This window comes from Prevotella melaninogenica ATCC 25845, from assembly GCF_000144405.1.
GTDB lineage: Bacteria > Bacteroidota > Bacteroidia > Bacteroidales > Bacteroidaceae > Prevotella > Prevotella melaninogenica.
The window spans coordinates 1-115,343 of sequence record NC_014371.1; the positions used below are offsets into that span (position 1 = coordinate 1).

Below are 115,343 nucleotides of genomic sequence, written 5' to 3' on the forward strand. Positions count from 1 at the left end.
AAAATGAGTGGTTCGTAAGAAAGACGACGCAACCTCCACAGATATAACGATTTACAAACTTTCACGTCTTTAGGACATTATCTTACAAATAGTTCTCTTTATAAATAAATTGCTATCTTTGCACTATCGAAATTAAATCAGAGATAGTCGGCAAGCCACTATTTCGAGAAAGACATAGATATTTATAGATAACCAATTATGAACGTCAGTCCTAAAAATCTTTGGGATAGTTGCCTCCAGCTCATAAAGGAGAATGTGACCGAGCAGCAATTTGACACCTGGTTTCGTCCGATTGTATTACAATCGTACAAGCCAGCATCAAAGACATTGTTAGTTCAGGTCCCAAGCCAATTCGTATATGAGTATTTGGAAGGTCATTACGTAGACTTGCTACGTAAGGTGTTGACGCGTGTCTTCGGACAAGGCGTACAACTGACGTATCGTGTAATGGTTGATCAGGAGAATCACTTGTCACAAGACTTAGAGCAGGACACCGTAGAAGATATCTCGTCACAGCGTCCTACTGCTCGCGCTAATCAGAGCCCAACCGTACTGGATACAGTGCCACAGGACCTCGATTCGCAGCTTGACCCTCATAAGTCATTCAGCAACTATGTTGAAGGCGACAGCAACAAACTACCACGCTCTATCGGTCTTTCTATCGCAGAACATCCTAACACAACACAGTTTAACCCAATGTTCATCTATGGACCATCGGGCTGTGGAAAGACTCACCTTGTGAATGCTATCGGATTAAAAGCAAAGCAGCTTTATCCACAAAAGCGTGTGTTATACGTGTCTGCACGTCTGTTCCAAGTACAGTACACCGATTCTGTACGACAGAATACTACCAACGATTTTATCAACTTCTATCAGACAATTGATATTCTCATTGTCGATGATATTCAGGAATGGGTTACTGCAACAAAGACGCAGGACACCTTCTTCCACATCTTCAACCACCTTTTCCGTAATGGAAAACGTATCATCTTAGCGAGCGACCGTCCACCAGTCGACCTGAAGGGTATGAACGACCGCCTGCTGACTCGTTTCTCTTGCGGACTGATCGCAGAGTTGGAAAAGCCAAACGTACAGCTTTGTGTGGATATTCTCCATAGCAAGATTAAGCGTGATGGTCTTAACATTCCAGAGGATGTAGTGCGCTTCATCGCCGAAACTGCTAATGGCAGCGTACGTGATCTTCAAGGTGTAATCAACTCATTGCTCGCTTACAGCGTCGTTTACAATAGTAATATTGATATGCGATTGGCTGAGCGTGTTATCAAACGTGCAGTGAAGATTGACGACGAACCGCTGACAATTGACGATATCTTGGATAAGGTATGTACACATTATAATGTCACGATGTCGGCAGTCAACTCTCGTTCTCGTAAGAAAGACATTGTGATGGCACGCCAAGTGAGCATGTATATGGCACAGAAATATACGAAGATGCCTGCAAGTCGTATCGGAAAGTTGGTGGGTAATCGTGACCACAGCACCGTAATCCACAGCTGTTCAAAGATTGAAGACCGACTGAAAGTTGACAAAGGATTCCATGCTGAAATCGCAAGTATTGAAAACTCTTTTAAGTTAAAAGCATAAGGTATTAGTTTGAAAGTCTGTCGCAAGCTTGTGGCAGGCTTTTTTAATTGACTTAAACCTTAAACCCTCACCTGAAAATAACCTTCCCCTCACTCTGAAAATAACCTTTCCCTCGCTCTGAAAAATCATTACAAAACAAACAAAAATATCCCATTGAAAGTCCCTAAAAGCACTTAAAATAGTGTCTTTGTAACTCGCAGAGCATCAAATACTTTTACGCGCGCATTTCAAAAGGTGCTTGCTTCGAGTTCAAAAGGGCGTTAGTAAGCGTTCAAAAGGGCATCTTTTGCAAGCCAATTAGGCGTCTTTTCGAAGTCAAAAGAGCATCTTTTAAAATCGAGGATGTGAAAAATCATTACATTTAGTGTAAGGAGTAGCTTTACAGACAACAAAAAATACATATATTTTTCTATGTTTTATGCGAGCGTATTTCTGTCGTGAATATTGTAAAAAGATAAATGCCTATACGTAATTTTATAACAAAAATGATGAGTTGTTGAGCAATAAAAGCTATGATTTCAATTATTCTATTCGTAAAATAGACCGAGGGTTGAGTCGATTACAGATGATAATGTGGAGTCAAATTACTCCATGATTGAAAATAATCCCCCAAAAGGAGTGGGTCTCTCAGATTAAATTTGTATCTTTGCCATGTTTATCGTCAGATTCTATTGTTTTTTTGCAACACTAAGATAAGTGGAAATTCTGACATTGCAAAATCCTGAGCAACTTTTTGTCGCTCAGGTACTTAAAAAGTTTAATTTATAATAGTGTTGTGGAATTAATAGATAACAAAAAAGAAACATGAAGAAAATATTAAACATGTTGCTACCCAACGTGCAGCAAAATTGCAGTACAGCCGCCTTGTTGGTGTTTGTTCTGCTGTTCTTTGCAGGTTCAGGACGCTTCTCGGTAGACGGCTGGTTGGCTAAAAAATTGTCTTAAAGATACAAAAGTGTGGGTTAAGGGCGATACAAAGCACCGTGCTTGCCCCGTTTTAGATAAACAAAAGCGGCGATTAAGCCAGTAAAGCCAGCTTACTTTGAGTAGAAAGTTTATCACATTAACCCCTCAAATCACAGTAACCATCAACTAATTCTACCCTTCTTCACGATGATAGAACATCAATTAGTCTTGATCATTGCGCTCATTTTAGCCACTTGTTTATTGATTATGGTGAGTCAGCGCGTAAAAGTGGCCTATCCCATTATGCTTGTATTGGGTGGTGTGGCAATGAGTTTCATTCCTGGAATGCCCCGTTTCAATATCAATCCCGATTTGATATTCCTTGTGTTTTTGCCGCCTATACTGTACGAAGCGGCGTATTACAACTCGTGGAAAGAACTGTGGCGATGGCGCAGGATAATAAGTTCGTTTGCCTTTATTGTGGTGTTTATCACGGCCCTTGTTGTGGGATTTATAGCCAACACCTTTATTCCGGGTTTCTCGGTGGCCTTAGGTTTTTTGTTGGGTGGCATTGTTTCGCCCCCCGATGCCGTGTCGGCAGCCGCCATTATGAAATTTGTAAAGGTGCCAAGGCGTATATCGGCCATTCTGGAAGGCGAGAGTTTGTTCAACGATGCCAGTTCGCTCATCATCGTTAAGTTTGCCCTTATAGCCATAGGGACAGGTCAATTTGTGTGGTATCAGGCCACCGCATCCTTTATATGGATGGTGATTGGCGGCGCTGGAGTGGGCGTGCTGCTGTCGTATGCGATTATTAAGTTGCACAAGTGGTTGCACAAGTGGCTGCCCATAGACGAGAATATCAACACGATGTTCACCATTTTTAGTCCATATGTGATGTATATTGCTGCCGAAACCGTAGAGGCATCAGGCGTGTTGGCCGTGGTGAGTGGTGGGCTTTACTTCAGTTATCGCCGCTTACAAATCATTGGCTCGTCGTCGAGATTGCGTTCCGAGCATGTGTGGAACTTCCTTATTTTCTTGCTCAATGGTATGGCATTTTTGCTTATCGGACTGGATTTGCCCGAGATAATGACCGGTTTGAAAGAAGATAGCGTGAGTCTTTGGATGGCAACAGCCTACGGTTTGCTCATCACCATGGCATTAGTGGTTATCCGTATGGGTGCGGCTTTCAGTGCAGTGTATATCACACGCTTTATGAGTAAGTTTATAACGGTGGCCGATTCACGCAAACAAAGCTATGCCGGACCCTTGGTTTTGGGCTGGACAGGCATGCGCGGAGTGGTTTCGCTGGCTGCAGCTTTGTCTATTCCGCTGTATATTCCAGGCACGCAAATAGCTTTTCCCGAACGAAGTTTGGTGCTCTACATCACGTTTATGGTGATAACCCTCACGCTAATATTCCAAGGATTGACGCTTCCCGTGCTGCTCAAGATAGTGAAGCTGCCCAATTACGACGACCATATGTCCCACGCAGAAGCCCAACGCATCATCCGAATAGGTATGGCACAGGCCAGTCTTGACTTTCTGGAGCGCAACAATATGTCAGAAAACATAACCCATTCGGCGGTGTTAAACAACCTGGGGAACCACTGGAACGAGCTGTTGGAGAGCGAAGGGAGCGCCACACTCTACGATGAGGTGGCGAGAAAAACCTATCGCGAGATACTTGAAGAGCAACGATTGTGGTTGAACAAGCTTAACAACGAAAACGAAAGAGTGGACGAGGAACTTGTGAGACACTATATTCATCGCATCGACTTAGAAGAAGAACGCCTATTGAAAGAGTAAAACCCAAGACATAGATGTAGAAAATAAGCTTGGAAGAGGTTGTTTTTTAACCCGTTGGCGGAATTAAAATGTAGCTATAATGATATACCTTAATTCCGCAGCATTATTCCTTGTGCGAAAATTTTATATGTTGAGATGTCTTTTTGGGGCTCTATATGTTGATATGAGGTGCTTCGGTGTTTCTTGGGTCTTTTCTAAGCATAAAATCCCCATATCAATGGATAAATCCCCAAAATGTCACTTCAATATATAAAATTTTCGCACAAGGAATAATGCTGCGGAATTGAGGTAATAAAGCAAAATTCAATCAACAAAAGAATTTCTGAGAATAAAAGAATGAAATTACAGCATAAATAACTACATTTGCAGTTGTACACTTTTATTTGACAACGTACAGATAAGGCTGGAGAGAAACAGAGCCGTTATCACCCTCTGACTTCTATAACAATTATATATTGTGCCTCGCCTGACCATCTGCTCCGGTCTTGGCGAGGCACTTTACATTCAATGCTACGAAAAACTAATTCTCTATAGCGATGCGGTGACAATCTCGGCGATGTCCTGTTCCGACAGGGGTGCGAAGGGACAGTTCTCCAAGTGGTCGATAGAGGCTACATGGTGAGCCATCTCTCCGACTCGGCTTTCGTCGATGCCCACCTCGCGGAGGTGCATGGGGATGTCGATGGATTCGAAGAACTTATAAGTGCGGTCGATGACCTGTTCAGCTATCTCTTTATCAGTTCCTTCCGTGATGCCGTAGATGTTCTTGCCGAACTTCACGAAGCGCTCCATCGTTTTCTCTGAGAGCACATGTTTCATCCATCGGGGCGTGATGATGGCGAGTCCGACACCATGCGTGATGTCATAGTAGGCCGAGAGGGCGTGCTCGATGGCGTGCATGGGCCATCCGCTGCCGCCCGTTCCCATCGCTAAGATGCCGTTGCAGCCAAAGGTGCAGGCATACATCAGTTCGGCGCGGGCCTCATAGTTATCGGGTTCCTTCATGGCCACGGACACCCACTTCATCAGCGTCTTTATCAGCGTCTCCAGGAAACCGTCGCTGATGTCGTTGGGCGAGGCACAGAAGTACTGCTCCATCATGTGGTTGATGGCATCGGCAGTACCAGCTGCAGTGTGCTTGGCAGGCACGGTGAAGGTGTATGTCGGGTCCATGAACGAAGCCACGGGATAGAGCAACGCGTCCATGTAGCCGCGCTTGTCGTTGATGGCGGTATTGGTGATAACGCCACCGCAGTCATACTCCGAACCGGTAGCTGCCAGCGTGATGATGTCCACGATGGGCAGGGCCTTCTGAGCCTTCACCTTATAAGAAATCAAATCCCATGCTTCGCCGTCGTAGTAGGCACCGGCGGCAATCGCTTTCGAGCAGTCGAGCACAGAGCCGCCGCCCACAGCCAGAATGACGTCAATCTTCTGCTCCTTGCAAATCCTGACACCTTCCAGCACGCTCGGGTCGTACTTCGGGTTGGGTTCGATGCCGGGCAGCTCGAAAATCTCGAAGTCCTTCAGCAAGTCCTTCACGAGGTCATATAGACCTATCTTCTTAATGCTGCCGCCACCGTAGGTCATCAGCACGCGCTTACCCAGAGGCCGCATGGTCTCCACTAATTTTTCTCTCACTACATCCTTGCCGAAAACGAGTCGGGTAGGAGTCCAATAATCAAAGTTTACCATAGTTATTCCGTATTTTATAGTTATTACTTTAGCGTATCGTATACATCGTCGCCGACAGGTTCCAACCATTCGTTCGATGAGCTATCCTCAACGTGAGTATTGTAAGTTAGGTGCTGCATCCAACCGTCTCTGGCGGCTCCGTGCCAGTGTTTCACGCCCTCGGGGATGGCGATGACGGTGCCGGGCTTCATCTCCACAGCCTCCTTGCCCCACTCCTGATACCAGCCACGGCCGGCAACGCAGATGAGCACCTGAACGGATTTGTGATGAATGTGCCAGTTGTTGTGGCAACGGGGTTCAAACGTTACATTTACCACGCCCCCCTTATCAGCCTCCATCGGAGCGAGATAATTCAGCCCTATGAAGTATTTGGCATAACCCGTGTTAGGCTCGCCAATGGGATAGGGTGTACTTGCCTGAAATTCTTCTTTGGTCTGTATGTCTGAAGTCCACACCTCCTTGGCCATGTTGAACACCGCCCATGCCTTAGGCCAGCCTATATAGAAAGCGGCGTGAGTGATCATCTCCGAAAATTCCTGTCGGGTCACGCCATTGGCTTTGGCCGTATTCAGGTGATATTTGAGCGATGAGTCGGTGATGCCTTGCGCCACGAGTGAGAGAATTGTGGTAAGCGAGCGGTCATGCAGGCTCATCTCTTCCTGACGGTTCCACACTTCACCGAAAAGAATGTCATCGTTGAGATGAGCAAATTCTGGTGCGAACTCTCCGAGGGTGGCACGTCCTGCGGTCTGCTTGATTTCTTTCCTTTCCATATTCTTTTGTGCTTGAATGCCCATCACAGCAGTTGCCATGAGAGCCCAAATTATTATTCCCTTAATTCCGCAGCATAAATTTTTGTGAGAACTCCAAGCGCCTGAGAAACAAAGTTCTCAAAACACTTAGATATGCCAGAAATTTCACCTATCTTGGTGCTGCAAACATAACAAGTAAGCAAAAAACTGACATGACAAAGGTAGCAATTAAAAACGAGAATGTCACTTCCATCGCTGGAATTTATCATATTATGGACGTTTTCTCAAAGTTGAGCTTTGAAAAACTTACCGAATCTGTATTGGGCAAACGTGGAAGTAGCGGCAAAGCATTCTGTTATGGAAGTATTTATAATGAACGTGGAGCAAGCGAAAAGAACTTCGACATACAGAACAATGACTTCGGATGGTCGCATCTGCCCTTTCCCTTTATGGCTGAGAATATGGTTTTCATGATGGTTACCGCCATGCTGAAGAACTTCTATCTCTATCTCATCCGTCATATCAGCGAGAAGGTCAAGCCATTGAAAAAGACAAGCAGGCTGAAAGCCTTTATCCTACATTTTGTCAGCGTGCCAGCAAAATGGGTGCGCACTGGAAGGCAGAACGTTCTGAACCTATATACAAATAAAACCTACTACTCTGAAGTCTTCCTTGAATAAACAGTATTTCTTTGTGGTTATCATATTCCCCATTGGTTTGGGTGGGGGATTTCATGTCTATGCAAGAACCAAGAACCCCAGAAAATCCCCATATCAATGGATAAACCCCAAAAATGTCACTTCAATATATAAAAGTACCTCACAAGGAATAATGCTGCGGAATTGAGGGATGTTATCAATGCTATCAAGAAAAAGACAATGGAAACTGAGTAAAATTATTTATCGCTTTTAATAAAGATACAAAAAATAAATGTACCTTTACGGCGAATAATTATTAAACCTTTATTGACATGAAAAAATCTTTTTGCTTTCATCCCTTGTACTGCGTACAACGTTCTGTTTTGGGGATTCCAATGAATCTTGGTTGTGGAGAAAAAACGTAATATGAATGCTGGAAAAACAAGATTAAAATCAACAGCTGTATACGGAAGAATTATTTTTTGGAAAGAAACTAAATAAAATATTAGTAATGAGATTTTGTGCTATATTGATACTTTCTGTGATTTCAATTCTAAATAGTTTAGAATTGAAATCACAAACTGTTGTAAAAATTTTAAGCAATGGTTGTAAGGTAGAGAGAAGTTTATTTCTAAACGAAAAAAAAATCGGGGTGTATAATAAACGAGGTAGATTGGTTAAATTGTCCGCAGATGATATCAAATATCAAAAGATATTTTTAGATCAATCTTATAGCCTGATTGATTATGGAATAATTCTAAAATATCCCGAGGTCATATATAAAGATGCGTGTATTATTGCTGATATTTTGTCAAGTTATGACCCAAGCGAAATCTTATCGTTTACAAAGCCTATAGGGGAGCGAAAAAAGATTTCTATACAAGATATCAATAAGTATTACACGTATCTTGATGCCAGTGTTGACTATGTATTTAGTATTAACATTATAGTCAAGGATAGTCTTATTACCCAATATAGTTATACTTACAAGCCCAATATGTCTGACGTCATTATTTCATATACATGTGTATTTACTTATGATAAAAATAATCGAATAGTAAAATTAGAAAAAATATATAGTCGACACTATGAAACAAAAGAAATCATATATGAAAACAAATAACACACGTTTTTTACTTTCATCCCTTGTAATGTGTACATTATTTTGTGGCTCCATTTTAGGGTTTTACTCTTGTTCTATTGCACCTACATTGTCTAAATTTCCGATGTCAGACATTCGTTTAGGACTCAATAAATCAGATGTAAAAAAAGGTTCTTCCGTTAAATGCGTAGACTGTTAATAGAATGAGGTTAATCCACATACATGGTATGATTAGCCCCTATTAGATGGTTTTAGAACGAGGCAAAAACTACATGATAAATGTAATTAGGCGCAATGCCTATCTGTCTTCTACAAACAACTTATTCCATTGTTAGTTGATATTTGTAAACTATTTTCATTCAGCTCAAAACCAAAACATGCTCTTTTGGCTTCTTAAAGACGCCCAATTGACTTGCAATAGGTGCCCTTTTGAGGTCTTACTAACGCCCTTTTGAAGTCCAATTAAGCACCTTTTATTTTACCACTTTGTAACTAATTGATTCTCTGTTGATTGCAAACTTGATTCTAATATATATTTTTGCCTTCCTTTATAGATATTTTACTCGAAATTATGTAATGATTTTTCAAACCCTTATCTGTCAATTTTCGAAGTCTTAAAATGAAAAGGTTTCCAATGAAAGAGGATGATAATAGCATAGAATGTTGACTGTCTTAGCTATGTTTTTGTTTAAAGAGTAACTTCGGTTCTTCCATTAAAGCAAAACGAAAAGCGTCCACACATTTAACGGAAGACCATACTTTCACCCACAATGCGGAAGAGGCAAAGAGAAAGGATCAACTCCGAAGCCGAAACCCCGTCCTGTTTCTCCAATGACAGGCGAGATAACAGGTGACCGATGCCAAACTTGCCAAAAAGATGAAATAAATCATCACTCATTCGAGTTTTAACACTCAAAAGTTTGGATAACTCACTTATTTTCTCTATTTTTACTTCCATAATAGTTTTGTTGTCTTGTCTTTAAAATCAGTTCTTTAGCGATTACTAATTTACAAAGAAAATTCGACAAACTGTTATTTTTCTATCTATTTATTAGGGTGGGAAACTTTAGTTTATGATCCTAATACAGGAGAAGAGCTTATTTGGGATGGAAGCAAAAAAAATGGGATATGGGTCATAAATCAGGAAGAGAATATAAAAAAATACACAAAGACTATATGGCTGGGAAAATATCAAAAGAAAAATTTTTGAAAGAAGTTAGAAATCCTGATGATTATAGACCTGAAGCTCCTTGTTCTAATAGAAACCATAAATATGAACAAAAATAAATATTAGAAGTTATGAATGATTTATTTCAAATTATTAGAAGTGGTAACTATGAGGAGTTTACTTCTAAACTAAGCTTGATAGATATAAATGTAATTAATGCTTACCATCAAAATTTATTAGAAGAATCTATAACATGTGGGGTGCAAAAAATATCAGAATATTTAATAAAACAGGGTATTAATTTGGATCATCAAGATATTAATGGGAAAACTCCATTACACTATTGTGCAGAATATGATGATAAATCTATAGCCGCATTGATTTTGCAAAATGGAGGAGATGTAAATGTAAAAGATAAATACGGAAATAATCCTTTGTGGACTGCTGTATTCAATGAAAATTACCAAATTGTTCAGTTATATGTTGATAATAACGGAGATATTAATAATAAGAATGGTAACAATATGTCACCTTTAGATTTTGCAATTGAACTTGCTGATACTACACTTATTGAAATATTAACTTTAAAAAATAATATATCTCATACATAACGATGATAGTGGATAATGAGCCAAAACGGTACAGGTCAAAACAATCACCTGATTTTCAAAAGATTATTAAAGATTAGGCATAAAGGCAGGAAAAGACTCTCTGCCTTTTACCATATTTGTAACCAAAACAAAGAAAAAATAATCTTACAAGAACGCTTCGCACTTTACGCTCCAGATTAAGAGTTGAGTTTCAATGTCCGCATTGCCATTCAAACAATATTATCAGGAGAGGTAAAAGTAGTACAGGTAAACAACGCTACCGATGTAAGAATTGAATTAGATGTCCTGATGTGCCATCTGTCCCATCGTGGGCAGGTGGCACATCTGCCATCGGGCTTCTTTTGTTTCTGCTTTTTCAGGTATAAGTGACAAAATATTTGTAAACATAAAATAACGATATGTCAAACAAAGTTGCTATATTTGTAGTTCGGCACTTTAAAACAAACTTTCCTGTCACTGCTGTCATCATTTGTGGGTGTTTAACTTGTTGATTTACAATGAACTCTATGCAAATGTTAAAATGACAGCAAATGAAAATAAAAGTAAGTTGAGCTAAATGCAATATAACGGAGATGGCGATGGGCAAAGATATACAGAGATGAAACATAAGTTTACTGATAAGTTTTGGGATAAATGCTTTGAGTTTGAAATCTCTAATCAAACTCGTAAATATTTTCCGTTACTTCATGCTGCAACGGTATCTCCGTGTTTTCTATTACTTTGTTTTTAATAATTCTCTATGTTCTCTGCTTGACATTTATTGAAATACTAAACTTAATAACAAGCCTTATTATTCCAAATTACTGAAGGAACTTACTTAATAATTCCAATTTGGTCATCATGTCACAATTTGTTTAGGCTCTAATGCCAGATTTGGGTTAAATTAATTCTCCTTTTTATTTTATAATGTTATTTTTTGCTTTATATTTTTCTATAAAGCAGTACTTTTTCGTTGTCTTTTTATTAGTTGTTATGTATCTGATATATAGCTTATTATGATTTCTTTTGATGTTTAAAAGGTTATTGAAAGACTTATATTGATTTATATTATATCCGTAGGAAGTTTGTATTCGCTTTTAGTTTCGCTTTTTCTTCGTAATATTGTAGTTGAAAAGGAAAGATAAGAAACCTAAATCTTTGTTGATAAGAGAAAGGACTTCGAGTTTTATTACGAAATAAAGCAGATTTTAATAACCTTTTAATATATAAGTTTATGGGATTAAAAACATTTACAAAATCTATTTTATGTTGCGCTTTATTCGTTGTTGGCGCATTGTCTGCAAAAGCTGCTGACCGCTTAGTAATTGTCGGTGACGCTACATGGGGTGGTTGGAATCTTAGTCAATCTACCGTTATGCAGAAGCCTGATGAGAACGCTGATGTCTTCAAGGCAACTGTTCATTTAGATGCAAACAAGGAGTTTAAGTTTTTGACGGAGCTTGGTTGGGGTAACTTGGAGTATCGTGCTGGAGCGAGTTCTGTTACCTTACAGTCGGGTGTTGAGGCTCCATTGGTTAGCAGCGAAGATGAGCCTACCGATGGTAAGTTCTTTGTTTCTGAGTCTGCCAACTATGATATTGTTTGTAATTTGGCTACGAAAAAAGTGGTTGTTACCAAGGCTGCTTATCAGGCAACAGCATTGAAGCACACTGCTTTATGGATGATTGGTAGTGCTACAAAGGGCGGTTGGAGTATCGGTGAAGGAACGATTATGAAGGCAGATGCAACTAATCCTGCAAAGTTCTCAGCACGAACCGAGTTGAAGGCTGGTGAGTTGAAGTTCGGTACGAATGTTTATGCTGGCTTCGATCAGATGTTCTATTTGCGCGACTTGTCAGACGAGGGTAAGATTGTCTTTGGTGGTGATGATAACAAATGGAACTTCACAGAGGAGGCTACATACGATGTTACCGTTGATGTTGCTGCGATGACAGTGTCATTTACTAAGGTTGATCCAACAGCGATTAGCACTGTAGAGACAGCAAACAATGCACCTGCAGTTTACTACACATTGAGCGGTGTGAAGGTTGAGAAGCCTGTTGCTGGTGTTTATGTAAAGCGTCAGGGTGGTAAGTCTGTGAAGGTTGTAGTGAAATAAAACCTTGTTTCTTACAATAGTTGGGGTGAGAGAATAAGCCCCTTTGTATAGTAAAACTTCTTACATTCGGTTATAAATAAAGCCATATCGACATCTCCCTACGGAGATGAAGATATGGCATTTTGATTTGTAGAAAAGGTTTGTTATATTTTATGCGTACGGTAAATTATGTAATCACCGTCCGCTTGGATTGTAAATTCATTCGATAAGGCTTCGTTCAGTGTTCCCTGCCATAGCTCGCTGAATGGATAGACGTCCCATTTGAGTCCGTTGCTGCTTAGTTCTTTGCAGGTTGCATTGAAGATACTGACTTGCTGTCCGGGGAAAGAATCAAAACGAGTTGTACCTGATGCTGCAACAAAATAACCATAGTCGGTTACCATCACTGGGTCGATAGCCAACTGACGATAGTAATAGAGCATGAGAGAGATGTTGCCCAAAGTATGATCTTCACGCTTCCCCGTCGCTCCGAGGTAGCAGAAGCGAGGGCGAGTATGGGTAGATGCATCCATCTTTAGATGTGAACGAGCAAAGAGGGTAGCCTTCGTAAGGTCGTTAAACTCCTGCTCTGAAATCGGATGATAGATGTGTGCATAGCGTTGTTTCAGCTCTTCAGAGAGTGAGTCGCCATCGCCCACCACTGCTGTTGGCTCTATATCATATTCCAATAAATCCTCCAAAGCACCATCACATACAATCAGATTTTCTGCAGTACGTAGGATGTGAAGGGGTAGGGCGTGGGTTGGGAAGTCGCCAGCAGCAAGGATGACGGTACTAAAACCTCCCCCGAAGACCTCCCCTAACCCCTCCAAAGGAGGGGAAAGCCTAACGGGGTGTTCGTTGGGAATGTGTTGGTGTCCGTCATTATTATTCTCTTTATTATTGATAATCATTTGCTTTGCAGTTCTATTTTATTTTTTCTCTCTTTCGAGATACTTTGTATTCGTTTTATTTATTGCAATAATCTATTTTGTTCTTTCTCTCTTCGAGATACTTTGTTTTCGTTTAATTTATTGCAATAACCTTATTTTATTCTTTCTCTCTTTCGAGATACTTTGTTTTCGTTTAATTTATTGCAATAACCTTATTTTATTCTTTCTCTCTTCGAGATACTTTATATGGTATCATTCCTTTCGATAACTTCTTCTTCAACCTATGAATATATTTTGGAGAACTCTAAAGGAACTTTTCTTCCGTTAGGCATCCCCCTCCTTTGGAGGGGTTAGGGGAGGTCCTTCCCTATTTGCACTCCCCTCCTTTCGGAGGGGTTGGGGGAGGCTCCTCCTCCACTTAAAATACCCTGCCACTGCAATAACAGCATAGAAAGCATAGAGTCCTGCGGTGAAAGGAATCTCTTTATATACATAAAGTCCTGCTAATTCGATGTCGACAACAATCCATATCCACCACTGTTCGATGTATTTCTTTGCTAACGCCCACAGTCCGATGAAGCTGAGTGCATTGCCGAAGCTATCTAATACTGGTACGGTAGAGTTTGTGAACTTTATGAGGATGATATAAAGTGCAGCCCAGAGAAGGAGGAAGGTAAGCAATGAGGGGAGTATCAACCGACGAGGATAGTGTGTGATAGGAATCTCCTCCGCCCCTTTCTTCCTTCCGAACTTCCAATATAAGAAGCCATAGATGGCTGCTAAGGTATAGTATATCTGCATTCCAAAGTCCGCATACAGTCCTGCCTCGTAATAGACAAACATATAGATGACAGGCATAATAATCCCCGTCAACCAAAGCCATATACTCGCTTTGTATTCTTGATAGATGTAAATTAGGCCGACGATGCAGCCCAGCATGTCTAATGTCATGATGAATATGAAAGAAAAGCGACCAACAACAAACAATCAGCAATCCACCCACCAACTGGCCGGCCAACCAACCGGCCCCTCCCCCTTCCCCTCCCCCGAAGGGAGGGGCGTAGAATGCGTGATACCCCTACATGAGATTACAAGTGGATAAGTTTACGTGTAAACAAGTTGTCCTGCTTGAGTGTTGAGTCTTTTTACAAGCAATCTACAAGCATACCCCTTGTGATTAACATGAGTTTACAAGTGGATAAGTTTACGTGTAAACAAGTTGTTCTGCTTGAGTATTGACTCTTTTTACAAGCAATCTACAAGCATACAATACATTTCACGCCCCTCCCTTCGGGGGAGGGGAAGGGGGAGGGGCCAGTTGTTAGGTCTTGTTCTATTTAAAACTTCACCGCAACACTTCCCATCACATTAAACCCTGCCATTGGGATAAAACCAATCTGTGTGTAACGGTTCTCATTAGGATGACTGTTGTTGTCGAGGATTGTGCTGTACACCCATCCGCTGGCTGCATAATGGCGATTGAAGATATTGTTGAGGTTCACACCGAAGACAGCTTCCTTCAAACCTGCAATGTGCTTGGTAGGACGAAGGGTATAGCTGAGGGTGACATTCGTCTGTGAATAGCATGGCAACGAACGTGTCATGTTCTCGGTATTGTCGAGATACTGACGACTGACGAAGTTTGTATGCCATACAGCCTCAAAGCCTTTGTAATGGAGATTGAGCATACCATTGAGGATAGCTGATGGTGAGAATGCCAAAGTAGAGTGGTTGTAATGAATCTTACGGAACGAAGACTCCCAGTCTACGCTTGCCATCTCGTCAAAGTCCTTGATGATATTACGACTCAAAGCAGCGTTACCCTCAACGGTCAACCATGACAGTGGGCTCCAGCCTGCCTCCAACTCAGCACCCATACGATAGCTGTCCTTGATGTTTGTAGTCAGATTCGCACCGATATCACTCTGTGCACCAGTCTGTACAAACTGGTTGTTATAGTCCATATAATAGAGGTTCACCCCTGCTCTCCAGTTGCGACCATTGTATTGATAGCCCATTTCGATATCCACCATACGCTCTGGTGATGGTGCAGGATAACTACCGTTGTTGGTGAAGTTATTACGTTCTGGCTCACGACTGGCATGCGCAATAGATGCGTAAGCCTTGTGACCGCCACGATAATAGCTGATTCCCGCTTTCGGATTAACGAAGTCATAACGCTCGCTGATGTCTAAGAGCTGGTTCTGATAGCCACTTCCGACCTTATAGAAGCGGTCGTTCTGACCATCGGTCATATATTCTACATGACGGATCTGCAGGTCCATAAATACGTTCCAATAGTCTGCAAAGTTGTATTTTGCCTTGAAGAATCCACTGTAATCATACTTATGTGCCTTAGAGTCATAATACTTATAATCATTGCCACCAGCGCGATATTTCGCATCTGCCTCCTCATTCTTTATATAAGTAAGGTAGCCGAAGTGACTGCCACGGAACTGCTGCAGATTCAGTCCGCCCGTTACGTCCCAGTTCTCGTCCTTGTAATTGCTGGTGTAAACAATGCCGTAGGTGTGCTGTGACAAACCTTTCAGGCGTACGAAATCAGACTTCTTGATAAACTTACCATTGCTATCGGTGAATGCCAAACCGAACTTCGCAAACTTTGTGTTATGCTTAAATTCGCTGTAATAGCCGTAACCGTAGGTGTAATGCAGGGTTACGTTGTGACTCCAATGATTGGAAGGGTGGAAAGCAAACGATAAGAGGTTATGATTCTGATAGAAATTATCTGTCGTCTTGTTCCAGAATGAGCCGTCACGCATCGTGTAACGTGCTGTCTGGTAGTTGCCATTCCCATCCTTTACGAAGGCTCCGTTAGCATCGGTCTGCAGGTATTCATAGAGTTGGTTGAACTTGCCCAAACCTCTGTCATACATATCTTTATAGGTCATGATACCTGTCTTAGCACCGTAGGTACCATCCATCAAACTCAAGTCATTACTACCCGTAACGACACCATTCCATGCCTGTCCAGTCTTTTCAAAGTTGCCGATGTTCTTATAGCTGATGCGGAAGTTATCGCCCAACCATGTTAGTCCACCATAGTAAGAACCCGAACGTCCACTCGTTCCGTTGACATATCCGTCTGTTGCGGTCTCATGATAAGCTCCATCGAAGACAAGATGATTGAACAACAGACCCGTAGAGAACTTCAAACCAGCGTTATACGTATTGTATGAACCGTATGAACCACTCACCTCTACGCTTGGTTTTCTACTTGGTGCGCTCGTTGCCAACGACACCGAACCACCGAAGGCACCGTCGCCATTGGTTGAAGTACCGATACCACGCTGTATTTGTACACTATTCATCAGCGATGCGTAAGAGTTCATGTTTGCCCAAAAGACCGTCTGGTCCTCAGGCGAATTGAGTGCAACACCGTCTAAGGTGATGTTGATTCTACTGCCCGCAGCACCACGAATGCGCATCGCTGCCGTACCCGTTCCAAGTCCATTTTCGCCCCAAGCCAATACGCCCGGTGTCTGTGAGAGGAGGAAAGGCAGTTCACGTCCACTCTTTGAGAACGTCTCAAGTTCCGTTTTTTTGATATTAGAAACAGCGTATGGTGCACTCTTTGGCGCACGTACACCTGCCACAACGACCTCATCAAGATGTTGTTGTTTCAGTGTGTCCGTCACTGTTTGCGCCTTTATAGCTGCCACGCACGTCAGTGCAGCAGTAAATAGGATAATTCTTTTCATATCCCAGGTTGATGATTTAAGAAAAAAGTATAAGGGGGTATCTTCCTACGCCGGCATTATCCGTATCAGGTCAATGGGTATAATCTCAGCAAGCCCAAACAGGCAAGCACCCCTTAGTTTCCATTCTGAAAACCGATGCAAAAGTAATACTTTCTTATCAAACTGCCAAAAGTAATCTGTATAAATATCGGATGCGCGTGTTTATATTCGTGTCTTTCTATACGTGGAGTGGTAAAATTAGCTCAGCAGAAATATTGAGGAATAAATCAAAACTCTTACATATAAAGTACACAGAGCCACAGAGTTGACAGAGCTAATGGCAATATCATGGAGGTGCCAGTGGCACAAAGAGCGACGGAGATATAGCGTACAGATTCCTCATACCTTTTGGGATAAATATTCTGAACAGAATGTGTCTAATATGATTGGCAAACAAGCTCTGTCGCTCCATGCACCGACGGTGTCTCCGTGCCTACCGTCGCTTTGTCTTAATAATTCTCCATTTACTCCGTGCCTCTGTGTGACATTTCTTTAAAACTCTAAACTCAAGAGGTAAACCTTATCTCACCAAACTACTGTTGACCTATAAATATTCTCTTATGGAAGAAACTATTACACTTCTCACAATATAAGTTTAGTTTTGATTTGCTGTCACTTTTAACATTTTAAGTAACCCCCATGAAAACCAACGATTTATCTTGTGCTTTTAAGTGATAGCAGTGACAGCAAAATTGAAATACGCAAAAAGGAAAGAAGATTAGAAGTGTCTAAAACCATAGATTTCATGATTTCATAGCTAACATTACTATTAAGGTCAATCGTGCAACAACTTGTTGCATAATTAGAATAAATCTCGATATTACAATTAATTCTCAATTATAATAAAATCATGTATACATAATAAATCTCCTTCTGCCCTTCCCCTTCTGTCCTTCCGTTTTTTATTATTCTGTCTTTTTTGTCATTCTGTCTCTTTTGTCCCTTTTGTCATTCTGTCTTCTTCTGTCCTTTTTTGTTCATTTTGTCATTTTTTGTCATTCTGTCATTCTGTCTCTTTTTGTCATTCTGTCTCTTTTTGTCCTTCTGTCTTCTTCCGTCCTTCTGTATTGTAAATATAATCCTAATATTGAAAATCAAAAAGGCATTAATTACCTTTCAATTAATGCCCTTTTAGTTTGCAAAAGATGCCCTTTAAGCCCCTTACTAACGCCCTTTTGGAGTCCAATTAAGCACCTTTTTGTCTTGCCTTTGTAACTGATTGAATTTCTGACTGTTGTAGGCTTGCGCCTTATACGTGTTTTCTACCTTTGTTTTAGGTGTTTTACAGGATTTGATGTAAATATTTTTCACTAAACACTCCGCCTTTTATAGCTTGCAAATAGATAGCCTTTTTGTATCGTTAGGAGGATAGTAAAAGAGGTTATTGTCTATCTAAGTCATCTGTTTTTCACTATAAAGTGTTATCTTTGTGGGCGAGTATTACTCAAGTATGTTTTATCAACGAAAGCATTGTTTTATGGAGAAGAAGGTTTATTTTGCAGGTTCTATCCGTGGCGGTAGGGAGGATGCGGCTGTGTATAAGCGGATGATAGACTATATCAACAGGACTGATACAGTACTTACGGAGCATATCGGATTAGGAAGTTTGAGCGTAACGACACGTACGAAAGAGGATGATGTACATATATATGAGCGTGATACAGAGTGGCTTAGGTCATCCGATGTGCTGATAGCAGAATGTACGAACCCTTCTCATGGCGTCGGTTATGAATTAGCATACGCTGAGGCTCGTAATATCCCTGTCCATATCTTCTATGACAAGAGTAAAGCCAATATCTCCGCAATGCTGAATGGCAATGCCTATTTTAAGGTTTATCCTTATGAGAAGGAAGCAGAGATATATCCCGTTTTGGATATAATCTTAGGAAATAAGTAGGGCGATTTAATAGAGAAAAAACGATATTCGAGGTTGACAGTATGCTCTCATCCTTGTCAAGATAGGGACGGACATGCTTGCTTTTTCTGTTATAAAGCAAAGTGGGTAGTGAGCATCACACTTCTTGGACGAAGCTGGTAGAGGGTGTAGCTTTCGGAAAGATTGCTGTTAGAACGATAGATAAAGGTTTTTGTATTGAAGACATTATCGACGTTCAAGACGAATTGTATCTTCTTTTTTGTTTTAAAGGTGATACTAAGATTCATAAAGGTGTAATCCTTTTTATCCGTAAAACCACTGTTATGCGTGTATTGCAGGTTGGTGTTAAGTATCAGTCTGTCAGGGATAAAAGCTATGGAGAGCGTAGCCTCATTGCTAAAGTTGCGAATCATATTTGTGTAGTTACCCGACTTTGATTGAGAGATTGCCCATCGACAGTTCTCTGTCAGTCGGATGTTCTTGATAAGATTAAAAGCAAGATTGGTAGAGACGAAGAAACTATTATACTGATAGTCGGTGATGACAGACTGGCGCAGTATCTTGCTTGTGTTAGTTGAATAATCAGCTGTTGCCCCGATACTCATGTCGTGCCAAGTAATCTCCTTTCTTACATTTGCTGTCATAGAGAAGTTGTTTTGGTGGTTCGGAGCATATTCAGCTTGCAATAGTGTATGTGCATTCTGGTCTATTGTCGTACCATAAATCATGTCACTCCATGAGCGACTAACCGCCCCAGAGAGATAGGCAAAGAACTGATGAGGGATATTCTTGTAGTGTATCTTCCCATGTATAGTTGCCGATTTGTTTTCCGATAGATTCACCTTGTAGCGGTTCAGCGTCCTATAGTTGCTCATCAAATAGGCTGTGAACAGACTTCTCCAACTCGTAGGAAACATCCCATAACTCCCTCCTGCAGAAAGCGTCCAATTGTCAGTAGCTTTCCAAAGCATTGTAAAAGATGGCGAGAAGAGTAGGGTTGTGCGCTTTCCTTTTGTCGTCTCGTTAGCTATTGGTTCGTTATCCACCTTTGTGTAGTTGAGCGATAAAGGCAGATTGAACGATAGACGGAATGTGTTTTTGACATATTGTAGGTTGGCTCCAATGTTGCTTTTCATCTGCAAGTAACCCATGTCTCCACTCGTAGCTATCGTCACAGCTGTATCGTTTAATAGACTTTTCAGTCCCACATATTCAATATCAAACTCTGCGGAAGGCGCAATAGTCCAGTTGTGTTTTCGGATGTTTCTTATCAAAGTAAGGCTGTTGTAACTTCCCATGTTTGAGAGTCTTACATCTTGTCTTACCTGCATATCCCCTTCAATGGCGAGTGCTTGTGGATTTGTCTGTACAAAGTTGGTTGTCTTTAGCTTAAAACCTCCGCCATTGGTTGTACGCTGAATCCATTCTGTATGATTGTTTAGTCCTAAGTTCCTATTAAAAGCATGTTGCTGAATACGTGCATTGTTTGACAAAGTTAGTCCATTGTCGTCGCTCCAGTTTCCTGCTAAGTCAAGTGTGTTTTTAAGATAAGTCTTACTGCCGTTGTTCTCAAAATGCAACTGCATTGTGGCAGCGTTCGTCGTATTACGCGCAGAAATGTCTTCGGTCATCAAACGAGTACTTGCATCAGGGAGCAGATAAGTGGTTTGCGAATAGCTACTTTGCCGTTGGATATCGTGTCTGTAAGTTATGTTATACTTTATTTCCGCCGTCTCACTTAGTTTGTTGAGATTGCTGAAACATAGGTTATGCTGATTGTTACGTAGACTCTTACCTATAGGAGATGAGCCTGGAAAGATGATGGATGTTAGGCGAGAGGCTCCGATATTACTCCCACCATAGTATGATTTAAACCAATCGACACTTGAGCCATTATTATCTGTTTCGTAATAGAAAACGTGCTGTTGTCTTTGTGCAAAGTACATTAGGGCAGCATTGACCTCTCTCAATAAACCGTTAGAATCGAAGCCTATCCCTAAGTCTATGGTCTTTAGCCATCTGCCCTTTGCTTTCTTCTTTAGCCTTAAGTTGATAGCTGCCGATTCAGGTGGTATCTGATCCTGCAATGCCTTGATGTGTTCATGGTTTTCCATCACCTGTACCGTACTGACATCCTCTGCCTTAATGCCATTCGTGGCGATGCTATATTTGCCCGCAAACATATCCATGTTCTCAATGTAGAAATGGTTGATAGGTACACCTTGATACTTCACCATGCCACCTTCTAACGTGATACCTGGTAGCTGTTTGAGAATATCACCGATGGTTCTGTCCTGTCCTTTCATATAGGCAGAGACCAAGTAGTTCAGTGTGTCCCTACTTCCCCATAGCTTTCTTGCCTTTATCTCCACTTCTTTCAGTGTGATACTCTCGTAGGTGGTGGTGAAGTTAACGGTCTGACTCGTTGACGTTATCCGCTTCACCTGCCGTTTTATATTGAATCCTGTCAGGCTTAAAAGAAGATTGTCATTTGTTTGTGGATAGCTGATAGCGTATCTGCCATCTTCATTGGTCACGCTACTGGCAAGAATGGAAGAATCCTTTTCTTGTATGATTGTAAGAATACAGCCATCCATAGGTTGATGTTTATTATCAACCACACGCCCAGTAATAGTCAGAGAGTCTCCCTGACTATTCTGAGCCATACTGTTTATAGACAATAAGCCGATAAACGATAGTAAGATAAGTAGGTGTCTTATCATTCTCGTTCCAAAGGATTGTCGAATGTAAAGAGCGTTAGTTTCACAACTTGTCCATTGAAATTAGTCGTAGTGAAGTTGTAGCCATAGCTCTCAAGGTAGCCTGCAGGATCTTTCAGCAAGAGCCTCTCTTGCTTTCGGGTGTTCTCACGAGAAGTCTTTACATAGGTCCTGTCAAGGAAATAGATAGGCGTTGCTGTCTTAGGTTTTTCTATGCCAGTAACCGTCCAGTGATAATCCCCTTCTTCGGTTTCAGCCTCCATAACCAAGCCAGGCAGTCCTGTAAACTTCCAAGGACCATAGGAAAGTGGAATCTTGGTAGTGAACCATACCTTATAATTTCTTCCACGATAAGAACAGGTTGCGGCTGTACAATCGTAGTCTAAAAGCATTTTATGCTCGGTTGTAAGCTTCCATTGCATCTTTGGAGTAGCCTCTTGATAAAGGTAAGAGCCAGCCCCGTCCATATTGTAAATCACTGTTGTCTTTCCCTTTGGATAGCCAATATAGGTTTCACCAACATTAGCCACGAGTTTCATAGATGCTCTTGAGCCTCGCTTTCCATTACGTAGAAAGGCTTTAGCCATTCTTAGGTCGGCATTATGCTCACTCTCCACAAAGCTCTGGCACACCTTACGTCCGATGTAAGTATATACTTTCTCAAAGTCAGGATTATTCTGTCCTGATAGGTCATATTTGACAGTTAGATCATAAGAAACAATCAGCTGCGTTGTGTCGATTGCTGTATGCTTAAAAACATCCTGTTCCTTCATTTCCTGTGCATTTGCAGACACCGACAAGGTTAGCGCAATGAGTAGTAGTTTAATCTTCAAATTCATAGTTATATTATCTATTAGGTCAGTTGAAAACGAGTACAATTGTACGAAATCTTTTTGTAAAAAGCAAGTGAATGTCCCTTTAAGTTTAAATTATTTTTCTCTGTTGCGTGTAGACTTCCTTTCTCTATTCTTCAGTGCGTGAATATATATTGTTTGATAGTTGAGTAGTTTGTAAGTCTTCTTTCAAAGGAGTTTCATATAGGGTAATGTTAAGATATTAATAGGTTCGGATATGAAAAAGGCACACAGAGCCACAGAGGAAAAGGAGGAATAACGTAAATAAGCAGAGGTGCTGTGGGCACAAGGAGTAATAGAGGATCCTCTCACAATCAATATAGTTAGCAACTATACTCCTTTTCCCTATGTTCTGTCAGTGCCTCTGTGGATTCTATATTTTGCTAATTGATAAATCTCGGTATACTCTGTGGCTCTGTGTGAAACTTTATAATATCTTATATAGATTCGTTCTATTTGTGAAGAAAGGAACTGCTAATAATAAGGTTTGTAAAGATAATTCTAATATCGAAAATCAAAAGTGCGTAAATTGCCTTTCAATTAACGCCCTTTTAGCTTGCAAAAGATGCTCTTTAAGCCCCTTACTAACGCCCTTTTGGAGTCCAATTAAGCACCTTTTTTCTATCGCCTTTGTAACTAACTGATTTCCTGTTTGTTGCAAGCTTGCTTTTTATACGTGTTTTCCGCCTTTGTTTTAGGTGTTTTTTTGAATTTGTGTAAAGACTTTTCAATTCTGTTTTAGTAGAGAAAGTGGGATTGAAAAGAGAGTAGACTGATGTAAGAATGGGATAGAAAGTAATGTGTACTTCCTCTCACTGGAAAAATAAAAGTGTATTTTTTTGGTATTTATTATAAATTTTTGTAACTTTGTTCAGTATAATTTAAACTTAAATCATTTCTAAACATTATTAATCTATAAAAACAAAGACCTATGAAAATGACATTAGATAAAATTGATATCTCTGGTAATTTAAATAATTTTGCTCAGTACCTTGAAAAGACGGATAGAATTATTTTGTCTGCAAAGTTTGGCGATGGAAAAACCTATTTGCTGAATAAGTTGCGAAATGATGCAGTAATGAAAGATGAATATGAGTTCTTTACTATTTATCCAGTAAACTATTCTGTTGCAAAGAATGAGGACGTTTTTGAATATATTAAAAGAGATATTATTGTACAATTCTATGAAAAAAAGTTGCTTGAGAAAATTGATTTAAACGCTTTATTTGGTTCTGAATTTACCCTTAATGACTTGACATCTGTTGTGCCTTTCTTGCTTTCTTTGGTACCGCTGGGAGAGCTGTGCAATGAAGGCTATAGTAAGTTCCTTGAGATAAAGAAAAAATATGATGAGAAGAAGCACATCGTAGATAAGTATTTATCGCAGTTTGCTAATACAGCTGGCTGTATTCATGAAGAAGATGGATATACAAAACTGATAAAAAAGGCTATTAAATGGATTAGTCAAGACCATTCCTTAAATGGGAAAGTGAAGAAAGCAAAGAAGCCTGTATTGATAATAGAAGACTTAGACCGTTTAGATCCCAAGCATCTTTTTAGAATTCTTAATGTTGTGAGTGCGCACATAGACGATAGTAAGCAACCTGATATTGTCGGTAATAAATTTGGGTTTAATAACATTGTCTTGGTAATGGACTATGATGTGACTAAGCATATATTTCATCATTTCTATGGTGCGCAAGCTTGTTATGAAGGCTATATGAGTAAATTCTTGTCTCGTGAACCATTCAGATATAGTATAAAATCTATTATGATTCGAGATCTTGAGGCACAATTAGGAGAAAAACTTGGTATTCATGAATTATTGCCGTATCTTAAACATTTTAGGGAAAAACTTGCTGGGAGTTCATTGCGTGATTTATATAAACTCACACAAATTGATACTGATGACTATTTTAATGAATTTGAGTATTCTTATTTTGGGGGGAGTATACCAACATCTTTACCTTTATTTCATCTGATTATTTATATGATGGAAAGTGGTATGCCTGTTGAAAAGATAGAGGAGGATTTCGCATTACTCAATAAAATTATATTGCAATATTCAAATGATTATTTGAATCATTATGAAACAATTAAACTTTTATACCCAATGTATATTACGAACTCCCCTGATATAGAATATATAAAAGCTTATAATTCTGTCTATAATTTTAGGTTAGAGAGGACGGAAAATAGTTGTAAGGTTGTTGTAGAGAATGTGGTCGGATATAATGGTGATGCTATTTTATCTATTAGACAAGAGGATATAGGAAAAATAATTAAACCATTTCTAAAAACTCTTTCTATTTCTGCGAACTTATCAGCCTTGCGATTAGATTAGGCTGATGTTCTTAGACCTAAGTAGTGTTTTTGCATATATTATTTTTATCTTTGCCCTGTTGAACATATTAAATGGGAATTGGTCGTTACAAACCATAATGATATGTAGGACATTTAACCGATATATTTGGCTTCTAAATACGTTACCATAACCGATGACAAAAGAATATTAGTAATTAACAAAAACAAAAAAACATGAGAGCTATTACAGACGAGCATTTACACGCCTATCAAGAAGGAGGTTGCCTACAGAAATTATTCTATGTTATCAAGAAAGACCCTGAACTTTCCTTTGAAATCAGAATGAAAAATGAAGTTATGATATATCATCATAAGGACAGAATCTTAACGATACATTTCAGTAAAGGTAAGCCTTCTATTGACATCTTATCTGAAAAGTATTATAAGAACGCTACGCCACCTTCTGTCTCATTTAAGTATGATGACTTGGAAGAAACATTAAAGCAAACGGATCAATTAAGAAGATATTTTAAAGAGGCTAAACGTCTGGTAGATACTTACAAATCTGGTCTGGAGTTTGAAGTTCAGCAGAATATTGCTTTGGGAAACCATAGCTTTAACAATAGATTTGTTGTTGTGGATATGGAATGGCAACTTCCGCAAGCAGATATCAAGAAAGAAGAACGAATAAGTAGGACACGAATTGACCTTGTCGTGGTTGATACGCAGAAAAATGATAAGGGTGAGAATGATATTTATCTTGGTGAACTAAAGGTGGGAATGGATGCAATAGGAGGCAAGTCTGGGATAATCGACCATATAAAAAAGACTAATAAATTAATTTGTAGTCCCAAGGCTTGTGCTGTTCTTCGCAAGGATGTGGAAAGTATTATTCGTCAGAAAGGAGCTTTGGGATTGTTTGAAGGGGATTATACAGGGCTGAACTTGTCTGATACGCCTCGTATGATGATAATCCTTGCATATCGAGGAAACGAGGAAAAGAAAGCTCTGGAGAAACAAGAAGATATTGCAAAAGATACTGCAAGAGAACAGAAAATGGCAGAACCTTTGTTTGTTTGGCATAATGCACTAATTACATTGGAAGTTGGATGAAGATAAAAATACATAGAGGACTTGATCAGATAGGAGGTTGTATAACCGAGATATGGACAGATTCTTCCAGAGTTTTTATAGACTTTGGGCAGAATCTGCCGGGTAATGGAAAGCCAACAACTCCTAAAGAAGATGATCTTATGGTTGCTGATATTATTGGGAACAATGAGAAAGAGCATCAAGCGGTTTTCTATACGCATGCTCACGAAGACCATGTAGGACTGTTCAGGTATATCCCACTTGAACAGTATATTGGCGAAGGAAGTAAGGAACTCCTGCTTATCAAATATAATACACTTCTGGAAAGGTACGAGTTGGCAAAAAGTGCGAACCATCAGCTGCAGATATCCGATAGGGAAGCAGAACAACCGGAAGAGAGCTATCGCACAACAAAGACTCTCATAGACAAGCTGGAAACTTTTAGGACTTGGAAACGTGCAGCTCCTAAGGAGTGTCCAGTTCCTATAACGGTAGGTGATATTAGGGTTACACCTTTCTTCACCTGCCATAGCATTTATGATGCTCATATGTTTCTTGTTGAGGCTGATGGGAAACGTATTTGGCATACTGGCGATTATCGGCAGCATGGCTATATGGGTAAAGCTTTATTTCCTATGCTGAGAAGATATGCTACTAACATTGATTTGCTGATTACAGAAGGTACGATGCTTAAAAGGAAAGACAAATGTATTCATGAATGTGAAGTGTCAAGGAAGATGGAAAGTGTGATGCAAGCTTTCAAGTATGTCTTTGTACTCGCTTCGGCTACGGATATAGAACGATTGGCAAGTATTAAGGTGGCAGCAGAGACTGCAAATAAACCTTTGTGTATCTTGTCCTTGTTTATGAAAAGGACGATGGAAATCTTTACAGAGAGGGAATCCAGCCTATCACGTGGCTTGTTCTCCTTTGCACCTCTGTTTTATACTGATAAACTGTATGGTAAGCTGAAACGCAGAGGCTTCACGATCGTTGTTGGAACGTCACAGGCAGATAAGGTTAAGAAACTTCTTGATAAACTTCCACAAGAAGAGACGTTGCTCATATACTCATCTTGGGATGGATACTACAAGAATGCGGAGCAGGTAAAGGCAAATTCAAAGTACAAGGAGTTGCGTGAAATGTTCCATAATGTCGTGGATATCCATACATCAGGACATGCGGATAAAGCGACGATAAGGAAAGTTATAGAAACGGTCCGTCCAAAGGAGGTTATCTGTATCCATAAGGAAGCTGGCGCAACGTTGTAAGAGTTGTGTTACAGCATTGAATTATTTTGTTTCCATATTACAAAAATGATTACGAATCGATAATGAAAATCCTTCAAATCTCTGATACACATAATCGGCATCAACTGTTAACCAGTATGCCTGCAGCCGATGTTCTTGTCCATTGCGGTGACTTTACTGATATGGGGACGGAAGAGGAAGTGCTGGACTTCCTGAATTGGTTTATATTACTGCCTTATCCACAAAAGATATTCATTGTTGGCAACCATGACCTTTGCTTGTGGGAGGCAGCTGAGATAGAAGACTTGCCTGATAATGTTCACTTCCTTCAAGACCGGGGGTGTGAGATTGAGGGAGTCAAGTTCTTTGGTTTAGGATATAATCATCCAGAGAGCTTGATACCCAGGGGTATAGACGTTCTTGTGACCCATGAACCGCCAATCATGATATTGGACGAAAGCAACAACACACATTGGGGGAATAGTCCTCTTCGTAGTCAGGTGATGAGAACGAAACCTAAATATCATCTGTTTGGTCATGTTCATTCTGCTTACGGGATTGAGAAACATGAAGATATAGTGTTTTCAAATGGCTCTTCCCTTGATGATTATTATGAAGTTTGCCATAGTCCTCGTTTGATTACATTGTGATAATATGTTTTTTATAGTATGGTTAATTCGTTTCTCAATATAAAGTTTCTTATCATGTGCTGTTACGGTTGCCTGGTATAAGAATCTAAAACTCACAATTGATTATATTTGGAGAAATATATTCGTCCCCTTAAACCTTTTCAAAGGTGGGGACACAATTCTAATAATAAATTTCCTGTCACTTCTGTCACTCTGAATGAGGATGTAACAGGTTAGTTTACAGGTGTTTCTGTCTAAATGTTAAAATGACAGCAAACTGAAAATAAAAGTATTGTTAGATTTAGGTCTGTTATTCTCTCATGCTGTGAGCGTAATAGTGTAATGCTCCTTTCGCCTATCAGTTGTAATAAGAATGTGAAAACCAAGATGTAGATTTGGAGTTGTCATAGGAAAACGTTATATTTGCAGAAAATAAGCTGCACTCGGCAAATTGAAAGCAAGCTTTCTTTGCTCTCGTTTGCATTATTTTTGCAGAAAAATATAAACAGGAGGTATAATTATGGCAGGCACAATGACAAACATCGAGAACAAAACGATACGCATGTATTGGAACGCATTGCGTTCGATGAGTAAGAACATTCGGTTGGGCTTAGCTGTGAAGCTTACTAACTCTGTACTCGAGGAAGAACGCAAGGAAATGTCAGACGAAGCTTATACAGAAGAAATGCTTAATAAGTTTTTTGGGAAGTGGGAAGGAAACGAAACTGCTGAAGAATTGATGGGTATCATCAAGCAGAATTCGAGTTCAAGTGAACCAATTAGCTTTGAAGGCGTATGAAAAGTAAGAGCCAACATGGTCAGGTTTTGCTTGATAGCAATGTTCTAATTCATCTCTTACGTAAGAATGAAAGTGTACGGCAACACATCTTGGAAACAGGGTGGCGCAACTGTTGTGTGTCTGAGATTTCTATTGTCGAGTTACTTTATGGAGCAGAATGTAGTGCATATCCAGAAAAGAACCGTACTCTTTTGAAAGACTTGCTCAACCAACTTGAGATAATCCCTTTCTCTGTTTGTATCGAAGAGTTCTGTCGTCAGAAAGCTGTATTGCGAAGAAAGGGACAAATGATAGAAGATAATGACCTTTATATTGCCTCTACGGCACTTACGTTGGGGATTCCAGTGGCAACAGAGAATGTAAAACACCTTGCACGTATAGAAGGATTGGAAGTGCAGAACTGGGTTGAACGATAATTACGACTATTTTCTTAGTAAGTTTGTTTGGTTAAATAACAGATTCTTAACATTACTTGTTAAGAAGTGTTTTTCCTATTTAATGAATGGTAAAAACTTACCTTTTGTTGAAGTAAAAAGCTAACTTTGCTTGTACTTATAATGTATAGACATTTATAAAAACTAAAAGCATAAAACTATATTTACAATGAAAAGTTTAAAAGATATTCTGCCTTGGGAGGACCGTCCAGAAGGATGCAAGGATGTGATGTGGCGTTATTCAAAGAACCCAATCATCGATCGTTATCATATTCCAACATCAAACAGTATCTTCAATAGTGCTGTTGTTCCTTTTGAGGATGGCTTCGCTGGTGTGTTCCGTTGCGACAACAAGGCGGTGCAGATGAACATTTTTGCTGGTTTCAGTAAGGATGGTGTGAACTGGGAAATCAATCATGAGCCTATTAAGTTTGAGGCTGGTAACACTGAAATGATTGAGTCAGAGTATAAGTATGACCCACGTGTTACATGGATTGAGGACCGTTATTGGATTACTTGGTGTAACGGTTATCACGGACCAACAATCGGTATTGCTTACACCTTCGACTTCAAGAAGTTCTATCAGTGTGAGAATGCTTTTTTGCCATTCAACCGTAATGGCGTCCTCTTCCCAGAGAAGATCAATGGAAAGTATGCGATGTTGAGTCGTCCAAGCGACAATGGTCATACACCTTTCGGTGACATCTACATCAGCTTTAGCCCAGATATGAAGTATTGGGGCGAGCATCGTTGCGTAATGAAGGTTACTCCTTTCCCAGAGAGTGCATGGCAGTGTACGAAGATTGGTGCAGGTTCGGTTCCTTTCTTGACAGACGAAGGTTGGTTGCTCTTCTATCACGGTGTAATCACTACTTGTAATGGTTTCCGTTATTCGATGGGTGCAGCTATCCTTGACAAGGACAATCCAGAGAAGGTTCTCTATCGCACTCGTCCATATCTTCTTGCACCAAATGCACCTTATGAGTTACAGGGTGACGTGCCAAACGTTGTCTTCCCATGTGCTGCTTTGCAGGATGGCGAGCGTGTAGCCGTTTACTATGGTGCAGCTGATACCGTCGTTGGTATGGCATTTGGCTATATCAAGGACATCGTAGAGTTCACAAAGAACAATAGTATATTATAAGGTGTTAAGTGTTGGGTGTTGGGTGTTGATGAATTGTTAGGTGATAGGTGTTGGGTGTTGGGTGTTGATGAATTGTTAGGTGTTAGATGTTAGGTGTTGGGTGTTGATGAATTGCTTAGAAGTAAATAATGATAGCTTCATCACAATTCATCATCGCCCACCACCTAACACCCATCACCTATCATCTACTATTCATCACCACCCAACATCCAACACCCACCACCTACTATTCATCACCACCTAACACCCATCACTCATCACCCACTACCCACCACCCAAATGAATCATAAATTCCTATTAGTACTACTTCTTTCCTTGTCTTTTCTTTCGCTGAAAGCGGCTGACAAGGGTGGGGAAGAGCCTGTTGACCTTGTCAATCCTTTTATCGGAACATCGAATTTCGGTACTACCAATCCGGGAGCAGTATGCCCTAACGGATTGATGTCAGTCGTACCATTCAACGTAATGGGTTCTGATTTGAATAAATATGACAAGGATGCACGCTGGTGGTCAACTCCTTACGAATATCATAATGTCTTTTTCACTGGTTATTCTCACGTCAATCTAAGTGGTGTGGGTTGTCCAGAAGTAGGCTCATTGTTGCTTATGCCAACGACAGGAAAGTTGAACGTTGATTATAAGGAGTACGGAAGTACATACGACAAGGAGGTTGCACACCCCGGTTATTATTCTAATTATCTGAAAAAGTATAATGTGAAGACAGAGGTAACAGCTACTCCTCGCAGTTCTGTTGCACGTTTCACATTCCCGAAAGGAGAAAGTCATATCTTGTTGAACCTCGGTGAAGGACTCACAAATGAGTCTGGTGCCATGGTGAAGAAGGTGAGCGACACAGAGTATGAGGGTATGAAGTTGCAGGGTACATTCTGTTATAACCCTCAGGCTGTATTCCCAATTTACTTCGTGATGCGTGTCAGCAAGAAACCAACGGAGGCTGGCTATTGGAAGAAACAGCGTCCGATGACAGGCGTAGAGGCTGAGTGGGATGTCGACAATGGCAAGTTCAAGCTTTATAAGACCTATAACAAAGAACTCTCTGGCGATGATATCGGTGTATGGATGAACTTCAACACTGAGGCTGACGAGCAGGTAGAGGTACAGATGGGTGTGTCATTCGTAAGTATGGCAAACGCTCGTGAGAACCTTGATGCCGAACAGCGTGGAAAGAACTTCGACGCCATTCGTGCTGAGGCGCGTGCTAAGTGGAATGATGATCTCTCTCGCATCCTCGTTGAGGGTGGTACAAAGACAGAGCGCACCATCTTCTATACAGCTCTTTATCACGTCCTCATCCACCCAAATATCCTGCAGGATGTCAACGGACAATACCCTGCCATGGAGGGTGATGAGATTCGAACGGTGAAGGAGGGCAATCGTTATACGGTCTTCTCGTTGTGGGATACCTATCGCAATGTGCATCAGTTGCTTACATTGGTTTATCCAAATCGTCAGCGTGATATGATTCGTTCGATGATTGGAATGTACGAGGAGCATGGCTGGATGCCAAAGTGGGAACTCTTTAGTCGTGAGACTTACACGATGGAAGGCGACCCAGCCATTCCCGTTATCACTGATTCTTGGTTGAAAGGTCTGCGTGGTTATGATATTAACAAGGCTTATGAAGCCTTCCGAAAGTCGGCTTTGACAAAGGGAAGCGAGAACCCTCTGCGCCCAGATAACGACGAATACATGGAGAAGGGTTATGTAGCTTTACACGAGAAGTTCGATAATTCCGTCTCTCATGCCCTCGAATACTACATTGCCGACAATGCCCTTTCACGCTTGGCTACGGCATTGGGTAAGAAAGACGATGCCCGTCTGTTCCACAATCGTGCTTTGGGTTATCGCCATTACTTCAGTAAGGAGTTTGGTTTGTTGCGCCCCTTGATGCCAGACGGCACCTTCTATAAGCCTTTTGATCCAAAGCAGGGAGAGAACTTCGAACCATCACCAGGCTTCCACGAAGGTAATGCTTGGAACTATACTTTCTATGTTCCGCATGACGTTATGGGACTTGCAAAGCTCATGGGAGGACAGAAAAACTTTGTAAACAAGCTCCAGAGCGTGTTTGACAAGGGTTATTACGACCCTGCCAATGAGCCAGATATCGCTTATCCTCACCTCTTCTCTTATTTCAAAGGCGACGAGTGGCGTACACAGGTACAGACACGCAGACTCTTGAAGGAGTATTTCAAGAATGCACCAGAGGGCATCCCGGGTAATGATGATACTGGAACAATGTCGGCTTGGGCTGTGTTCAATATGATAGGTTTCTATCCTGACTGTCCGGGCGATCCATCTTATACGCTCACTTCGCCAGTCTTTGACAAGGTGACTATCCGTTTGGATAAGGCACAGTGGGGCAGAGATAACCTTGTGATTGAGACTGTTCGTCCAAATGATGAGGCTGTTGTCATCAAGAAGATGGAATTAGGTGGTAAGCCATTGAACCGCTATCGCATTACGAATGACGAACTCTTGAAGGGCGGAGTATTGAAGTTCTATCTAAAGTAAACGACTACTACCCATCAAACCTCCCACGCTTCCGACGGTCTTTAATGTCTTATTACATTATATATAATGATAAAAACAGACATTGTTTGCCGTCTTCTATCCTTGTCCGAACGCTTCGGACAAGTTGTGTGGAGCCTTAACACAAGTTGTGCGGAGCCTTAGCACATTTGGTGCGGAGGCTTAATACGAAACAAAAAGGTGGCAGTTTGGAAGGCAGTCTACTATCAGAAAGGTCTTGAATGACCACAGATAGGAATACAGACAGCCGACAGCCATCGAAGAAAGAGACATAAAGTAAAAACAAATAATAAAGAAATAAAACCGAAATTTATACTCACGTTATGAGAAAAAAAGTTCTTTTGAGTGCAGTTTTCCTGTTGTTTGCAGCAGCTGTTTCTATGCCTGTTGCAGCTCAAAACATCATTCCACAACCTGAGAATATCAGTCTTTTGAAGGGTCAATTCAAGCTGAATAAGGGTACGAAGATTGTAACCAATCTTACAGGTCGTGATTTTAAGGTGTTAAATCAGTACACTTCTGAGGTGCTGAAGCATCCATTAGCATACGCAAAGAATCCTTCTAAGCAGGGCGTTTTCCGCTTGATTTGCAAGGGAACAGCCAAGCAGGCAGCTCAGGCAATGGACAGCGTTCGTCTGCAAGGTTATGAGTTGGAGGTTACACCAAAGGGTATCACCATTCAGGCACTGACTCCAACGGGCTTGTTCTATGGTTTGCAAACCGTTCGCCAGCTCGAAAAGGATGGCCAGATTGCTTGTGTAAAAGTGAAAGATACGCCACGTTTTGCTTATCGTGGTTTGATGATCGACTGCTCTCGACACTTTTGGTCGAAAGACTTCTTAAAGAAACAGCTCGATGCGATGGCTTATTTCAAGCTCGACCGCTTCCACTGGCACCTCACCGATGGTGGTGGATGGCGCATGGAGGTGGAGAAATATCCTCGACTGACAGACGAAGCCTCTTATCGCACACAGTCTGATTGGACAAAGTGGTGGATGGATAACGACCGCAAGTATTGTCATAAGAATACGCAAGGTGCCTACGGTGGCTATTACACACAGGAAGATATCAAGGATATCGTACGCTATGCAGCTGCGCGCCACATTGAGGTAATCCCAGAGATAGAGATGCCTGGTCATAGTGATGAGGTTGTTTATGCTTACCCAGAGTTGTCATGTACAGGCAAACCTTATACACAGTCAGACCTCTGTGTAGGTAAGGAAGCCACCTATACCTTCATGGAGAACGTGTTGAAAGAGGTAATGCAACTCTTCCCTTCTAAGTACATCCATATCGGAGGAGACGAGGCAGAGCGCCGCACATGGAAGACTTGTCCTGATTGTCAGAAGGTGATGAAGGAGAATCACTTAAAAGATGTAGCCGAGTTGCAGAGCCATTTCACCCATCGTATGGAAGAATTCTTGAACCGTAATGGTCGTAAACTCCTCGGTTGGGATGAGATTATGGAAGGTAAGTTGGCTCCTAACGCAGCTGTGATGTCATGGCGTGGAACAGAAGCTGGTATCGAAGCTGCAACAAGTAAGCACCATGTAGTGATGGCTCCACAGCAGTTCTATTATCTGAATATGTATCAGGACAATCCGATGGAACAGCCAAAGGCACAGGGCGGATATACTCGTTTGGATAAGACTTACAACTATGAGCCAATCCCTGCAGAGTACAAAGGAAGCAATCTTGAGAAATATATGGATGGCGTTCAGGCGTGTGTATGGACCGAATTCATCGCTGAACCAAGCCATTTAGAGTATATGCTCTATCCTCGTCTGTTAGCTTTGGCAGAGACAGGTTGGACAAAGAAGCGCACCGGTTACGACAACTTCCGCAAGAGAGCAGTCGTAAATGTAGACCGACTGAAGCGTGCGGGCTATAATGCCTTTGACCTCTCAAAGGAGAAGGGGTCACGTATGGAAAGCCGTAGTGTGACACAGCATGAGGCATTGGGTAAGCCAGTGACTTATCTTGGACGTTATGCAGAGAAGTATCGTGCCGAAGGTGATAACACACTGACCAATGGTTTGCGTGGCGATTGGGGCTATCTTGAGGGTCGTTGGCAGGGCTTTATCGACAGTACTGGTGTGGATGTAGTAGTTGATATGGGTAAGGTTACGGACATCCGTGACGTTCGTGTTGACTTTATGCACCTCTATGAATCGGTTATCTATACGCCAGAGACAATTGAGTTGATGGTGTCAGACGATGGTAAGAACTTCAAGACGATTGACACGGTACGACCAGGTATTAAGGCTTCAGAGGATTATCTCGTCTATCCTTACAAGTGGAAAGGAGATGTCAAAGGTCGTTATGTGCGTGTGAAGGCACTCCCTCGCGAGAAAGGCGCATGGATTTTTACAGACGAAATCATCGTCAATCAGAAGTAAACGAATACTTGATGAGCCGTTGAATGACGGCTTTGTCAAGACATATAAGACAAGAAGATTAAAACAATTCAGTATATGAAAAAAAGGTTCTTAACTTTAATGGCGTTTGCTGCAACCAGTCTTTTCGCTTTTGCGCAGGACTATACGCAGTATGTTGACCCATTTATTGGAACAGGCGGACACGGACATGTGTTCCTTGGAGCTAATGTTCCATTCGGTAACATTCAGGCTGGTCCTACACAGAAGAAGCAGGGCTGGGACTGGTGTTCTGGTTATCATTACAGCGATTCAACAGTTATCGGATTCGGACAGATGCACCTTAGCGGTACGGGTATTGGTGACTTGGGTGATGTATCACTCCTCCCTACTACCAATCCAGCACAGCGTGAGGTGAAGTTTGCTCATCGTGCCGAGCATGTAAGCCCAGGTTACTATTCTGTAATGTTGGCTTCTGGTGTTCGTGTAGAGTTGACTGCCACCCAGCGTGTAGCCTTCCATCGTTACGCTTTCCCTGCTGATGTAACAAAGGGTTACGTTATTTTGAACCTCTCTCAGGGTATCGGTTGGGACAAGATGACCTCTTGCAGCTTTAAGCAGGAGTCGGCTAAGACCGTCAGTGGCTACCGTATGTCACAAGGATGGGCTAAAGACCAGCGCGTTTACTTTGTGGCAGAGTTCTCACAGCCTGTTAAGTTGGAGTCAAACGAGCGTGATACGATTGGTGTCTTTGCTTTCGACAATGCTGAGCAGCCACTTCTCGTGAAGGTAGGAATCTCTGCAGTGAGTGTTGAGAACGCTCGATTGAATATGCAGAAGGAACTTCCAGGTTGGGACTTCCGCAATGCTGTTGCTCAGGCAAAGGATGAGTGGAACCATGAGTTGAGTAAGATTGCAATCAAGACACAGGACGAGAGTGCAAGAAAGATATTCTATACAGCATTGTATCACTCAATGATTGCACCTTCTGTCTTCAATGATGTAAACGGCGAATACCGTGGTGCAGATGGTAAGACACATAAGGGTGACTTCACTGATTATGCCACCTTCTCGCTTTGGGACACCTATCGTGCAGCGCATCCATTGATGACGATTATCCATCCAGAGAAGCAACGCGACATCGCACAGACGATGCTTCATATCTTTAAGGAGCAGGGTAAGTTGCCAGTATGGCACCTTGTGGGTAACGAAACCGACTGTATGATTGGTAACCCAGGCGTTCCTGCCCTCGTTGATATCGCACTGAAAGGCTTTGATGTAGATAAGAATGCAGTCTTTGAGGCTGCTAAGGCGTCTGCTATGCTTGATGAGCGTGGTATGGGATTGTTGAAGAAGTATGGTTATATTCCTTGTGATCTCGACCCAGAGCATGAGACAGTAGCAAAGGGATTGGAGTATGCTTTGGCTGATGCATGTATTGCAAAACTCGCCAAGGAATTGGGTAAGACAGCTGATTATAAGTACTTCTCAAAGCGCAGCCAGTCATATCGTGACTTCTACTTTGATAAGAAGACGAAGTTTATGCGTGGTGTAACATCTACTGGTAAGTTCCGTGAACCATTCGATCCATTCAGTACTGTACATCGTCAGGACGACTATGCAGAGGGTAATGCTTGGCAGTATGTATGGCTTGTTCCACACGATGTGCACGGTCTTGTAGCTGCTTTCGGTGGTGAGAAGCCATTTGTTTCAAAGCTCGACTCCCTTTTCATCGTTAGTGGTGACATGGGAGCAGAGGCTTCACCAGACATCACTGGTCTGATTGGTCAGTACGCTCACGGTAATGAGCCAAGCCATCATATCCTCTATATGTACAACTATGTGGGTCAGCCTTGGAAGGCAGCGGATAAGATTCGCTATGTACTCAAGAACTTATACCACGACGACTTCGATGGATTGAGTGGTAACGAGGATGTGGGTCAGATGTCTGCATGGTACATTCTTTCCTCTCTTGGCATGTATCAGGTTGAGCCTGCAGGTGGCAAGTATATCTTCGGTACACCGCTCTTTGATGAGGCTACGGTGAACGTTGGAGGTGGTAAGACCTTCCGCATAGTGGCACATAACAACAGCGATAAGAATATTTATATTCAGAGTGCTAAGTTGAATGGCAAGCCTTATACCCGTTCTTACATCGACTTCAAGGACATCAAACGTGGTGGAACACTTGAGTTTGTAATGGGTAGCAAGCCTTCTCAGTTTGGTGTTAAGCCTGCTGATAGACCCTAAAAGTTTTTGGAGTTAAGGTGTTAAGGAGTTGAAGGGAGTTAAGACAAATGTATTGTTGGACTATATTAATAAAAAACATTACGTTGATATTGAAGTCATCAGATTTTGACCCATATAACATTTGTCTTAACTCCCTTCAACTCCTTAACTCCTTCACTCCTAATAGTGCATCAATCTTTAATACTAATAAATAACTATGCCTAATTTTAATGATGTTGTATCACAGTTCCGCATTGAGGGAACTGTTGAGAGTGTAAGTCCAATTGGTAATGGACTGATTAATGAAACACTGCGTGTAAAAACTGTAGATGCTAATACGCCTGATTATATCTTGCAGCGTATTAACAACGCTATATTCACCGATGTAGACCTGTTGCAGCATAATATCGAACTTGTAACTGACCATATCCGCCACAAGTTGATGGAGAAGGGTGAGACTGATATCGAACGTAAGTGTCTGCGTTTCATACAGGCTAAGGACGGTAAGACCTACTACAAGGATGCTGACAACCTCTACTGGCGTGTGAGTGTGTTCATTCCTAACGCTGTTACAAAAGAGGAAGTAAACCCAGAGAGCGCATTCTGCTGTGGTGAAACCTTCGGTAACTTCCAGAATATGTTGGTCGATTTGAAGGAACCATTGGGAGAAACAATTCCAGACTTCCACAACATGGAACTTCGTTTGCGCCAGTTGCGTGAGGCTGTAAGTGCTGATAAGGCTGATAGAGTGGCTTCTGTGAAGGATATGATTGCTGAGTTAGAGAGCTATGCAAACGAGATGTGCCTTGCTGAACGCCTCTATCGTGAGGGCACATTGCCTAAGCGTATCTGCCACTGTGATACAAAGGTGAACAATATGATGTTTGACAAGGATGGTAAGGTGCTCTGTGTTATCGATCTCGATACCGTAATGCCAAGCTTTATCTTCTCTGATTATGGTGACTTCCTGCGCACTGGTGCTAACCACGTGGCTGAGGATAGCGACAATTACGATGCTGTCGGACTGAAAGAAGATGTCTTTTGCTCATTCACTGAAGGCTATCTTAGTACGGCAGGCAACTTCCTTACCCCTGTAGAGACCAGTCACTTGCCTTACGCTGTAGCACTGTTCCCATACATGCAGTGCGTTCGTTTCTTGACAGATTACATCAACGGAGACGTTTATTTCAAGGTGAAATACCCAGAGCATAACCTCGTTCGCTCACGTAATCAGCTCTTGCTCTATCGTGACGTACGTCGTCATGACCAGATGATGGCTGACTTTGTGAAGAAAATATTGAAGCAATGAAACAATTAAAGGTAAAACGTTTGGAGTGTCAGCAGGTGAAAGCTGTTGACATTCCAGCCCTTTTCAAGGATAATAGCGTATCTTATAATATGATAGATACAGTAGACTGGGCAGCAGAATTCCCTTATTGTCCACAGGTTGAGTTTGCTATTGCTCATAAAGGCGATACCATTCTGTTGCATTATCGAGTTGAAGAAGACTGCGTGCGTGCTGAGGCTGGCACCGACTTAGGTCCAGTTTGGCAGGACTCATGCTGTGAGTTCTTCTGTAGTCCTGATGAGGAAGGAGGCTATTATAACCTTGAAAGCAACTGTATCGGTACGATATTGCTGTGCAATGGACAGGGACGAGAGAATCGTACTCATGCTCCAGCAGCCGCCTTAGAGCAGATTGATCGTTGGGCATCTTTGGGTCGTGAACCCTTCGAGATGAGAGAGGGACGACAGGCATGGGAACTCACACTCGTTGTTCCTGTTAGTTCTTACTTCCGTCATACAATAGAGAATCTCTCTGGAAAGACGATAAGAGCCAATTTCTATAAGTGTGGTGACAAGACATCGCAGCCTCATTTCCTCTCCTGGAATCCTATTGCCTTGCCTTCTCCCGACTTCCATTGTCCTGCTTTCTTTGGTGAACTGAACTTTGAGTAATCGATAAAAGAAATAAAATGTAGTAAGTTTTAGGGGTATGAAAAAGTCCCTATCACTTACTACATTTCTTTTTTATATATCCGAAGGAATGGTTTTTCCGTTAAATACGTAGATATATTTCGTATAGCACTAACGGAAGATGCGAGGTTACTCATTAAATAAAGACATGACTAAGGCGCTCATCTTCCTATTTTATTGTTATCCTTCGATACAGAAAACCTTTTCATTTTGATACTTCAAAAACCGCAGATAGGGTTCTGAAAAATCATTACATTATTTCAAGTAAAACATCTATAAATAAGGGTGAAATCACGAATAAAAAGTGAGTTCATAACCTGCAGGAAGTCAATTAGTTATAAAGTAATAAAGTAAAAGATGCCTAATTGCACTTCAAAAGGGCGTTAGCAAAGAGCTTAAAGGGCACCTTTTGCAAATCAATTAAGCGTCTTTTAGAAGCCAAAAGAGCATGTGTTAGTTTTGAATAATATAAAAATAGTTTACAAACATCAGAAATATGAGAATAAAGGATATTGTCTTTTAAAGGTAAATAAATGGTGCTTATGTTTACTTTCGGTTAAGACTTTAATTATTGTGATGTTTCAACTCTTGCGCTATGCAAGAAATACTGGCGTCACGAAAAATAATTTTTGGTTTACTTGGAAATGAGAAACTTATTCCTTACCTTTGCAAAGTAGTATATATCAACTACATCAATAACTTAGCTTAGTTGCTTTTTAGCAGTTACAATATATTACAATTATGGGAACAGACGCATAACTACATACCTTTTATACACCGATAATCATACATGAAATTGTGGGATTTTTTAAGGACATATAAATCAAGTACATGTTCTTTCCTTGCATCATTTTGTTCTATACTTAGTATAATATTAATGCTTGTGAGCAATGAGACTTATACGCTTATTGCTTTAATTGTCTTATGCCTTGGGTTTATAATTTTAATATATGGGATCCTCAGAGGTATAAATAAAATCATTTTAGATAATTCTTCAGAAGACTATCGTCGCATCTCCTCCTTCTGTATCTTTCAGTCACATGATGGGGTAAAATCTACATTTGAATCTTTTCGAATGATACAATGTAAGCGTTTGTTTCTTACTGACATACCCTATAATTTCAAATGGACAGGAAGTATTCGCCCAAAGTTGTCATCTACATCGCAAATCATAGAAGACATTGTCTTTCATGATGATGAAAAGAAATGGGATGAAGCAAAGATAAAGTTTAAACATCCCCTTAAATACAATGAGAGTACAGTTATTCATATAAAGACTGAGAATGATGATCCTGACCATAAGGCACAGCCGTGGATTAGCTGTAAGTTAGACTCTCCTATAGATATGATGACTTTCCGCGTCTTGTTATCATACAAAGATGCAAACTTTAATAAGCCAGCAATACTTGAATACAAGGATCTGAATACGCAGATAGATGGTGACTATAAAGCCTTAGAAAGTGTTCCTTTTGATAAGGGAAACAAAATGTATTCTTATTGTTGTGCTAATCCGCAGCCTGGTCGTATATACAGACTAAGATGGGAGAGGTAAAGAATCATATTAGTAATCAAGGATATTAGAATAGATTCTGATTATTTGTAGGATTTCAAGCTAAAAGTTATCATCCTCTGGAAGATTGAAAAGACCATTCTTGTCCTCAATATTGAGTACATAGAATGGTCTTTTCTTATTGGATTATTTCAAATTATATAATCATTAGAATGATTATTACAATTTGTTGTTCCCCTTTTCTTTTTCCAATAACCAAGCTTTTCGGGCTGTTCCTCCTGCATATCCTCCCAATTCTCCATTGCTTGCCACAACTCTATGGCAGGGAATGATGACCATTAATGGATTGTGGTGATTGGCATTACCCACAGCGCGAGCAGCTTTGTTTCTGCCTATACGTCTTGCTAATTCTGCGTAAGAAAGCGTTTCTCCGTATGGGATTTGCTGTAAACCTTCCCATGCGAGTAGCTGAAAGGGAGTGCCGTTTAATCGTATGGGGAGGTTAAAAGTCTTGCGCTTTTGAGTGAAATATTCCGTTAATTGTCGGCAAGCCTCAGTTAGTAACACGCTGTTTTGCTCCCTGTCTTCCGTCCACTTCGCTATCATTCGTTCGTCAATCGTATCTTCCCATTGACAATAAACGATAGCATCTTCTTCCTCGGCAAGTATTAAGTTGCCGAGGGGTGAGGGGTAACGACAGAAGTACATGGGTTATTCCTCTACAACCTCAGCGTCTTCGATATTATCTGTAACCAACTTGTCGCCTGTCACAACCTTAGCATCTTCAGCCTTCTCGTAAGATTTACGGACAAGATACATACGGATAATCAAGATGAATTCTAAGACACCATAGTACATAAATGCCCATCCGAGAACCAATAATGGAAGCTGTGCAGTCTCTATTGGCTTACTTATCAACAGAATAGCTATTGCCAAGATGACTGTTGGGAAGAGCCACATATAGACCGGAACACGAGCGTACTGACGTGAACGAGCGAGGTTCATAAACTGATTGACAGCACCGAGAATCAGTAATGCTGCAAGGATATAAACCACCCATGTGATAAACGTGTTGGGCATGACGGCAAGGATGATACCCAAGGCAATACTGCCGACACCTGCAATAGGGAAAGAAGGTGACTTGAGGTTTTCTTCTTCTTGTTGTCCTTCTTGCTGTTCAGACGTCGCTGTTTTCTTTGCTACTTTCTCCTTTTCAAAATAGTAAGCGATGCAAGAAACCAATCCAGAGAGTAGGAAGAGTATACCCACGGTGATGGTCATCCACGTCATAGTTTCCTCACGATATCTTACGAGGAGGAAACCTGTCACTAATACGATAATAGCCCTTATGGCTGATATTTGAAGTACTTTCATAGATGCAAAAATACAAAATAATCTCTATTCCAACGTTTTACTCCTTAACTTTTTATTATTTTTGCAATAATAAATGATGAAGTTATGACATTATTATATCTTGTAAGGCATGGTGAGACGGTGGATAACGCCAATCATATTATGCAAGGACAAACACCGGGAGAACTGAATGAGCAGGGTATCAAGCAGGCTGAAGAACTTGCAGAACGTTTGAAAGATGAAGCGATAGATGCCTTTGTCTCAAGTGATTTGCAGCGTAGTATTCATACCTGCGAACTGATTGCTGCCCCTCATGGGAAGGCTGTTACGACGACTCCCTTGCTTCGTGAACGTGACTGGGGTTCGTTTACAGGGAAGCATATCCCTAATTTAGCGAATCTGAAGGACCCCTCTTTATGGCCCGATGACATCGAAAGCTTAGATGCTTTGAAGGCTCGTGCTAAGGAATTTCTTACATGGTTGAAGGAAGAATATCCCGAAAAGAAAGTGCTTGCCGTAGGACATGGTATCATCAATAAAGCTATTCAAAGCGTTTATTTTGATAAGCCGATGAATGAGCTGAAGCCAATGGGGAATGCTGAGGTTAGGGTACTTGAGCTATAAGGCTAATTAGCCCTATCAACCTAATTAGCCTTATTGCGCCTAATAATAAAAAGCGAAGAGGAGCCTCACTCACGTGAGACTCCTCTCCTTCATTTAAATAACTCTCTTTGTTACATCTCTAATTTGGTCTGAATGCAGTCTTACTCATTGGTTTGCTAACTGCTAAACAATCTTTAATACCTTAATTCGTCTAATCTATTTATCTTTTAAAACCTTAGTGCTTAGTATTTAAACCTGATTGAATCAACGTCTATTTATTATATCTTAATGTCGTTATCTATGTCCACCAAATGAGCTACTTCCGTTTGAAACGCTTCCACCACCTGAGCGGCTTCCGCCAAATGTTGCGCCACTACCACCGAAGCTGTTGCTTGGTGCACCGAATGAGCGACTTGGCTCATAGCTTCTTGTTGCGCCACCATAGTTCCTACTTCCACCGAAGTTACCACCATAGTTAGGTTGAGTAACCGTTGTTCGTGTCGAACTCTCTCGTGGTGCGTAGTACTGGTTGTTACGTGGTCCATCAAAGTTTCCGCGTTGCTGATTGCCGAAGCTGCGTGGGCGGTCGTTCTGATAAGTAGGACCATTGTTATAATAGTAGTTTCCTCCTCTATTGTAATCGCCACGTATGTAGCAATCTCTCATACCATATCGGCTGTTATAATCTCCGCCGTAGAAGATTTCTCTTCCGTTATACCAACTTCTTCCGCCATTCATTCGCCAGCTGTGGGCTCCGTTGTAAACGTTGTAGAACGATGGTCGTCCGAAGTAATAATAGTCGCGGCGTGGATAACGAGCATAAATGCCAAATCTCCAGTAGCCTGCGTCCCATCTCAGTGGGCGGTAGAAATATGCTGCTTCAACATATGCACGATATTGCCAATCATAGAGGATATAGCTCAAATCTACGTTTCGATGTGACCAATACATTCCATAGAGGTCGTCTACCGTGTTGACATTCATGAGGTAATCCAAGTTTATTTCGTAGGCTGCCTCATATTGTGCCTCCGTCAGATTCAGCTCGTAAGCCATCTTATCTGTTAGAAAGAGTGCTTGTACTCGAGCCTGCTCATAACTCATTGCGCTTGTTGATGCGCCGATAACTATGAGCGATGCGATGAGGGTTAGTACTATCCTTCTCATAATCGTTACCTTTTTAAGTTCTTATTCAAGTTTCGGAGTACTTCGAAAAGCATTTCCTAACTTTCATGATGCAAAGGAACGAAGAAAAAAAGACATATAAAAAGGATTTCCCCTATGCGATGGGGGATTTTCCCTAAACTTGTGTTTGACACGATATAAAGTCCTAAAATCTCACCTTATTTATATATACAGTTAGTTTTAGTTTTAAGTTGCTGTCACTTTTAACAATTCGCGTAATAGAGTAAATATTAAATGATTACATGCTTAAAGATGATGATAGCAATGACAGGAAAATATGTTTTGATGGATTCTTTTCTCCACTTCTTCTTATAACACAAACAGCGTGGCGCATATAAGATTTACATACACATATATTAGGTCGAATGATAGGTCCGTTTCTAATCAGGGATGTATGAGCCGATTAGTTCAAAACATAAAATAATTGAAAAATGTAAACGATTAGATTTTAGGTAATATCATATAGCTGTTAGAAGGCAAGTTCTTTCTGGCAGCTATATTTTTATCGAATAGTTTTGATGTAAGAGACTTATGGTAAAAATGTGACCTATACGCCAAGAATGTAGCAGAAGATAAGAAATGTTGGTTAAATATTTATAAATATAACCTTTATTATATAAATTATGAGAGATAAACTTATTTATCTGGAAATTTATAAATACCTTTGCCCAACCAAACCGATGACATCTATCAATAATAATGTGATTTACAGAGATGCCACTTGTAGATTAGAGAGGATATAATCATATAAAAAATAGATATGGAAAGAAAAAATTATGTAAAAAAGGAATATTGTTGCCCCGAGCTTTCAGTTATTCCTGTATCGGCAGAACCCATCATGGGTACAAACTCACCCTTTGAGTCTGATCACAAAAAGGCAGAAGATGACAACAGTAACACGTTTGATGTTGAACCAGATTAACTCAAAATAATTATCAATAAGAATTATGAAGATTAACAAATTCACAAGTTTGTTTGCTACATGCTTACTTTTGGGGCTGACGGCTTGTTCTAATGACAATGTAAGTGACGCGGATTCTGGCAATGGTGCTGAGAATAAGGATTTAACAGGTAAGACTTCTTTCTCTATTACCTCAGAGGCTAAGACACGTACCTCAGGCGTTTATGATTCAGGGGTAAATTTCTACTGGACTACAAACGACAACATTTGGGTAAAGAGTGGTTCTACACTAACAGCAAGTAGTTCCAACAATATTACATCAACAACAGCAGCTTCTGCAAAGTTCTATTTCGATGGAACTTATACGGCAGCGAGCTATCCTGTTAGATACACAGGGAACGCAAGCTCTTCAGGTAACACTGTTACAATAGCAACAAGTCAGAATCAGGACGAAGCCAACAATGCGACTCAGTTAGGAACTGTTGGAGACTGCGGTGTCGGTACTGCAACACGCCAAACAGATGGATCCTATAAGTTTAATCTCAGTCATGAGGCTTCGTACATAACATTTATGCCATACTACTCAAAAGAGGAGTTGGATGCTTCTGCTGTAGTAACACAAATCAATGTTACAGTGGCTAACGGTGAAAGCCTTGCTGGAACGTTCAATTTTAGCGACAGCGGTTTAGGAGCTGCAAATAGTTCTTCTAACAGCGTAACCTTGACTTTGAACGGAACAAGTTCAACAACTGGTTTCCCTATTCCTACTACCGCTACAGCATCTAAGAATGCAGCCATAATGGTTGTAGCTCCAGGAACTTACTCAACCTTTAAGGTTACTTATACTCTATATGATTCCGTAACTGGTACAAAAAGCACTATTTCATATACATATAGTGGTATAAATTGTATTGCTGGAAAGAATCAGGTAATCAGTACTGACCTTGGCATGACGACATATACTTCTCGCAAGGCCGATTATTACATGTGGGATGCAAAGAGCAATTATTGGGATAGGTATGAGAGCAGTCAGCCTTTACTCAATAACGCTGAAAATACAAACTATGCAAGATCATCAGCGGACACAAGATGGTACAATACTGCATTCACGTATAAGGTCCAGACAAAGGCTATAAACTCATGCAAGGATGAGCCGACCTTCGAAGCACTTACATGGTATATTGGGGCAGGATCTCCACAGTTGGATAACAAAACTTTATGGGTATTTGCAAACCATCTTTATGTAGGAGGCATCTGGCTAAAGAAACAGAGCAAAATTTCACATTTTAGTTCTGAGGAAAACTATCAAGGTACAAATACGTGGGATTCAGGTGGAGATATTAAATTTACTGTAGTAATCTCTGGCAAACCAGAATCATCAGTAAGAAGAGATTATTTCTATCTTCCAGCACTTGGACAATATAAGGATGGAAAATTAACCGATTTAGGAAAAAAAGGCTATTACTGGGCAAGTACACCAAATCCAGTTAACAGTGGTCCCAGAAGTGCAGGTTATGGTAATATCATATCAGCCAACTGTCTTCGCTTTGGGCTAAATACGCAATCAGATAATGTCTATGTACGTAATTACTATGAACGTTATGTAGGCATGCAGGTACAGGAATTTGAATAGGTTCCCACAATAATGTAAGTAAAAGAGAGGCTGGAAACAATACCAAGCCTCTCTTTTTTCATCTGGAACCTTTACTGAATAAGAATGTAGAGAACACATTTATAAAGAGAGTATAATATAAAAATAGTTCTCATTGTGGCTCTCCCGTTAAATACGTAGATTGGAAAAAAACAAAGGCTTATACACTTGTAAGGTATGACTGTCCAAAATCGGACGGTCTCACATAAAGTGATAAAGCACAAGATAAGAATGCAGAAAAGGCAAATTTTAATTTAGCTGAGTCAATTTTATCCTTGCAAACGATTCAATCGGGATACGATAAGTTTATTATATTCCTTTTTCATATCTTCGTCAAGAAATGAACTCTCTATGAGCAACTTCCATTTAGGGAGAGCCTTTTCAAAACCTTTTACGAGGCGCAATACAATGTTTTCTTCTAAGCCTATTGTCTTTGCAGTGTTTAAGAAGTCATCAAGACACAGCTTCGATTTTCGTCCAGAGAGCGGCATTGCCAATTCCTCTTTGTCTTTAGGATTTGCTATCGTAGTGTTGAGAAGGTCATAAGCTGGAGCTAATTGATAATCTTTTGAAGGACGATAAAGAGAGAAGTTCTTCAGATGCATGTCGTTGTTACCAGTGATAAAGCAGAAAAGCAATAATTGCATATAGTTGGTTAAGTCGAGTTTGGGTGTACTACTATATTGTGTTATCGTTTTTGCTATCTGCTCGTACGATCCTTTATACTTATATTCTGTAGGGTGTAACGTTAACTGACACATATCCTCCATATCTATTTTCTCACCATTCTTGGTACGATCAATACGCTTGGTGAGATACCCCAACTTCCCATCAGACAAACGAATTAAGCTATGTGGTACGACTTTTATCTTTGCAGCTTCTGCAAGGTGCATTGTTAAGTCCTCATTTTCAGGCAGCTGTGAGTAAGCCTCTGTCTGTGGTTTAAAGATATAATCCCCCCAAAGTCCGACAATGGTTAATCGGTTACAACCATCGTGTTTATTGAGGTTTAGAGACAATTTAGGCTGAACTCCTGTCAGCGATGTCTGGGCGCGGATTACTTGTTCGGCTAATTCTTCGAGGTCTTTATGTTTATATTCCAATAAGGGAACATCTTTTGTACCAAAGAACTTGCGAGCACAATGAGGATGAAAGTCTTTCTGACCCTCTTCCAATTTTTGATAGCAATACAGACATTTACACATTATACATCACCTCCTAATTCTTTCCGTGGAATAATACTTACAGCGCCTATACACTCCTTACAGCATAATAGTAATAACGACATACGGTCAAGAACGCTGATGTTGGTATTGCGAAGTGCCACATCAAGCAACCATCCTTCGGGTATTAGCCCATCAAAAAATGGGAATAACACAGGACTTACAAACGGTTCCGTCTGTAATGGGAATGTCAAACTTATAGGTTGGGCATCTTCCTGTACAAGATACTTCTCGTCATAACAGAATCGGTATTCGCCACCATCTTCTGTCAGAATACCAGCGAGAATTCTCTTTCGATATATTTCTGCTTGTCTCATTGTTTCTTGGCAGGCGTAAGTTCGTAGTTGAACAAATCAAGGAGTTGATTTACTTTATCCATCTTTAGCGTTTGCTTGCCTTGCTCCACATTGCGAACAAAGCATAAACCTACTCCAGACTTCATCGCAAGGTCTTCTTGCGTGAGACCATATTCCTTACGCAAAGCCTTTACAACCATCGATAGTTTTGTTCTTTCCATATAAATTATATTACTTCGGATGTAAAGTTACAAGTTTTTTTTTTAAATTATATTATATCTGATATAAAAATGCGATTTATTTGTGTTTTTATATGGGTTCGACTATAAAATGTGATGTAAAATATAGGGAATACAGACTCAATAAATAGCTATTTAGACGATGACGAGGTATAATGGATGGTGTCGTCCTGCTTGGTAATCTTTTGGGGTGTAAGCTGTTTTGTCCGAATTTTTCACATGTTGATTTTATAAAGACCACCAAACGGCTTGCAAAAGACGCTCTTTTGGCTTGCAAAAGGTGCCCTTTTGAGGTCTTATTAACGCCCTTTTAGAGTCCAATTAAGTACCTTTTAAAATCTTCCTTTGCAACTATTTGATTACAAATAACTTACGTAGATGCTAAAACAATATGCTTTTATGTCTTTTTCTTACTTTTTCTTCGAACATTTTGTCAATATATTTCCTTGCCTTTTGAAGTTTATATCTCACACAGAGACACGGAGGTAACGGAGGTTTTATGCAAGGATGTGTAGCCCACGAAGGGGTGTTAATGTTGAATAGATAGCAGAGGACTGTTTTTATTCACTTTCCTATTTGAATTCTAACAAGTTGCGTTTACTTGCGGAGGAATTAAGTTTGCTGGTCATCTTTTTTTTATTATCTTTGTAGCTGGTATTAACTTTATAATGATGAAGAAGTTATTTTCAACCTTGGTTGTCCTTTTGATAACATCAACGATGCAGGCTCAGTATCAAGAGCCGGTACGTCGTGACACGTCAAGGTTGCAGCCATTAAAAGGCTTAGAATATAAGATAGAAATGCAGGGGAGCCTATCAAAGGGCAAGACCCCACTCTGGCTCAATGCCAATAAATATGGACTCAGTTCGCTGGAGACGGCGAACGGCTATCTACGTGGGGGCATAGAACGCCCATTGAGCACGGATGAAGGACAGAAGTTCGGCTTAGGCTATGGGTTAGATGTTGTCGTTCCTATCAATTATACAAGTAAGGCTGTTTTCCAACAGGCATACGTGGAAGGACGATGGTGGCATGGAACACTGACCATCGGAGCCAAGGAAGAACCGATGCAGATGAAGGATAATGAACTCAGTTCTGGCTCGCAGACATTGGGCATCAATGCTCGTCCTATTCCGCAGGTGCGTTTGGCATTGTCAGACTATTGGACTCTACCCTTTGCAAATGGTTGGTTGCACCTCAAAGGACACGTTGCTTACGGAATGATGACCGACCAAAATTGGCAACATGATTTCACGGCTAAGCAATCGAAATATACCGACCGCGCACTCTTCCACTCTAAGGCAGGCTATCTGAAGGTGGGGAATGATGAGGTGTTCTGCCCGTGGTCGTTAGAGATGGGGTTAGAGATGGTTAGTATCTTTGGTGGTACCTCTTATCTTCCTGATGGTCATGGCACAATGAAGACCATAGAGAATGGGAAAGGGCTGCACGCTTATTGGAACGCTTTTCTCCCAGGTGGTGCCGACAATGGTGAGACAACTTATCAGAATGTGCAGGGCGACCAGTTGGGCAGTTGGGTGATGCGTTTCAACTATGATGGCGACTGGCACGGCTTTTCACTCTATGCCGATAAGTTCTTTGAGGACCATTCTGCCATGCTCCAGCTTGACTATGACGGTTATGGTGAGGGCAGTGAGTGGCAAGAGAAGAAGCAACGTCGCTACTTGATTTATGATTTCAAGGACTGGCTATTAGGTTTTGAATATCGTTATAAGCCTGATAATTGGTTGAACACTCTTGTCGTTGAATATCTTTATTCAAAGTATCAGAGCGGTCCGATTTACCATGATCATACCATAACGATAGCCGATCATATCGGAGGCAAGGACAACTACTATAACCATTATATCCTCCCCGGTTTCCAACATTGGGGACAAGGCATTGGTAATCCGCTCTATCGTTCACCGATTTACAATGAAGATGGGACTATCTACTTTAAGGACAACCGTTTCGTGGGTTTCCATGTAGGTTTGGGTGGTCATCCTTCAGAGTATTTCAAGTGGCGTTTTCTCGGCACATGGCAGGAGGGATTGGGTACCTACGAACAGCCTTGCACGAAGAGACGACACAACGTGAGTCTGATGGGAGAAGCAACTTACACACTGCAAGGACAGAAACTTCCGATGTGGATGAGAGGTGTTGATGTCCGAATGGGCATCGGTGCCGACTTCGGTTCAGTACTCGGTGGCAACAACTATGGTATGCAGTTGACCATTACGAAGCGTGGTTTGTTAGGAAAGAAATAGCCTTTTTAATGTGAAAGAAGAACAAAACAGAATATGAAAAGAATAAAGATATTATCCTTTGTCTTGCCTCTCTTGGCACTCCTCTTCTCCGCTTGTACGTTGGAAACGGACAATGATGCAGGCAGAATGGAGGGAATGTGGCATCTTGTGAAGATAGAATCAATGACATCCGCTGCAAATGAAGACTTGAGTGAGCAGGTTGTCTTCTGGTCTTTTCAGGCAAAACTCTTACAAATGGAGGATAAGACGGGACAGCATTATAGCTATCTCTATCGTTTCCGAATTGATAATGACCAACTGGCGTTGACTTCTCCTTATCAGTTTGACCGTGAGAATGGCGACCAACCACTAACAGCTTATGAGTCAACATTAGGTTTATATGGTATTAAAAGTCTTACCCCAGTGTTCCGAATTGAGAAGATAGACAGACGAAAGATGATATTAAATGATGGGGCAGTAAGGCTCTACTTTGATAAATTCTAAGCGGTTACAGCCTGTTGAACCCTATTGATAGTATGTGAGTTATAAGCATTTTCGGGTTCTTATCTCTCTCTTCTTGACACGCTCTATCCCTCTTTAATAGACGTGCGGATGCCTAACACATGACGTGCGGAGGCTTCGCACTATTGGTGCGGACCGTAAGTTCAATATAAAGTGATGCTCGGATAGAGATAAGCAGGTGGGTAGTCGTTGTTTAAGATGATGCTTTTATACTTTATGGCTACAAAATAGTAAAAGGCAGGTGTAATCCTGCCTTTTGTCTATATATTAATAACGCTGCTTTGTTTTTTAGTTTCTTTCCTTTTTACTTCCTCTTTATTCGGTGAAAGGAAGTCCGCCCTTTCTTCTTATAAAGATGTCGAGGGTATATTGGAAGGCGATATAGATAATAATATCAATCGCAATAATCCATGTCACAAGAAGTTGATTGAAGAGAGAAAGGTTGATGATGATAAAGATAAGCGACAGTGCAATGATACTTATCAAAGCCTGATGCTGTGTTAGTCCTGCACGCATTAGCTTATGGTGGATATGGTTTTTATCCGCTCTGAAAATCGGTTTATGGTGAAGAATTCGTACGATGATGACTCTGAACACATCGAAGGTCGGTACGAGGAGTAAGGTTACGGAAAGGAGGGTTGCGCCCTTCTGATAAGGCATGACATGTGGGTTGTACATGCAGAACTTAATCAGTAGTACGCCAAGGATGTAACCAAGTGTCAGACTACCAGAGTCACCCATGAATATCTTTTGGTTCTTTTCCTGTTTTCCCCAGATGTTATGGTAAAGGAAAGGAATCAATACACCCATCAATCCAGCAATAAGGATGCAATAGACCCATATCCTTTCGCGTTGGAAAATAAAGAAAAGACCCGATAAAGCGATGAGCGTAAGGCTCGCAGAGAGGCCGTCAATACCATCTATCAAGTTGATGGAATTCATGATAAATACCAGTACGCCAACCGTTAATACCATTCCTATAATAGCAGGGATCTCATAGATACCTAAGAAACCGTAGAGGTTGTTGATGTAAAGATAGGACATCGGAAGCAGACTTGCCACAATGATTTGCATGAGAAGTTTCTTCTTTGCCCGCACGCCAAAGATGTCATCGAGTACGCCTGTTATATAGATAACGGTGATACCCACGCCAAAAAAGATGCTCCATGGGCTGACCCCAATCTTATTGCCTTTGCTTGTATAGACCCACGCCAATAGTGCTACGACCGTAGCAATCAGCATACTGGGCATAAACGATACACCCCCTAAGCGAGGAACAACATTCTTGTGTATTTTTCTGGCATCTGGTCTGTCATATAATTTTCTCTTTTTACAAAACGAAAGAATCTGTGGAATCATAATGAATCCACAAACAGCACTCATGGCAAATGCAAAAAGACTGATTAAAGTATATATCGACATTTTGTTTGTACTCTTGTGCTTAATAAAACTCAATAATTGTAATTATATTGTATTCGGTTGTCATAAAAAGTATAATTATTATCTGATGATAATCGTTTTTGCGAAATCTTCTCACTATGAATGGTTATTTGTTATTTTCTTTTTGTAAATTTGTAGCTAAAGAATATTAGTTGAGTCGTTGTCTATTATAGGCATTGGGCGGTTCTATTAAGTATTTTTTGTTAAATAATCCTTGAGCATCAACGTATGGAACGTATTGACATATCAGTTTTAATGGCTGTCTATAAGAAAGATAATCCCGCTTTCCTTCGTGAGAGTTTAGAGAGTATCTTTGCGCAGACTGTGGAGGCTGCTGAGGTCGTTTTGTTAGAGGATGGACCTTTGACGGATGCTTTGTATGACGTTATAAAGTCTTATGAGTCGAGATATTCAACCTTGAAAGTGGTGTCATACCCAGAGAATAGGGGGTTGGGTAAGACCTTAAATGATGGCTTACTACTTTGTAAATATAATCTTGTGGCGCGTATGGATGCTGACGATATCTGTAAACCGAATAGGTTAGAGATGGAGTATAATTGGCTAAAGGCACATGAAGACTATGACGTGATAGGCTCTTGGGTGGATGAATTTACAGACAATAAGACGCGGGTAAAGTCGATAAGAAAGGTTCCTGAAGCGTATGATGAGATAAAGAACTATGCGCAGTATAGATGTCCTATAAACCATCCGACAGCTATGTATAGAAAAGCAGCTGTGTTGGCAGTAGGCGGTTATCTCACAGAATATTTCCCTGAAGACTATTTCCTTTGGTTGCGAATGTTGAAGAATGGGAGTAAGTTTTATAATATTCAGGAGTCTTTGTTGTGGTTTCGTTATTCGGAAGAAACGGTGGCAAGAAGAGGTGGCTGGGCTTATGCTTGTGATGAGGTGCGTATCTTGGTACGGATGCTGAAGATGGGCTACATACCTTTCCATGTTTTTTGCCAAAGTGTTGTAATCCGTTTTACCACTCGTGTTATGCCTTTACCTATCCGTCAGCGGTTGTATAATCTGATAAGAAAAACATAGCTTCGCTGGGTTGGATAAGCTAAGAAATATCATATTTATCTACAAAGAGATGATACAATAAATTAGCAAACATTACGTTTCTATTTTTATATCGTAGTTAATTATTAAAGATAAATACAGAATTAAATACAGTTTCAATGGAAGACAATAAGAAAGAGAATGTTGCAGTAGTTTCCTTTCTCAAAAAACTTAAGCATGACTTATTACGATATGTTATCGTTTTTGTTGTTGCGTTGGTGGGATCAATCTTAGTGATTCTACCTGTTCCACGCTATTATAAGTGCGATATATCACTTGCTCCGGAGATGGATAATACCGAGAACGGTGGTAAGTTGAGTTCCATTGCGTCTTCCTTTGGTGTGGATCTTGGCGATGTTGCTTCTGCCAATGCCTTGCAACCAAGTCTTTATCCAGACCTGATGAAGTCTAATGAGTTTGTTAAGAGTCTGCTACAGATCCCTGTAGAGACAAAAGATGGTTCGGTAAAAACCAGTTACTACGATTATCTTTCTAATCATCAGAAAGAGTCGCCATACGCAAAAGCGATTGGATGGATTGCAAAGAAGTTTAGCGATAAAGACAGTCTTACAAGCAAAACAGACTCTATTAATCCGTTTATGCTTAATAAAAAGCAAGACGAAATCTTCACGAGTATAAAGAATAGTATTGCATGTGACATTGATATTAAGACTGGATTGATAACGATTTCAGTGGAAGATCAAGACCCATTGATTAGTGCTACGATTGCTGATTCGGTACGAGCTAAACTACAGAACTTCATCACCAACTATAAAACAAACAAGATGAAGAACGACGTGAAGTATTATACAAAGTTGGTAGCAGAGGCGAAGACGAAGTATGAGAACGCACGTCAGAAGTATGCGACCTTCTCTGATGCTAACCAAGATGTTATCTTACAAGAGCTTCAGTCACAACGTGACGACTTGGAGAATGATATGCAGTTGAAGTTTAATGCTTATAGTGCATTGAGTACACAGCTACAAAATGCGCAGGCAAAGTTGCAGGAACACACACCTTCTTTTACAATAGTTCAGAGTGCATCTGTACCTGTCAAGCCTGCAGGACCAAAGCGAATGGCATTTGTTTTCATTGTTGTTTTCCTGAGTATGATGGTTACATTCGTTATTTGTAACTTCTCGTTATTGTTTGGTGGAGCAAAGGGCGAATAGTTGATGATTAGAGTTAAGGATATCATAACGCGTATAAACTCATCTTCTATATCACGAAGAATGGGGCAAGGACTGGTGTGGTCGTTCACAGGAACGGCTTTAGCGAAGTTCCTTACCTTACTCGTTGGTATCATCTGTGCCCATATTTTGCAGAAAGAAGCATACGGAGAGTTCTCTATGGTGCGCTCTACTATTAATATGTTTATTGTGCTTGGCTCTGCAGGATTAGGTGTTACGTCAACTAAGTATATTGCAGAATATAGGGAGAAGCAGGCTGATAAGATTCCTGCTGTCTATGCTGCGACAAACTACTTCGGACTTTTAATGGCTATCATAACGGCAATCCTGATACTGTTAGGCGCACCGTTCATTGCTAATAACATCCTTCACCATCCAAGTATCGTATTACCAGTAAGGGTAGGAGCAGTCTTATTGTTCTTTTCTATCATCAATGGTGTACAGAATGGAGCCTTGATGGGCTTTGAAAACTTCAAAGCAATCGCTATCAATACATTGTTGGGAAGTGTCTTAGAATCGGTTTTAACGATTTTTGGAGCATATTATTTTGGTGTCAATGGAGCTATTCTTGGTTTCGGAATGGGATTCATCTTGATATTTGTTACGAATCATCTTTCTATCAATAAGAACTTTTCAGCTATTCATATAAAGAAGTTAAGCATAAAGAAACTTCATCTAAAGGACTTCTCTATCTTATATACTTATAGCCTTCCAGCAGCTTTGTCGGCACTGCTTATTACCCCTTCGTTCTGGTTGATACGCTCAATACTTGTGCGTGCAGAGGGCTTTCAGGAACTTGCAGTCTTCGAAGCAGCTGACCAGTGGAAAGTTATTATCTTGTTTGTTCCCACAGCCTTCAGTCAGATAGTTCTGCCAATCCTATCCAGTTTGCATAAGGAAAAGACCTCCTTCGTCTCTACTTTGAAGTATAATATGCTGATAGTAGGTGTTACGGCACTGTTACTATCTATCGGAGTGATGCTCTTTGGCGGTTTTATTATGAGACTATACGGAGCAACTTATGACAATTCCGTACCTGTACAGATACTTGCAATCTCAACAATATTCTCCGCTTTAGCTAATGTTCTTGAGATGGCAGTATACAGTCTTGGTAAGATGTGGCAATGTTTTGCTATTAATATTGTCTGGGCTTTACTGATGGTAGGATGCTCTTACTATCTTTGTATGAGAGGCGAAGGGGCTAATGGCTTGTCAATGGCTGTATTGATCTCATACGTTGTGTCCTTCCTTATGTTCTTGGTGTACACAATTATCGTTGTTAGAAAGGAGGTAAAGTGATGTCAGAGAAGGTTCGTTATATCTTATTTGCACTCTTTCTTTTCCTTACACAGATACTGGGTACAGGCATTGTTCCAATGGGATTGTTCGCCCTTTCGCTGTTAATGATATTCTCACCTACCACCTTTCTACGTAGTCTGAGATATACCCCAATCTTCTTTTTATTCATCTGTCTCTCCTTGGGAGTCGGCTTTTACTTTGCGTTATGCAATGGTCTGAAACCTTGGAATATAGCTTATTGGGGACAATTCTATTTCCTTTGTATTCTCCTCTTGGGTGTTAAGGATAAGAAGTCGTGCTTGGAAGCGTTGCGTGTCTTCGTTTTTATCATCTTTATTCTTGACTTTGGAACGAATCTCTTGTTCCTTGTCGGTGTGAATGTACCCTGGACAGAGCTGCCACCAGTGCGTCCTGGCGAAGCACTTGCACGTTTCCCAGGCTTTAAGGGTAATGCCTTATATTCAGGAAGTATCACCTTTGTGAGTGCTTGTTATATGCTCAACCAGAAGAAGGTGAATAAACTTGTCTTCTACATAGGACTTGCGTCGATGGTAGGCAACCTTATCTTGTCTGGTTCGTATCGCTATCTTATCATCGGAGCGGTCGTTGCAACGATGTATTATCTGCGTCTGTATAGAAGTAAGATTATGATGGTTGGAATGTATGTTTCAAGTATTGTCATCGTGTTTATGGCAACACTTGTCACGATGTTCTCTAATCTAAGTAACTTCTATCGAGCGTTTATTTGGTTCCATTTCTTAAAAGAGATAGCAAAAGACCCATGGATAGGACATGGCTTCTTTAATATCCATTTGGACGAAAACCAAGACTTTAGTACGCCTTCTCATTTGATAGCCAATGGCGTGACGGAGTCTTGTATCTTGACACTTGGCTATAGCTTTGGTGTCATCGTCTTGTTATTCTTCCTCGTAAGTATTGTCAAAACATTGTTGAGATATAAAGCATACCGACGTTATTCAGTAGAGTTAGGATTGTTTATCGGTTTAACTTTGGACCTCTTTTGGGGTGGAAGCTTCGACAATACCTATACCTTTGCGTTATTGTTATTAAGTTGGTATCTGATTAATGAGACTGCTTGTAAAAGAGAACTGAATGAAGACATTCACGATAGTAATACCGACGTATAATAATCTCGACCTTTTTAAGAGTGCATACAGTTCTGTCTGTAAGCAGGATTTTAAGGACTATGAGATTGTTGTAGTAGATGATTCCACTGATTCGTCTATAGAGGATTACGTGTCTTCGCTTAATAATCCGGTTCTTGTTTATCGGCATCATGTTCCCTCAGCAGGCGCAGTGAATAATTGGAATCATGGTTTACAGTTGGCAAGTGGTAAGTATGTTATTGTATTACACCATGATGAGGCTTTCGAAGAAGACAATTATCTGACTTCTCTAAACGTACAATTCCAAAAGGGATATGAGGTGCTTGTGACGCGTGTGAAGGTTTTTAATGGTGGAATTTTAAAGCCAAATGTCTTTTCACAGGCTGTGATGAAATTCTTCATAGGCTGCCCTTCCCTTCTTTTCCTTTGTAATGTTATTGGACCTTGCTCCTGTATTGCTTTTAAGCGAGAGCATATCACAGACTTTGACAACCGCCTTAACTGGCTTGTTGATGTTGATTGGTATTATCGTCTACTAAAGGGAAGGCGCAGAAAGTTCTTAGATTATCTTCATATCAACTCTTTTAACGACCATGAGGATAAGATTACAAATCAGATAGATGTGAAGCAATCGGAGGTGAAAGACATAGCTATTCTCAACATAAAGTATAAGTATCATCTTCTATTAAGATGTTGCTTATTCATCAATAAAATGGTTATGCTCTATGATTTAAAGGGTATAATAAAGAAACTCATCCGCAAATGAAGATAGTAAAGATATTAGGTGGCTTGGGCAATCAGATGTTCCAGTATGCTTTATACCTCTCTCTGCAGGAGTCTTTCCCCAAGGAGCGTGTGGCACTCGACCTTTCCAGCTTCCACGGCTACCACCTGCATAATGGTTTCGAACTGGAGAACATCTTTTCAGTAACGGCTCAAAAGGCTTCAGCTGCTGACATTATGCGCATAGCCTATTACTATCCTAATTATCTTTTATGGCGTATTGGCAAGCGTTTTCTGCCACGTCGTAAGGGAATGTGTTTGGAAAGCTCTTCCCTTCGTTTTGACGAATCGGTGTTGAGGCAAGAAGGGAATAGATACTTTGATGGCTATTGGCAGGATGAAAGATACTTTGCCGCATATCGGGAGAAGGTGTTGAAAGCCTTTACTTTTCCTGCTTTTAAGCGTGCTGAAAACCTATCTTTGTTAGAGAAATTAGATGAAAACAGCATTGCATTACACGTAAGGCGAGGAGATTATGTTGGTAATAATCTTTATCAAGGTATCTGCGACCTCGACTATTATCGCACTGCCATTGAGAAGATGTGCGCTCATGTTACACCCTCACTGTTTTGTATCTTTAGTAATGACATCACATGGTGTCAGCAGCATCTTCAGCCATATCTGAAAGCTCCAGTAGTCTATGTGACATGGAATACAGGTGTTGAGAGTTACCGAGATATGCAGTTGATGTCGTGTTGTGCACATAATATCATCGCAAATTCTTCCTTTTCGTGGTGGGGGGCATGGCTCAATCAGAATCGTGAAAAGGTGGTTATTGCACCTAAGAAATGGTTGAATATGGAAGAATGTCATTTCACTTTGCCAGCGTCATGGATTAAAATCTAATTCCTTTTACTTGCTGTCTGATACAAATAAAATGGCATACTCTCTTCTGCTAACACTCTTTTAGACTAAGGGATTGGGTAGTGTAACGCTTTCCCAACCACCAATTCATTCCCTTTTTATACTCTATTGTGAGGCTATAAGTGCTCCACACCAATGGTGCGAAGCCTGAACACGACATGTGCGGGGCACCAACACGGGTCTAATAGGTGGCATAAAACGACTTTATACAGGTGATATTCACTGTATGATATTAGTAAAAAAGAAGTTAGGTCAGCATTATTTGTATTGACTTAACTTCTTTTTTATTGACTGAAAAACACTGTCTATAGTCTTGTTGATAGAGATAATTTCTTACTTAAGCAAGTTTGCAATTGTTGCAATGACGGCTGCGATGCTGGCAGCACTTGAACCGACACTGAGGGTTTCAGCAAGGCTCATCTTACTTTGTACCTTTGTTGGGACAATGATTTCGCAGCCTGGACGTACCTTGGCATTATGTCCTACCTTCGCTAACATACCGTTCATGTAGAGAATATAGGTGTTGCTCTTCTTCGCATCACTGGCGAAACCGCCTGCCTGATCGATATAATAAGCAACGCTCTTGCCCTCAACATAACCGACAGAGTTAGGGAACATAACCGCACCATTGATCTTAACGGTTCCATTATATTGTGGGATGACGATGCGGTCGCCCTCGCGAAGAACGATGTCAGCATCACTTCCTGGATTAGCAATCGCCTTATCTAACTCGATACCAACTGGGTATACGTCAGGAACTTTGAACTTTTCTTCTACTTTCTTGTTGTTCTGCTCTATCGCTTGAAGCACACCAGCATCCTTTGTTCTGATAGCTAAGTCCATCATGTTCTTGCGTTGCTGGTCTAATTGCATCTTATAAGCGTTCTCCATTCGTATGCGTTCGGATGGAGTAGGGCGACGCTCTAAGCGTGCACCTTTGATATATCCTAATTCTGTTGCACCACCTGCTGCCTTATAGATGTCGCTTAGGCGCATCTTTCTTGATGTTAGTGTGTAGTTTCCTGCAAATACAACCTCACCATCAATACTAACATTCTGCTGATTGGTTGTACCTGGACTCTTACGTACATACACCTCATCGTAAGGCTCAAGAACGAAGCCCGGAGCACCATCTATTACAAATCCGTCACGCAGTGAGAAAGAGTAAGTACGTGCTATAATAGAGTCTGGTGTAAGTGCTTGTGGATTTGTAACACGACGAGACACATCTACTCTCACCGTAGAGGCACTCTGTTTCAGACCTCCAGCTTGTAGGATGAAGTCTTCTAACGACTCATTATCAGCATATTGATAGATACCCGGATAGAGTACTTCACCATGAATGGTTATGGTTCGTTGCTCCTGTGCATCCGTACGTGTAGGGATGAAGAGTACATCTTCGTTTTGTATAGGGATGTCAGCCACACGACCTGTAAGGATTCCGTCCACATCTACCGAGATAACCTCCAGTGTACGGTCAGCCTTCTTGCGGTGTAAAACGGCGTGAGGAGCAAATGCCACCTCTGTCAATCCGTCTGCTGCTTCAATCAATCCACGTACGCTGTTGATACGTCCACCAACCTCATACATACCCGGACGGAACACGGCTCCCTTGATCTCAACCATGTTTTCGTATCTTGGAATAACCGAGTCAACACTGATTGAGTCTTCGTCAGCAACACGGAAGTTGCGCATGTCAAACTCATTAACATTGAAGATAGAATACTGGCGACCCGTCTTTCTGCGTACACGTACTGAACGTGTATAGGCATCACCAGCAAATCCACCCGCATAACCGATGAGTGTTCCAAGGCTTTCGCCGCGTTTCATCTCATAGAACATTGGGCGTTTTACTTTGCCGCTAATCTGTGCAAGCATCTCGTAAGGACCAACAACGATGACGTCGTTATCAGCCAAGCGTACATTACCACTCAGATGACCGCGACGAAGGAAGTCGTATACGTCAACCGTAGTGATGAGTGTTCCTCCTCTATATACCTTGATATTACGCAGTGTTCCTAAGTCACCGATACCGCCAGCCATGTAAAGTGCGTTGAAGACAGTGGCAAAAGCCGATAGTGTATAGGTTCCTGGGGTCTTCACTTCACCCACAACATTTACCATAATGGTATGTGTCTGACCCACAGAGAGGCGTATGTTCGAACTACTAAAACGCTTTCCAATCTTCTCACGGATGCGGTTGTTCGCTTGATCTACAGTCAAACCACTCACCTGAACAGGACCGAAACCCTCCAAGGTGACGTAACCATCAGGGGCAACCGTTGTCTGGTAAGACTTCTGTGAAGCACCATATACATCGATAAACACAGCATCACCGGGGCCAATACGGTAGTTGCGGGGCAGTGCCATGTTCATGTTTGGTTCAAAAGAAAGACTCTTATTATTAAAGATGTCACGTCCCCAGACCTTCTTACGGTTACGACTCAGCTGCTTCAGTAGGTTTTCATACATCGCAGCAGTGTCCTGTGGCATCCAATCATTCATCTCAGCCTGCATCTTCAGGTACTCACCATCGTTCTCATCGTAGGTGTTTGTCCACGAACGATTAGCCGAGATACGTCCCTCAGAGTATCTGTTTATCTCCTGCTCGTTGTTGTTGTAATCATCGAGTGTCGCATCAGCGATTTGTCGTTTGCTCTTTCCAGGGGCAGAAGTAGGACTTGTCTGTCCGTTATTTGTACGACTACGATCCGTTGTCGTACCCTCTTTTGCAGCTCCGAAAGCAGCATTTCCCTTCTGCATCTTCTCGTATATGTTTCTCACACGGCGTATCTGCGAGATGTCTACACCACTCTGCATGAGCTTGGTGACAATCTGCGCCTGTGGAGTACCTTTCTTATGCTCCTTCTGCACGAAGTCCATTACCTGCGTATCCGTCATAGACGACTGTGCAAAACCGTTCAAAGAACATAATGCGAGTAATACAAATAGAATATATTTCTTCATCTTTCTGTTTAGAATTTCTTTCCAGTAACAATTTTTAGAACCGTCTTAATGACGATGATAAAGTCTAACCACAAGGTTCGATGTTCCAAGTAATGGATGTCCATCTCCATTCGTCGAAGCATTTTCTCCATTGTATCGGTATAACCATTGTAGAGTGTTGCCTCAGAGGTAAGCCCCGGTCGCATCTGATAGATGAGCTGATAGCGGTCGGTCTGTTCGATAATCTTGTCGATAAAGAACTTACGTTCAGGGCGCGGACCCACGAACGACATGTCGCCTCTGAGCACATTCCATAGTTGTGGTAGTTCGTCTAAGTGATGCCCACGCAGGAACTGTTCCAATCGAGTAGAGTTCGAACTGTCACATTTTGCAACAAGTTGCGGACCCTCTTCCTCCACAACACTGCTCATTGTACGAAACTTAAAGATAGCAAACGGACGTCCTTTATATCCGATACGTATCTGTCGGAAGATGATGGGTCCATTGCTTTGATAAGTAATAAGAATACTGATGAGGAGAAATAGAGGAGAGCAGATGGTTAGCCCTACGAGAGCTCCAACAATGTCAAAAGCACGCTTCAAACAGCGTTGAAGCTTTCCCATGCCATCATGACTCTCGTTTTCTCTCATTTGGTTATTCGTACTTTGGTCCGTATAGTTATTATAACTCTATTTTCGTTATTTTGTTGCAAAGATACGCTTTTTTATTTATTTATTAATCAGAAATCCTTATCTTTCCACTTCTTAGCCGTATCTTTGCATAGAGAACAGGGTACTATCATGCGTAAAATTATTCACATTGACATGGATGCTTTCTTTGCTTCAGTTGAGCAAAGGGACAATCCTGAACTGAAGGGGAAGCCTATCGCTGTTGGTTTCGATGGTCCACGTGGCGTGGTGTCGACTGCCAGCTACGAGGCTCGTCCTTTTGGTGTTCATTCTGCCATGTCAATGGCGCAGGCGAAAAGGCGTTGTCCGCAGCTGATCGTTGTCTCTTCACATTTCGATAGATACAAAGAAGTGTCACGACAGATTCATGCTGTCTTTCATGAATACACCGATTTGGTTGAGCCAATCTCACTGGATGAGGCTTTTCTTGATGTTTCAGAGAATAAAAAAGGAATAGAATTAGCTGTCGACATAGCAAAAGAAATCAAGCAAAAGATATTCGAGCGCACTTCGCTAACTGCCTCTGCAGGAATAAGCTACAATAAACTGTTGGCTAAGATAGCCTCTGATATGCGCAAACCAAATGGAATCTTCACGGTACATCCCGACCGTGCGCTTGATTTTATCGGTAAGCTCCCCATTGAGAAGCTATGGGGCGTTGGTCCAAAGACGGCTGAGCGAATGCACAGTATGGGCGTCTTTACGGGTGAACAACTACGAGAAATATCGCGAGAACACCTTGTGCAGGTGTTTGGTAAGATGGGTAATGTCTATTATGATTTCTCACGTGGCATTGACAATCGTCCTGTCATCGTTGCCTATGAGCGTAAGTCTGTGGGCTGTGAGCGCACTTTTCTTGAAGATTTACATGTCGAATCGAAGATTATCATCGAACTCTATCACATCACTTTGGAGTTAGTTGAACGAATCAAGACGAAAGATTTTAAGGGTAGAACCCTCACACTAAAACTGAAGTGGGATGCTACAACGCAGATAACACGCAGTCTTACGCAGGATAAAATCCTCCGAACGAAAGATGATATCCTCCCTCTTGCCAAGCAATTATTAAAAGATACGGACTATCACAACCGTCCTATCCGCTTGATGGGACTCTCTGTTTCTTCGCCCGAAACGAACGAAAAAGAAGGACAAATACGCCCTCAATGGATAGAAGGATTGCTTCCTTTTGAAGAAAATGACTTTGCTACGTAATCGTCTTGTACTATCTTCTATTTACAATGGTGAACTTAACGCCCCTTATTTTTTAACTTTAAGTAGGGTAGAGGTACTGCGCACATCGTGTGCTGATGCTCCGCACATCGTGTGCTAAGGCTAAACACCAATGGTGCTAAGCCCTAAATGCAGTGTAGATAGCAGTTTCTTATTGTAGAATCTTATATTAGAAGTTTCGCATTTGTTTGTAAAATTGACCTTATATTATTGCTTAAAACATTTCCAAATATGGAAGAAAATTATTAATTTTGCACAAGATAAACCGTGTTAGACTATTAGGGATGTTGTTAACCCTTTGTCCTCACTAATCATTGTTCTTAAGAAGTGGTAGCATATGCAGTATAATGTAACTTGTAATAAATGCAATCGCACGTTTATGATTACGGCCGATGGCAATGATAAAATACATTGCAATTGTCCTTATTGTGGACAGTCGTTGCTTGTTAACTTGCCCACATTGGCAAGTCCTGTTACCCCTTCTGTACAGCAACCTATTATGGGTCAAGGTGAACAGAAAGGCTCTGGCTCTACGCTGAAAGTCTTGCTTACTATCTTGATAGTCCTCATCTTAGGAGGCTTGGCAGTCTTTGGTTACATCTATTGGAACAACCAGAAGGAAGCTGCTCAGCAAGAACTCCAAGCACAACGCAAGGCACAAGCCGACTCTATGATGCAGGTTCGTGCGCAGATAGAGGCGCAGGAAGCTGAGGCACAGCGACAAGATGAGAAGCGAAAGGGTATCTGCAGATTCTTAGAGTCATTCTATAAGAAAGCTGTTCTTACGGAGGATGCGGATGCAGACTTCTACAGTCGTTACCTCACAGACTACTGTCATCGAATGGTCTTTGGCACGCAAGGCTCTTATGACTATGATGCTGATGAGGCGACTGTGTGGTGGGGTGCCTTTGGAAATACGGCTACAGAGCCAGACTTTAATCAACTTCAACGCAACCTAAAGGTTGATGCTATTGATGATAATTGGTATAAAGTGAGACTGTCGCAAGATGGTGAAACGGAATATCGTCAGGTGAAGGTGCTATCGCAAGATGGGCATATTCTCATTGACGACGTAAGATAATAACAGACGAAAGGAGTTTTAAATGCAATTTCAGATAGCCTGTAAACATTGTCATCGTCCCTTTGTAATAGAGTCGGAGGGTGGTAATACGCTAAGATGTAATTGCCCCTATTGTGGTGAGAGTATGACGGTTGCAACCCCGCAGATGGGTGCGCCAAGTGGTAGTGCTGCTGAGACAACTGCCACTGTGAACCATGTACAAGTGGAAAGGGATAACACGCAAGGACAAGTCAGACCTGCGATGGATAAAAAAACATCGAAGGGCGGACTGGGAAAGAAAGTAACCATCATCTTTGTTGGCTTCTTATTGTTCGTTATTCTCATGTCATCACTCTTATATATTATTTTCTCAGCAATGTCAAATTAAACAATAACACACTCAATTTTATGAAACAGACAAAGATAGTATGTTCTATTAGCGACCGTCGCTGTGATGTTGACTTCCTAAGAAAGCTTTTCTTCTCAGGTATGAATGTCGTACGTATGAATACGGCACATGCAAGTCCTGAAGGTATTAAGGAGATTATTCGCAATACACGTACTGTGTCTCAGCATGTAGCTTTGCTGATTGATACCAAGGGACCAGAGGTGAGAACCACTGCAGTGGATGAGCCTATTCATTACAAGGTGGGCGATATGGTTAAGATATTCGGTCGTCCTGATGTTGATTCAACAAAGGATATTGTCAATGTTTCTTACCCTGACTTTGCTCGTGATGTGAAGGTTGGCGACCACGTTCTCTTTGATGACGGTGCATTGGATATGGTAATCGTTGAGAGTGCAGGTCCAATGTTAGTCGCACAGGTGCAGAATGAAGGTGATCTTGGCTCACGAAAGAGTGTGAATGTACCTGGTGAACATATTGAACTTCCTGCCTTAACAGAGAAGGATAAGGCTAATATTTTATTGGCAATAGAGGAGGATATCGACTTTATCGCTCACTCTTTCGTTCGTTCAGCAGCTGATGTTCTTGCTGTTCAGAAGATTCTTGACGAGCATAACTCTGATATTAAGATTATCTCAAAGATTGAGAATCAAGAGGGTGTAGACAATATCGACGAGATTATCGATGCTTCATACGGTATCATGATTGCACGTGGTGACTTGGGTATCGAGGTGCCTATCGAGCAGATTCCTGGTATTCAGCGTAGCATTATCAATAAGTGTATCTTGAAGAAGAAGCCTGTTATCGTGGCTACTCAGATGTTACACACGATGATTAACAATCCTCGTCCTACGCGTGCTGAGGTTACTGACATTGCGAATGCTATCTATAGCCACACCGATGCGTTGATGTTGAGTGGTGAGACAGCAAGCGGTAAGTATCCTGTTGAGGCTGTACAGACAATGGCTCGTATTGCTGAAGCAGCGGAGCAGGATGCACATAAGCGTGGACATGTAACTGTTCCGATGGTCAACCAGAATGATCAGCGTGAGTTCTTGTCAAGAAGTGCTATCGAGGCTACTGAACAGTTGGGTGTAAAGGGTATTATCACCGATAGCGAGACAGGTCAGACAGCGCGTAATCTTGCTGCTTTCCGTGGTCCACACCCAGTGTTGGCTATCTGCTACAAGGATAAGGTACAGCGTTGGTTGAACCTTAGCTACGGTGTTATTGCAGTTTATCAGCATCGTTATAAGTCAAATGAGGAGATGTTTACAGCAGCCTTGCGCATGCTTCGTCAGAAGGGTTACATTGAGTTAGAGGATAAGATCGCTTATCTTTCTGGTACGTTTGGCGTAGGTGGTGGCACTACCTTCCTTGAGATTAACAAGGTGGGTGATGTCTTTGCACGCAAGTATCGCTTCCATCTCCCTGAAGAAGTGGACATGGGTGAGGACGGGGAATAACCCTGTTTTCTCACAGTGTGAATGTCACATGAAGTAAAATTAAAGGAGTGGAGTTTATTTAAGCCAAACTTGGTTAGTAGATTACAATACGCATTATTGCTACTATGTGTGGTATGGTCTCCCAACTTCTATCATCTTCTTATTGGCACTTTATCTCGCTTTTTAGCTTGATATAGTCTGCTACATCTTTGTTATTGAGACAAATAAGGTTCCTCCAGGGTATGGAGTGATAAGCTAAAGCTATCATATAATACAGCACACAGAGCAATTCTAAGTTTACAATCAGAAACTTAGAGTTGCTCTGTTTTTTATCTCTTAAACTGAAATTGGTCTATTGTGGTCTAATAAACGAGTGGGATTAAAGTGCTAAACGTAAAGACAAAGCCTATTCATTCAAAATCCGGATGAATCCTCTTTTGTCCGAATTTTTCACATACTGATTTTTAAAAGATCACCAAATGGCTTGCAAATAACGCCTAATTGGCTTGCAAAAGGTGCTCTTTTGAAGTCTTACTAACGCCCTTTTGGAGTCCAGTTAAGCACCTTTTGAAACTCTACTTTACAACTACTTGATAACAAAAGAGTTACAGCAGCGTTGAAAGAACTTGTTTTTAAGCTATTTCCTTACCTTTTCTTAGAAGGGTTTGTAAATATATTTCTTAGCCGTTGAGGGGTAAATTTCACACAGAGGAACGGAGTTGACGGAGGTTTTAGTTGCCTTAATATAAACTGATATGCCTGTTGTAAGGGCAAATAATATGCTCGATAATAAAACAAAGGCGGTTAGGAGCTAATGAGTAATATAAATGAATGTGACTTCGTGTCGGTTTCATTCAGTAGAGTTGACATTCATGACGATAAAAAAGAAAGGTGTCCAGAAACCTCTGAACACCTTAATTATTTATCTTCTGTTTGTCTTATTCAATCAGACAAAGCTATGATTAGCCCTGTTGAACAGGAATCTTCTTAACACGACGCTCGTGTCTGCCACCCTCGAAGCTTGCTTTGAAGAACGCATCGAGAATCTTTTCTGCTGTCTTATTATCGATAAATCTGCCAGGAAGTACAGCAACATTTGCATCATTATGTTGACGAGTCAACTCTGCAACGTCCTTGTTCCATACCAAACCTGCGCGTACACCTTGGTGCTTGTTAAGTGCAATTGCCATACCCTCACCACTACCACAGATAGCGATACCAGGATAAACTTCACCACTCTCAATGGCTTCAGCCAATGGGTGAGCATAGTCAGGATAGTCGCAACTTAAATCGCTATTACAGCCAAAGTCCTTATATGCATACTTGTGCTCTTCCAAATACTGGATAACGAACTGCTTTAATGGATAGCCCGCGTGGTCGCAGGCAACTCCTACTGTCTTAATTTCCATAAGCTGTTTAGGTTTTTATGAGCCTCTGCCTTCGGTGATGAACTTAGAGACTCAGGTTAAACGTTTATGCTAAAAACTCTTTTACTTGCTTATATACATTCTCTGGAGTGAAGCCTAACTTCTCATCCAAGACTGTGTAAGGTGCTGAGAAACCGAAGCTGTTAAGGCCGAATACCTTTCCATTGGCACCAACCAAGCCCTCGATAGTCACTGGCAAACCTGCTGTAAGACCGAAGATCTTAGCGTCTCTTGGCAGAATCTGCTCCTGATACTCCTTACTCTGACGGCGGAAAAGACCCTCTGATGGTGCGCTTACGACACGTACCTTCACTCCGTCCTTGCGCAACAACTCAGCTCCAGCAACGCAGGTAGAAACCTCAGAACCACTTGCAACGAGGATAACATCAAACTGCTCGTCAGAGCCTGTTACGATGTATGCACCCTTGCGAGTCTGCTGATAGTCTGTTCCCTCTGGCAAACTCTTCACATTCTGACGGGAGAAGATGAGTGCTGTTGGCGTATCCATGTTCTCCATAGCCATCTGCCAGCAAACGGTTGCAGCATCACTATCGGCAGGACGAAGCACACGAACAGAGTCTTGTCCAGCGTGGTTTTGCAACTTCTCCATCAAACGAATCTGTGCTTCTTGTTCTACTGGCTCGTGTGTAGGACCATCCTCACCAACGCGGAAAGCGTCATGACTCCATACAAACTTAACTGGAGTCTGCATGAGAGCAGCCATGCGAATAGCCGGTTTCATATAGTCTGAGAACACGAAGAAGGTTCCCATAGCAGTGATGACACCACCATGAAGCATCATACCGATACACATACATGCCATTGCCAACTCGCTAACACCAGCCTGGAAGAAGGCTCCGCTGAAGTCATCACGTGTGAGCGCGTGTGTCTTGTTAAGGAATCCATCTGTCTTATCAGAGTTGCTGAGGTCGGCTGATGATACAATCATGTTAGGAACTTGCTCTGCGATAACACCGAGACAAGCTGCAGAACCATTACGTGTAGGAATGTCGCGCTTCTGTACAAGGCCACTCCAGTCAATCTTTGGAGCCTTGCCTGAGAACCACTCACGCATCTGTGCTGCCTTCTCAGGGTTCTCTTTCTCCCATTGTGCTTCAGCTGCATGACGCTCAGCAACAATCTTTCTGAGTTCTGCTGCACGGTCATCATAAAGCTTCTGAACCTCTGGGAAAATCTTGAATGGGTCTTCTAAGTCACCACCAAGATTCTTTACTGTATTTCTATAGGCATCACCACCCAATGGTGCGCCATGTGTTTTAATGCTGTTTTCGTAGCTACTACCGTCAGCCTGCAATGCTCCTTTTGCCATAATAGTCCTACCGATGATAAGCGTAGGGCGGCTTTCTTCCTTGTTAGCAGCTACAAGTGCTTCACGAATAGCGTCTGGATTATTGCCATCAATCTCCAACACATTCCATCCCCAAGCACGATATTTCATGCCAGTATCTTCGTCCATAACCGCTCCACACTCCGTAGAAAGCTGAATGTTATTGGCGTCATAGAACATAATAAGATTGTTGAGTCCTAAGTTTCCTGCCAATCGTCCTACCTCTGCACTAATACCTTCTTGGACACCACCGTCAGAGATAAAGGCATAAATCTTGTGTTGCATCATGGTATGACCAAGTCGTGCTTCAAGGAATTTCTCAGCAACTGCTGCACCAGCAGCGTAGGCATGGCCTTGTCCAAGTGGACCAGAAGAGTTCTCTATGCCATGTGCGATATCTCTTTCTGGATGACCAGGTGTGATTGAACCCCACTGACGGAATTGCTTTATATCGTCAATTGTGAACTTTCTCTGGAGTGTTAACGCTGCATAGAGCATTGGTGACATGTGACCTGGGTCGAGATAGAATCGGTCACGTCCAGTCCACTCAGGCTGATCTGGGTCAAAGACGAGAAATTCAGAGAAGAGAACGTTGATAAAGTCGGCACCGCCCATAGCGCCACCAGGGTGTCCTGATTTAGCTTTTTCAACCATTGACACTGCGAGAATTCTGATGTTATCCGCTGCTTGGTCCATCAAATGCTTGTCATTCATAAATAGATAGGATTTTTGAAATTATAATGCAAATATAAAGATAAATATGGAGACATCAAAATAATAAACTTACTATTTTCCCCAAAATATTCAAAAATGCCTAAAGCATAGTATTTGCTTTGCTCCGATTGGTTGATGAGTGGTTGTTTTATGACTGTTTTATCGTAATTCATCATCCTTTTTCAGTCGCTTGTTTCAGCGTTGGATGATGTCGTTATCGTCACCTTTTATAGTTGTGCTAAGGCTTCGCACATAGTGTGCGGAGGCTTCGCACAACTGGTGCGGGGCGTTAATACGAGTCATCTTGTGGGTAATCAGGTATACGGTCAGGCGTAAGAGAGACTGCAAAGGATGGATAGGAACACGATAAAAGGGTATATCAGAATGTTTGTCAGTGACCTTTTAACATTTGATATACCCTTTTTATGTGTTATCTTAGCTAAACGCTTCTATCGTTAGACTTCCTATGAAGGATTATAGTGAGGCATCTGAATAGGCTTGTTTGTTGATGCGATACAATGCGGCACCACGCTTGCTGGTTATCTTATCAATATACTTTGTCTTCTCAATGAAGTCGATTTGCTTGATACGCTTACGGAAGTTGCGTTTGTCAATCTCAACACCCATAATCGCTTCGTGGACATTCTGAAGCTGTGTGAGCGTGAAGAGTTCTGGGAGAAGATTGAAACCGAGTGGGTCTTTATTGATGAGTTTGCGGAGTTGACTCAATGCTATCTGTACCATTTCGATGTGGTCACCAAATAGCTCTGGTAATTTGTTGATGTCAACCCACTGTAGGTCGTTCTCTTCCAACAATTTATTATCGTAGTCAGACACATTGATGAGTGCACAATAAGCGATTGAGATAACGCGATCACCAGGGTCACGGTCGGTTTCACCGAAGGCTCCTACCTGACGCATATAGATGTCATTGATACCTGTGCATTGGAAAAGAACTCTGTTGGCAGCCTCTTTCAAACTCTCGTTTTCTCTAACGAATCCGCCGTAGAGAGATAGTTTTCCGCTGTACGGTTCAACCTTACGCTTACCAACGAGTAACTGTAGCTTCTTGTTTTCGAACCCGAGTACGATGCAGTCGACCGAAACTAATAGTTTGGGTTCACCTTTGTAGTATTTATTCATGTTGTAGGTTTTGATATGAGATGTAAACTTGTAAATATCTCTTGGTTAGGTAGTAATATCTTTTTTGTTGTGTATTGGGATTTAAAGGTCTTCATCCGTTGGATTACTCCATGTGTTAATGGCGCTTATTTTTAGCTAAGGGCTGAACTTCCTATGTTGAATCCAGCCCTTATACTAATTAAATATCGATGAAAATGACACCTCGTTAGATGCCATTATGCTCTTAGCAAACCTTGTGAGAACCTTCACTGATAACCACAGGATAGACTTCTGGGGCATGACCATACTTGGCTGTGAACTTCTCTGTTACGTCAGCAATGAACTTGTCATACAACTCATCCTTAACGAGGTTGATAGTACAACCACCGAAGCCACCACCCATGATGCGGGAACCAGTTACGCCATTCTCTTTAGCAACGTCATTGAGGAAGTCGAGTTCTTCGCAGCTTACCTCATATTCCTTGCTAAGTCCGTGATGTGTTTCATACATCTTCTGACCAACTGTCTCATAGTCACCAGCAACAAGTGCGTCACAAACAGCGAGTACACGCTCTTTCTCACCGAGAACGAAGTGTGCACGCTGGTAGTCTTCAGCACTAACCTTGTCCTTAACAGCCTCTAACTCGTCCCAGTTAGCATCACGCAATGTCTCATACTTCTTCTCTGGGAACTGCTTAGCAATAGCTGCAACAACGTTCTCACAGCTTCTGCGACGATCGTTATATGGGCTACCAACAAGTTCGTGCTTAACCTTTGAGTTGACAAGAACGAGCTTATAACCCTGTGGATTGAATGGGAAATACTCGAATTCACGGCTGCGGCAGTCAAGGCGCATCAGCTTACCTTTCTGACCGAAGACGCTTGCAAACTGGTCCATGATACCACAGTTCACACCGATATACTTGTGTTCTGTAGCCTGACCAGCGAGTGCGATGTCCCACTTTGATATCTTATTATCAGCAAACAAGTCGTTCAATGCGCATCCGAAACAGCTCTCCATAGCAGCAGATGAACTCATACCTGCACCGAGAGGAACGTCACCAGCAAAGGCAATGTTGAAACCCTTTACGTCAACACCAAGTGCCTTGAACTCCTGTACCATACCATAAATGAAGCGTGCCCATGTAGCGCGTGGACCCTCTGGGTCGTCAACTTTGAACTCTACACGGTCCTTGAGGTCGATAGAATAGCACATAACAGTGTTTGTACCATTAGGACGAACCTCTGCCATAATACCCTTGTCTACTGCACCTGGGAATACGAAACCACCATTATAATCAGTGTGTTCGCCAATAAGGTTAATACGTCCTGGTGAGAAATAAATGTTTCCAGTCTTGCCGTCGAAATGCTTAATAAAACGGCTTCTTACGAATTCTATGTCCATGTTAGTAATGTTTTGAATGATTGTTAGGGTTTTATGTATATATCTCTTTATAATGGCAAGCGTAGTGCCTGCCATTATAAAGATGTATGTTTTAAGCCTTCTTTGAAGGATGTGAGCCTACTAATGCGTAGAAGAGCATGTAAGCCAACATACCAACGATGAGCCAGTAGCTCTGGATGTCGCCTACCTTTGTTGCCATAAGGTTCTGAATCAATGGCATTACACCACCACCAACAACCATAGTCATGAAGAGACCAGAAGCTGTCGCTGTGTATTTACCAAGGCCTTCGGTAGCGAGGTTGAAGATAACACCCCACATAACTGATGTACAGATACCACAAAGGATGATGAACAATACCTTTGTTGGGACCTCTACTTGGTCGAGTGTGCTCTCTGCAAGGTTAGGAATTGAAAGACTCATCTTTACATCCTCTGGCATGAAGATAGCCACGAGCAAGAGGAGAAGGGCTACTGCTGAGGTTACGGTCAACTGCATACGAGATGATACCTTACCGCTGATGAAGGCACTAACGAAGCGACCTACGAGCATCAACATCCAATAAACACCTGCAATCAGACCTGCTGTTGCTGCACTACCAAGTACACCGCCGTTTGCAACTGGCTCACTGAGGTAGAACAAGAGCTGACCAGGAATACCAACCTCAACACCTACGTAGAAGAAGATAGCAATGATACCGAGCAACAACTGACGATAACGCAGAGCCTCCTTGACACCACCAACGACGTCTGTCTTCTCTGTTTCTGGCTCTGTCAACTGTGTAAACCAAACGATAACGAATGAAGCTGCAAAGATAACTAACGCAATCAACAACAATGGAGTTACTGCCTTGAGTGATGTTTCCTTTGTAATCTCACCAATCATAGAACCTGCGAGCATTGGAGTCAGCGTCGCTGCGAGTGAGTTCAACGAACCACCTGTCTGGATCAGCTGGTTACCACGGTTACCACCACCGCCAAGAAGGTTCAACATTGGGTTTACAACGGTGTTCAAGATACAAACGCAGAAACCACAAACGAAGGCTCCGAGCAAGTAAACTACGTATGTGCTGATGGCATTTCCGTCCATTGTACTTGAGAAATACTGGATGCCAATACCGAAGAAACCAAGTGCCAAAGCAACAAGAGCAGTTTTCTTATATCCGTATTTTGTAATCATCATACCTGCAGGAATACCCATGAAAAGGTAAGCTGCAAAGTTCATCATGTTACCCATCATACCAGCCCACTCATAGTGCTGCTTCCAAATTGTACCAAATGGTGCCGCCATATTGGTTACGAAAGAGATCATCGCAAATAAGAACATCATGGTGATAATAGCCACCAAGGTTCCTTTCTTGTTAGTTTGATTTTCCATTTTGATATTTCAATTTTTATTTATTATTTCCTTTTTAGATGCTTATTTCTCTACACCGAACTTATAAATCGTTCTCTGTGTGTACTCCTTACATGGCTCTAAGATGACTGAAGGGAAATAAGGGTGGTTTGGACTGTCTGGGAAGTGCTGTGCTTCGAAGCAGATAGCACTGCGACGTGGGAAGGTTGCACCATGCTGTCCCTTATAGCCGTCAGCCCAGTTATGGGTATATACTTGAACACCTGGCTCTGTTGTATACACCTCCATTGTTCTGCCACTCTTTGGTTCTTTGATGCGTGCAGCGAATGATAGCTCGCCTTCTTCCTTCTTATTCAGTACGAAACAGTGGTCGTAACCTGCGCCATTCGTAATCTGTTCGTGGTCAGCGTCGATATCCTGACCTACTGCCTTTGGCTCACGGAAGTCGAATGGAGTACCAGCTACCTTCAAAATCTCACCTGTTGGGATGGATGTTTCGTCAATAGGAAGATAGAAGTCTGCGTTTATCTGGCATTCTAAGTCGTCAATTGTTGGTGTAGGATTAGCAATACCTGCCAAAGAGAAGAATCCATGACTGGTAAGATTGATAATCGTCTTCTTGTTTGTCTTGGCAGAATACTTGATAATGAGTTCGTCGTTATCAGAGAATGAATAGGCTACCCAGACTTCAACTTCGCCTGTATAGCCTTCCTCTCCATAAGAAGAAATGTACTTCAAAACAACGGCGTGGTCGTTAACTTGTACTGCATCCCATACCTTTGCGTTAAAGCCCTCCTTACCTCCATGCAGAGAGTTAGGACCATTATTAATAGCAAGTTTATACTCCTTTCCGTTCAACTGGAAACGACCTTTAGCAATACGGTTGCCATAACGGCCAATAAGTGTTGAAAGATAAGGCTCTGGTGAGGCGATAACCTCTTGTATATTGTCATGTCCTTGAATGACATTTGCTAATTTACCTTCTTTGTCAGGAACCATAATAGCAACAATCGCACCACCGTAATTAGTGACTGCAACCTCATTGCCCTTGGCATTTCTGAGTACATAAAGATCGGTTTTCTTACCGCCTATTGTCGTCTGGAAGTCTTCTTTTTTCAGTCCACACGCGTAGTGTGTCTCTTCGGTATTTACCATGATGTTCTGTTTTTAGTTACTGTTTCAAGACCTGCAAAGTAAATAAAAATAAACGATAACTGCAAACTTAACTTTGAAAATAATAGGGTATGGTGTGTTAAAAACAATTAACATAACAGCTATTTAATCCAAATCGACCATTATGATTTTATGGAGATTTAATCTCTTATGATCGATTTGGATTAAAAATGTCTTTATTCTTTAAGATTAATCTAAGTCTTTTAAACGAAGATAACACCTCTTTTTATAAGGATTCGTGTGCAAATATTGGATTAAATAACCTCTATGTATCCTCTATTTCTTAGCGGGACAAGCCTTAAGCAAAGGATAGTTTGACGTCTCCTGAAACTTTGTTAGCTTATCATACATGTGTTCTAAATCGTCGAATTTCTTTTGCTGAAGCATTTCTTTGGCAAAAGGTGTTGTCGGGCTGTTAGGATATGTCTTTATAAATCGTTCCCATTCTTTCTTCACATCATTGTCTAAATGTACGTCATCGTAAGATATAGGGGTGTTATCAAGGCCAAACAAAAAGGCATACTGGAGAAATTTATAGTCATCTTGTAGTCTACAGAATAATTCTTTCTGCGTTGGATTTGCCTTTACATAAGCCTCATATCGAGCAAGCAGATTACCCAACTCTCGCCAAGTTATTATCAGTCCAGCATCTGGGGCAATGTTCTCACTATCCTTCAATAGGTGCCAAAAGTCTTGGTAGTATTTCGGTAAGAGCTTGACATACTTAGTATAGAACTTGGCTGGAGGTGCAAGTTCTACTATTCCCTCTCCCAAATCTTCTACATCTATGCCGTACTTCTTATAATATTGTTCCTTCTGTATTATGGAATCATGTGGCTCTTTCTCATTACCTTCATCATCCATCCTAAATTCGTAATAGTGGTCAAGGAAATAGCTTTCATGCTCGTTGATTTTAAGTAACTCTTTTTCCACTTGTGTATTAAAATCATCAAAGATTCTACAACGCTCCTCTGGTGTTGCAGCTTCAATTGTAAGGTCAATAACTTGCTCATGAAGTTGAATACGTTTCAGAGGGTCAGTAGTCTTTGCAAGAACCTGTTTTATGCTGTCGATATTAGCTGTTTGTTTTATACTGTCAGCCTTTGTTTCCTGCTTTATGCTGTCAATATTTTGTATGTCTTTATCTGATTGCTTAGAGGGATTGTTTTGACACGCTGTCAATAGTGCAATTCCAGATAAGAGTAAATAAAGAAATCGTTTCATAAGATGATAAATAAGAGTTTTAATAATGATTCTATTTTGTTCTCATAACTTTATTATGATTCGCAAAGATAGATAAAAAAGGAGGAAGTTCCAAAAAATTGTGTTTTATTTCTTTTCGTGCGATTTCTGTATGATGAAACTCTCCTTTCTATGGATGTGTACGCTCATAGATACTCCGTTTTAGCTTTTTCATAACTTTTTATCTAAGCTTTCTTTAATGAATAGTATAATTCACTGTAGATATATAGCACATAAATAAGCGCTATCTCTGTATGAAATATTATGACAAAACAATGCGTTTGATGTCTTACTTTTAGGTTAAAAATGGCGTTTTCGATTACTCTTGTAACTATCAAGTAATCAGGTAGTTGAAGAATAGCGTTGTGAAAGGTGCTTAATTGGACTTCAAAAGGGCGTTAGTTAGACCTCAAAAGGGCACCTTTTGCAAGCCAATTAAGCCTTAATTCAAGCGCAATTAAGCACCAATAAAATTTTGGGTTGTGATTTTTCTTTACAATATGGGTGTGGGGTTGGTTTCTTTCTTGGTTCTTCCGAGGTATGGAATGATCAACTAAAGCTCGTATGTAAAAAGTCACACGGAGTTACGGAGTGGACGGAGTCATAAACTATAAGCAGAGGTGCGAATGGCACAAGGAGGGACAGAGGTGTAGTGTACGGCTTCCTGATAACTCTTGGGGTAAACGCTTTACATATAAATTGCTAATAGAATTGGCAAACTATCTCGGTTACTCCACGCTCTAACGGTGTCTTCGTAGCTTCCATTGCTTTGTATTTAATAATCCTCCGTACCCTCTATCCCTCTGTGTGAGACTTCGTCTGAGTCATAAATTAAGGCTGCCTCCTTATCTCTCTAAACTTTTGAAGCGTAATCATAAAGGTAAATGCCATGTGCATTGTGAGGCAACAAGGTTTACGCCTTACTTCTTTCTTGCCACATACCTATCATATAATGGTTTGAAAATAGGGGGAACGGGGTGCGTTTTATATAGCTCTGTAAGATAATCCTTAGCTGTGTCGCTGTAGCTGTAATCTCCTTTCTGAGTGAGCAGTTTTTTAAGTATTTGGTAGCTCCAAGGGGCAGGGTAGGCACAAAGAAGTTGGAGGACCTCATCAGCATCATAGTATTCTTGTTTGATGGTAGCTTGACAAGCAGCCTTAGCATACCACTCGAAGGCAGGGTCGTTCCAGTTGCTGATGGCTTCACATGCCTCATAGGAGCATTCACCTGCTTTCTTTAGATTGTCTTTCAACAACTTGTTGATACGCTGTCGGTCATTGGGATTCTTGTATTGAGCGAGGAGAGGGAGGATAGCATCATTCCCCTTGTCGGCTTCTTCGATGACTGTGGCATAATAAATCTTATGGGGTTTGAAGTCTATGGGCAGTCCATCTTCAAAGCCATAGTGCTTCATATAATCGAAGAAGATGAGGCTATCAAGGGAGAAACGCAGCTGGTTGGATAGTTTAAGTTCGTAGCCATCGTACCTATAGACAGAGAGGGCAGCGCGATAATAAGGCTCTTCAAATCCACTACATCCAGACTCCAACTCTACGTGTGTCGTATCTTTTAATGCCTGTTTCAATACATCAAATACTTGATTGTCAGCCTTCTTCAGTAGAATTCTGTATGCCCAGAGCCTTGCTATGCGTGAAGTATCGGTATTAGCAATCTCCGCTAACTGTTCTACCGTTGTGTGACGGCTGAGCTGATCGGCATAATCTAATTGTTCAGACCGCCTTCCTGCGTAACCGATACCCCTTGAAAGTGCCATATACTGACAGTGGTGGAAGGAATCGAGTGCCACCATAGCACTATCAGATAACCTGTCTGAAAACTTTGTGCAAGAGCCATAGCCACTGCCTAAAACTATCAGTGTGAGGACTGATATGACAAGATAAATACGTTGTTTAAGCACTAAGTAGTTCATTATTATATCTTTTTCGTTATTTATTTAGTCAGTGTATAGCCGAGTCGGACGTTAAGTCGGTGGGCAAGTTGTTCTATCTTCTTCCTCCGTTCAGAATCTATTTCGTAGTCGCGGAGTTGTTCGATGACACGGACAGGGGGAATGGTGTCGGTGAGCCATGGGTCTCCCACTATCCTTGTAGGGCAATAGAAAGCGATGACATTCAATGAATCATAAACCTTGATAGAGTCGGGACTGCCGTAACTATAGAATGATATTCTCTTTTCTGTTAGTCCGTTAACTTTATAAACACCTATCAAGTCGCTGTTAAAGAAGTCGTACTCTCGTCTTACGAGGTAATCACCGTCTTTGCAAAAGCAGGTGGAGGGGAGAAAAATGTCGCCCCCAATGACTTGAAGGAAAATAGCAAGTAGCCAAAGCCCTATGCCTATCACCCCACTGTAAAGGCGTATCACCAACTTTCTTTTGCTTTTTCGTGCTGCAATCATCAGTGCAATCGGTGACAGAAGAGCAGTCCAAATTGGTATGTAAGTCAGTCCCCAACGCAGGTGTACGTCTTCGGGTAGCAGGATATAAATTAGTCCACAGAGGAATATTGCACCAAGGTGTAAGCCCATTGCAAGCGATAGTTCTTTGCGTTGAACAAAGTCCTTTATTCTATTCCATTGCGGTTTTTGCATATTGTTAAAGTTAGTTATGGGACAAATTTACGTTTTTCTACATTAATAAGCAAGTATTTCTTATGTTTTTTGTGGTTCTCACTATCTATTCTTTTCTCATCCTCCGATATAGAAGAGCCTTTTCTCATACTCCTTCGAAGTGGTGGATAACGCTTTGAAAAATCATTACATAAATTCAAGTAAAACCCTTATAAATAAGGATAAAAACACATATAAAAAGTGTGTTTGTAACCAACAGGAAATCAGTTAGTTATAAAGTAGCATCAGAAAAGGTGCCTAATTGGACTTCAAAAGAGCGTTAACAAGACTTCAAAAGGGCACCTCTTGCAAGTCAATTAGGCATCTTTTAGAAGCCAAAAGAGCATGTATTGGTTTTGAGTTGTATGAAAATAGTTTACAAATAACGATGTGTGAGAATCAGTTGTTTGCAGAAGACGGATAGGTTGAATATCTATTTGCATTTTATCTTGTAGTTTATCCTCCTTTGTAAGACCAAGTCATTTGAGATACTAATACCCTACAAGCGTATAAATCTTTACCCTATCTCTACTCTATGAATTTAACAAACGAACCCCTCTTGTTTATAAAGTGATTGCAGAATAACTACTAAGTAGTTTTTGTGTTAACTATGTTTAAAATCGCAAAAAATAAATAGGTTGTGGAGAAATACCTGCTGTTTTTTTCGTAATTTTACCCCCAAAATTCATTTAAGGCATGAGTAACAACTCAGTTACATGCCGCATATTGGAAAAAGATGAAGCAAAAGACAACGATAAAACTTATCTATGCGTGGACACTTCTTTTTGTGTTCACTTCTATGCTTTTGCTCAAAGATTTCCACTATCATAACACTTCTTATCACGGTTCAGACAAGGCTTCTGTAAGCCATAATGCTTCGTTGAAGCAGGTTTGTAGCACTTGTGACTTCACAATGCACGAGTCTGTCGAAGCTAAAGCAACAGTTTTCCAGCCTGTTGTAGCGATAAGTTGGGTCCCAAAACGTATATTTACAGAACAAACTGTCTATCAGGCTGTTGTCTCAATCAATAGCCATTCGCCTCCGACAGTGGGCTAATCATCACCTTATTTATATGGGATTGGTGCGCACTAAGGTGTGCATACATGTCCGTAAGACAAACTTTTCGTAGGTTCTTTGCCCATTTGCTGAGGCGAAAGAGCCGTCTATTGACATTTAATATTTAGTCTATGATGCTTAAATTAAAATTAGACAGGCATCAGTGGGCTGGTGTTTTATTCGCATTGCTGTGTTGGTGTATGCCGTTAGCTGCACAGCATGAGAATACCACTAAGCCTACTCATGATTCCATTTGCCTAAGTGAAGTTGTGGTTTCTACTCGTCGCCAGATGATGAGTGTAAACCAAATAGGCAGTCAAATCAATCAAACCGCCATTACAAATGCTATGGGACGCTCCTTAGGTTCATTGCTTGAGGGGGTCAGTGGTATAAGTTCTATCCAGACAGGAACAATTGTTTCAAAGCCTGTGATACACGGAATGTATGGCAATCGCATACTCTTGGTGAGCAATGGTGCACGTCTGACGGGTCAGCAATGGGGTGCAGATCATGCCCCAGAAGTAGATAAAAACAGTTATAGTAACATCGAAGTGGTGAAAGGAGCAGATGCTGTAAGATATGGTTCTGAGGCACTTGGCGGTATTGTGCTTATGCAACCTTCCCCCTTACCTTATGATGTCAGTGGTCTTCATGGTATGGTAGCGGGACTTTATGGCACCAATGGCAGACGCTTCGGAGCCTCAGGTTATGTTGAAAATAGCTTTAAGTGGCATGGCGACTGGGCGTGGCGTTTACATCTGAATACCGAGAATGGAGGCGACAGAAGTACGGCTCATTACCTGCTAAACAATACTGGAATGCGTGAAAACGACCTCTCCCTCGCCTTAGGTTATAGGCGTGGAGCGTGGCGATTAGAGACAGGTTATAGTCTGTTTGCACAGAAATTAGGTGTTATGCAGAGTGCACAGATGGGTAACGAACAGCTGTTACAAGAGCGTATCCGCCTCGGTCAGCCTGTCGACTTCACACCTTTCAGTCGGCATATAGACTATCCTTTTCAGCAGATAACTCATCATAATGTCTATTTCAAGGCGTTTTTTGATCACGAAAAGATAGGACATTTCGCTTTTCAATCAACCTTCCAGCAGGACAATCGACGCGAAAACCGCATCCGACGTCTGAACCATTCGGACATTCCTACCGTCAGTTTGCACTTGAATTCGTTGCAGAACTCACTCGTATGGAACAAGGGTTATCAGCATTGGAAGAGTGAAGCAGGAGCGCAACTGCTGATAACTGATAACACGAACGAGCGTGGAACGGGTGTTGTTCCTATCATTCCGAATTACACGGAGGTAGCTTTCGGACTCTATGCGCTGCAGAAATTCACTGCTGATCGATGGGGAATGGAGGCTGGAGTGCGCTTTGATGGACAGCAAACAAAGGCTGACGGCTATGATTGGACAGGACGAAGATATGGCGGAAAGCGTGACTTTGCGAACTTTACTTATAGTCTTGGTGGTCATTATCACATCAATAAACAACTGAAACTGACCTCCCATTTTGGTGTAGCTTGGCGTGCCCCACACGTCTATGAGCTGTATAGTAATGGCAACGAACTTAGTTCTGGTATCTTCGTTAAGGGCGATTCAACCCTCCTTTCAGAGCAGAGTTACAAGTGGATTAGCTCTTTGAAGTATACAAGTAAGTACTTTGATGTTCAGCTCGATGGCTACCTTCAGTGGATTAATAACTACATCTTCGACCAGCCAACAGGGCGGAATATCACGGTTGTATCAGGTGCTTACCCTGTATTCCAGTACAGACAGACACGTGCTTTCTTCCAAGGTGTCGACTTAGATGCCCACGTTCGCCCCGTATCGTCGCTCGATTATCATCTTGTTACGGCAATGATTTGGGCACGTGAGATGCCTTCTCACGCCTATCTACCTTATATTCCGAGCTTCCGTCTGACCCATTCACTGACGTGGTCGCTGCCTTTCTTCAAGGCATTCTCACCTAAGTTAGGACTCACTCATCGCTTTGTGGCTAAGCAAACACGCTTCAACCCTGCCACAGACCTCATCGCCAACAGTCCTGAAGCCTATCATCTTATGGGCTTTGATGTTAGCTTCTCGGTGCCAATGCGTGAAGGTCAGTCACTTCGAGTAGGACTGATGGGAGACAATATCCTTAACCGTGAGTACAAGGAATACACTAACCGCAGCCGCTACTATGCCCATGATATGGGGCGTGATGTGCGCTGTATGATTACATGGAACTTCTAATTAAAAAGATAAAAACGATGAAAACAAAAAGATTTATAAATGGTCTTGTGCTTGCTTTCAGTGCAGTAATGACCATGCTGTTCGTGGCTTGTAACCCTGAACAGCCTGAGAATGAGAAAGAAAACAAACTACATGAAGACCCTGTTCGGGCTGTCTTTACACTGCAGGAAGGAACACTCGACAATGCTTCTGCCTTCGACAATACGCCAAAGATGGCTAACTTCAAAGCGGCTTCAGTTCCTGCTCAAGTGATAGAGTGGGAGACAACGGCTGGTCAAGGCTGGCATGTGACGAGTGCAACGAAGTCGTTCAGCGTAAAGAATAGCGTGGACAATCCTTCTGTCGTTTACCTTTTGAAGATGGAGTATTATAATGCAAAGGGCGAAATGATGAACAGTCAGTTCTATAACCTTGGTCAGGATAAGATTCATCAGCACTTCTTCTCAATGTTCAAGCAGGTGATGTATGAAGGACAGATGAGCTCTGTGCGTGTCACCAACAAAGCAGAACTGCCTTACGACTACCGCTATATCGACGAGTTGAACGGCACTTTCATTGGCGATACGAACCCTATGGGCTTCCAAGGTCTTATTAAGTTCGTGAAGCCTGGACGTGAGTTTACACTCTCTGTCGACCTGCTTCACGCTGCAGGAAGTAAGTTTGGTGACGACGGAAAGGCCTCTCCTTTCTACAATCCAGCTGGAAAGTTGCTTAGCATTGGACTTTGGGATATCAACGTTAAACTGCCTATCGTGATTGATGGGCAGTCAACTGAGGAGAGTACTACCGACCCTTCACTTATCAATCCTGCAAAGGCGGTGATCGAAATCTATAATGGTCACCTCCATGGTCCACATGCTTTTCATCAGAACCCAACACCAAAAGAATTGAAGTATATCGGTCGTAACTATAAACTTACCTATACTTTGGAGAATGGAAAATGGGTGGCTGACCCACAGAATGGTAAGAGTGTGAACCTTATGGGAAGCAGTGAGGAACATTATGTGTCGGCTTTTGTCATCCACTATTACGACAAGGCAGGCAACGAAATTACCTCTCAAATCGTCAATAATGGCGAAGACAGCCACTATCAGCACTTCTTTATGGTAGATGATATTCGCCCTTCTTATGGCGGAAAGAAGGAGGCAACCGATGTTAACTCTACTGAATTCTTCGATTATGTCTACTGTGATACGGACCCATGGAATAAGACTAACAAGTTTGATGGTGCTAAATTCACTGGTCAGTCGAACCCTATCGGACACAAAGGCTACTTTAAGTTCTTGCGTACGCATAAGCAGTTTAACCTCGAAATTCGCCTGATGCGCGCTCGTAACTCTAAGTTGACAAATGGCAAAGCAAGTTCTTTCTGTGCGCCAACCGCCCGTCAGTTGAAGGAGGAAGCATGGCTGCCAACCATCGTCGTACCGATGAATATCTATATGGACAGCGATGAGCGCGAACTGGATGAAAAGGTTTACGACACTGATTACGATAAGTTAAGCGACAATGCAAAGGATTATTCCGAGAGTAACTTGGTGTCAATCCGTTCACTGATGGATGCCTTTGGAATAACCGATATCAAGACTGCTGTCCTCGATTTCTGGTGGAATTTCCACGGAGATAGCAAGCACAGCGATGCTGGTTTCTGGTTCTAAACGAGAAAGTTAATGGCTTATCCCTACCGCTCTTGATGCGATAGAGGAGGAAATAATATGGGAGACAGAAAGTATTTACGCCCTTTCTGTCTTCTGTATTTCTGTATTATTGTAAAAACCTTTCATATCCTCGATTTAAAAACATCATCTTTTGCCTTTGAAAAGATGCCCAATTGGCTTGCAAAAGATGCCCTTTAAGCCCCTTACTAACGCCCTTTTGGACCCTTACTAAGCACCTTTTGAAACTCTGTTTTGCAACTGCTTGATAATAAAAAATTTACAGGGATGCTGAAAAGATACGTTTTAACCATCTTTTCTGCCTTTTTATGCAATAATATGTAAGGATATTTCATGAGAAGGACCTCCCCCAACCCCTCCGAAGGAGGGGAGTTGCCTAACGGAGAAAGATTCCATGAGTAATTTATTGTTATGTCTGTTGCTCCACACATCGATAGTGCCTTCATGGTTTTTGTGTCCCTTCAGAAATTTGGTTTGAACTTTGTCTCTGTCCCTCCTCTCTACCTTTGCCTTATTGTTACATATTGTGGACTAATGAACGATTAGGGTTTAATAATATTCCCTGTTCTCCTTTTCTTTGTGTGACATTTTAAAGTTCATAGATAAGTAGTGAAAATTCGCTGATATAAGATATTTTTTTTAAGATGTAGGTAACTTTTCTGGTTGTACTTTGCTTTTGTGCCATTTATTTGTTATCTTTGCGCTTGGATTTAATTAAAAAAGAGTTCTAAGACTATATATGGGCAAAATAAAGACAATAGGTATTCTGACCTCTGGCGGTGACGCCCCTGGAATGAACGCAGCAATACGTGCTGTGACCAGAGCCGGCATCTATAATGGTTTTGAAATCAAAGGTGTCTATCGTGGTTATGAGGGATTGATTACGGATGACATTAAGCCTTTTACCACTGAGAATGTTAGCGGTATTATCGGTCAGGGCGGTACGATACTCAAGACGGCACGCTCAAAAGGTTTTAAAACGATGGAAGGACGTCAGCAGGCATACGATAACCTTGTCAAGGAGGGTATTGATGCGTTGGTTGTCATTGGTGGTAATGGCTCGTTGACGGGTGCGATGATGTTTGCACAGGAGTTTGATTTCTGTTGCATCGGTCTGCCGGGTACGATAGATAATGACCTCTATGGTACGGACAGCACCATCGGTTATGACACGACGATGAACACAATTATGGAGTGTGTCGACCGTATTCGTGATACCGCTCAGAGCCATGAACGCATCTTCTTTGTAGAAGTAATGGGACGTGATGCTGGTTTCCTTGCACAGAACTCGGCTATTGCGAGTGGTGCAGAGGCAGCGATTATTCCAGAAGACTCTACTAACGTCGACCAGTTGGGTCGCTTCATGGAACGTGGTATTCGTAAGTCTAAGAGAAGTTGTATCGTTATCGTCTCTGAGAGCCCTAAGTGTGGAGCGATGTATTATGCTGACCGTGTACGCAAGGAGTTCCCTGACTATGACGTACGTGTGTCAATTCTTGGCCACTTGCAGCGTGGTGGTCGCCCTTCAGCACGCGACCGTATCCTTGCAAGTAGTACGGGTGTTGGTGCTATTGAGGCCATTATGCAGGGACAACGTAATATTATGGTAGGTGTAAGAAACAATGAGGTGGTTTATGTTCCTTTGTCTGAGGCAATCCGTTCAGATAAGCCTTTCGACAAGAAACTTATTAAGGTTCTCGACGAGTTGAGTATTTAAAGAGATTTTTACACCTTATTTATATATAGAGGAAATAATAATAAAAAACAACAAAGATATTTATGTCACAGATTAATGGGCGCATCTCCCAGATTATCGGTCCAGTTATCGATGTCTACTTTGATACCAAGGGAGAGAATCCTGAGAAGGTTCTGCCAAAGATTCATGATGCCCTACGCGTAAAACGTGCGAATGGGCAGGATTTGATTATCGAGGTACAGCAGCATATTGGTGAAGACACCGTGCGCTGTGTGGCTATGGATAATACGGATGGTCTGCAGCGTAACCTTGAGGTTGTGCCAACAGGCAGTCCTATCGTTATGCCAGCTGGTGACCAGATTAAGGGTCGTATGATGAACGTTATCGGTCAGCCTATCGACGGTATGGAGGCACTGAGTATGGAAGGTGCTTATCCTATCCACCGCGAGGCGCCAAAGTTTGAAGACCTCTCTACGCATAAAGAGATGCTTCAGACCGGTATTAAGGTCATCGACTTACTTGAGCCTTACATGAAGGGTGGTAAGATTGGTCTTTTTGGTGGTGCCGGTGTAGGTAAGACGGTACTTATCATGGAGTTGATTAACAACATCGCTAAGGGTCACAATGGTTACTCAGTATTTGCCGGTGTAGGTGAGCGTACACGTGAGGGTAACGACTTGATTCGCGATATGTTGGAGTCAGGTGTTATCCGTTATGGTGAGAAGTTCCGCAAGGCAATGGATGAAGGCAAGTGGGATCTCTCGCTTGTTGATCAGGAAGAATTGCAGAAGTCGCAGGCAACACTTGTCTATGGACAGATGAATGAGCCACCAGGGGCACGTGCATCAGTGGCACTCTCTGGTCTGACCGTTGCTGAGGAGTTCCGTGATCACGGAGGTAAGAATGGTGAGGCAGCAGATATCATGTTCTTCATCGATAATATCTTCCGTTTCACGCAGGCTGGTTCTGAGGTATCAGCGTTGTTGGGTCGTATGCCATCAGCCGTAGGTTATCAGCCTACTTTGGCAAGTGAGATGGGTACGATGCAGGAGCGTATTACTTCTACAAAGCATGGTTCAATTACTTCAGTACAGGCGGTTTACGTGCCTGCTGATGACTTGACCGACCCTGCTCCAGCTACTACCTTTACCCACTTGGATGCAACAACAGAGTTGAGCCGTAAGATTACCGAGCTTGGTATCTATCCTGCGGTAGACCCATTGGGTAGTACCTCACGTATTCTTGACCCACTGATTGTTGGTAAGGACCACTATGAGTGTGCGCAAAGAGTAAAGCAGTTGCTTCAGCACTATAATGAATTGCAGGATATCATTGCCATCTTGGGTATGGACGAGTTGTCAGACGAGGATAAGTTGGTTGTGAACCGCGCTCGTCGTGTACAGCGTTTCCTCTCTCAGCCATTTACTGTTGCTGAGCAGTTCACTGGTGTTAAGGGTGTTATGGTACCAATCGAGGAAACCATCAAGGGCTTCAATGCTATCTTGAATGGTGAGGTTGACGATCTCCCAGAGCAGGCGTTCTTGAACGTTGGTACGATAGAGGATGTCAAGGAGAAGGCTAAGCGTCTTTTGGAGGCTACTAAGTAATCATCTTCTTGCACAAACTGAATAATAATTGAATTGTCTATGTTGACACTTAGAATAGTTTCTCCCGAAAGGATTGTCTTTACAGGCGAGGTGGATAGTGTGCTGGTTCCTGGTACAGTGGGACCATTTGAGATTCTCAATAATCACGCGCCTATCATCTCTACACTCGTTGAAGGCAAGGTAGCTTACAGCGTAAAAGGTGATACTAAGGAACTTCATATCGTTGGCGGATTCGTTGAGGTGAAGAAGAACTTGGTCAGTCTTTGCGTAGAAATCTAAAAGATATAACCGACAGACAGCTGAATACGGATGATGGATGTTAACAAAGTGTATAAGAAGTACTATAAGAATAACTTGCTGATTATCGCAGGTCTCTATCTTATTGGCTTACTCGTTGTGCAGCTAACGCAGCAAACGGCTTATATCAATTTGCTGACTATCAGTGCTGTTTACTCACTTATCACCTCTTCTATCTATGGAGGAGCATGGAAAGCGATAGCCAGTCAGTCGCCCACGGTTATGAATAACTTCTATCTTGCGGGCTCTGGTTTTCGTATGCTGTTGGCATTCTTGACTGTTGTCGTTTATGCAATGGTGGTGAAAGAACGCGCAATGGTAATCGGCTTTGTCGTTATCTTTATGATATTCTATCTTGTGCTGTTGGCATTCGATACCGTCTATTTTTACAAAGTGGAAAAGAACAATAAAATTAATAATTAACGAATGAAATATCTCAAGCATCTGATTTGTATGGTGATGATGCTCTTCCTGCTTCTGCCTGGTGCTGCCGCATCAGAGAGTAAAGGGGAGGGTGTTAACCTGCAGGAGATATTGTGGGGACATATTAAGGACTCATACGAGTGGCATGTAACCAATATCGGTGATAAGCCAATCATCATCAACCTGCCAGTCATTGTGAAGACATCAAATGGTTGGTACACGGGTTGTGCTGAGGACTTTGCTGAAGAGCCGTTAGAAGAAGGTCCACATGCGGGCTATCGTCCTTGTAAGAACAACCCAGACCTATTCATTGCAACGAAGGGGAACTACGAAGGTCGTATCGTTGAGTTGCAGAAGGGCGGCACAGAAATGCGCCCTCTCGACCTCTCTATCACGAAGTCGGTGTGTGTACTCTTCATTGATGCCATCATTCTCTTGCTGTGTATCTTGATTCCAGCACGCTGGTGTCGTCGCCATAAGGTTACGGATAAGGCACCAAAAGGCTTCACTGGTTTGATGCATATGTTTGTGATGTATGTCTATGATGAGGTGATTAAGCCTACGTTGGGTAAGGATGCAGACAGGTTTGCACCTTATCTTCTGACGTGTTTCTTCTTCATCTTTGTGGCTAATGTCATGGGTATTGTGCCATTCCCACCAGGAGGTGGTAACCTTACGGGTAATATAACCATAACCTTCTTCTTAGCCGTGTGTACGTTCCTCGTGACAAACCTCTCGGGAACAAAGCATTATTGGAAGGATATCTTCTGGCCTGATGTGCCAACTTGGTTGAAGGTACCGGTGCCTTTGATGCCAGTTATTGAGATTTTTGGTATCTTCACAAAGCCCTTCGCATTGATGGTGCGTCTCTTTGCCAACATGATGGCAGGACATGCTATTGCGTTGGCTTTAACCTGTATCATCTTCATCATGGCAACGATGGGTGTTGTCCTAAGTTCATCCATGACGATTGTGAGTGTAGGTATGAGTATCTTCATGATGCTTTTGGAGGTTCTGGTTAGCTTTATTCAAGCTTTAGTATTCACGATGCTGAGTGCTGTATTTATCTCTTTAGCACGTGTTCATGAGGCAGAAGGATAAAAAGGAGTGAAGGAGAGAAACGCTTCTCATCTCCCGAGAGAATAGATAAGAAATAAAAAATAATTAATAATTAAAAGAAAGAAACTATGTTGACATCATTGTTATTAGCAGCAGAAACTGCAAAGTTAGGCGCCGCTATCGGTGCAGGTATCGCAGCCGTAGGCGCAGGTCTTGGTATTGGTCGTATCGGTGGTCAGGCTATGGACGCTATGGCTCGCCAGCCAGAGAAGATCGGTGAGCTTCGTTCTGCTATGATTATTGCAGCCGCATTGGTTGAGGGTGTTGCCTTCTTCGCTGCAATTATCGCTCTCCTCTGTGTATTCTAAACTACTCAGAGAATTATTAAACAAATTGGTAAGAAAAGTAATTTAGCAGCTTATGTCATTATTATTGCCAGATAGTGGCTTACTCTTTTGGATGACCCTTGTCTTCTTAGTGGTCTTCTTCATCTTATGGAAGTGGGGATTCCCTTCTATCATCAAGATGGTGAACGAGCGCAAGGAGTACATTGACGAGAGTCTTGCAAAGGCAGAAGAAGCCAACTTGAGGCTTGCCAACATTCAGAAACAAGGTGAGGAGCTGCTTATGGAGGCACGTGAGAAACAGGCGCAAATCCTTAGAGAGGCGTCTGAGACACGTGAAACCATAGTCGGTCAGGCACAAGAGAAGGCACGCGACGAGAGTGCTCGTATCCTTTCTGAAGCCAAGGCAGAGATTGAAAGTCAGAAGCAGGCTGCCATCCGCGACATCCGTTCGCAGGTTGCAGAGCTTTCTGTGCAGATTGCTGAGAAGATTCTGCATAAGGAACTGTCTGGTTCAGCCGAGCAAACTCAGCTTATCAACAGCTTATTGGATGAAGTTGCTTCTTCTAACGGAACAGAAAGTAAATAATCGCTTATGAATACAGGTGTAATATCGGTTCGCTATGCTCGTGCGCTGTTGAAGGCTGCCTGTGAGCAAGGTATCGAGGACAAGGTGTATGCTATTATGCAAACACTTGCCCAGAATTACCTTCAGGTGCCCGAACTCCGCATGACGATTGAAAGCCCGATGCTTCCGAAGGACAAGAAGCGCAAGCTATTGGAAGTAGCCTGTGGCGACGATTGTCCTGAGCTTGTTGGTAACTTCCTTTCCCTTGTATTGAAGGGAGATAGAGAGGAGTTGCTACAGCTTATGGCGAATGACTATGTCGCTCTGTATCGTAAGCAGAAGAACATCATTCGCGGAAAGGTCATCACAGCCTCGCCTGTCTCTTCCCAGACGGAAGACAAGATGAAAGCACTGGTACAATCCAGAGCACAGGGAACCGTTGAGTTCAACACTGAGGTTGACCCTTCACTCATAGGTGGCTTTATTCTTGAGTACGATACTTACAGAATGGACGCCAGCGTGAAGAGCAAACTGAATGCTATCCTCACACAATTAAAAAAGTAATTAGATTAATAACATGTCAGATAAAATTAAACCAAGTGAGGTGTCTGAGATTCTTTTGAAAGAACTTCAAGGCATCAACTCTGAGGAGAAGTTTGATGAAGTCGGTAGCGTACTGACCGTCGGCGACGGTGTAGCACGTGTCTATGGTCTTCGCAATGCTGAAGCCAACGAGTTGCTTGAATTTGAGAATGGCACCATGGCTATTGTCATGAACTTGGAGGAAGACAATGTAGGTTGTGTCCTTCTTGGTCCTACTGAAGGTATCAAGGAGGGACAGAGCGTGAAGCGTACACACCGTATTGCCTCTATCCGTGTCAATGACAACTTCTTGGGACGTGTAGTCAATCCGCTTGGAGAGGCTATCGATGGTAAGGGTGAAATCGACTTGACTGACTCTTTTGAAATGCCATTGGACCGTAAGGCGCCAGGTGTTATCTATCGTCAGCCAGTGAAGGAACCACTCCAGACGGGTCTGAAGGCTGTTGACTCAATGATTCCTATCGGTCGTGGTCAGCGTGAGCTTATCATTGGTGACCGCCAGACAGGTAAGACAGCCATTGCCGTTGATGCTATCATCAATCAGAAGAGCTTCTACGAGCAGGGTAATCCTGTTTATTGTATCTATGTTGCCATCGGTCAGAAAGCTTCTACCGTTGCTACATTGGTGCAGAACCTCAAGGAGCGTGGCGCATTACCTTATACAATTATCGTAAGTGCTACAGCGGCTGATCCTGCTGCTATGCAGTATTATGCTCCATTTGCCGGTGCTGCCATTGGTGAGTACTTCCGCGATCGTGGCTACTCAGCCCTCGTTATCTACGATGACTTGTCAAAGCAGGCTGTTGCCTATCGTGAGGTATCATTGATTCTCCGTCGTCCTTCAGGTCGTGAGGCTTACCCTGGTGACGTCTTCTATCTTCACTCTCGTCTGCTTGAGCGTGCTGCACGTATCAACAACCAGCAGGAGATTGCAGAGAAGATGAACGACCTCCCAGAGTGTATGAAGGGTCATGTACGTGGTGGTGGCTCACTCACCGCACTGCCTATTATTGAGACGCAGGCAGGTGACGTGTCAGCCTACATTCCTACTAACGTGATTTCCATTACTGACGGTCAGATTTATCTTGAGTCCGACCTCTTCAATCAGGGCTTCCGTCCAGCTATTAACGTAGGTATCTCCGTATCTCGTGTAGGTGGTTCAGCACAGGTTAAGAGTATGAAGAAGGTAGCTGGTACGTTGAAGATTGATATGGCACAGTATCGTGAGTTGGAGGCATTCTCTAAGTTCTCATCAGATATGGACAAGGTCACAGCGATGACCCTCGACCGTGGACGTAAGAACAACCAGTTACTTATCCAGCCACAGTACAGTCCAATGCCTGTGGGTGAGCAGATTGCTATCCTCTACTGCGGTGTACACGGCTTGATGCGCGACGTACCTGTTGAGCAGGTTCGCCAGTGCCAGGACCAGTTCCTTGAGACCATGCGCACTACTCATGCCGACGTCATCAGCGATTTGGCTGCTGGTAACCTTGAAGAAACTTCTATCAAGGTAATCGAAGAAGTCATGGGCAATATTGCCGGACAATATAAATAAAGACAATACAGAATGGCATCCTTAAAGGAAATCAAGACTCGTATAGCCAGTGTTCAGAGTACTCGTAAGATTACGAGTGCGATGAAGATGGTTGCGTCGAGTAAGTTACACCATGCCCAGAATGCCATCGAGAGTATGCTTCCATACGCGGCTATGCTCGAACACATTCTCAAGGCTTTCCTTGTCTCTACGCCCGATACGGATACTCCGTTCGACGAGCAGAGACCAGTGAAACGTGTTGCCTTACTCGTGTTCTCCTCAAACAGTTCTCTCTGTGGTGGATTCAATGCGAATGTCATCAAGCTGATGCAGCATACGATAGACGAATATCATGCGCAGGGCTTGACCGACAAGGATATTGTCATCTATCCTGTAGGACGAAAGGTGTATGAAGCAGCAAATAAGCGTGGATATACCTGTGTATATCCTTATCCGTTGCTTGCTGATAAACCAAATTTTGAGGAGTGCCGCAGTATTGCCATGGAGTTAAGCCAGAAATGGTTGAAGGGCGAGTTTGATAAGGTGGAGATTATCTACCATCATTTCAAGAGTGCAGGAAGCCAGATTCTCCAACGTAAGAATTTCCTTCCAATTGACCTTGAGGAAGAAGTCAATGCCGACTCTACGCGCGATCTTTCATCAAATATCGCAACGAAGGCTGCACAGGAATATCTCAAGAGGAAAGGACAGTCTGGAACACAGAAGTCTAATAATGAGGCTGTTGTTCCTCTGAATGATAACTTCATCATTGAGCCAGACCTGCGCACAGTCTTGAAAGCATTGGTACCGAAACTGCTGAATAACATGGTTTACACTGCTCTTCTTGACAGTAATGCCTCTGAGCATGCAGCACGAATGGTTGCCATGCAGACCGCAACAGATAATGCTGACGACCTGCTTCGTGAACTCAACTTGCAGTATAACAAGTCGCGTCAGGCAGCCATTACGTCTGAGTTGCTCGATATTGTTGGCGGTACGGTAAATAACTAACTTCCTGTTTGCCCTCGGGGGAGGCAGTGAAAAGAATCTAATAGACAGGGATAAGCTCTTTGCTTGTCCCTGTTTTTTTTGATTAATTGGGCTAATAAGGCTTATTAGCCCAATTAGCCTAATAATTAATTACCCCAATAATTAATTAGCCTTATCAGCCCAATTAGCCTCATAAGCCCAATAATTATACTATCCACAGTAATCACGCCCCTCCCTTTGGGGGAGGGGATGGGGGAGGGGCTGCTTCCCTTTTGTCCTAACTTTTCAATCTCTCCCTTCCCAATTGATGCCCAATTAGCTTCTAAAAGACGCCCAATAGGCTTGTAAAAGGTGCTCTTTAAGGCTTCAATAGACGCCCTTTTGAAGGCTTAAAGGGCACCTATTGAAATGCTGTTTTGTAATAACTTGATAAACAGATTGTTGTAAAGATGCTAAAAGGATGAATTTTCCTTTCTTTTAAAGTGCAATAGTTTGTTTATTTTGTAATGTTTTTTCGAAATCTATTGCGTGTTTTAAGATAAGTTGTTGAGTCTTTTTAATAATGGAATTTACGCAGAACTATCTTTGACCTTTCTTCTATGATTTACCATGCGAAGCCAATATAGCGTTTAGCTAATACGTGTTTACTCTATATTGTTATCTCCAAAGTAATAATTTGGCAAGCATGGTTTAGGTAGTAACCTTGTAAGAAGTTTTATACGCTTGTGCTATAAGGAAATGTAATCTTGTTTTTGTTTGGATTTTTAGGTAAAATTTCTTACCTTTGTGTTAGACATTAATTTTAAAGCTTATGGGCATTATTGCATCACTTATTATTGGAGCCATTGCAGGATGGTTAGGTGGACTTATCTATAAAGGTAGCGGTTTGGGACTTTTTGGAAATATCATTGTTGGTATTCTTGGAAGTGGCGTAGGATCTTGGCTTTTAGGAAGTGTGCTTCATATTTCACTTGGTGACGGGTGGATAGGTTCTATCATCACGGGTGCTATAGGTGCTGTTGTGGTTTTATTCTTATTAAACATTGTGTTTGGAAAGAAAAAATAAGGATGCTAAAGTGGGTGTTTTAAACCAAGTAAGTCATTAGAGCCTAAATAATATATATTGTTTTATCATTGAGTAGATGTTTTGCTTTGTAGCGCAGGTGTAGCAGCAGACTATGATAAGTTATAAAGACAGACAAGGAACTGATAAGAAAATAAAAGATGGTAGGAACACTACTATAGTTAAATAATTAATAAACGTAAAGCCCCGAAATGTATGACATTTCGGGGCTTTACTCTTATGTTTTCTCTCTACTATCTCTTTCCGTTAGCAGTCCATATTTTACCATCTTTAGTGTATAGAATATTCAATGATGAAGCATTGATTCTAATTATTTTTACGCCTTCTTTCAAGTCGATGTTTACTAAAGTGTGGTCACCTTCCTTCTTAAAGGTTATGCCTTTAAGGTCAGGGATTCCATCTGAAAATCTAAAATAGTAGCTACCAGCCGCTTTAATGACGGTTATAGAACCATTATCGGCACTTTTCTTTATTTTATCACCTGAATAAGTGATTCTTCCTTTGTATGTTCCTACAAAGATGTCATTGTCTGCAGGGTCATCTGTCTTGCTACAAGAGATTGAAGTAAGAGCTACTATGAATAAACAAATCAAAGTAGCTAAACTGAAGATTCTTTTCATAAATAATTTGATTTTAAGGGTTACTAATCAGCTAAGTTATTTCTTAACTTTTTCTTTCAATGATGCTAATTTCTTTTCTAATAGCTTAACAAGGTCTTCAGGTTTACTGTTTGTATCTGATAAAAGATTGTCAACCTTTTCTTCTAAAGTGCCTTTTAACTCCATAGATTTATCACGCATTTTTCTTGTAAGACTATCTATTTGGTCTTTTAGTTCATCAACTTTATCGCCTATAGAATTCTTTTTACATAAGGTTTTATCCTTGTCAAGTACAAAAAGTACACCTATACCTGCAACTGTTCCAGCTGCTACTCCTAATAAAATGCTTCCAATTTTCGACATAGTCTTAGATATGTTTTAATTAGTTTAAAAATATACTGTCGTTGTAAATATAACAAATAAATTTGAGATAAGCAATATTGATGTGAGAATTGTGTGGTAATTTTATAAAGAATAACATTTTCCATGGTTGTTGTGATAATATTTTATATATTAATAAAAATCACTATCAGCGCCTTTTAAAAACAATGTTTACTTGATAGCAATACAATTTTTACAAAAAAAAGTCAAGTCTATATAACTATCTTCTACATTTAATTTTAGAGTTTTTGTTTATGTATGTAAGTATAAAAAAAATACCAAACCCGTGGTGGTTTGGTACTTCTTACTCTTGTATAGTACTATTATTATGGTAAAATAATTAGTTCAAGGCTGTCAGATTTGACTTTCACTTTGAGCCAGTCATAAAGCTGTTTTCTGTTGTCTTTGGCAAGTGTCTTGTTTGTTTTGACTATAGCCACGATATGATTTTTTATTGAAGCAGAATCAACGAAAGACTCAGATGCTTTTGAAAGTATAATACTCTTTGCTGAGGGGCATACGACTTTAAGTTCTTCTCGCATGTCGTTAGCAAGTACTGGATAACGTGTATAAGAAGTTAGTTCCTTCTTTAGCACATCGTTGTTATATGCAAGTTCTTGCCATTCAGCCGTATTTTTTTCTCCTACCATCAACTGACCTTTATTCTTGTGCTGTAGGAGTAATAAGCTATCAGAGTTAGATCCTTGTATCACCTTTAGTGCGTAGCCATCAAGCTGATAATTAGTCATCATTTTTTGTGCTTTAGCTATCGAATCAGTTGATATTGGATTGCCCACCGCTACCACATGGAGGGTTTTGGTTTTTAGGTCGTATTGGTGTGAGAGAATGTTTGTTCCGCTATAATTAAGTTCCTTTGTAACGAAATTCTCTATGTTATTTTCAAATACACTTTGCTTAATGATGTTCCATGTCATGTAGCTTGCAGGGATAATTGTGATAATGATAATGCTGACGATGTAAAAATTTACTCGTCTCATTTTTTCACGATTGATAAACTGCTTTCTATGAAAATGCAGAAAGCGTACACCAAGACAGGTTGTAAAAGCAATGAAAACAGTATTGATGAAATAAAGGTAAAATGCTCCAAAGAAGTAGGATGTGTTTTGTACGGCCAGTCCATAACCTGCTGTACAAAGTGGTGGCATTAAGGCTGTGGCAATGGCAACACCCGGCACCACGTTGTTTCTTCCTTTTGTTGACATAGCTAAGAATCCAGCAGCACCACCAAAAAGAGCTATCAATACGTCATAAAGGGTAGGCGATGTGCGTGCTAAGAGTTCGGATTGAGCATCCGTGATAGGTGAAAGTGTAAAGTAGATTGTTGCAGTAATAACGCTAATGAATGTACTTACCAAATAGTTTTTTATGGACTGTTTGAACAAGTCCAAGTCAGCAATTCCAAGAGCTAATCCCATACCGATGATTGGTCCCATCAGTGGAGAGATGAGCATAGCACCAATAATTACTGCTGTTGAATTGACATTTAAGCCTAAGGATGCAATAAATACGGCAAAGATAAGTATCCAGAGATTAGAACCTTGAAAGTTGATACCATTAGTTATTTGTTTAATAACATATTTTTCGCCGTCTTTGTCAGGTAAGACATTGAAATAACTCTTAATTATCTGCCATAAAGTTTGATTGTTATTTTCCTGCATTCCGTTTTTTTTGCAAAGATACTAAATTTAATGGAAAGTTTCAAGCAGTTTCTTGATTAACTATTAGGGAGTGGGCTGGTGTTTGTGTGCGTACATTCTTTTCGTTTCACATAAGAACAAGATTGGTAAAGATAGGCTCCGTTGTAGTGTACAGCCGATATGCAATTACGATAGTCCTATATATGAATAGGTGTTCTGATCAACAAAGAGCTAAGAGAATAAAAAAAGAGTACCAAGAAAACTTGATACTCTTTTTATTTATGTTAGATTTTAGAGTGCAAATTACTTGCCACCCTCCATCTTCTTCTTCAAGTCAGCGAGAACACCGAGGTCACCGAGAGATGTACCTGCTGCAACGTTGTTGATAGCAGCTGCATCATTCTTTGGCTTGCTCTGAGCTGCTGGACGCTGGCGACGTGGCTCTTCCTTAACCTCCTCGAATGTACGAGAGTGAGAAAGGATGATACGCTTAGTGTCCTTAACGAACTCGATTACCATGAATGGGAGAACCTCACCAAGCTGTGCCTGTGTGCCGTCCTGCTTAACAAGGTGCTTTGGAGTAGCGAAGCCCTCACCACCCTCGTTGAGAGTGATAACAGCACCCTTGTCCATAGACTCGGTAATCTTACCCTCGTGGATTGAACCTGGAGTGTAGATTGCCTCGTACTCATCCCAAGGATTAGACTCGAGCTGCTTGTGACCGAGGCTTAAGCGACGATTCTCCTTATCGATTTCGAGAACAACAACCTCAATCTCAGAACCCTGTGAAGTGAACTCAGATGGGTGCTTAACCTTCTTAGTCCAAGAGAGGTCGCTGATGTGGATAAGACCGTCAACACCTTCCTCAAGCTCTACGAAGATACCGAAGTTAGTGAAGTTGCGAACCTTTGCAGTGTGCTTAGAGCCTACTGGATACTTAACCTCGATAGCCTCCCATGGGTCTTCCTTGAGCTGCTTGATACCGAGAGACATCTTACGCTCGTCGCGGTCGAGTGTGAGGATAACTGCCTCAACCTCGTCACCAACCTTCATGAACTCCTGTGCAGAACGCAAGTGCTGGCTCCAGCTCATCTCTGAAACGTGGATCAAGCCCTCAACGCCTGGCTGAATCTCTACGAATGCACCGTAGTCAGCCATAACAACTACCTTACCCTTAACGTGGTCGCCAACCTTGAGGTTAGGATCCAAAGAATCCCAAGGGTGCTGAGTGAGCTGCTTGAGACCGAGAGCGATACGCTTCTTCTCCTCATCGAAGTCGAGGATAACAACGTTAATCTTCTGGTCGAGAGCAACAACCTCATGTGGATCGCTTACGCGGCCCCAAGAGAGGTCAGTGATATGTACGAGTCCGTCAACACCACCGAGGTCAACGAATACACCGTAAGATGTGATGTTTTTAACAGTACCCTCGAGGATCTGACCCTTCTCAAGGTGAGAGATAATCTCCTTACGCTGTGCCTCGAGCTCAGCCTCGATGAGTGCCTTGTGTGAAACGACTACGTTACGGAACTCCTGGTTGATCTTAACAACCTTGAACTCCATTGTCTTACCAACGAATACGTCGTAGTCGCGTATAGGGTGAACGTCAATCTGGCTGCCTGGAAGGAATGCCTCGATACCGAATACGTCAACAATCATACCACCCTTAGTGCGGCTCTTGATGTAACCCTGGATAACCTCGTCGTTCTCCAGTGCCTTGTTGATATTCTCCCAGCTCTTCTGGAGGCGAGCCTTCTTGTGAGAAAGAACGAGCTGACCGCGCTTGTCCTCCTGGTTCTCAACATAAACCTCTACCTTGTCACCAGCCTTGAGCTCTGGGTTGTAACGGAATTCAGAAGCAGGGATGATACCATCGCTCTTGTAGCCGATGTTAACAACTACTTCCTTCTTGTCAACTGAAATAACAGTACCTTCAACTACCTGGTGCTCCTGGATCTTGTTAAGAGTTTCGTCATAAGCCTTAGTAAGATCGCTCTTACTTGCCTCAGCGTGTGCGCCGTTCTCGAACTCATCCCAGTTGAAGTCAGCTAAAGGCTGTACATTCTGGACGTCTTTGAAATTTGTCATAAAGTGTTTAAAAAATAATTTAATTAATAAAGTTCGACTTTATATTATCTGTAATATGGGCGTAGTTCGCCCAAATCGGGTGCAAAGTTACGAATAATATTCTGTATATTAGTGCTTTTGCTTCTGTTTTTTTGTTTTTTTCTTTCTACTTCCGAAAATATCACTCAATCTGTTGAAGTCTTTCTTCAGAATCAAACCTATACCCTGAGTTGTCAGAGAGTTACGTGTGAAGTAACGGTCGTTGGTTTGGTTATAGACACGGAAGGCTACGTTACCGCTTGGGAAGAGGAGGTAACGGATGTCGAAGTCGCCTATGAAAGACGATTTATCCTTGGCTACATTGTCTCGATAACCAAACTGTCCGTTGAAGAGCAGACGATTGTTAAGCATGCTTCCTGAGAGTAGTCCTTCGTATTCTGCATTGTCGAAACCTTCATTACCTGTCGCAATATTGGCACCGAAGTTCCAGTTGTTATCCTTCACAACATTGGACAATACGGTGTTGATTTGTTGTGAAATTGTACCAGAGAGTAGACTCTGCATAGCAAGAGATGCACGACTTGGCGATTCACTGTCGCGTGCTGGATTGTTATTCTTGCTCTGTGGGTAAAAGCGTCCGACTGCTAAAAGGTAGAGAACTTGCTGGTTAAGCTCTTGCTCAGAGTTGAGGATAGAGCGTATCATCTGTTGCGCATCAGGCGAGAGCGTTGGGAGGTCGAGACCGAAAGAGACAGTCGGTGCACCTGGTGTTCCTTCGATATTCAGCAAGCAGTTAACCTTTGTGTTATTGGATGTGAAGGACTTACCCATTCCAAGGTCGCCCAAAGGAACAGAATTGATGATATAGTTAGCTTTTAGATTTAACGCAGCATTGAACGGATCACCACCGAAGGCAATCGTTGAACCCGGCTGGAAGATAAATTGCTTCTTGATAATATTCTGAATCGTGAGGTTATACTGTCCGTAGTCTACGTTATAGTTTCCAAAGAGTTGGAAGGCTCCCTTATTATAATAAGACGCACGAATCATACCCGAACCATTCAGACGGATATTGTCGCCAGTGGCATCATCAAGTAAGACGCCAAGCGTAAGATTCGGATTTGAATGTACGAGGAAGTTGATGTGTAGGTCGCTCGGTATGTCTCTGAATTTGACGATATCCGATGCCTTCTTAGGAGCTGGTTTTGCCGCAAAACTGAGTGTGTCCGCAGCCTCAGGGATTAAAACTCCAGTGCTATCCTTTGGTACGTTAATCCAGCGAATGAAGTTACTTGTACTTGCATCATTGGTTGAAGAGGCATCATAAGTTATATAGGTGTTCTTTTCCGGTTCCATATCAATGTTCATTGTTGTTGAACCCGGTTCACCTTTTATATTACATTTACCCGTTCCATATACCACACCCCAGAACGAGTCTTTCCCTTGTTTCTTAGGGAAGTTATAAGCCAAGAGGTTTCGTGCGAGGATATTGATGTCGAAAGTGAGGTGGCTAAGATTCTTGTGATGTAATCCACCTGTAACGATACCGATATGTCCTTGTGGGTCAGTAATAGTGTCGTTTCCAAAGATAATTTCGTTTGGAATGATGCGAACACGTGCATCGCGCATCTTATAGGTAACACCTGTTGGCTTTACATATACGCTTCCATGCACTTGCATGTCACCTTCAAGATTGATGGCACTAAGGGGTCCGACGACTTTACACCAGCCGTTTCCTTGCACTTGAATCTTGTCCATGAAAGAGCCACAGAAGCTCTTTAGGAAGTAGAGATGTGTGTTATTGGCAAAGATAGGAAGGTTGATATAGCTTTTCTTAATGTCTACATAGCCTTGGATGTCTGTTCGTGTGCCATCACCAGGGTCAGCATAGGCGTCGATATTAATCTTACCTTCTTTGTCATTATAGTTTGCCTCTGCAAAGAGCGTACCCATATCTCCATCTTCAAATTTGAAGTTTTGCACCTCAAGTTTCGCTTGCATCTGTGGATGATGGAAGAACGATTTGATAGAAGCTGTACCAGAAGCCGTACCAGCAAACTTAACGCTGTGGAAGTCAACAAGGTTAAGAATATATGGAACGTTGACATCCTTGAATCTTACAAGGATGGAATCGCTTTGATTTCCAGACGTCTGACCATTAGCAATGATATGCTGGTCGTGGTTGGAAAGCTCAAAGTGGTCGATGGTCAGATTGTTCCGATGATAAGAGATATCGGAAGGTTGCACTTGTAACGCAATGGAATCAAAGTTGATTTCTGATGGGTTGAGGTGCAAGCGAGTCTCTAAGTCGCCATGACGGCGAGAGAAAGAGGCAATGCTGTTGACATTTCCGTATATAGGAGAAAGTCCCGGTATGCGGAAAGAAATGTTGGAAGTAACGGTATTGTTTGCAATCAATCCCTGTGCGTTGATAAGGATATGTGGTCCGGCTTCTCCCTTTCGTTCACCTGAAATAGTAGTCTGCAAGCCTTGTGGCTCACTCTTAATGTTCAAGATAAGATTCTTAATCTGCTGTCCTGAGTAGGTTACGTCGGGCGCGTTGACGTGTAAGTCAATTTCGTTCTGGCGTTCTCTTACAAGTCCTGCGAGCCTTATAGCATGTGAAGAAACAATATTAGTATTCAGCAGACTATTGATAAACTTCGTACCATTTAGGCGCAAAGTGAAGGCGTAGTTTGCCTTGCCAATGCCCATGTTAAAGCGTGGAGTTGGTGAGAAAAGACTTGGGATATAATGTCCTAAGATACGTCTTATGCTTTGTGGCAATTGATTATAATCATACTGTCCAGCAAGGTGTAGCTCACCAAAGTCAGTCTCTGCGTCAAGCGACTTACCTAAGATTCCGTTGTTGGTCTTGATACTTACCTGGTTAAGGATAATGTTCTGACCTTCCCCAATCATAGCAAAGTTACTGACATCGAGGTTTCCTATGATATCATTCAAGCTCGCACCCTGTCCTTTAATCTTAGAAGTAAAGGAGATTGTTCTGTTACCCAACGCCTCTGTTAACTGAAGTTTGTGTAAGTTAACGGCATCAGCAATGATTGAGATGTCGGTAGACAGTTTTCCTTTGTGTTGCATGAAAGCCATTATGTTGGCAGCTTTTCCGTCGATATTCAGCTTTCCATTAGGGTCGTTTATCGCTGCCTTACCTATGAAAATATCGTTCTTATAGATTCCGTCAAGGTGAATATTCTTATAGGTATAGCCCTTATAATAGAAGGAGGAAACGTCACCCTTTGCGGCAATATAGGATAGGTCAGTGTTGCCTTCCACCTTGATATTCGTGCTTAACCTACCAAAGTCGTTGTTGTCAAGTACTTTCGCAAGATTCAATTCGGTAGTACTGACCGTTCCTTGGATGTTCTTTCCGTGAATAACAGTAGCCAACTGAACGTTACCAGCATCTGTGTTTAGCAGTCCCTTTGCTGTATATTTCCCCATGTTATGGGCGAAAGTACCACGATAGTAGATACTACCAATGTTACTCAATGGTTTAGGGAGGGGTTTATGCGTAACTTTTGTGATGGATTGAAGGGTGTTCTTGCTAACCTTCAGTGGGCTGAAAGTGAAGTCCCAAATAGGACTCTTTTGGATGTTTCTTACCCATCCTTTCGCCTTAATTTGAGTCGAAAGAGTCTGGTCAGAAACGTTAAGATGTTTTACCAATACCGACTGACTTGTACCTTCTGCATCAACTGTAGCTGTATAGCTGGTCGTCAATGGCTTTAAATCGGGTAGGATAGGGGCAAAATCGGAAGGCTTTATTGCAGCTTTGAAGTCCTTGATGGTGTAACGTAAAGTGTTGAAATCCAACTTCTTGTTATTGAATGTGTAGGTTGTAAGTAACTCCTTTAGCACGATCTTACTGTTAGTTCCATCGAAGATAAAGTCACGTAATGTGGCTTGCTGTTGATTAGCTTTTAATTCAAAAGCCAACTGTTTAACCTCTAAGCCTGATGCTTCTTTGAAAGCCAATGCCCTGAGATCAGCCCACACACTCGTGTCATCCAACTTGTTAAGAATGAGGTAAGACGAGATGTCACTTACGTTGATATGGTTCAGATTCAGTCTGTTAGGCGTGGTAGGTGCATCTAAACAATCATATTTAATGTTGCCATGTCGAATCACAAGACTATTAATGGACAAGTGTAAAGGAGTGTGACTTGTCGTGTCCTTAGAAGCTAATGAATCCAATACAAATTGGAAGTTAGGTTTGGCATCCTTACTCGTTTTGTATAGTTCTGCCTGTAAACCAAAAAGCTGTGCAGAGGAAATATTAATCTCACCTGTACGTAAGAGATGCCAGATATCGACCCTTGCTCCTACTCGTGATGCCGATAACATCTTCTTGTGACTTTGGTCATAGATGAGAATATCGTCTAATACGAAACGATTGATAAAGCCTAAATCAATACGTCCTACGTGCACTTCTGTACCCAATTTATTGCCCGCTACGTCACCTACTTTTTGGGCAAGAAAACCCTGTACTGCTGGTATGTGCAGCAGTACGATTGTGGTTATGTAAAGACCCGCTATGGTCCATATAACCCATCGTATAATTGTTCTAAGTTTCTTCAATGCGTCTACAAAACTACAAAAAAACCATTTTATACTGAAATTATTATATCTAAATGTGCCAAATCTGCTTAAAATTTGCTACATTTGCAGAAAATAAGCTACGCTCGGCAAATGGAAAGTCACCTTTCTTTGCTCTCGCTTGCATTATTTTTGGCAGAAAATAAGCTACGCTCGGCAAGCAAAGGATTGTTTACCTTATGTTTTGTGAAGCTTATTTAGGGTTGAAAATATTAAGATGAAATAATATAAAAATCGCTTTATCATTGTTATGGCAAATGTAATTAAGTTACGAAAGGGCTTAGACATTAACCTTACAGGACGCGCGCAGGAACAGATGTTACCTGTGAAATCATCTACGGAATACGCTTTGGTTCCAGATGACTTCCCAGGATTGACACCTAAGGTAACCGTTCGTGAAGGTGATCATGTCCGAGCTGGTGACCCATTGTTTGTTGACAAAGGGTGCACTGAAGTTAGCTTCGCTTCTCCTGTGAGCGGTACCGTCACAGCTGTTGAGCGCGGAGAAAGACGTAAAGTGTTGCGTGTGAAGATTGCTGCCGATGCGCAGCAGGAATATGCTGACTTCGGCGTGAAGGACGTGGCGGGCTTATCCGCTGATGATGTCAAGGCTTCATTGCTGCAGGCGGGATTGTTTGGTTATATCAACCAGCTGCCTTATGCTGTTGCTACACGTCCAGACACAGAACCAAAGGCAATTTTCGTGTCTGCACTTCGTGATAAACCTTTGCAGGGTGACTTCGAGTTTGAGTTGAGGGGGCAGGAGAAAGACTTCCAGACTGGTTTGACAGCTCTCGCTAAGATTGCAAAGGTTTATTTGGGTATTGGTGCTAAGCAGTCGGCTTCAGCGTTGACTGGTGCAAAGGATGCGGAAGTAACTGTTTTCGATGGTCCTTGTCCAGCAGGTAATGTTGGTGTACAGGTAAATCATATCGACCCAGTCAATAAGAGCGAAGTGGTATGGACTGTTGACCCAACAGCTGTTATCTTCTTTGGTCGCTTGTTTAACACCGGTAAGGTAAACCTCACTCGTCGTGTAGCCATTGCAGGTAGTATGGTAAAGCAGACTGGTTATGTTGATGCCCTCGTTGGTACTCCATTGAAGCAGATTCTTGCAGACAACATCGCTGACGGTTGCAACGTTCGCATCCTCAATGGTAATCCTCTTACAGGTGTCATCGCTAATGACGAGTCAGTGCTTGGTGCACATACTTCAGAGATAACATTGATTCCAGAGGGTGATGATGTACACGAAATCTTCGGTTGGATGCTCCCTCGTTTCAATGACTTCTCTACTTCTCACAGCTACTTCACTTGGCTGCAGGGCAAGAAGGCGTACAATCTCGATGCACGTCTCAAGGGTGGAGAGCGTCACATGATTATGAGTGGCGAGTACGACAGAGTGTTACCAATGGATATCTACAGTGAGTACCTCATCAAGTCTATTATCTCTGGCAATATTGACAGCCAAGAGCAGTTGGGTATCTATGAGGTAAGTCCAGAAGACTTTGCACTCGCTGAGTTCGTTGATAGTTCTAAGTTACCTTTGCAGAAGATTGTGCGTGAGGGCTTGGATATCCTTAGAAAAGAGAATGCATAGGGGTCTTATGAGCCCACAATAACTTTAACTACGGTTTCAAATAAAGTTTCTCAGAATGTCATCAGCAGTCAGTCAACAATCGGTTATGGACCTGCAAGAATGTTGCCAATGCCTTTTCGACGTATTACAAACGCTTTGTAATAGTTGTACAAAGGGCTTGTAATAACATTACAAAGCCTTTGTAACCATTCTGGAAACAGAAACTTTGGACTTTAAGAACCCTATAATAAAAGTAATATGAGTTTAAGAAATTATCTCGATAAGATACGCCCAAATTTTGAAGAGGGCGGAAAGCTTCACGCTTTCAAGAGTGTCTACGATGGTTTCGAGACGTTCCTTTATGTTCCTAACGAGACATCAAAGAGCGGAACTTCTATCCACGACGCAATTGATTCGAAGCGAATTATGAGTATAGTCGTACTGGCAGTAGTACCTGCTATGCTCTTCGGTATGTATAATATCGGTTATCAGAATGCCTTAGCAGCTGGCAAGTTGGCTGATGCTACTTGCTGGGGTATGTTCCTTTATGGTCTGCTTGCGCTGTTGCCAAATATCCTCGTGTCCTACATTGTCGGCTTAGGTATTGAGTTTGCTTGGGCACAGTGGAAGGGTGAGGAGATTCAGGAAGGTTATCTTGTATCAGGTATTCTAATTCCATTGATTATTCCTGTGACCACACCACTTTGGATTCTTGTGCTTGCAGTAGCCTTTGCTGTCATCTTCACGAAGGAAATCTTCGGTGGAACAGGTATGAATATCTTTAACGTTGCCTTGGCTGCACGTGCCTTCCTCTTCTTCTCTTATCCAAGTAAGATGACGGGTGATAGCATCTGGGTAGCAAAGGATTCTATCTTAGGTTTCGGCTATACCTTGCCAGACGGTTTCACTATGGCAACCCCATTGGGTGAGATTGCACAGGGAACAAGTGTGAACGCATCTGTATGTGATATGGTATTAGGTCTTATCCCAGGCTCTGTTGGTGAGACATCTGTTATCGCTATCGCTATCGGTGCTGTAATCCTTCTTTGGACAAACATTGCCAGCTGGAAGACAATGTTGAGCGTATTCCTCGGTGGTACTGTGATGGGACTTATCTTCCATTCAACTGGTGCAACACCAATTCAGTGGTATGAACACCTTGTTTTAGGTGGTTTCTGCTTCGGTGCAGTATTCATGGCAACCGACCCGGTGACCTCAGCACGTACAGAGACAGGTAAGTGGGTATATGGTTTCTTCATTGGTGCGATGGCTATCATCATCCGTGTATTGAACCCAGGTTATCCAGAGGGTATGATGCTTGCTATCCTCTTTGGTAATATGTTCGCCCCACTCATCGACTACTGTGTAGTTCAGTCAAACATCAGCAAGCGCGCAAAGCGTGCTAAATAAATAAGGAGGACGAAGAAATGAAAACAAATAGTAATTCTTATACAATTATCTATTCTGCCATCCTCGTGCTGATTGTAGCCTTTTTGCTTGCTTTTGTGTTCCAAGCATTGAAGCCAATGCAGGATGCTAATGTACAGCTTGATCAGCAGAAGCAGATTCTCTTTGCACTCAATCAGAATCGTGATATGAGCAATGAGGAGGCTGTTAAACTTTGGAAGCAGATTATCATAGCAGATGATATCATCAATGCAGATGGTAAGGTCGTTGAGGCTGGAAAGCAGGGTGGCGTTGATGCCGGCTTTAAGTTGAATAGTAAGGATGCCAAGGAAGGAAAACTCGCTTTGTTCCGTTGCAAGGTGAACGGTGAGGATAAGTATGTTATCCCTGTTTATGGTAACGGTCTTTGGGGACCTATCAATGGTTTCATCGCTATCAATGGTGATAAGAGAACCGTCTTTGGTGCTTACTTCAACCACGAGAGTGAGACAGCTGGTCTTGGTGCTGAAATCAAAGACAACAAGGCATGGCAGGATTTGTTCAAGGGTAAGCATCTCTTTAGCGGAAACGATACTCAGAAGATAGCACTTGCTGTTGAAAAGAAGATCGAAGACCCATCTACACAGGTAGATGCCGTAACAGGTGCAACGCTTACCAGTAATGGTGTAACAGAGATGTTCCATGCAGACAAGGGTGGACTTCAGCCTTACGTTAAATTCCTGAACAGCAAATAATATTCTAATCTTTAGAACAATAAGAATATGGATTTATTCTCAAAACAAAATAGAGAGGTGTTCAGCAATCCGCTGAATCTGGACAACCCAATTATGGTCCAGGTGCTCGGTATCTGTTCTGCCCTTGCCGTAACTTCACAGCTGAAGCCGGCGATTGTTATGGGACTTGCCGTTACCATTATCACGGCATTCTCTAATGTTATTATTTCACTTATCCGTAACACAATCCCTAACCGTATTCGTATTATCGTACAGTTGGTGGTTGTTGCTGCTCTGGTAACAGTTGTTAGTCAGATTCTCAAGGCTGTAGCTTACGACGTGAGTGTAGAGCTTTCTGTTTACGTAGGACTTATCATTACCAACTGTATCCTTATGGGACGTCTTGAGGCTTTTGCTATGACAAACAAGCCTTGGCCAAGTTTCCTTGATGGTGTCGGCAACGGTTTGGGTTACGCTATGATACTTGTTGTTGTAGGTGCTGTTCGTGAGTTCTTTGGTCGTGGCTCATTGCTCGGTTTCAAGATTCTCCCACAAAGCCTCTATGATGCAGGTTATATGGACAACGGAATGATGTCAATGCCAGCAATGGCACTCATCCTTCTCGGTTGTGTTATTTGGGTTCATCGTGCATATTTCTATAAAGAAGACAAGAAGTAATTATGGAACATCTTATTAGTTTATTCTTCCGGTCCATCTTTGTGGACAATATGATATTTGCGTTCTTCCTCGGTATGTGTTCATACCTTGCGGTGTCTAAGAGCGTAAAGACTTCATTGGGTCTTGGTGTGGCCGTAACATTCGTGTTGCTTGTTACCACACCAATCAACTATCTTTTGCTGACTAAGGTCCTCGGTCCAGACTGTCTTGCAGAGGGTGTTGACCTTACTTATCTTAGTTTCATTCTCTTTATCGCTGTCATCGCTGGTATCGTACAGATTGTGGAGATGGCTGTTGAGAAGTTCTCACCTTCACTTTATGGTGCGTTGGGTATCTTCCTTCCACTGATTGCCGTTAACTGTGCTATCATGGGTGCTTCACTCTTTATGCAGCAGCGTATCGGTCTTGACCCAGCAAGCACACAGTATATTGGTACTGTATGGGATGCACTTGTCTATGGTACAGGTTCTGGTCTTGGCTGGACATTGGCTATCGTGGCAATGGGTGCTATTCGTGAGAAGATGGAATATTCTGATGTACCAAAGCCTTTGCAGGGTCTTGGCATCACATTTATTACAGTAGGACTGATGGCAATGGCAATGATGTGCTTCTCAGGTCTTAAAATCTAAGTAAACAATGGGACAATTCATAACAATAAGTATTGTGGTATTCCTTATCACCATCCTTGTGTTGGTGATTCTCCTGCTTGTGTCTAAGAAGTATCTCAGTCCAAGCGGAAAGGTAAAGATAACAATTAACGGTGATAAGGAGATGACCGTTGATCAGGGTAGCTCAGTTCTGTCTACGCTGAATGAGAACGGTGTGTTCCTCCCTTCTGCTTGTGGTGGTAAGGGTAGCTGTGGCCAGTGTAAGTTGCAGGTAGTAGAAGGTGGCGGTGAGATTCTCGATTCAGAGCGTCCTCACTTTAGCCGTAAGGATGTTAAAGATCATTGGCGTCTCGGATGTCAATGTAAGGTGAAGGGTGATATGTCACTCAAGGTTCCTGAGTCTGTCATGGGCGTTAAGGAGTGGGAGTGTACTGTTATCTCTAATAAGAATGTGTCAAGCTTTATCAAGGAGTTCAAAGTTGCCTTGCCTCCTGGTGAGCATATGGACTTCATTCCAGGTTCTTACGCACAGATTTCTATTCCAGCTTACGACTGCATTGACTATGATAAGGACTTCGATAAGAACGATATCGGTGAGGAATACCTCGGTCCTTGGAAGCAGTTTAACCTCCTTTCTCTGAAGGGAAAGAATCCAGAGCCAACTGTTCGTGCTTACTCTATGGCGAACTATCCAGCTGAGGGTGACATCATCACACTGACTGTTCGTATTGCAACACCTCCATTCTTGCCACGTCCGCAGGTTGGTTTCCAGAACGTACCAACTGGTATTGGTTCTACTTACATCTTCTCTCTTAAGGAGGGTGATAAGGTGATGATGAGCGGTCCTTATGGCGACTTCCATCCTAACTTCACTTCTGGTAAGGAGATGATTTGGATTGGTGGTGGTGCTGGTATGGCTCCTTTGCGTGCGCAGATTATGCACATGACAAAGACCCTTCACACTCGCGACCGTGAGATGCACTTCTTCTATGGTGCGCGTTCACTCAGTGAGGCATTCTTCCTTGAAGACTTCTGGGAGCTTGAGAAGGAATATCCTAACTTCCATTTCCACCTTTCTCTCGACCGTCAAGACCCTAAGGCTGATGAGGCTGGTGTGAAGTATTACACTGGTTTTGCAGTAAACTGCATCCGTGATGAGTATCTAAAGGATCACGAGGCACCAGAGGATTGTGAGTATTATCTCTGTGGACCTCCAATGCTTATCAAGACAGTTACAGATTATCTTGACAGCATCGGTGTTGATCAGGATGCAATCATGTACGATAACTTCGGATAATTCAATATCCTATTCATATAAAGCGAGGAACCTTATTGGGCTCCTCGCTTTTTTGTTTTGAGTAGACTGAAAAAGTAAAAGGACTTTTGTAAGAATAAAAGGGTACAAGTGTAAAGTGATTATTAGAATACATGAAACTAAAAAAGTTGACAAATCTTTTTAACAGAATATTTTGTATTTTAAAATATAATTAGTACTTTTGCAGTGACAGACGGTTACCGGCTTGTTCAGACATATTGGAATTGAGCATGAGACTTCATACTATGTATAGTAAATAGTCCACAGCTCGAAAAGGACGTTTACAGACGTTATCTTTTGGTCCTCAAACTTCGCAAATTTGACCAAAACCCAAAAGAGATACGGCAACGGAAACGTTCACGTTAGTTGTATTATTTCTATGTCGTTTATGGCATTGATTATAATATCGTATTGACGTGGGCTTCTTGCGTTGCCTATCCTTTGGGTTAGGCAATGCGAAGGCCTGAGGACTGGGATAGGTAAGTGAAGACTCCCACGTCTTTTTTTAATTCACCTAAATTTCGGACCTTGCTGCAGGAGAGAGGCATAAGAATATTTCACTTCCATATTCTCGTGTCCTTTAAACAACTTGCCTATACTTGGGAGTGGTAAGGCTAATAAAAACTTACATATATGAAGCGAATTTTATTTTTTATTGTGATGACTTTGTGTGCTATGACTACATTTGCACAGGAGACAAAAGAACAAATCCAGAAAAGCGAAGAACGCGCCAAGAACCTACAAATCTTACTGGACAAGTATTCTGACACAAATTGTGGAGACGGAATCATTGATGGCTTTGGTAATTCCGTTCGCGATGCAGCGGTATTGGCGATTGCAAACAGTGTGAAGCTAGAGGGTCTTTATTATCGCCAGATTGGGCAGACAAAGGATGGAGTAACAGACGTTACTATCGTAAAGCCAAAATTGGAAGATTGGACAGAGCTACTGACAACGGTTACAGGTGAAGCTGCATCTGTTAAAAATGCTGTAGATAATGCAAAAGCTGCAGGTGAGCAGATGAAGCAAATAGCAGAAAATGCAAAAAACAATAAGAATCCAATGAAGATGGCCAAACTTGCAAAGATGGCTAAGGGAGCTGGTGTTGTTATGGAATTTGGCAATGCAGCAACCCCTATTCTTTTAGAAGAAAGTGCTGAGCAGGTAAAAGCCGTTCAGAAAATCATAGAAACGATAAAGTCTGGTAAGAATTTATAATGAGGTGTTTTATACTCTCAGTCATCTTTCTGCTCGTGTATGGCACAAACTGTCATGCACAGGCAGAAAGCAGACCTGTCGTTGGTGTAGCAGAGTTTACTTGCGACGAAAAAAGTCCTTATACGAGGTTAGTGACCGAAAAAGTTGTGGAAATGCTAACTAACACTCATCGATTTATTGTTGTTGACAGGACCAGTCGTGATAAAGTAGAAGAAGAACTTGAGCTACAGAAAAGTGAAGCTTTTTTGGATAGTAAGAATCTTGTGCAGCAAGACGCAGCACTTGGTGCTAGCATGCTAGTAACAGGGCATATTGTTAAGATACCTGTTTATCGCGTTCTTAATGGTGATGGAACTGTAAGAGGTTACAAAGCAAGTGTTGCCTTTCAGTTGAAAGTTGTAGAAGTGTCTACTGGTATTAGCAATGAGGCGCAGAGTTTTCAAGGAAAAACTAGCAAAGAAATGCTTTCTCCAGAAAGTGCTGTCACTGCTGCAATGCAATCAATTAAAGATGACATTTATGAGTATTTCCGAATCAACTTCCCCCTCACAGCAAAGGTTGTTAAGGTTCTAGACAAGAAGACGCTTGTCATTAATGCTGGTAAAGAGACTGGCGTGAAAGTTGGGGATAAATTCATGGTCCAAATAATAGAACTACTTGACGGCAAACCATACCCGTCTGATATAGGAACGATAACTGTAAAGAAACAATCTGGAGCCTCTTTCTCCGAATGTGACGCTACATCCAAAATAATATCAGCAATCAACTCTGCACAGCAAGGTGCGGTTATTCAATGTAGTTTAATCATAAAGAAGTAGCTATGGAAAAAAGACTTATACTCTTACTGACTATCTTGTCTCTCTGTCTTCCATATACGTATGCGCAAGAATTGACATCAAAAGTAGAGAACATCGCAACCGCAAAACCAAAAATAATGGTAATTCCCTACACACATCAAGGGGAAGATATACGCATGGTGCTGGAAAGTGATGTCAACAAACGCATTGCTCTAACGAAGATAAAAGAGGCATTTGACCTGCGAGGATATACAACCGTTGATTTCTTCGGACGCGTGAAGGCTCTGTCTAAAGCTAACGCATTAGGAAGCAATCAACAACAAGACGCAAAGTCGCTTATCATACAACAATCTGGAGCTGATATATACGTTGAAGCTGAAATCAGTATTCTCGACTCGCCAACGGGCAATTCCGTAAAGATTATCATGTCGGGATATGATATTTCAACAGGAAACTCACTAGCAAATGCCGTGTGCGAAAGTGGAAAATTTTATACTGATGATTACGGTAAACTGGCTTCAAGAGCGACTGACACAGGTATCGATGTTTTCCTTAACTCTATGCAGAACAAACTTATGGATATGGCAGAGAACGGACAATCAATCAGTCTTACAATCGGATTTGCTCAGAACTCTATGCTGTCCATGTCTACAGAAGTAGGGGATGAAAGACTTCCATTATCTGATGATATTGAAATGTTCGTTGCAGGAAATAGTTATAAGGAAAATTATCACATACAGGGAACAAGCGACAAGCAAATGATTTTTGATGACATACGTATCCCACTCACGGACGTCGAAGGCAGAACTTTTAACGCTAATAAATTCGGATTAAAACTCCTACAATACTTCCGCTCAAGGAATATTAAGATTGAAAGATCCATTAGCAACAACATGATTGTAATCACTATAAAATAAAACTCCATGAATATCCGTAAATTATATGTCATCACAGCACTATTTATTGCTGTTATTAGCAGTGCTCATGCGCAAGGAATCGAGATTGGTTTTGTCATACCAACAAATCAAGATGAAATAAGCGTGAATACGGCAAGGATACTTCGCAGTAGAATACTTCCTGCATTTACAGCAGAAGGTATCGAGACATCAGAAGTTAGTTCCATCGCCATTAAGCCCGAGCTTAGTTTCACAAACTACCAAGAGGCCGAAGGAGGAATGAGGAATATTCATACCTCAGAAGTACAAATAAACCTTATCTGTCAGAATCTGATTACAGGAACAGTGTTTGCCAGTCGAACATTCAGCCTACAAGGGCAGGGTTACTCCGCTGATGATCTCGTTAAAAGTGCGTTCTCACAAATAAAGCTGGACGACGAGAATGTAAGATTATTCCTACATACGGCAAAGAGGCAGATATTAAGTTACTATTCAAGGAATCTGCGAGCAGTACTTGATAGGGCACACACCTATGCCCAGCTTCACCAGTACGAAGAAGCGTTATCTCTGCTCTTCTCTTGTCCATCCACATTAGCCAATTACAATAGTGTAAATACTGCTATCAGCAACATCTACAAACAATACCAAAGAAATGAGTGTGGCAACCTTTTACTACAAGCACAAACTGAATATTCTAATGGCAATTACGAAGCGTGCGCTGAAATGCTCAAACAAATAGATACAACAAGTCCCTGTGCAACAGAGGCAAAGACTTTATGTCAGCGCATTAAGCAATCGCGAGATACAGAAGCGAAACAAATTATTGCATTAATCGAGAATCAGGCAAAAAGGGAAGCTGACTTAGAGAAACAAAGAATAAAAGCGGCTAGAGATATTGCTGTTGCATATTACAAACAACACACTAACTTAGTTCTAATATTCTAATCTATTGGTGTCCGATAAAACTTTTTGGGTTATCTGTGTTAGATAAAATAGACTTAAGCCTATGATTTCATTAATTTATCTGGTTATTATAGGGATTTCCATGTCAATATAGGCACATTTTATAATGCTTATAGTTTGAAACTGAAAACCAAGCCCCTGGATGAGTAAAACGGCTGCAATACCGATGGATAAGGAGATACAGAGTTTTCTGTTTATTTTTACCGGACAGCAATAATAAAATATAAAACAACTTTCCCAAAGCAATGAAGAAACAGCGATGATGAATAATCGTTGATACGGATTCGCTAACAGTCTATATTGGCGAATCTATATATAATAGTGAAGTCTGCTAATTGTGATTGATGCTACAAATAGCAGACTTTGACTATATTATGGTTGTCTCCAAAGTGGTTCGTTTTCCCATTCTTGTGGGAAGCCAAGTGCATTCAAATCTATCTCTGGATAATTCGCAAAAAGCGTTTTTATTTTTTGGAACATTTCATTGTTTGGAGAGATGATATTCAAGAAATACTTGATGATACATATATTATAGTATACACGAAGTGAATCTGTTTGAAGTGTAATCCATGGATGAGTCATCTTTTTAGGGGACATTGGACGGATTGTATTTTGCTTGTTCCACACACGTGAGTGGTGGCAACATGTATTTCTTGTCAGAGTTACAATGGTCAACCAAGATTCGAAAGGTGCTATTTGTAGTCCAAATGATTGGGAGATCTTTTTCTTGATTTTCTTGTCCTTGATGTTGTTGTATATGTTTGTGATGATTCCAAATGGAAGTACTTCTGAAACAATCCATGCTGGTGGGTATGGGTCTGAATATGTTTTCTTAAAATGGATGATGAAGTCCTCTTTTGATTTGTAAAGCTCCTGATTTATTAAGTTCATTGTTTTTTGAAACTTGGACGAGTTGACAAAGTTTGCAGAATCTGTCATCCAGAAAGGATTTCCTGTAATAAAACTGCCTATGTTGACAATTACACTGCGAACAGCAACTTCTATCTTTTCAAGTTCGTTGAATAGCAAAAGACGTAACTTCTTGTCAAACCGATATAGCATCATTACTTTGCTAAATGTTGCACCTCGTTTGTACAAATGATGTTCTTTTGGTATCTCAAGCAATGGATGCATATAAGCAGACAGACGATAATAACCGATATGCTCTAAGTAGTGTTCTGCCTTCAAAGTATCGGGAATATAAAGACCTCTTAATTGTAGTAAAGAAACAAGGTCGTGGGGTGATGTATAGCTTTTGCCGAAAGGTATTGTGTTTGTCATATAATATTAAAAACGACCCGCACATTTGAGCATCGTTGAGAGGCTTGGCGGGTTCTAGCATCGCAAATGTACAAATATTAGTTGGATAATACAAGCTTTTTGTAGAAAAAAAGGTGTTTGTTTAGTCGTATTTAAATACGTTATGGATGCAAAGAACAAATAATAAAGAATGTATATGTATAACAAAGTGTAAACATATTTCTTCCCTTAAAATTTTATTGATGCTCTTTTGGCTTCGAAAAGACGCCCTTTTGGCTTGCAAAAGATGCCCTTTAAGGCCCTTACTAACGCCCTTTTGAAGGCTAATTAAGCACCTTTTGAAAAGCATCTCAGTAACACGCTGATATCAAATAACTTATGAAGGTATAAAGATCACAGGCTTTCTGGCTCTTTACCTGACTTTTATTTGACTATTTTGTAATTATATTTC

Annotated in this window: 91 protein-coding genes and 2 pseudogenes; 61 read left to right on the forward strand and 32 right to left on the reverse strand. The window is 41.7% G+C overall.

The genetic code is table 11. The annotated features are described in order from the left end of the window. Positions 1-198: 198 nt before the first annotated feature. The 3 genes from dnaA to HMPREF0659_RS07140 all read left to right on the forward strand — a co-directional run bounded on the left by dnaA (position 199) and on the right by HMPREF0659_RS07140 (position 4,323). Positions 199-1,605, forward strand: coding sequence for a chromosomal replication initiator protein DnaA (gene dnaA, locus HMPREF0659_RS07135; RefSeq protein ID WP_013265222.1), 1,407 nt, complete (start codon positions 199-201; stop codon positions 1,603-1,605). A gap of 804 nt (positions 1,606-2,409) precedes the next feature. Continuing rightward, complete coding sequence (locus HMPREF0659_RS12810) at positions 2,410-2,550, forward strand: hypothetical protein (RefSeq protein ID WP_013265718.1); 141 nt, start codon at positions 2,410-2,412, stop codon at positions 2,548-2,550. A gap of 168 nt (positions 2,551-2,718) precedes the next feature. Then, positions 2,719-4,323 (forward strand): Na+/H+ antiporter, encoded by a 1,605-nt coding sequence (locus HMPREF0659_RS07140; RefSeq protein WP_174254487.1) that lies wholly within the window; start codon positions 2,719-2,721, stop codon positions 4,321-4,323. Positions 4,324-4,851: 528 nt separating this feature from the next. Here HMPREF0659_RS07140 and HMPREF0659_RS07145 read toward each other — a convergent pair. After that, on the reverse strand, positions 4,852-6,018 hold the full coding sequence (locus HMPREF0659_RS07145; RefSeq protein ID WP_044046013.1) for an iron-containing alcohol dehydrogenase: 1,167 nt from the start codon (positions 6,016-6,018) through the stop codon (positions 4,852-4,854). A 23-nt stretch (positions 6,019-6,041) separates the two neighbouring features. Next, positions 6,042-6,830 carry a carboxymuconolactone decarboxylase family protein gene (locus HMPREF0659_RS07150; protein WP_013265035.1) on the reverse strand — a complete coding sequence of 263 codons (789 nt, stop codon included), beginning with the start codon at positions 6,828-6,830 and terminating at the stop codon, positions 6,042-6,044. Between the two features lie 302 nt (positions 6,831-7,132). Here HMPREF0659_RS07150 and HMPREF0659_RS07155 point away from each other — a divergent pair. Beyond that, positions 7,133-7,450: pseudogene (locus tag HMPREF0659_RS07155) on the forward strand (IS1380 family transposase); the annotation flags it as partial. Between the two features lie 1,814 nt (positions 7,451-9,264). Here HMPREF0659_RS07155 and HMPREF0659_RS07165 read toward each other — a convergent pair. Continuing rightward, positions 9,265-9,468: pseudogene (locus tag HMPREF0659_RS07165) on the reverse strand (IS4 family transposase); the annotation flags it as partial. 143 nt (positions 9,469-9,611) lie between these two features. Here HMPREF0659_RS07165 and HMPREF0659_RS07170 point away from each other — a divergent pair. The 4 genes from HMPREF0659_RS07170 (at position 9,612) to HMPREF0659_RS07180 (ending at position 12,387) form a co-directional block, all read left to right on the forward strand. After that, on the forward strand, positions 9,612-9,797 hold the full coding sequence (locus HMPREF0659_RS07170; protein WP_044046015.1) for a GH-E family nuclease: 186 nt from the start codon (positions 9,612-9,614) through the stop codon (positions 9,795-9,797). 12 nt (positions 9,798-9,809) lie between these two features. Beyond that, a complete protein-coding gene (locus tag HMPREF0659_RS07175) occupies positions 9,810-10,289 on the forward strand; it encodes an ankyrin repeat domain-containing protein (RefSeq protein ID WP_013265612.1) in 480 nt (159 codons plus the stop codon). 221 nt (positions 10,290-10,510) lie between these two features. Further along, positions 10,511-10,564: a hypothetical protein gene (locus HMPREF0659_RS13035; RefSeq protein WP_394330203.1), complete on the forward strand. Its 54-nt coding sequence runs from the start codon at positions 10,511-10,513 to the stop codon at positions 10,562-10,564. A gap of 938 nt (positions 10,565-11,502) precedes the next feature. Then, positions 11,503-12,387 (forward strand): SusF/SusE family outer membrane protein, encoded by an 885-nt coding sequence (locus HMPREF0659_RS07180; protein ID WP_013265728.1) that lies wholly within the window; start codon positions 11,503-11,505, stop codon positions 12,385-12,387. Positions 12,388-12,530: 143 nt separating this feature from the next. Here HMPREF0659_RS07180 and HMPREF0659_RS07185 read toward each other — a convergent pair whose 3' ends face one another. The 3 genes from HMPREF0659_RS07185 to HMPREF0659_RS07195 all read right to left on the reverse strand — a co-directional run bounded on the left by HMPREF0659_RS07185 (position 12,531) and on the right by HMPREF0659_RS07195 (position 16,981). Continuing rightward, positions 12,531-13,280: a thiamine diphosphokinase gene (locus tag HMPREF0659_RS07185; RefSeq protein WP_013265161.1), complete on the reverse strand. Its 750-nt coding sequence runs from the start codon at positions 13,278-13,280 to the stop codon at positions 12,531-12,533. A gap of 303 nt (positions 13,281-13,583) precedes the next feature. Further along, positions 13,584-14,210 (reverse strand): nicotinamide riboside transporter PnuC, encoded by a 627-nt coding sequence (pnuC, locus tag HMPREF0659_RS07190; RefSeq protein ID WP_044046016.1) that lies wholly within the window; start codon positions 14,208-14,210, stop codon positions 13,584-13,586. Positions 14,211-14,596: 386 nt separating this feature from the next. Beyond that, a complete protein-coding gene (locus tag HMPREF0659_RS07195) occupies positions 14,597-16,981 on the reverse strand; it encodes a TonB-dependent receptor (RefSeq protein WP_044046017.1) in 2,385 nt (794 codons plus the stop codon). A gap of 1,516 nt (positions 16,982-18,497) precedes the next feature. Here HMPREF0659_RS07195 and HMPREF0659_RS07200 point away from each other — a divergent pair. Continuing rightward, positions 18,498-18,917 (forward strand): nucleoside 2-deoxyribosyltransferase, encoded by a 420-nt coding sequence (locus HMPREF0659_RS07200; protein WP_013265611.1) that lies wholly within the window; start codon positions 18,498-18,500, stop codon positions 18,915-18,917. A gap of 89 nt (positions 18,918-19,006) precedes the next feature. On the opposite strand, the gene HMPREF0659_RS07205 is transcribed toward HMPREF0659_RS07200, so the two are convergent. Together HMPREF0659_RS07205 and HMPREF0659_RS07210 are read right to left on the reverse strand one after the other, a co-directional pair. Further along, positions 19,007-21,562, reverse strand: coding sequence for a TonB-dependent receptor (locus HMPREF0659_RS07205; RefSeq protein ID WP_013265913.1), 2,556 nt, complete (start codon positions 21,560-21,562; stop codon positions 19,007-19,009). 53 nt (positions 21,563-21,615) lie between these two features. Beyond that, positions 21,616-22,455: a GLPGLI family protein gene (locus tag HMPREF0659_RS07210; protein WP_044046018.1), complete on the reverse strand. Its 840-nt coding sequence runs from the start codon at positions 22,453-22,455 to the stop codon at positions 21,616-21,618. 946 nt (positions 22,456-23,401) lie between these two features. On the opposite strand from HMPREF0659_RS07210, the gene HMPREF0659_RS07215 reads away from it, so the two are divergent. The 13 genes from HMPREF0659_RS07215 to HMPREF0659_RS07275 all read left to right on the forward strand — a co-directional run bounded on the left by HMPREF0659_RS07215 (position 23,402) and on the right by HMPREF0659_RS07275 (position 40,808). Further along, a complete protein-coding gene (locus HMPREF0659_RS07215) occupies positions 23,402-24,814 on the forward strand; it encodes a P-loop NTPase fold protein (RefSeq protein ID WP_013265789.1) in 1,413 nt (470 codons plus the stop codon). Positions 24,815-25,008: 194 nt separating this feature from the next. Beyond that, positions 25,009-25,887 carry a hypothetical protein gene (locus HMPREF0659_RS07220; RefSeq protein ID WP_013265145.1) on the forward strand — a complete coding sequence of 293 codons (879 nt, stop codon included), beginning with the start codon at positions 25,009-25,011 and terminating at the stop codon, positions 25,885-25,887. Continuing rightward, on the forward strand, positions 25,884-27,137 hold the full coding sequence (locus HMPREF0659_RS07225; RefSeq protein ID WP_013265858.1) for an MBL fold metallo-hydrolase: 1,254 nt from the start codon (positions 25,884-25,886) through the stop codon (positions 27,135-27,137). The genes HMPREF0659_RS07220 and HMPREF0659_RS07225 overlap by 4 nt, the downstream gene beginning before the upstream one ends. Before the next feature lie 62 nt (positions 27,138-27,199). Further along, positions 27,200-27,766 (forward strand): metallophosphatase domain-containing protein, encoded by a 567-nt coding sequence (locus HMPREF0659_RS07230; protein ID WP_044046019.1) that lies wholly within the window; start codon positions 27,200-27,202, stop codon positions 27,764-27,766. Positions 27,767-28,265: 499 nt separating this feature from the next. Continuing rightward, the gene (locus tag HMPREF0659_RS07235) at positions 28,266-28,544 is read left to right on the forward strand and encodes a hypothetical protein (RefSeq protein WP_044046020.1); all 279 of its coding nucleotides are present in this window, start codon (positions 28,266-28,268) and stop codon (positions 28,542-28,544) included. Next, positions 28,541-28,960, forward strand: coding sequence for a type II toxin-antitoxin system VapC family toxin (locus tag HMPREF0659_RS07240; RefSeq protein WP_013265839.1), 420 nt, complete (start codon positions 28,541-28,543; stop codon positions 28,958-28,960). Before HMPREF0659_RS07235 ends, HMPREF0659_RS07240 begins: the two co-directional genes overlap by 4 nt. 187 nt (positions 28,961-29,147) lie before the next feature. Next, a complete protein-coding gene (locus HMPREF0659_RS07245) occupies positions 29,148-30,122 on the forward strand; it encodes a glycoside hydrolase family 130 protein (protein WP_004359255.1) in 975 nt (324 codons plus the stop codon). 249 nt (positions 30,123-30,371) lie between these two features. After that, positions 30,372-32,657: a GH92 family glycosyl hydrolase gene (locus tag HMPREF0659_RS07250; protein ID WP_262502352.1), complete on the forward strand. Its 2,286-nt coding sequence runs from the start codon at positions 30,372-30,374 to the stop codon at positions 32,655-32,657. A 341-nt stretch (positions 32,658-32,998) separates the two neighbouring features. Further along, the gene (locus HMPREF0659_RS07255; RefSeq protein WP_044046021.1) at positions 32,999-35,074 is read left to right on the forward strand and encodes a glycoside hydrolase family 20 protein; all 2,076 of its coding nucleotides are present in this window, start codon (positions 32,999-33,001) and stop codon (positions 35,072-35,074) included. 75 nt (positions 35,075-35,149) lie between these two features. Further along, on the forward strand, positions 35,150-37,300 hold the full coding sequence (locus HMPREF0659_RS07260) for a GH92 family glycosyl hydrolase (protein ID WP_044046022.1): 2,151 nt from the start codon (positions 35,150-35,152) through the stop codon (positions 37,298-37,300). A gap of 196 nt (positions 37,301-37,496) precedes the next feature. Further along, positions 37,497-38,588 carry a phosphotransferase enzyme family protein gene (locus tag HMPREF0659_RS07265; protein WP_013265177.1) on the forward strand — a complete coding sequence of 364 codons (1,092 nt, stop codon included), beginning with the start codon at positions 37,497-37,499 and terminating at the stop codon, positions 38,586-38,588. Next, positions 38,585-39,238, forward strand: coding sequence for a carbohydrate-binding family 9-like protein (locus HMPREF0659_RS07270; RefSeq protein WP_013265621.1), 654 nt, complete (start codon positions 38,585-38,587; stop codon positions 39,236-39,238). The genes HMPREF0659_RS07265 and HMPREF0659_RS07270 overlap by 4 nt, the downstream gene beginning before the upstream one ends. 1,093 nt (positions 39,239-40,331) lie before the next feature. Continuing rightward, a complete protein-coding gene (locus HMPREF0659_RS07275; RefSeq protein ID WP_013265788.1) occupies positions 40,332-40,808 on the forward strand; it encodes a hypothetical protein in 477 nt (158 codons plus the stop codon). Between the two features lie 177 nt (positions 40,809-40,985). On the opposite strand, the gene HMPREF0659_RS07280 is transcribed toward HMPREF0659_RS07275, so the two are convergent. Both HMPREF0659_RS07280 and HMPREF0659_RS07285 read right to left on the reverse strand, forming a co-directional pair. Continuing rightward, positions 40,986-41,474 (reverse strand): methylated-DNA--[protein]-cysteine S-methyltransferase, encoded by a 489-nt coding sequence (locus HMPREF0659_RS07280; RefSeq protein ID WP_013265416.1) that lies wholly within the window; start codon positions 41,472-41,474, stop codon positions 40,986-40,988. A gap of 3 nt (positions 41,475-41,477) precedes the next feature. Continuing rightward, a complete protein-coding gene (locus tag HMPREF0659_RS07285; RefSeq protein WP_013265775.1) occupies positions 41,478-42,140 on the reverse strand; it encodes a DUF308 domain-containing protein in 663 nt (220 codons plus the stop codon). A gap of 84 nt (positions 42,141-42,224) precedes the next feature. On the opposite strand from HMPREF0659_RS07285, the gene HMPREF0659_RS07290 reads away from it, so the two are divergent. Then, the gene (locus HMPREF0659_RS07290; RefSeq protein ID WP_013265649.1) at positions 42,225-42,743 is read left to right on the forward strand and encodes a histidine phosphatase family protein; all 519 of its coding nucleotides are present in this window, start codon (positions 42,225-42,227) and stop codon (positions 42,741-42,743) included. 273 nt (positions 42,744-43,016) lie between these two features. Here HMPREF0659_RS07290 and HMPREF0659_RS07295 read toward each other — a convergent pair whose 3' ends face one another. Beyond that, positions 43,017-43,886 (reverse strand): hypothetical protein, encoded by an 870-nt coding sequence (locus HMPREF0659_RS07295; protein WP_013265448.1) that lies wholly within the window; start codon positions 43,884-43,886, stop codon positions 43,017-43,019. A 778-nt stretch (positions 43,887-44,664) separates the two neighbouring features. Here HMPREF0659_RS07295 and HMPREF0659_RS12755 point away from each other — a divergent pair. Both HMPREF0659_RS12755 and HMPREF0659_RS07300 read left to right on the forward strand, forming a co-directional pair. Beyond that, on the forward strand, positions 44,665-44,826 hold the full coding sequence (locus tag HMPREF0659_RS12755) for a hypothetical protein (protein WP_167310037.1): 162 nt from the start codon (positions 44,665-44,667) through the stop codon (positions 44,824-44,826). 25 nt (positions 44,827-44,851) lie between these two features. Beyond that, positions 44,852-46,438 carry a fimbrillin family protein gene (locus HMPREF0659_RS07300; RefSeq protein WP_013265909.1) on the forward strand — a complete coding sequence of 529 codons (1,587 nt, stop codon included), beginning with the start codon at positions 44,852-44,854 and terminating at the stop codon, positions 46,436-46,438. 287 nt (positions 46,439-46,725) lie between these two features. Here the strand turns inward: HMPREF0659_RS07300 and HMPREF0659_RS07305 are convergent, their stop codons facing one another. Genes HMPREF0659_RS07305 through HMPREF0659_RS07315 form a run of 3 tightly spaced genes read right to left on the reverse strand, consistent with a single transcriptional unit; the run spans position 46,726 to position 48,196 of the window. Next, positions 46,726-47,661 carry a HipA domain-containing protein gene (locus HMPREF0659_RS07305; RefSeq protein WP_013265740.1) on the reverse strand — a complete coding sequence of 312 codons (936 nt, stop codon included), beginning with the start codon at positions 47,659-47,661 and terminating at the stop codon, positions 46,726-46,728. Continuing rightward, on the reverse strand, positions 47,661-47,996 hold the full coding sequence (locus tag HMPREF0659_RS07310) for a HipA N-terminal domain-containing protein (protein ID WP_013265071.1): 336 nt from the start codon (positions 47,994-47,996) through the stop codon (positions 47,661-47,663). Before HMPREF0659_RS07310 ends, HMPREF0659_RS07305 begins: the two co-directional genes overlap by 1 nt. Continuing rightward, positions 47,993-48,196 (reverse strand): helix-turn-helix transcriptional regulator, encoded by a 204-nt coding sequence (locus tag HMPREF0659_RS07315; protein WP_013265868.1) that lies wholly within the window; start codon positions 48,194-48,196, stop codon positions 47,993-47,995. Before HMPREF0659_RS07315 ends, HMPREF0659_RS07310 begins: the two co-directional genes overlap by 4 nt. 689 nt (positions 48,197-48,885) lie before the next feature. Here HMPREF0659_RS07315 and HMPREF0659_RS07320 point away from each other — a divergent pair. Both HMPREF0659_RS07320 and HMPREF0659_RS07325 read left to right on the forward strand, forming a co-directional pair. Further along, complete coding sequence (locus tag HMPREF0659_RS07320) at positions 48,886-50,481, forward strand: capsule assembly Wzi family protein (RefSeq protein WP_044046165.1); 1,596 nt, start codon at positions 48,886-48,888, stop codon at positions 50,479-50,481. A gap of 33 nt (positions 50,482-50,514) precedes the next feature. Next, positions 50,515-50,964, forward strand: a complete 450-nt coding sequence (locus tag HMPREF0659_RS07325; protein ID WP_013265542.1) for a lipocalin-like domain-containing protein — start codon at positions 50,515-50,517, stop codon at positions 50,962-50,964. A gap of 333 nt (positions 50,965-51,297) precedes the next feature. Here the strand turns inward: HMPREF0659_RS07325 and HMPREF0659_RS07330 are convergent, their stop codons facing one another. Beyond that, on the reverse strand, positions 51,298-52,404 hold the full coding sequence (locus HMPREF0659_RS07330) for an MraY family glycosyltransferase (protein ID WP_044046024.1): 1,107 nt from the start codon (positions 52,402-52,404) through the stop codon (positions 51,298-51,300). A 246-nt stretch (positions 52,405-52,650) separates the two neighbouring features. On the opposite strand from HMPREF0659_RS07330, the gene HMPREF0659_RS07335 reads away from it, so the two are divergent. The 6 genes from HMPREF0659_RS07335 to HMPREF0659_RS07360 all read left to right on the forward strand — a co-directional run bounded on the left by HMPREF0659_RS07335 (position 52,651) and on the right by HMPREF0659_RS07360 (position 58,735). Continuing rightward, a complete protein-coding gene (locus HMPREF0659_RS07335) occupies positions 52,651-53,472 on the forward strand; it encodes a glycosyltransferase (RefSeq protein WP_013265334.1) in 822 nt (273 codons plus the stop codon). Positions 53,473-53,609: 137 nt separating this feature from the next. Next, positions 53,610-54,662, forward strand: coding sequence for a chain-length determining protein (locus tag HMPREF0659_RS07340; RefSeq protein ID WP_013265468.1), 1,053 nt, complete (start codon positions 53,610-53,612; stop codon positions 54,660-54,662). A 3-nt stretch (positions 54,663-54,665) separates the two neighbouring features. Further along, on the forward strand, positions 54,666-55,979 hold the full coding sequence (locus HMPREF0659_RS07345) for an oligosaccharide flippase family protein (protein WP_052299138.1): 1,314 nt from the start codon (positions 54,666-54,668) through the stop codon (positions 55,977-55,979). Further along, a complete protein-coding gene (locus HMPREF0659_RS07350) occupies positions 55,979-57,127 on the forward strand; it encodes a ligase (RefSeq protein WP_013265190.1) in 1,149 nt (382 codons plus the stop codon). The genes HMPREF0659_RS07345 and HMPREF0659_RS07350 overlap by 1 nt, the downstream gene beginning before the upstream one ends. Then, positions 57,093-57,872 (forward strand): glycosyltransferase family 2 protein, encoded by a 780-nt coding sequence (locus HMPREF0659_RS07355; protein ID WP_013265916.1) that lies wholly within the window; start codon positions 57,093-57,095, stop codon positions 57,870-57,872. Before HMPREF0659_RS07350 ends, HMPREF0659_RS07355 begins: the two co-directional genes overlap by 35 nt. After that, a complete protein-coding gene (locus HMPREF0659_RS07360; RefSeq protein WP_013265889.1) occupies positions 57,869-58,735 on the forward strand; it encodes an alpha-1,2-fucosyltransferase in 867 nt (288 codons plus the stop codon). The genes HMPREF0659_RS07355 and HMPREF0659_RS07360 overlap by 4 nt, the downstream gene beginning before the upstream one ends. A 351-nt stretch (positions 58,736-59,086) precedes the next feature. Here HMPREF0659_RS07360 and HMPREF0659_RS07365 read toward each other — a convergent pair whose 3' ends face one another. Both HMPREF0659_RS07365 and HMPREF0659_RS07370 read right to left on the reverse strand, forming a co-directional pair. Further along, positions 59,087-61,720 carry an SLBB domain-containing protein gene (locus tag HMPREF0659_RS07365; RefSeq protein ID WP_013265831.1) on the reverse strand — a complete coding sequence of 878 codons (2,634 nt, stop codon included), beginning with the start codon at positions 61,718-61,720 and terminating at the stop codon, positions 59,087-59,089. 8 nt (positions 61,721-61,728) lie between these two features. After that, entirely contained in the window at positions 61,729-62,349 is a 621-nt protein-coding gene (locus HMPREF0659_RS07370) for a sugar transferase (RefSeq protein WP_013265487.1), read from the reverse strand. 150 nt (positions 62,350-62,499) lie between these two features. On the opposite strand from HMPREF0659_RS07370, the gene dinB reads away from it, so the two are divergent. The 4 genes from dinB to pyk all read left to right on the forward strand — a co-directional run bounded on the left by dinB (position 62,500) and on the right by pyk (position 66,550). Then, complete coding sequence (gene dinB, locus HMPREF0659_RS07375) at positions 62,500-63,600, forward strand: DNA polymerase IV (protein ID WP_013265079.1); 1,101 nt, start codon at positions 62,500-62,502, stop codon at positions 63,598-63,600. A 355-nt stretch (positions 63,601-63,955) separates the two neighbouring features. Further along, positions 63,956-64,699 carry a hypothetical protein gene (locus HMPREF0659_RS07380; RefSeq protein ID WP_013265172.1) on the forward strand — a complete coding sequence of 248 codons (744 nt, stop codon included), beginning with the start codon at positions 63,956-63,958 and terminating at the stop codon, positions 64,697-64,699. 22 nt (positions 64,700-64,721) lie between these two features. Then, positions 64,722-65,066, forward strand: a complete 345-nt coding sequence (locus tag HMPREF0659_RS12900) for a hypothetical protein (protein WP_044046026.1) — start codon at positions 64,722-64,724, stop codon at positions 65,064-65,066. A 20-nt stretch (positions 65,067-65,086) separates the two neighbouring features. Next, positions 65,087-66,550 carry a pyruvate kinase gene (pyk, locus tag HMPREF0659_RS07390; RefSeq protein WP_013265425.1) on the forward strand — a complete coding sequence of 488 codons (1,464 nt, stop codon included), beginning with the start codon at positions 65,087-65,089 and terminating at the stop codon, positions 66,548-66,550. A gap of 941 nt (positions 66,551-67,491) precedes the next feature. On the opposite strand, the gene rpiB is transcribed toward pyk, so the two are convergent. The 9 genes from rpiB to HMPREF0659_RS07440 all read right to left on the reverse strand — a co-directional run bounded on the left by rpiB (position 67,492) and on the right by HMPREF0659_RS07440 (position 78,925). Continuing rightward, positions 67,492-67,938, reverse strand: coding sequence for a ribose 5-phosphate isomerase B (gene rpiB / locus HMPREF0659_RS07395; RefSeq protein WP_004360642.1), 447 nt, complete (start codon positions 67,936-67,938; stop codon positions 67,492-67,494). Positions 67,939-68,002: 64 nt separating this feature from the next. Beyond that, positions 68,003-70,018 carry a transketolase family protein gene (locus HMPREF0659_RS07400; protein ID WP_013265259.1) on the reverse strand — a complete coding sequence of 672 codons (2,016 nt, stop codon included), beginning with the start codon at positions 70,016-70,018 and terminating at the stop codon, positions 68,003-68,005. A 474-nt stretch (positions 70,019-70,492) separates the two neighbouring features. Beyond that, complete coding sequence (locus tag HMPREF0659_RS07410; protein WP_013265779.1) at positions 70,493-71,161, reverse strand: NUDIX hydrolase; 669 nt, start codon at positions 71,159-71,161, stop codon at positions 70,493-70,495. 223 nt (positions 71,162-71,384) lie between these two features. Continuing rightward, the gene (gene galK / locus HMPREF0659_RS07415; RefSeq protein ID WP_013265674.1) at positions 71,385-72,545 is read right to left on the reverse strand and encodes a galactokinase; all 1,161 of its coding nucleotides are present in this window, start codon (positions 72,543-72,545) and stop codon (positions 71,385-71,387) included. Positions 72,546-72,636: 91 nt separating this feature from the next. Continuing rightward, the gene (locus HMPREF0659_RS07420) at positions 72,637-73,920 is read right to left on the reverse strand and encodes an MFS transporter (protein WP_013265624.1); all 1,284 of its coding nucleotides are present in this window, start codon (positions 73,918-73,920) and stop codon (positions 72,637-72,639) included. A 42-nt stretch (positions 73,921-73,962) separates the two neighbouring features. Next, positions 73,963-75,054, reverse strand: coding sequence for an aldose epimerase family protein (locus tag HMPREF0659_RS07425; RefSeq protein ID WP_013265817.1), 1,092 nt, complete (start codon positions 75,052-75,054; stop codon positions 73,963-73,965). Positions 75,055-75,348: 294 nt separating this feature from the next. Further along, positions 75,349-76,296 carry a hypothetical protein gene (locus HMPREF0659_RS07430; protein WP_013265137.1) on the reverse strand — a complete coding sequence of 316 codons (948 nt, stop codon included), beginning with the start codon at positions 76,294-76,296 and terminating at the stop codon, positions 75,349-75,351. A 938-nt stretch (positions 76,297-77,234) separates the two neighbouring features. Beyond that, the gene (locus HMPREF0659_RS07435) at positions 77,235-78,245 is read right to left on the reverse strand and encodes a hypothetical protein (protein ID WP_013265263.1); all 1,011 of its coding nucleotides are present in this window, start codon (positions 78,243-78,245) and stop codon (positions 77,235-77,237) included. Between the two features lie 20 nt (positions 78,246-78,265). Then, positions 78,266-78,925: a hypothetical protein gene (locus HMPREF0659_RS07440; RefSeq protein WP_013265854.1), complete on the reverse strand. Its 660-nt coding sequence runs from the start codon at positions 78,923-78,925 to the stop codon at positions 78,266-78,268. A 754-nt stretch (positions 78,926-79,679) separates the two neighbouring features. On the opposite strand from HMPREF0659_RS07440, the gene HMPREF0659_RS07445 reads away from it, so the two are divergent. The 14 genes from HMPREF0659_RS07445 (at position 79,680) to HMPREF0659_RS07515 (ending at position 94,115) form a co-directional block, all read left to right on the forward strand. Continuing rightward, positions 79,680-80,000: a hypothetical protein gene (locus HMPREF0659_RS07445; protein ID WP_013265571.1), complete on the forward strand. Its 321-nt coding sequence runs from the start codon at positions 79,680-79,682 to the stop codon at positions 79,998-80,000. A gap of 131 nt (positions 80,001-80,131) precedes the next feature. Then, positions 80,132-82,249 carry a TonB-dependent receptor gene (locus tag HMPREF0659_RS07450; RefSeq protein WP_013265680.1) on the forward strand — a complete coding sequence of 706 codons (2,118 nt, stop codon included), beginning with the start codon at positions 80,132-80,134 and terminating at the stop codon, positions 82,247-82,249. A gap of 17 nt (positions 82,250-82,266) precedes the next feature. Continuing rightward, the gene (locus HMPREF0659_RS07455; protein ID WP_013265337.1) at positions 82,267-83,907 is read left to right on the forward strand and encodes a hypothetical protein; all 1,641 of its coding nucleotides are present in this window, start codon (positions 82,267-82,269) and stop codon (positions 83,905-83,907) included. A gap of 757 nt (positions 83,908-84,664) precedes the next feature. Beyond that, the gene (gene pfkA / locus HMPREF0659_RS07465) at positions 84,665-85,642 is read left to right on the forward strand and encodes a 6-phosphofructokinase (protein WP_013265475.1); all 978 of its coding nucleotides are present in this window, start codon (positions 84,665-84,667) and stop codon (positions 85,640-85,642) included. Between the two features lie 62 nt (positions 85,643-85,704). After that, positions 85,705-87,228: a F0F1 ATP synthase subunit beta gene (gene atpD, locus HMPREF0659_RS07470; protein WP_004360670.1), complete on the forward strand. Its 1,524-nt coding sequence runs from the start codon at positions 85,705-85,707 to the stop codon at positions 87,226-87,228. A 39-nt stretch (positions 87,229-87,267) separates the two neighbouring features. Continuing rightward, complete coding sequence (locus HMPREF0659_RS07475; RefSeq protein ID WP_004360672.1) at positions 87,268-87,507, forward strand: F0F1 ATP synthase subunit epsilon; 240 nt, start codon at positions 87,268-87,270, stop codon at positions 87,505-87,507. 30 nt (positions 87,508-87,537) lie between these two features. Next, complete coding sequence (locus tag HMPREF0659_RS07480; protein ID WP_081439551.1) at positions 87,538-87,948, forward strand: hypothetical protein; 411 nt, start codon at positions 87,538-87,540, stop codon at positions 87,946-87,948. A 3-nt stretch (positions 87,949-87,951) separates the two neighbouring features. Continuing rightward, complete coding sequence (gene atpB / locus HMPREF0659_RS07485) at positions 87,952-89,049, forward strand: F0F1 ATP synthase subunit A (RefSeq protein ID WP_013265582.1); 1,098 nt, start codon at positions 87,952-87,954, stop codon at positions 89,047-89,049. Positions 89,050-89,135: 86 nt separating this feature from the next. Then, positions 89,136-89,375, forward strand: coding sequence for an ATP synthase F0 subunit C (gene atpE, locus HMPREF0659_RS07490; protein WP_004360677.1), 240 nt, complete (start codon positions 89,136-89,138; stop codon positions 89,373-89,375). Positions 89,376-89,427: 52 nt separating this feature from the next. Then, complete coding sequence (atpF, locus tag HMPREF0659_RS07495; RefSeq protein ID WP_013265089.1) at positions 89,428-89,940, forward strand: F0F1 ATP synthase subunit B; 513 nt, start codon at positions 89,428-89,430, stop codon at positions 89,938-89,940. Between the two features lie 6 nt (positions 89,941-89,946). After that, complete coding sequence (locus tag HMPREF0659_RS07500) at positions 89,947-90,483, forward strand: F0F1 ATP synthase subunit delta (RefSeq protein WP_013265896.1); 537 nt, start codon at positions 89,947-89,949, stop codon at positions 90,481-90,483. 13 nt (positions 90,484-90,496) lie between these two features. Beyond that, complete coding sequence (atpA, locus tag HMPREF0659_RS07505) at positions 90,497-92,080, forward strand: F0F1 ATP synthase subunit alpha (RefSeq protein ID WP_013265371.1); 1,584 nt, start codon at positions 90,497-90,499, stop codon at positions 92,078-92,080. A gap of 12 nt (positions 92,081-92,092) precedes the next feature. Then, entirely contained in the window at positions 92,093-93,070 is a 978-nt protein-coding gene (locus HMPREF0659_RS07510; protein WP_013265274.1) for a F0F1 ATP synthase subunit gamma, read from the forward strand. Between the two features lie 790 nt (positions 93,071-93,860). Next, complete coding sequence (locus tag HMPREF0659_RS07515) at positions 93,861-94,115, forward strand: GlsB/YeaQ/YmgE family stress response membrane protein (protein ID WP_009434647.1); 255 nt, start codon at positions 93,861-93,863, stop codon at positions 94,113-94,115. Between the two features lie 251 nt (positions 94,116-94,366). Here HMPREF0659_RS07515 and HMPREF0659_RS07520 read toward each other — a convergent pair whose 3' ends face one another. The 5 genes from HMPREF0659_RS07520 to HMPREF0659_RS07540 form a co-directional block, all read right to left on the reverse strand. Next, positions 94,367-94,753, reverse strand: a complete 387-nt coding sequence (locus HMPREF0659_RS07520; RefSeq protein ID WP_013265331.1) for a hypothetical protein — start codon at positions 94,751-94,753, stop codon at positions 94,367-94,369. 36 nt (positions 94,754-94,789) lie between these two features. Beyond that, on the reverse strand, positions 94,790-95,095 hold the full coding sequence (locus tag HMPREF0659_RS07525; RefSeq protein ID WP_044046028.1) for a YtxH domain-containing protein: 306 nt from the start codon (positions 95,093-95,095) through the stop codon (positions 94,790-94,792). A gap of 344 nt (positions 95,096-95,439) precedes the next feature. Further along, complete coding sequence (locus HMPREF0659_RS07530; protein WP_013265801.1) at positions 95,440-96,792, reverse strand: TIGR00341 family protein; 1,353 nt, start codon at positions 96,790-96,792, stop codon at positions 95,440-95,442. 282 nt (positions 96,793-97,074) lie between these two features. Then, positions 97,075-98,859, reverse strand: coding sequence for a 30S ribosomal protein S1 (gene rpsA, locus HMPREF0659_RS07535; protein ID WP_013265723.1), 1,785 nt, complete (start codon positions 98,857-98,859; stop codon positions 97,075-97,077). A gap of 108 nt (positions 98,860-98,967) precedes the next feature. Beyond that, positions 98,968-103,440: a translocation/assembly module TamB domain-containing protein gene (locus tag HMPREF0659_RS07540; protein WP_013265564.1), complete on the reverse strand. Its 4,473-nt coding sequence runs from the start codon at positions 103,438-103,440 to the stop codon at positions 98,968-98,970. Between the two features lie 268 nt (positions 103,441-103,708). Between HMPREF0659_RS07540 and HMPREF0659_RS07545 the strand changes: the two genes are divergently transcribed. From HMPREF0659_RS07545 to HMPREF0659_RS07590, 10 genes are all read left to right on the forward strand, one after another. After that, on the forward strand, positions 103,709-105,058 hold the full coding sequence (locus tag HMPREF0659_RS07545) for a Na(+)-translocating NADH-quinone reductase subunit A (RefSeq protein ID WP_013265763.1): 1,350 nt from the start codon (positions 103,709-103,711) through the stop codon (positions 105,056-105,058). Between the two features lie 237 nt (positions 105,059-105,295). Continuing rightward, positions 105,296-106,447 carry an NADH:ubiquinone reductase (Na(+)-transporting) subunit B gene (locus tag HMPREF0659_RS07550; protein WP_013265474.1) on the forward strand — a complete coding sequence of 384 codons (1,152 nt, stop codon included), beginning with the start codon at positions 105,296-105,298 and terminating at the stop codon, positions 106,445-106,447. Between the two features lie 17 nt (positions 106,448-106,464). Beyond that, the gene (gene nqrC, locus HMPREF0659_RS07555) at positions 106,465-107,178 is read left to right on the forward strand and encodes an NADH:ubiquinone reductase (Na(+)-transporting) subunit C (protein WP_009434655.1); all 714 of its coding nucleotides are present in this window, start codon (positions 106,465-106,467) and stop codon (positions 107,176-107,178) included. A 27-nt stretch (positions 107,179-107,205) separates the two neighbouring features. After that, positions 107,206-107,835: an NADH:ubiquinone reductase (Na(+)-transporting) subunit D gene (locus tag HMPREF0659_RS07560; protein WP_004360386.1), complete on the forward strand. Its 630-nt coding sequence runs from the start codon at positions 107,206-107,208 to the stop codon at positions 107,833-107,835. A 2-nt stretch (positions 107,836-107,837) separates the two neighbouring features. Then, positions 107,838-108,464, forward strand: a complete 627-nt coding sequence (nqrE, locus tag HMPREF0659_RS07565) for an NADH:ubiquinone reductase (Na(+)-transporting) subunit E (protein WP_004360385.1) — start codon at positions 107,838-107,840, stop codon at positions 108,462-108,464. Positions 108,465-108,471: 7 nt separating this feature from the next. Beyond that, on the forward strand, positions 108,472-109,740 hold the full coding sequence (nqrF, locus tag HMPREF0659_RS07570; RefSeq protein ID WP_013265818.1) for an NADH:ubiquinone reductase (Na(+)-transporting) subunit F: 1,269 nt from the start codon (positions 108,472-108,474) through the stop codon (positions 109,738-109,740). Positions 109,741-110,391: 651 nt separating this feature from the next. Next, a complete protein-coding gene (locus HMPREF0659_RS07575) occupies positions 110,392-110,976 on the forward strand; it encodes a hypothetical protein (protein WP_013265037.1) in 585 nt (194 codons plus the stop codon). Continuing rightward, a complete protein-coding gene (locus HMPREF0659_RS07580; protein WP_013265408.1) occupies positions 110,976-111,794 on the forward strand; it encodes a CsgG/HfaB family protein in 819 nt (272 codons plus the stop codon). Before HMPREF0659_RS07575 ends, HMPREF0659_RS07580 begins: the two co-directional genes overlap by 1 nt. 2 nt (positions 111,795-111,796) lie before the next feature. Further along, a complete protein-coding gene (locus tag HMPREF0659_RS07585; RefSeq protein ID WP_013265733.1) occupies positions 111,797-112,690 on the forward strand; it encodes a DUF6175 family protein in 894 nt (297 codons plus the stop codon). 6 nt (positions 112,691-112,696) lie between these two features. Next, complete coding sequence (locus HMPREF0659_RS07590) at positions 112,697-113,614, forward strand: hypothetical protein (RefSeq protein ID WP_013265554.1); 918 nt, start codon at positions 112,697-112,699, stop codon at positions 113,612-113,614. A 390-nt stretch (positions 113,615-114,004) separates the two neighbouring features. On the opposite strand, the gene HMPREF0659_RS07595 is transcribed toward HMPREF0659_RS07590, so the two are convergent. Next, the gene (locus HMPREF0659_RS07595; protein WP_013265875.1) at positions 114,005-114,913 is read right to left on the reverse strand and encodes an Abi family protein; all 909 of its coding nucleotides are present in this window, start codon (positions 114,911-114,913) and stop codon (positions 114,005-114,007) included. Positions 114,914-115,343 lie beyond the last annotated feature (430 nt).

What these genes read in the sequence shown, in the direction of transcription:
- HMPREF0659_RS07185 (WP_013265161.1), bottom strand. Translation starts at nt 13,280, where the DNA reads ATGATTATCAATAATAAAGAGAATAATAATGACGGACACCAACACATT.
- HMPREF0659_RS07420 (WP_013265624.1), bottom strand. Translation starts at nt 73,920, where the DNA reads ATGGAAAATCAAACTAACAAGAAAGGAACCTTGGTGGCTATTATCACC.
- HMPREF0659_RS07345 (WP_052299138.1), top strand. Translation starts at nt 54,666, where the DNA reads ATGATTAGAGTTAAGGATATCATAACGCGTATAAACTCATCTTCTATA.
- HMPREF0659_RS07245 (WP_004359255.1), top strand. Translation starts at nt 29,148, where the DNA reads ATGAAAAGTTTAAAAGATATTCTGCCTTGGGAGGACCGTCCAGAAGGA.
- nqrF (WP_013265818.1), top strand. Translation starts at nt 108,472, where the DNA reads ATGGGACAATTCATAACAATAAGTATTGTGGTATTCCTTATCACCATC.
- HMPREF0659_RS07545 (WP_013265763.1), top strand. Translation starts at nt 103,709, where the DNA reads ATGGCAAATGTAATTAAGTTACGAAAGGGCTTAGACATTAACCTTACA.
- HMPREF0659_RS07585 (WP_013265733.1), top strand. Translation starts at nt 111,797, where the DNA reads ATGGAAAAAAGACTTATACTCTTACTGACTATCTTGTCTCTCTGTCTT.
- HMPREF0659_RS07150 (WP_013265035.1), bottom strand. Translation starts at nt 6,830, where the DNA reads ATGGCAACTGCTGTGATGGGCATTCAAGCACAAAAGAATATGGAAAGG.
- HMPREF0659_RS07175 (WP_013265612.1), top strand. Translation starts at nt 9,810, where the DNA reads ATGAATGATTTATTTCAAATTATTAGAAGTGGTAACTATGAGGAGTTT.
- HMPREF0659_RS07435 (WP_013265263.1), bottom strand. Translation starts at nt 78,245, where the DNA reads ATGAACTACTTAGTGCTTAAACAACGTATTTATCTTGTCATATCAGTC.
- HMPREF0659_RS12900 (WP_044046026.1), top strand. Translation starts at nt 64,722, where the DNA reads ATGCAATTTCAGATAGCCTGTAAACATTGTCATCGTCCCTTTGTAATA.
- HMPREF0659_RS07295 (WP_013265448.1), bottom strand. Translation starts at nt 43,886, where the DNA reads ATGAGAAGGATAGTACTAACCCTCATCGCATCGCTCATAGTTATCGGC.
- atpE (WP_004360677.1), top strand. Translation starts at nt 89,136, where the DNA reads ATGTTGACATCATTGTTATTAGCAGCAGAAACTGCAAAGTTAGGCGCC.
- HMPREF0659_RS07450 (WP_013265680.1), top strand. Translation starts at nt 80,132, where the DNA reads ATGATGCTTAAATTAAAATTAGACAGGCATCAGTGGGCTGGTGTTTTA.
- HMPREF0659_RS07205 (WP_013265913.1), bottom strand. Translation starts at nt 21,562, where the DNA reads ATGGCTCAGAATAGTCAGGGAGACTCTCTGACTATTACTGGGCGTGTG.
- pyk (WP_013265425.1), top strand. Translation starts at nt 65,087, where the DNA reads ATGAAACAGACAAAGATAGTATGTTCTATTAGCGACCGTCGCTGTGAT.
- HMPREF0659_RS07315 (WP_013265868.1), bottom strand. Translation starts at nt 48,196, where the DNA reads ATGGAAAGAACAAAACTATCGATGGTTGTAAAGGCTTTGCGTAAGGAA.
- HMPREF0659_RS07365 (WP_013265831.1), bottom strand. Translation starts at nt 61,720, where the DNA reads ATGAAGAAATATATTCTATTTGTATTACTCGCATTATGTTCTTTGAAC.
- pfkA (WP_013265475.1), top strand. Translation starts at nt 84,665, where the DNA reads ATGGGCAAAATAAAGACAATAGGTATTCTGACCTCTGGCGGTGACGCC.
- galK (WP_013265674.1), bottom strand. Translation starts at nt 72,545, where the DNA reads ATGGACATAGAATTCGTAAGAAGCCGTTTTATTAAGCATTTCGACGGC.
- rpiB (WP_004360642.1), bottom strand. Translation starts at nt 67,938, where the DNA reads ATGGAAATTAAGACAGTAGGAGTTGCCTGCGACCACGCGGGCTATCCA.
- HMPREF0659_RS07575 (WP_013265037.1), top strand. Translation starts at nt 110,392, where the DNA reads ATGAAGCGAATTTTATTTTTTATTGTGATGACTTTGTGTGCTATGACT.
- atpD (WP_004360670.1), top strand. Translation starts at nt 85,705, where the DNA reads ATGTCACAGATTAATGGGCGCATCTCCCAGATTATCGGTCCAGTTATC.
- HMPREF0659_RS07560 (WP_004360386.1), top strand. Translation starts at nt 107,206, where the DNA reads ATGGATTTATTCTCAAAACAAAATAGAGAGGTGTTCAGCAATCCGCTG.
- HMPREF0659_RS07325 (WP_013265542.1), top strand. Translation starts at nt 50,515, where the DNA reads ATGAAAAGAATAAAGATATTATCCTTTGTCTTGCCTCTCTTGGCACTC.
- HMPREF0659_RS07410 (WP_013265779.1), bottom strand. Translation starts at nt 71,161, where the DNA reads ATGAATAAATACTACAAAGGTGAACCCAAACTATTAGTTTCGGTCGAC.
- HMPREF0659_RS07550 (WP_013265474.1), top strand. Translation starts at nt 105,296, where the DNA reads ATGAGTTTAAGAAATTATCTCGATAAGATACGCCCAAATTTTGAAGAG.
- dnaA (WP_013265222.1), top strand. Translation starts at nt 199, where the DNA reads ATGAACGTCAGTCCTAAAAATCTTTGGGATAGTTGCCTCCAGCTCATA.
- rpsA (WP_013265723.1), bottom strand. Translation starts at nt 98,859, where the DNA reads ATGACAAATTTCAAAGACGTCCAGAATGTACAGCCTTTAGCTGACTTC.
- HMPREF0659_RS07370 (WP_013265487.1), bottom strand. Translation starts at nt 62,349, where the DNA reads ATGAGAGAAAACGAGAGTCATGATGGCATGGGAAAGCTTCAACGCTGT.
- HMPREF0659_RS07525 (WP_044046028.1), bottom strand. Translation starts at nt 95,095, where the DNA reads ATGTCGAAAATTGGAAGCATTTTATTAGGAGTAGCAGCTGGAACAGTT.
- HMPREF0659_RS07310 (WP_013265071.1), bottom strand. Translation starts at nt 47,996, where the DNA reads ATGAGACAAGCAGAAATATATCGAAAGAGAATTCTCGCTGGTATTCTG.
- HMPREF0659_RS07330 (WP_044046024.1), bottom strand. Translation starts at nt 52,404, where the DNA reads ATGTCGATATATACTTTAATCAGTCTTTTTGCATTTGCCATGAGTGCT.
- atpF (WP_013265089.1), top strand. Translation starts at nt 89,428, where the DNA reads ATGTCATTATTATTGCCAGATAGTGGCTTACTCTTTTGGATGACCCTT.
- HMPREF0659_RS07195 (WP_044046017.1), bottom strand. Translation starts at nt 16,981, where the DNA reads ATGAAAAGAATTATCCTATTTACTGCTGCACTGACGTGCGTGGCAGCT.
- nqrC (WP_009434655.1), top strand. Translation starts at nt 106,465, where the DNA reads ATGAAAACAAATAGTAATTCTTATACAATTATCTATTCTGCCATCCTC.
- HMPREF0659_RS07320 (WP_044046165.1), top strand. Translation starts at nt 48,886, where the DNA reads ATGAAGAAGTTATTTTCAACCTTGGTTGTCCTTTTGATAACATCAACG.
- HMPREF0659_RS07445 (WP_013265571.1), top strand. Translation starts at nt 79,680, where the DNA reads ATGAAGCAAAAGACAACGATAAAACTTATCTATGCGTGGACACTTCTT.
- HMPREF0659_RS07265 (WP_013265177.1), top strand. Translation starts at nt 37,497, where the DNA reads ATGCCTAATTTTAATGATGTTGTATCACAGTTCCGCATTGAGGGAACT.
- HMPREF0659_RS07285 (WP_013265775.1), bottom strand. Translation starts at nt 42,140, where the DNA reads ATGAAAGTACTTCAAATATCAGCCATAAGGGCTATTATCGTATTAGTG.
- HMPREF0659_RS07355 (WP_013265916.1), top strand. Translation starts at nt 57,093, where the DNA reads ATGAAGACATTCACGATAGTAATACCGACGTATAATAATCTCGACCTT.
- HMPREF0659_RS07515 (WP_009434647.1), top strand. Translation starts at nt 93,861, where the DNA reads ATGGGCATTATTGCATCACTTATTATTGGAGCCATTGCAGGATGGTTA.
- HMPREF0659_RS07145 (WP_044046013.1), bottom strand. Translation starts at nt 6,018, where the DNA reads ATGGTAAACTTTGATTATTGGACTCCTACCCGACTCGTTTTCGGCAAG.
- atpB (WP_013265582.1), top strand. Translation starts at nt 87,952, where the DNA reads ATGAAATATCTCAAGCATCTGATTTGTATGGTGATGATGCTCTTCCTG.
- HMPREF0659_RS12755 (WP_167310037.1), top strand. Translation starts at nt 44,665, where the DNA reads ATGGAAAGAAAAAATTATGTAAAAAAGGAATATTGTTGCCCCGAGCTT.
- pnuC (WP_044046016.1), bottom strand. Translation starts at nt 14,210, where the DNA reads ATGACATTAGACATGCTGGGCTGCATCGTCGGCCTAATTTACATCTAT.
- HMPREF0659_RS07340 (WP_013265468.1), top strand. Translation starts at nt 53,610, where the DNA reads ATGGAAGACAATAAGAAAGAGAATGTTGCAGTAGTTTCCTTTCTCAAA.
- HMPREF0659_RS07595 (WP_013265875.1), bottom strand. Translation starts at nt 114,913, where the DNA reads ATGACAAACACAATACCTTTCGGCAAAAGCTATACATCACCCCACGAC.
- HMPREF0659_RS07500 (WP_013265896.1), top strand. Translation starts at nt 89,947, where the DNA reads ATGAATACAGGTGTAATATCGGTTCGCTATGCTCGTGCGCTGTTGAAG.
- HMPREF0659_RS07270 (WP_013265621.1), top strand. Translation starts at nt 38,585, where the DNA reads ATGAAACAATTAAAGGTAAAACGTTTGGAGTGTCAGCAGGTGAAAGCT.
- HMPREF0659_RS07400 (WP_013265259.1), bottom strand. Translation starts at nt 70,018, where the DNA reads ATGAATGACAAGCATTTGATGGACCAAGCAGCGGATAACATCAGAATT.
- HMPREF0659_RS07200 (WP_013265611.1), top strand. Translation starts at nt 18,498, where the DNA reads ATGGAGAAGAAGGTTTATTTTGCAGGTTCTATCCGTGGCGGTAGGGAG.
- HMPREF0659_RS07300 (WP_013265909.1), top strand. Translation starts at nt 44,852, where the DNA reads ATGAAGATTAACAAATTCACAAGTTTGTTTGCTACATGCTTACTTTTG.
- HMPREF0659_RS07230 (WP_044046019.1), top strand. Translation starts at nt 27,200, where the DNA reads ATGAAAATCCTTCAAATCTCTGATACACATAATCGGCATCAACTGTTA.
- HMPREF0659_RS07210 (WP_044046018.1), bottom strand. Translation starts at nt 22,455, where the DNA reads ATGAATTTGAAGATTAAACTACTACTCATTGCGCTAACCTTGTCGGTG.
- HMPREF0659_RS07235 (WP_044046020.1), top strand. Translation starts at nt 28,266, where the DNA reads ATGGCAGGCACAATGACAAACATCGAGAACAAAACGATACGCATGTAT.
- HMPREF0659_RS07480 (WP_081439551.1), top strand. Translation starts at nt 87,538, where the DNA reads ATGATGGATGTTAACAAAGTGTATAAGAAGTACTATAAGAATAACTTG.
- HMPREF0659_RS07225 (WP_013265858.1), top strand. Translation starts at nt 25,884, where the DNA reads ATGAAGATAAAAATACATAGAGGACTTGATCAGATAGGAGGTTGTATA.
- HMPREF0659_RS07520 (WP_013265331.1), bottom strand. Translation starts at nt 94,753, where the DNA reads ATGAAAAGAATCTTCAGTTTAGCTACTTTGATTTGTTTATTCATAGTA.
- HMPREF0659_RS07220 (WP_013265145.1), top strand. Translation starts at nt 25,009, where the DNA reads ATGAGAGCTATTACAGACGAGCATTTACACGCCTATCAAGAAGGAGGT.
- HMPREF0659_RS07430 (WP_013265137.1), bottom strand. Translation starts at nt 76,296, where the DNA reads ATGAAACGATTTCTTTATTTACTCTTATCTGGAATTGCACTATTGACA.
- HMPREF0659_RS07335 (WP_013265334.1), top strand. Translation starts at nt 52,651, where the DNA reads ATGGAACGTATTGACATATCAGTTTTAATGGCTGTCTATAAGAAAGAT.
- HMPREF0659_RS07275 (WP_013265788.1), top strand. Translation starts at nt 40,332, where the DNA reads ATGATACAATGTAAGCGTTTGTTTCTTACTGACATACCCTATAATTTC.
- HMPREF0659_RS07380 (WP_013265172.1), top strand. Translation starts at nt 63,956, where the DNA reads ATGCAGTATAATGTAACTTGTAATAAATGCAATCGCACGTTTATGATT.
- HMPREF0659_RS07530 (WP_013265801.1), bottom strand. Translation starts at nt 96,792, where the DNA reads ATGCAGGAAAATAACAATCAAACTTTATGGCAGATAATTAAGAGTTAT.
- HMPREF0659_RS07350 (WP_013265190.1), top strand. Translation starts at nt 55,979, where the DNA reads ATGTCAGAGAAGGTTCGTTATATCTTATTTGCACTCTTTCTTTTCCTT.
- nqrE (WP_004360385.1), top strand. Translation starts at nt 107,838, where the DNA reads ATGGAACATCTTATTAGTTTATTCTTCCGGTCCATCTTTGTGGACAAT.
- HMPREF0659_RS07260 (WP_044046022.1), top strand. Translation starts at nt 35,150, where the DNA reads ATGAAAAAAAGGTTCTTAACTTTAATGGCGTTTGCTGCAACCAGTCTT.
- HMPREF0659_RS07425 (WP_013265817.1), bottom strand. Translation starts at nt 75,054, where the DNA reads ATGGTAAATACCGAAGAGACACACTACGCGTGTGGACTGAAAAAAGAA.
- HMPREF0659_RS07590 (WP_013265554.1), top strand. Translation starts at nt 112,697, where the DNA reads ATGAATATCCGTAAATTATATGTCATCACAGCACTATTTATTGCTGTT.
- HMPREF0659_RS07510 (WP_013265274.1), top strand. Translation starts at nt 92,093, where the DNA reads ATGGCATCCTTAAAGGAAATCAAGACTCGTATAGCCAGTGTTCAGAGT.
- HMPREF0659_RS07475 (WP_004360672.1), top strand. Translation starts at nt 87,268, where the DNA reads ATGTTGACACTTAGAATAGTTTCTCCCGAAAGGATTGTCTTTACAGGC.
- HMPREF0659_RS07290 (WP_013265649.1), top strand. Translation starts at nt 42,225, where the DNA reads ATGACATTATTATATCTTGTAAGGCATGGTGAGACGGTGGATAACGCC.
- HMPREF0659_RS07280 (WP_013265416.1), bottom strand. Translation starts at nt 41,474, where the DNA reads ATGTACTTCTGTCGTTACCCCTCACCCCTCGGCAACTTAATACTTGCC.
- HMPREF0659_RS07440 (WP_013265854.1), bottom strand. Translation starts at nt 78,925, where the DNA reads ATGCAAAAACCGCAATGGAATAGAATAAAGGACTTTGTTCAACGCAAA.
- HMPREF0659_RS07305 (WP_013265740.1), bottom strand. Translation starts at nt 47,661, where the DNA reads ATGTGTAAATGTCTGTATTGCTATCAAAAATTGGAAGAGGGTCAGAAA.
- HMPREF0659_RS07240 (WP_013265839.1), top strand. Translation starts at nt 28,541, where the DNA reads ATGAAAAGTAAGAGCCAACATGGTCAGGTTTTGCTTGATAGCAATGTT.
- HMPREF0659_RS07255 (WP_044046021.1), top strand. Translation starts at nt 32,999, where the DNA reads ATGAGAAAAAAAGTTCTTTTGAGTGCAGTTTTCCTGTTGTTTGCAGCA.
- HMPREF0659_RS07140 (WP_174254487.1), top strand. Translation starts at nt 2,719, where the DNA reads ATGATAGAACATCAATTAGTCTTGATCATTGCGCTCATTTTAGCCACT.
- HMPREF0659_RS07215 (WP_013265789.1), top strand. Translation starts at nt 23,402, where the DNA reads ATGAAAATGACATTAGATAAAATTGATATCTCTGGTAATTTAAATAAT.
- HMPREF0659_RS12810 (WP_013265718.1), top strand. Translation starts at nt 2,410, where the DNA reads ATGAAGAAAATATTAAACATGTTGCTACCCAACGTGCAGCAAAATTGC.
- HMPREF0659_RS07360 (WP_013265889.1), top strand. Translation starts at nt 57,869, where the DNA reads ATGAAGATAGTAAAGATATTAGGTGGCTTGGGCAATCAGATGTTCCAG.
- HMPREF0659_RS07455 (WP_013265337.1), top strand. Translation starts at nt 82,267, where the DNA reads ATGAAAACAAAAAGATTTATAAATGGTCTTGTGCTTGCTTTCAGTGCA.
- HMPREF0659_RS07180 (WP_013265728.1), top strand. Translation starts at nt 11,503, where the DNA reads ATGGGATTAAAAACATTTACAAAATCTATTTTATGTTGCGCTTTATTC.
- dinB (WP_013265079.1), top strand. Translation starts at nt 62,500, where the DNA reads ATGCGTAAAATTATTCACATTGACATGGATGCTTTCTTTGCTTCAGTT.
- HMPREF0659_RS07580 (WP_013265408.1), top strand. Translation starts at nt 110,976, where the DNA reads ATGAGGTGTTTTATACTCTCAGTCATCTTTCTGCTCGTGTATGGCACA.
- atpA (WP_013265371.1), top strand. Translation starts at nt 90,497, where the DNA reads ATGTCAGATAAAATTAAACCAAGTGAGGTGTCTGAGATTCTTTTGAAA.